Annotated in this window: 100 protein-coding genes, 6 tRNA genes and 2 pseudogenes (2 of these 108 only partly in view); 55 read left to right on the top strand and 53 right to left on the bottom strand. The window is 64.9% G+C overall.

The annotated features are described in order from the left end of the window. Together U5775_RS03860 and U5775_RS03855 are read left to right on the top strand one after the other, a co-directional pair. On the top strand, positions 1 to 112 hold the 3' end of the coding sequence (locus tag U5775_RS03860; protein ID WP_322056785.1) for a hypothetical protein. The gene continues 755 nt to the left of window position 1, outside the view; only the last 112 of its 867 coding nucleotides appear in the window; its start codon lies off the left edge, out of view; it ends in the stop codon at positions 110 to 112. Further along, positions 109 to 975 carry a replicative DNA helicase gene (locus tag U5775_RS03855; RefSeq protein WP_322056784.1) on the top strand — a complete coding sequence of 289 codons (867 nt, stop codon included), beginning with the start codon at positions 109 to 111 and terminating at the stop codon, positions 973 to 975. The genes U5775_RS03860 and U5775_RS03855 overlap by 4 nt, the downstream gene beginning before the upstream one ends. On the opposite strand, the gene U5775_RS03850 is transcribed toward U5775_RS03855, so the two are convergent. Next, the gene (locus tag U5775_RS03850; RefSeq protein ID WP_322056783.1) at positions 957 to 2240 is read right to left on the bottom strand and encodes an IS256 family transposase; all 1284 of its coding nucleotides are present in this window, start codon (positions 2238 to 2240) and stop codon (positions 957 to 959) included. The two genes, U5775_RS03855 and U5775_RS03850, sit on opposite strands and share 19 nt — an antisense overlap. A 255-nt stretch (positions 2241 to 2495) precedes the next feature. Between U5775_RS03850 and U5775_RS03845 the strand changes: the two genes are divergently transcribed. The 5 genes from U5775_RS03845 to U5775_RS03825 all read left to right on the top strand — a co-directional run bounded on the left by U5775_RS03845 (position 2496) and on the right by U5775_RS03825 (position 5788). Continuing rightward, entirely contained in the window at positions 2496 to 3101 is a 606-nt protein-coding gene (locus tag U5775_RS03845; RefSeq protein ID WP_322056782.1) for a hypothetical protein, read from the top strand. Next, the gene (locus tag U5775_RS03840; RefSeq protein WP_322056781.1) at positions 3101 to 3346 is read left to right on the top strand and encodes a hypothetical protein; all 246 of its coding nucleotides are present in this window, start codon (positions 3101 to 3103) and stop codon (positions 3344 to 3346) included. Before U5775_RS03845 ends, U5775_RS03840 begins: the two co-directional genes overlap by 1 nt. After that, positions 3343 to 4098, top strand: coding sequence for a helix-turn-helix transcriptional regulator (locus tag U5775_RS03835; protein ID WP_322056780.1), 756 nt, complete (start codon positions 3343 to 3345; stop codon positions 4096 to 4098). The genes U5775_RS03840 and U5775_RS03835 overlap by 4 nt, the downstream gene beginning before the upstream one ends. Next, positions 4095 to 4442, top strand: coding sequence for a hypothetical protein (locus U5775_RS03830; protein WP_322056779.1), 348 nt, complete (start codon positions 4095 to 4097; stop codon positions 4440 to 4442). Before U5775_RS03835 ends, U5775_RS03830 begins: the two co-directional genes overlap by 4 nt. A 473-nt stretch (positions 4443 to 4915) precedes the next feature. Continuing rightward, positions 4916 to 5788 carry a GntR family transcriptional regulator gene (locus tag U5775_RS03825; protein ID WP_322056778.1) on the top strand — a complete coding sequence of 291 codons (873 nt, stop codon included), beginning with the start codon at positions 4916 to 4918 and terminating at the stop codon, positions 5786 to 5788. Positions 5789 to 5863: 75 nt separating this feature from the next. Here the strand turns inward: U5775_RS03825 and U5775_RS03820 are convergent, their stop codons facing one another. Together U5775_RS03820 and U5775_RS03815 are read right to left on the bottom strand one after the other, a co-directional pair. Further along, a complete protein-coding gene (locus tag U5775_RS03820) occupies positions 5864 to 7012 on the bottom strand; it encodes a porin (RefSeq protein ID WP_322056777.1) in 1149 nt (382 codons plus the stop codon). A 32-nt stretch (positions 7013 to 7044) separates the two neighbouring features. After that, on the bottom strand, positions 7045 to 7920 hold the full coding sequence (locus U5775_RS03815; protein ID WP_322056776.1) for an alpha/beta hydrolase: 876 nt from the start codon (positions 7918 to 7920) through the stop codon (positions 7045 to 7047). Positions 7921 to 8105: 185 nt separating this feature from the next. Between U5775_RS03815 and U5775_RS03810 the strand changes: the two genes are divergently transcribed. From U5775_RS03810 to U5775_RS03800, 3 genes are all read left to right on the top strand, one after another. Beyond that, positions 8106 to 9065: an NAD(P)-dependent oxidoreductase gene (locus U5775_RS03810; RefSeq protein WP_322056775.1), complete on the top strand. Its 960-nt coding sequence runs from the start codon at positions 8106 to 8108 to the stop codon at positions 9063 to 9065. 54 nt (positions 9066 to 9119) lie between these two features. Continuing rightward, positions 9120 to 9509 carry a RidA family protein gene (locus U5775_RS03805; RefSeq protein ID WP_322056774.1) on the top strand — a complete coding sequence of 130 codons (390 nt, stop codon included), beginning with the start codon at positions 9120 to 9122 and terminating at the stop codon, positions 9507 to 9509. A 63-nt stretch (positions 9510 to 9572) separates the two neighbouring features. Continuing rightward, positions 9573 to 10949 carry an MFS transporter gene (locus tag U5775_RS03800; RefSeq protein ID WP_322056773.1) on the top strand — a complete coding sequence of 459 codons (1377 nt, stop codon included), beginning with the start codon at positions 9573 to 9575 and terminating at the stop codon, positions 10947 to 10949. 229 nt (positions 10950 to 11178) lie between these two features. On the opposite strand, the gene U5775_RS03795 is transcribed toward U5775_RS03800, so the two are convergent. The 5 genes from U5775_RS03795 to hemN form a co-directional block, all read right to left on the bottom strand. Further along, positions 11179 to 11844, bottom strand: a complete 666-nt coding sequence (locus tag U5775_RS03795; RefSeq protein ID WP_322056772.1) for a hypothetical protein — start codon at positions 11842 to 11844, stop codon at positions 11179 to 11181. Between the two features lie 550 nt (positions 11845 to 12394). Then, entirely contained in the window at positions 12395 to 12676 is a 282-nt protein-coding gene (locus U5775_RS03790) for a hypothetical protein (protein ID WP_322056771.1), read from the bottom strand. A gap of 229 nt (positions 12677 to 12905) precedes the next feature. Next, positions 12906 to 14126, bottom strand: a complete 1221-nt coding sequence (locus U5775_RS03785; protein WP_322056770.1) for a tyrosine-type recombinase/integrase — start codon at positions 14124 to 14126, stop codon at positions 12906 to 12908. A 185-nt stretch (positions 14127 to 14311) separates the two neighbouring features. After that, positions 14312 to 14396, bottom strand: a tRNA-Leu gene (locus U5775_RS03780). Positions 14397 to 14503: 107 nt separating this feature from the next. Continuing rightward, positions 14504 to 15889 (bottom strand): oxygen-independent coproporphyrinogen III oxidase, encoded by a 1386-nt coding sequence (gene hemN / locus U5775_RS03775; RefSeq protein WP_322056769.1) that lies wholly within the window; start codon positions 15887 to 15889, stop codon positions 14504 to 14506. 232 nt (positions 15890 to 16121) lie between these two features. On the opposite strand from hemN, the gene U5775_RS03770 reads away from it, so the two are divergent. The 3 genes from U5775_RS03770 to U5775_RS03760 all read left to right on the top strand — a co-directional run bounded on the left by U5775_RS03770 (position 16122) and on the right by U5775_RS03760 (position 18038). Then, complete coding sequence (locus U5775_RS03770; RefSeq protein WP_322056768.1) at positions 16122 to 16409, top strand: YkgJ family cysteine cluster protein; 288 nt, start codon at positions 16122 to 16124, stop codon at positions 16407 to 16409. Positions 16410 to 16546: 137 nt separating this feature from the next. Further along, positions 16547 to 17095: a DUF1439 domain-containing protein gene (locus tag U5775_RS03765; RefSeq protein ID WP_322056882.1), complete on the top strand. Its 549-nt coding sequence runs from the start codon at positions 16547 to 16549 to the stop codon at positions 17093 to 17095. A 94-nt stretch (positions 17096 to 17189) separates the two neighbouring features. Then, on the top strand, positions 17190 to 18038 hold the full coding sequence (locus U5775_RS03760) for an undecaprenyl-diphosphate phosphatase (RefSeq protein WP_322056767.1): 849 nt from the start codon (positions 17190 to 17192) through the stop codon (positions 18036 to 18038). A gap of 81 nt (positions 18039 to 18119) precedes the next feature. Here U5775_RS03760 and trmB read toward each other — a convergent pair whose 3' ends face one another. From trmB to U5775_RS03735, 5 genes are all read right to left on the bottom strand, one after another. Next, positions 18120 to 18965 (bottom strand): tRNA (guanosine(46)-N7)-methyltransferase TrmB, encoded by an 846-nt coding sequence (gene trmB / locus U5775_RS03755; RefSeq protein WP_322056766.1) that lies wholly within the window; start codon positions 18963 to 18965, stop codon positions 18120 to 18122. A 280-nt stretch (positions 18966 to 19245) separates the two neighbouring features. After that, complete coding sequence (locus tag U5775_RS03750; protein WP_322056765.1) at positions 19246 to 19455, bottom strand: hypothetical protein; 210 nt, start codon at positions 19453 to 19455, stop codon at positions 19246 to 19248. 315 nt (positions 19456 to 19770) lie between these two features. Then, positions 19771 to 19845: transfer RNA gene (locus U5775_RS03745), tRNA-Gly, on the bottom strand. Between the two features lie 80 nt (positions 19846 to 19925). Further along, the gene (locus tag U5775_RS03740) at positions 19926 to 20489 is read right to left on the bottom strand and encodes a YggT family protein (protein ID WP_322056764.1); all 564 of its coding nucleotides are present in this window, start codon (positions 20487 to 20489) and stop codon (positions 19926 to 19928) included. A 75-nt stretch (positions 20490 to 20564) separates the two neighbouring features. Next, positions 20565 to 20885 (bottom strand): EthD family reductase, encoded by a 321-nt coding sequence (locus U5775_RS03735; RefSeq protein ID WP_322056763.1) that lies wholly within the window; start codon positions 20883 to 20885, stop codon positions 20565 to 20567. A gap of 1139 nt (positions 20886 to 22024) precedes the next feature. Here U5775_RS03735 and U5775_RS03730 point away from each other — a divergent pair. Further along, positions 22025 to 22336 carry a hypothetical protein gene (locus U5775_RS03730; protein WP_322056762.1) on the top strand — a complete coding sequence of 104 codons (312 nt, stop codon included), beginning with the start codon at positions 22025 to 22027 and terminating at the stop codon, positions 22334 to 22336. 112 nt (positions 22337 to 22448) lie between these two features. Here U5775_RS03730 and U5775_RS03725 read toward each other — a convergent pair whose 3' ends face one another. The 3 genes from U5775_RS03725 to U5775_RS03715 form a co-directional block, all read right to left on the bottom strand. Next, positions 22449 to 23123 (bottom strand): LysE family translocator, encoded by a 675-nt coding sequence (locus U5775_RS03725; RefSeq protein WP_322056761.1) that lies wholly within the window; start codon positions 23121 to 23123, stop codon positions 22449 to 22451. A 173-nt stretch (positions 23124 to 23296) separates the two neighbouring features. Continuing rightward, positions 23297 to 24772 carry an NAD-dependent succinate-semialdehyde dehydrogenase gene (locus tag U5775_RS03720; protein WP_322056760.1) on the bottom strand — a complete coding sequence of 492 codons (1476 nt, stop codon included), beginning with the start codon at positions 24770 to 24772 and terminating at the stop codon, positions 23297 to 23299. Between the two features lie 152 nt (positions 24773 to 24924). Next, positions 24925 to 26508, bottom strand: a complete 1584-nt coding sequence (locus U5775_RS03715) for a UbiD family decarboxylase (RefSeq protein ID WP_322056759.1) — start codon at positions 26506 to 26508, stop codon at positions 24925 to 24927. Positions 26509 to 27064: 556 nt separating this feature from the next. On the opposite strand from U5775_RS03715, the gene U5775_RS03710 reads away from it, so the two are divergent. Beyond that, positions 27065 to 28282, top strand: a complete 1218-nt coding sequence (locus tag U5775_RS03710) for a lytic transglycosylase domain-containing protein (protein WP_322056758.1) — start codon at positions 27065 to 27067, stop codon at positions 28280 to 28282. 124 nt (positions 28283 to 28406) lie between these two features. Here the strand turns inward: U5775_RS03710 and U5775_RS03705 are convergent, their stop codons facing one another. The 4 genes from U5775_RS03705 to ribBA form a co-directional block, all read right to left on the bottom strand. Beyond that, positions 28407 to 29600: a pyridoxal phosphate-dependent aminotransferase gene (locus tag U5775_RS03705; protein WP_322056757.1), complete on the bottom strand. Its 1194-nt coding sequence runs from the start codon at positions 29598 to 29600 to the stop codon at positions 28407 to 28409. A gap of 111 nt (positions 29601 to 29711) precedes the next feature. Further along, positions 29712 to 30146 (bottom strand): transcription antitermination factor NusB, encoded by a 435-nt coding sequence (nusB, locus tag U5775_RS03700; protein WP_322056756.1) that lies wholly within the window; start codon positions 30144 to 30146, stop codon positions 29712 to 29714. Then, positions 30143 to 30658: a 6,7-dimethyl-8-ribityllumazine synthase gene (gene ribH / locus U5775_RS03695; RefSeq protein ID WP_133194530.1), complete on the bottom strand. Its 516-nt coding sequence runs from the start codon at positions 30656 to 30658 to the stop codon at positions 30143 to 30145. The genes nusB and ribH overlap by 4 nt, the downstream gene beginning before the upstream one ends. A gap of 54 nt (positions 30659 to 30712) precedes the next feature. Then, positions 30713 to 31873 carry a bifunctional 3,4-dihydroxy-2-butanone-4-phosphate synthase/GTP cyclohydrolase II gene (ribBA, locus tag U5775_RS03690; protein WP_322056755.1) on the bottom strand — a complete coding sequence of 387 codons (1161 nt, stop codon included), beginning with the start codon at positions 31871 to 31873 and terminating at the stop codon, positions 30713 to 30715. Positions 31874 to 32119: 246 nt separating this feature from the next. Here ribBA and U5775_RS03685 point away from each other — a divergent pair, with 246 nt between their 5' ends. Then, entirely contained in the window at positions 32120 to 32401 is a 282-nt protein-coding gene (locus U5775_RS03685; RefSeq protein WP_322056754.1) for a type II toxin-antitoxin system RelE/ParE family toxin, read from the top strand. Between the two features lie 11 nt (positions 32402 to 32412). Beyond that, entirely contained in the window at positions 32413 to 32718 is a 306-nt protein-coding gene (locus tag U5775_RS03680; RefSeq protein ID WP_322056753.1) for a HigA family addiction module antitoxin, read from the top strand. Between the two features lie 44 nt (positions 32719 to 32762). Here the strand turns inward: U5775_RS03680 and U5775_RS03675 are convergent, their stop codons facing one another. The 6 genes from U5775_RS03675 to U5775_RS03650 form a co-directional block, all read right to left on the bottom strand. After that, positions 32763 to 34592 (bottom strand): ABC transporter ATP-binding protein, encoded by a 1830-nt coding sequence (locus tag U5775_RS03675; protein WP_322056752.1) that lies wholly within the window; start codon positions 34590 to 34592, stop codon positions 32763 to 32765. A gap of 474 nt (positions 34593 to 35066) precedes the next feature. Continuing rightward, on the bottom strand, positions 35067 to 35702 hold the full coding sequence (locus U5775_RS03670) for a riboflavin synthase (RefSeq protein WP_322056881.1): 636 nt from the start codon (positions 35700 to 35702) through the stop codon (positions 35067 to 35069). Between the two features lie 41 nt (positions 35703 to 35743). Further along, positions 35744 to 36910 carry a bifunctional diaminohydroxyphosphoribosylaminopyrimidine deaminase/5-amino-6-(5-phosphoribosylamino)uracil reductase RibD gene (gene ribD, locus U5775_RS03665; RefSeq protein ID WP_322056751.1) on the bottom strand — a complete coding sequence of 389 codons (1167 nt, stop codon included), beginning with the start codon at positions 36908 to 36910 and terminating at the stop codon, positions 35744 to 35746. Between the two features lie 118 nt (positions 36911 to 37028). Then, complete coding sequence (gene hemL / locus U5775_RS03660) at positions 37029 to 38318, bottom strand: glutamate-1-semialdehyde 2,1-aminomutase (protein ID WP_322056750.1); 1290 nt, start codon at positions 38316 to 38318, stop codon at positions 37029 to 37031. 316 nt (positions 38319 to 38634) lie between these two features. Then, entirely contained in the window at positions 38635 to 39252 is a 618-nt protein-coding gene (locus U5775_RS03655) for a hypothetical protein (RefSeq protein ID WP_322056749.1), read from the bottom strand. A 170-nt stretch (positions 39253 to 39422) separates the two neighbouring features. Then, positions 39423 to 39545 carry a hypothetical protein gene (locus U5775_RS03650; RefSeq protein WP_322056748.1) on the bottom strand — a complete coding sequence of 41 codons (123 nt, stop codon included), beginning with the start codon at positions 39543 to 39545 and terminating at the stop codon, positions 39423 to 39425. Between U5775_RS03650 and U5775_RS03645 the strand changes: the two genes are divergently transcribed. Beyond that, positions 39544 to 40779 carry a Bcr/CflA family multidrug efflux MFS transporter gene (locus U5775_RS03645; RefSeq protein WP_322056747.1) on the top strand — a complete coding sequence of 412 codons (1236 nt, stop codon included), beginning with the start codon at positions 39544 to 39546 and terminating at the stop codon, positions 40777 to 40779. The two genes, U5775_RS03650 and U5775_RS03645, sit on opposite strands and share 2 nt — an antisense overlap. 102 nt (positions 40780 to 40881) lie before the next feature. Here U5775_RS03645 and U5775_RS03640 read toward each other — a convergent pair whose 3' ends face one another. The 3 genes from U5775_RS03640 to zwf are packed head-to-tail and all read right to left on the bottom strand — an operon-like array spanning position 40882 to position 45005. After that, positions 40882 to 42804, bottom strand: a complete 1923-nt coding sequence (locus tag U5775_RS03640) for a bifunctional transcriptional regulator/glucokinase (RefSeq protein WP_322056746.1) — start codon at positions 42802 to 42804, stop codon at positions 40882 to 40884. Further along, a complete protein-coding gene (gene pgl / locus U5775_RS03635) occupies positions 42785 to 43486 on the bottom strand; it encodes a 6-phosphogluconolactonase (protein WP_322056745.1) in 702 nt (233 codons plus the stop codon). Before pgl ends, U5775_RS03640 begins: the two co-directional genes overlap by 20 nt. A gap of 52 nt (positions 43487 to 43538) precedes the next feature. After that, positions 43539 to 45005, bottom strand: coding sequence for a glucose-6-phosphate dehydrogenase (gene zwf / locus U5775_RS03630; protein WP_322056744.1), 1467 nt, complete (start codon positions 45003 to 45005; stop codon positions 43539 to 43541). A gap of 668 nt (positions 45006 to 45673) precedes the next feature. Here zwf and U5775_RS03625 point away from each other — a divergent pair. The 4 genes from U5775_RS03625 to U5775_RS03610 all read left to right on the top strand — a co-directional run bounded on the left by U5775_RS03625 (position 45674) and on the right by U5775_RS03610 (position 49997). Further along, the gene (locus tag U5775_RS03625) at positions 45674 to 46921 is read left to right on the top strand and encodes an ABC transporter substrate-binding protein (protein WP_322056743.1); all 1248 of its coding nucleotides are present in this window, start codon (positions 45674 to 45676) and stop codon (positions 46919 to 46921) included. Between the two features lie 139 nt (positions 46922 to 47060). Next, on the top strand, positions 47061 to 48002 hold the full coding sequence (locus U5775_RS03620) for a sugar ABC transporter permease (RefSeq protein ID WP_322056742.1): 942 nt from the start codon (positions 47061 to 47063) through the stop codon (positions 48000 to 48002). Further along, the gene (locus U5775_RS03615; RefSeq protein WP_322056741.1) at positions 47992 to 48849 is read left to right on the top strand and encodes a carbohydrate ABC transporter permease; all 858 of its coding nucleotides are present in this window, start codon (positions 47992 to 47994) and stop codon (positions 48847 to 48849) included. The genes U5775_RS03620 and U5775_RS03615 overlap by 11 nt, the downstream gene beginning before the upstream one ends. 29 nt (positions 48850 to 48878) lie before the next feature. Then, positions 48879 to 49997 (top strand): sn-glycerol-3-phosphate ABC transporter ATP-binding protein UgpC, encoded by a 1119-nt coding sequence (locus U5775_RS03610; RefSeq protein ID WP_322056740.1) that lies wholly within the window; start codon positions 48879 to 48881, stop codon positions 49995 to 49997. Positions 49998 to 50124: 127 nt separating this feature from the next. Here U5775_RS03610 and U5775_RS03605 read toward each other — a convergent pair whose 3' ends face one another. Together U5775_RS03605 and trxB are read right to left on the bottom strand one after the other, a co-directional pair. Beyond that, positions 50125 to 50889, bottom strand: a complete 765-nt coding sequence (locus tag U5775_RS03605) for a Smr/MutS family protein (RefSeq protein ID WP_322056739.1) — start codon at positions 50887 to 50889, stop codon at positions 50125 to 50127. Between the two features lie 199 nt (positions 50890 to 51088). Next, positions 51089 to 52081 carry a thioredoxin-disulfide reductase gene (gene trxB / locus U5775_RS03600; RefSeq protein WP_322056738.1) on the bottom strand — a complete coding sequence of 331 codons (993 nt, stop codon included), beginning with the start codon at positions 52079 to 52081 and terminating at the stop codon, positions 51089 to 51091. Between the two features lie 384 nt (positions 52082 to 52465). On the opposite strand from trxB, the gene U5775_RS03595 reads away from it, so the two are divergent. Further along, positions 52466 to 54781: a DNA translocase FtsK gene (locus U5775_RS03595; protein ID WP_322056737.1), complete on the top strand. Its 2316-nt coding sequence runs from the start codon at positions 52466 to 52468 to the stop codon at positions 54779 to 54781. Between the two features lie 81 nt (positions 54782 to 54862). After that, complete coding sequence (gene lolA / locus U5775_RS03590) at positions 54863 to 55573, top strand: outer membrane lipoprotein chaperone LolA (RefSeq protein WP_322056736.1); 711 nt, start codon at positions 54863 to 54865, stop codon at positions 55571 to 55573. Positions 55574 to 55668: 95 nt separating this feature from the next. On the opposite strand, the gene U5775_RS03585 is transcribed toward lolA, so the two are convergent. Then, a complete protein-coding gene (locus U5775_RS03585; RefSeq protein ID WP_322056735.1) occupies positions 55669 to 56739 on the bottom strand; it encodes an MBL fold metallo-hydrolase in 1071 nt (356 codons plus the stop codon). Positions 56740 to 56944: 205 nt separating this feature from the next. Here U5775_RS03585 and U5775_RS03580 point away from each other — a divergent pair, with 205 nt between their 5' ends. The 10 genes from U5775_RS03580 to bioB all read left to right on the top strand — a co-directional run bounded on the left by U5775_RS03580 (position 56945) and on the right by bioB (position 68626). Continuing rightward, on the top strand, positions 56945 to 57370 hold the full coding sequence (locus U5775_RS03580; RefSeq protein WP_322056734.1) for a MerR family DNA-binding transcriptional regulator: 426 nt from the start codon (positions 56945 to 56947) through the stop codon (positions 57368 to 57370). Between the two features lie 49 nt (positions 57371 to 57419). Further along, positions 57420 to 59231, top strand: a complete 1812-nt coding sequence (gene aceK, locus U5775_RS03575; protein WP_322056733.1) for a bifunctional isocitrate dehydrogenase kinase/phosphatase — start codon at positions 57420 to 57422, stop codon at positions 59229 to 59231. 61 nt (positions 59232 to 59292) lie between these two features. After that, the gene (locus tag U5775_RS03570) at positions 59293 to 60486 is read left to right on the top strand and encodes an acetyl-CoA C-acetyltransferase (protein WP_322056732.1); all 1194 of its coding nucleotides are present in this window, start codon (positions 59293 to 59295) and stop codon (positions 60484 to 60486) included. Positions 60487 to 60580: 94 nt separating this feature from the next. Continuing rightward, positions 60581 to 61258, top strand: a complete 678-nt coding sequence (locus tag U5775_RS03565; protein WP_322056731.1) for an SDR family oxidoreductase — start codon at positions 60581 to 60583, stop codon at positions 61256 to 61258. Positions 61259 to 61387: 129 nt separating this feature from the next. Beyond that, the gene (locus U5775_RS03560) at positions 61388 to 61840 is read left to right on the top strand and encodes a YchJ family protein (RefSeq protein ID WP_322056730.1); all 453 of its coding nucleotides are present in this window, start codon (positions 61388 to 61390) and stop codon (positions 61838 to 61840) included. 538 nt (positions 61841 to 62378) lie between these two features. Continuing rightward, positions 62379 to 63791, top strand: coding sequence for a dienelactone hydrolase family protein (locus tag U5775_RS03555; protein ID WP_322056729.1), 1413 nt, complete (start codon positions 62379 to 62381; stop codon positions 63789 to 63791). Between the two features lie 420 nt (positions 63792 to 64211). Continuing rightward, the gene (bioA, locus tag U5775_RS03550; protein ID WP_322056728.1) at positions 64212 to 65567 is read left to right on the top strand and encodes an adenosylmethionine--8-amino-7-oxononanoate transaminase; all 1356 of its coding nucleotides are present in this window, start codon (positions 64212 to 64214) and stop codon (positions 65565 to 65567) included. Continuing rightward, positions 65567 to 66763 (top strand): 8-amino-7-oxononanoate synthase, encoded by a 1197-nt coding sequence (gene bioF, locus U5775_RS03545; protein ID WP_322056727.1) that lies wholly within the window; start codon positions 65567 to 65569, stop codon positions 66761 to 66763. Before bioA ends, bioF begins: the two co-directional genes overlap by 1 nt. Continuing rightward, entirely contained in the window at positions 66760 to 67503 is a 744-nt protein-coding gene (bioD, locus tag U5775_RS03540) for a dethiobiotin synthase (RefSeq protein ID WP_322056726.1), read from the top strand. Before bioF ends, bioD begins: the two co-directional genes overlap by 4 nt. A gap of 49 nt (positions 67504 to 67552) precedes the next feature. After that, positions 67553 to 68626 (top strand): biotin synthase BioB, encoded by a 1074-nt coding sequence (gene bioB / locus U5775_RS03535; RefSeq protein ID WP_322056725.1) that lies wholly within the window; start codon positions 67553 to 67555, stop codon positions 68624 to 68626. 148 nt (positions 68627 to 68774) lie between these two features. Here bioB and cytX read toward each other — a convergent pair whose 3' ends face one another. Beyond that, entirely contained in the window at positions 68775 to 70130 is a 1356-nt protein-coding gene (gene cytX / locus U5775_RS03530; protein WP_322056724.1) for a putative hydroxymethylpyrimidine transporter CytX, read from the bottom strand. 207 nt (positions 70131 to 70337) lie between these two features. On the opposite strand from cytX, the gene U5775_RS03525 reads away from it, so the two are divergent. From U5775_RS03525 to U5775_RS03515, 3 genes are all read left to right on the top strand, one after another. Beyond that, positions 70338 to 71681, top strand: coding sequence for a replication-associated recombination protein A (locus U5775_RS03525; protein ID WP_322056723.1), 1344 nt, complete (start codon positions 70338 to 70340; stop codon positions 71679 to 71681). A 71-nt stretch (positions 71682 to 71752) separates the two neighbouring features. Continuing rightward, positions 71753 to 73045 carry a serine--tRNA ligase gene (gene serS / locus U5775_RS03520; protein ID WP_322056722.1) on the top strand — a complete coding sequence of 431 codons (1293 nt, stop codon included), beginning with the start codon at positions 71753 to 71755 and terminating at the stop codon, positions 73043 to 73045. 150 nt (positions 73046 to 73195) lie between these two features. Further along, positions 73196 to 73286: transfer RNA gene (locus U5775_RS03515), tRNA-Ser, on the top strand. 540 nt (positions 73287 to 73826) lie between these two features. Here the strand turns inward: U5775_RS03515 and U5775_RS03510 are convergent. The 6 genes and pseudogenes from U5775_RS03510 to U5775_RS03485 all read right to left on the bottom strand — a co-directional run bounded on the left by U5775_RS03510 (position 73827) and on the right by U5775_RS03485 (position 87113). Beyond that, positions 73827 to 74786 (bottom strand): hypothetical protein, encoded by a 960-nt coding sequence (locus tag U5775_RS03510; RefSeq protein ID WP_322056721.1) that lies wholly within the window; start codon positions 74784 to 74786, stop codon positions 73827 to 73829. 67 nt (positions 74787 to 74853) lie between these two features. Beyond that, positions 74854 to 76603, bottom strand: a pseudogene (locus U5775_RS03505) (ShlB/FhaC/HecB family hemolysin secretion/activation protein). A 391-nt stretch (positions 76604 to 76994) separates the two neighbouring features. Beyond that, positions 76995 to 77195: a hypothetical protein gene (locus U5775_RS03500; protein WP_322056720.1), complete on the bottom strand. Its 201-nt coding sequence runs from the start codon at positions 77193 to 77195 to the stop codon at positions 76995 to 76997. A gap of 34 nt (positions 77196 to 77229) precedes the next feature. Then, positions 77230 to 77727, bottom strand: coding sequence for a hypothetical protein (locus U5775_RS03495; protein WP_322056719.1), 498 nt, complete (start codon positions 77725 to 77727; stop codon positions 77230 to 77232). Positions 77728 to 77959: 232 nt separating this feature from the next. Continuing rightward, positions 77960 to 86971: a hemagglutinin repeat-containing protein gene (locus U5775_RS03490; RefSeq protein WP_322056718.1), complete on the bottom strand. Its 9012-nt coding sequence runs from the start codon at positions 86969 to 86971 to the stop codon at positions 77960 to 77962. Beyond that, a complete protein-coding gene (locus tag U5775_RS03485; protein WP_322056717.1) occupies positions 86883 to 87113 on the bottom strand; it encodes a hypothetical protein in 231 nt (76 codons plus the stop codon). Before U5775_RS03485 ends, U5775_RS03490 begins: the two co-directional genes overlap by 89 nt. Before the next feature lie 384 nt (positions 87114 to 87497). Between U5775_RS03485 and U5775_RS03480 the strand changes: the two genes are divergently transcribed. Beyond that, the gene (locus U5775_RS03480; RefSeq protein WP_322056716.1) at positions 87498 to 87764 is read left to right on the top strand and encodes a nucleotidyltransferase family protein; all 267 of its coding nucleotides are present in this window, start codon (positions 87498 to 87500) and stop codon (positions 87762 to 87764) included. After that, positions 87761 to 88111: pseudogene (locus U5775_RS03475) on the top strand (DUF86 domain-containing protein). The gene U5775_RS03480 and the pseudogene U5775_RS03475 overlap by 4 nt, the downstream one beginning before the upstream one ends. 81 nt (positions 88112 to 88192) lie before the next feature. Here U5775_RS03475 and U5775_RS03470 read toward each other — a convergent pair. Continuing rightward, positions 88193 to 89005 (bottom strand): hypothetical protein, encoded by an 813-nt coding sequence (locus U5775_RS03470; RefSeq protein WP_322056715.1) that lies wholly within the window; start codon positions 89003 to 89005, stop codon positions 88193 to 88195. Between the two features lie 207 nt (positions 89006 to 89212). On the opposite strand from U5775_RS03470, the gene map reads away from it, so the two are divergent. The 6 genes from map (at position 89213) to U5775_RS03440 (ending at position 93565) form a co-directional block, all read left to right on the top strand. After that, entirely contained in the window at positions 89213 to 89998 is a 786-nt protein-coding gene (gene map / locus U5775_RS03465) for a type I methionyl aminopeptidase (RefSeq protein ID WP_322056714.1), read from the top strand. A gap of 153 nt (positions 89999 to 90151) precedes the next feature. Continuing rightward, positions 90152 to 90688, top strand: a complete 537-nt coding sequence (locus tag U5775_RS03460) for a GNAT family N-acetyltransferase (protein ID WP_322056713.1) — start codon at positions 90152 to 90154, stop codon at positions 90686 to 90688. A 180-nt stretch (positions 90689 to 90868) separates the two neighbouring features. Then, positions 90869 to 91825, top strand: a complete 957-nt coding sequence (gene minC, locus U5775_RS03455; RefSeq protein ID WP_322056712.1) for a septum site-determining protein MinC — start codon at positions 90869 to 90871, stop codon at positions 91823 to 91825. Positions 91826 to 91908: 83 nt separating this feature from the next. Further along, positions 91909 to 92724, top strand: coding sequence for a septum site-determining protein MinD (minD, locus tag U5775_RS03450; protein ID WP_322056711.1), 816 nt, complete (start codon positions 91909 to 91911; stop codon positions 92722 to 92724). A gap of 14 nt (positions 92725 to 92738) precedes the next feature. Then, positions 92739 to 92993 carry a cell division topological specificity factor MinE gene (gene minE / locus U5775_RS03445; protein WP_322056710.1) on the top strand — a complete coding sequence of 85 codons (255 nt, stop codon included), beginning with the start codon at positions 92739 to 92741 and terminating at the stop codon, positions 92991 to 92993. Between the two features lie 257 nt (positions 92994 to 93250). Continuing rightward, entirely contained in the window at positions 93251 to 93565 is a 315-nt protein-coding gene (locus tag U5775_RS03440) for a YXWGXW repeat-containing protein (RefSeq protein ID WP_322056709.1), read from the top strand. Positions 93566 to 93764: 199 nt separating this feature from the next. Here the strand turns inward: U5775_RS03440 and U5775_RS03435 are convergent, their stop codons facing one another. Continuing rightward, the gene (locus tag U5775_RS03435; protein ID WP_322056708.1) at positions 93765 to 95231 is read right to left on the bottom strand and encodes a chloride channel protein; all 1467 of its coding nucleotides are present in this window, start codon (positions 95229 to 95231) and stop codon (positions 93765 to 93767) included. Between the two features lie 239 nt (positions 95232 to 95470). Between U5775_RS03435 and waaC the strand changes: the two genes are divergently transcribed. Then, the gene (gene waaC, locus U5775_RS03430) at positions 95471 to 96478 is read left to right on the top strand and encodes a lipopolysaccharide heptosyltransferase I (protein WP_322056707.1); all 1008 of its coding nucleotides are present in this window, start codon (positions 95471 to 95473) and stop codon (positions 96476 to 96478) included. Between the two features lie 260 nt (positions 96479 to 96738). Next, the gene (locus U5775_RS03425; protein WP_269151836.1) at positions 96739 to 96864 is read left to right on the top strand and encodes a hypothetical protein; all 126 of its coding nucleotides are present in this window, start codon (positions 96739 to 96741) and stop codon (positions 96862 to 96864) included. A 26-nt stretch (positions 96865 to 96890) separates the two neighbouring features. Here the strand turns inward: U5775_RS03425 and U5775_RS03420 are convergent, their stop codons facing one another. From U5775_RS03420 to rph, 8 genes are all read right to left on the bottom strand, one after another. Further along, the gene (locus tag U5775_RS03420) at positions 96891 to 97070 is read right to left on the bottom strand and encodes a hypothetical protein (protein ID WP_322056706.1); all 180 of its coding nucleotides are present in this window, start codon (positions 97068 to 97070) and stop codon (positions 96891 to 96893) included. Between the two features lie 238 nt (positions 97071 to 97308). Further along, positions 97309 to 98625 carry an MFS transporter gene (locus U5775_RS03415; protein ID WP_322056705.1) on the bottom strand — a complete coding sequence of 439 codons (1317 nt, stop codon included), beginning with the start codon at positions 98623 to 98625 and terminating at the stop codon, positions 97309 to 97311. 493 nt (positions 98626 to 99118) lie between these two features. After that, positions 99119 to 99655 (bottom strand): energy transducer TonB, encoded by a 537-nt coding sequence (locus U5775_RS03410; protein WP_322056880.1) that lies wholly within the window; start codon positions 99653 to 99655, stop codon positions 99119 to 99121. Positions 99656 to 99838: 183 nt separating this feature from the next. After that, complete coding sequence (locus U5775_RS03405) at positions 99839 to 100051, bottom strand: hypothetical protein (protein WP_322056704.1); 213 nt, start codon at positions 100049 to 100051, stop codon at positions 99839 to 99841. A 288-nt stretch (positions 100052 to 100339) separates the two neighbouring features. Beyond that, positions 100340 to 100429, bottom strand: a tRNA-Ser gene (locus U5775_RS03400). 66 nt (positions 100430 to 100495) lie between these two features. Beyond that, positions 100496 to 101665 (bottom strand): radical SAM family heme chaperone HemW, encoded by a 1170-nt coding sequence (gene hemW, locus U5775_RS03395; protein WP_415913509.1) that lies wholly within the window; start codon positions 101663 to 101665, stop codon positions 100496 to 100498. 44 nt (positions 101666 to 101709) lie between these two features. Continuing rightward, on the bottom strand, positions 101710 to 102387 hold the full coding sequence (gene rdgB / locus U5775_RS03390; protein ID WP_322056702.1) for an RdgB/HAM1 family non-canonical purine NTP pyrophosphatase: 678 nt from the start codon (positions 102385 to 102387) through the stop codon (positions 101710 to 101712). Beyond that, entirely contained in the window at positions 102380 to 103120 is a 741-nt protein-coding gene (gene rph / locus U5775_RS03385; RefSeq protein WP_322056701.1) for a ribonuclease PH, read from the bottom strand. Before rph ends, rdgB begins: the two co-directional genes overlap by 8 nt. A gap of 271 nt (positions 103121 to 103391) precedes the next feature. Between rph and U5775_RS03380 the strand changes: the two genes are divergently transcribed. The 5 genes from U5775_RS03380 (at position 103392) to U5775_RS03360 (ending at position 108600) form a co-directional block, all read left to right on the top strand. Further along, the gene (locus U5775_RS03380) at positions 103392 to 104330 is read left to right on the top strand and encodes a YicC family protein (RefSeq protein ID WP_322056700.1); all 939 of its coding nucleotides are present in this window, start codon (positions 103392 to 103394) and stop codon (positions 104328 to 104330) included. 97 nt (positions 104331 to 104427) lie between these two features. Next, entirely contained in the window at positions 104428 to 105159 is a 732-nt protein-coding gene (gmk, locus tag U5775_RS03375) for a guanylate kinase (protein ID WP_322056699.1), read from the top strand. A gap of 40 nt (positions 105160 to 105199) precedes the next feature. Next, positions 105200 to 105403 (top strand): DNA-directed RNA polymerase subunit omega, encoded by a 204-nt coding sequence (rpoZ, locus tag U5775_RS03370; protein ID WP_006400783.1) that lies wholly within the window; start codon positions 105200 to 105202, stop codon positions 105401 to 105403. Positions 105404 to 105515: 112 nt separating this feature from the next. Further along, positions 105516 to 107882 (top strand): bifunctional (p)ppGpp synthetase/guanosine-3',5'-bis(diphosphate) 3'-pyrophosphohydrolase, encoded by a 2367-nt coding sequence (locus U5775_RS03365; RefSeq protein ID WP_322056698.1) that lies wholly within the window; start codon positions 105516 to 105518, stop codon positions 107880 to 107882. Between the two features lie 229 nt (positions 107883 to 108111). Beyond that, positions 108112 to 108600, top strand: a complete 489-nt coding sequence (locus U5775_RS03360) for a phage protein NinX family protein (protein WP_322056697.1) — start codon at positions 108112 to 108114, stop codon at positions 108598 to 108600. Positions 108601 to 108660: 60 nt separating this feature from the next. On the opposite strand, the gene U5775_RS03355 is transcribed toward U5775_RS03360, so the two are convergent. Then, a tRNA-Arg gene (locus U5775_RS03355) sits at positions 108661 to 108737 on the bottom strand. A 78-nt stretch (positions 108738 to 108815) separates the two neighbouring features. Beyond that, a tRNA-Arg gene (locus tag U5775_RS03350) sits at positions 108816 to 108892 on the bottom strand. Between the two features lie 181 nt (positions 108893 to 109073). On the opposite strand from U5775_RS03350, the gene greB reads away from it, so the two are divergent. Further along, positions 109074 to 109637, top strand: a complete 564-nt coding sequence (gene greB, locus U5775_RS03345) for a transcription elongation factor GreB (RefSeq protein WP_322056696.1) — start codon at positions 109074 to 109076, stop codon at positions 109635 to 109637. Positions 109638 to 109716: 79 nt separating this feature from the next. Here greB and U5775_RS03340 read toward each other — a convergent pair whose 3' ends face one another. Beyond that, a complete protein-coding gene (locus U5775_RS03340) occupies positions 109717 to 110865 on the bottom strand; it encodes a porin (RefSeq protein ID WP_322056695.1) in 1149 nt (382 codons plus the stop codon). A 542-nt stretch (positions 110866 to 111407) separates the two neighbouring features. After that, on the bottom strand, positions 111408 to 111617 hold the full coding sequence (locus U5775_RS03335; protein ID WP_322056694.1) for a hypothetical protein: 210 nt from the start codon (positions 111615 to 111617) through the stop codon (positions 111408 to 111410). A gap of 399 nt (positions 111618 to 112016) precedes the next feature. On the opposite strand from U5775_RS03335, the gene U5775_RS03330 reads away from it, so the two are divergent. Both U5775_RS03330 and U5775_RS03325 read left to right on the top strand, forming a co-directional pair. After that, complete coding sequence (locus tag U5775_RS03330) at positions 112017 to 112220, top strand: cold-shock protein (protein ID WP_027817418.1); 204 nt, start codon at positions 112017 to 112019, stop codon at positions 112218 to 112220. 299 nt (positions 112221 to 112519) lie between these two features. Next, on the top strand, positions 112520 to 113590 hold the 5' portion of the coding sequence (locus U5775_RS03325) for an exonuclease domain-containing protein (protein ID WP_322056693.1). The gene runs 93 nt beyond the window's last position; 1071 of the gene's 1164 nt are visible here — the first part of the coding sequence; it begins with the start codon at positions 112520 to 112522; its stop codon lies off the right edge, out of view.

Below are 113590 nucleotides of genomic sequence, written 5' to 3'. Positions count from 1 at the left end.
CAAGTCGGTGCGTGGCAACTGGTTTCGGCTCTGGTTTCTGCGCCCCGATGGTGAGTGCGCGCTGACAACGGTAGGCGAGCAGGCACGCAGGCAGCACAGGGAGGCGGCATGAACGCGCCTGATACGCAGCGCGCGCTGCACTCCGTGGAGGCCGAGCAATCGGTGCTGGGTGGCCTACTGCTCGACAACGATGCGATCGACGGCATCGGGGGCTTGCGCGCGGAGCGCTTCTATCGCGCCGACCATCGGATGATTTTTGGCACAGTCACGAGGCTGATTGCCGATGGCGGCGCGGACGTGGTGACGGTCTTCTCGGCACTTCAGGCGGGCGGCAAGGCCGAGCAGGTGGGCGGGCTCGCGTACTTGAACGCGCTGGCGCAGAACACTCCCAGCGCGGCGAACATCGCCCGCTACGCAGGCATCGTGCGCGACCGCGCGCTGAAGCGCCGCCTGCTGACGGTGGCGGGCGAGATTCGCGACTCCGTCGGCCAGAGGCCAGACGACGCGGCGACGCTCGTAGACCGCGCTGCGGCGGCGCTGGAGAAGTTGGCCGATGGGACGACAAAGCAAGAGCCGAAGTCGGCACGCGATGCCTTGGGCGACCATCTGGCCGCGCTTGAGGCCCGCTCGACTGGCGCGACACCTGCGATATCGACAGGGATCGAGGCACTCGACGCGCGCCTGAACGGCGGGCTGCGTCCCGGCTGGCTCTGCATCGTCGCAGCGCGTCCGGGCGCGGGCAAAACGAGTCTCGCCATGAACGTCGCGGCGCATGTCGCCGAGGACCATCCCGTGCTGTTCTGCTCGATGGAAATGCCGCTCGGCGAGCTTAACGACCGGCTCATTGCTTCGCTCGGGCGCGTCCCACTCGACCGCGTGATGCAGTCGAGCGAGCGCGACCGCGAGTTTTGGGAGAGCAATCGTCAATACTGGTGTACGCGGGCGGGGCGGCATGATCAGGCGGCCAGCGCTTGAGGAGCCGGTGTGCTGTCGATCACCGGGGTTCCGTCTTTGAAGGGGACGCCCTTCAGAAGCTGATCAATTTTCTCGGCACCACGAATTCTCCTCCAGGTCTGCTCGGCCGCTTCAATCAGCTTGAACGCCATCGCGAGGAAGGTCGAGCGCGACAGACAGTTGCGCGTGCGGCTCGTGCGATGGCGTACCGTCGCAAACGTCGATTCGATCGGATTCGTGGTCCGCACATGCTGCCAGTGCTCCGCAGGAACGTCGTAGAACGCCAGCAGTGCGTCTCGATCCTTCGTGAGCTTCTCGACCGCCTTCGGGTACTTGGCCGCGTACACGTCGACGAACTGATTGAACGCAACAATCGCATCGGCGCGCGTCGCGGCATTCCAGATCTCTGCGAGCGCTGCCTTGGCCTTGCCGTGCTGCGACTTGGGCATCGCGTTGAGGATATTTCCGACCTTATGGAACCAGCAGCGCTGATGTCGCGTCTGCGGGAACACCTCGTCCAGTGCCGCCCATAGTCCCATCGCGCCGTCACCAACCGCGAGCAGTGGCGGCGCCTGCAGGCCGCACGCTTTCAGATCGAGCAGCAGTTCAATCCACGATTGTTTCGACTCGCGGTAACCGTCGCAGAGCGCAACGCGCTCCTTCTCGCCGTCCGGCTTCACGCCGATGATCACCAGCAGGCATTGACCGTCGGAATCCTCCGTTCGCGCCTGCGTGTGGATGCCATCGGCCCACCAGTAGACCCAGCGTGAGTTCGACAGGTCCCGCTTGTTCCATTGCTCAAACTCGTCTGCCCAGGCGGCCTTCAGGCGGCTCACAACGCTCGCTGACAGCCCTTTGGCCTGTTCGCCCAGTAACTCCGACAGGGCGTCGCCCATGTCGCCGGTCGACACCCCACGCAGGTACAGCCACGGCAGCGACGACGACACGCGCGGTGACTTGCGCACATAAGGCGGCACGACCGATGAATTGAACTTGATGCCCGAGCCCGAGCGGTCGCGAACCTTCGGAACCTTCACCGGTACCGGGCCCACCGCCGTGACGATCTCGCGCTCTGGCAGGTAGCCGTTGCGCACGACCGCGCGCCGGCCGTCCATCGTCTTCACATTCGAATACTGCTCAAGCATCGCCGCCAGTTCCGCCTCGATTGCCTGCTGGATGATTCGCCGTGCCCCTTGCTGGATCAGATCGTCCAGGCCGGGCACGCCGCCCTCAAATTGCGTTTCTGCTGTTTGACTGGTGCTCGTTTCCTGCGTATGTTTCGCCATGGTGGTGGAGTTCGATTGAGGAAATCCCGCTGAGCTATGTGTGGCGTGCCTTTGGCGGATTGAGAGCATGCCGGGTACCGGAATTTTTTTACACGGAGCGCGTGCGTGCGCGCATGCGTGCGCGTGCCAGATCGAACCATGAAGCGCAACGTTTTCGGTTTGCGCTCGCACCTGGCTTTTATGGAAAACGCAGTCGGTCGTCGTGCTTTTCTGGTGCGAGCATGGCATCTCCCAAACACACAGCGAAACCGCTCTATGACCGCACTCGAAACCCTCCTCCGAACCGACGACGCCATCGCGCAGCGTGTCATTTTCAATGCGCTGAAAAGCTCATCTGTCATGTATCTCGCTCGCCGAATAGCCACGCGGCGTGCAGCGCTGATCGAGGCGGCGGGGCCGGTCGGCATCGTGGCTGAAGCCGTCGAGCTTGGCTCCGCCGACGAGTCTGCGCTGTGCGCGCGCCTGGCCGATGAGGCTGCTGCGCTGGACCGCATGATCGCCGATGCCCGCGAGGGGAGTGCCACGCTCGATGCATTCTGCAAGGAATCGCAGAGGCAATTCGCGGCGTATGTCAGCCGCGCAGTGCGCACTGAACTAGACGTCGGAAGCGTCGAAATTCCTCATCTCGAAGGTCTGATTCGCGGCTTCGAGCGCGCCCGCGCGGATCACCGCGAACGCTTGGTCGAAGCCGGTCTGGACGACGGCCAAATCGAGCGCGGCGGCCTGCTGAAGCCGACTGCTGATGACCTTCTCTGCTGGCGGCGGGAACTTGCGGAAAAGCGCGAGCAAGTTGCCCGCGCGAAGGCATTTCTCGCAAGCGCCCCGTTGTTCGATCTGAGCATCCTCGGCGAGGATGCGTGATGGGCTCGCGCCTTACCAGCGAGGCGTGGGCCGAGGTCGAGCGCTTGTACCGTGGGGGCGAGTCTGCCAAGGTGCTCGCGCGGCGCTACGGCGTTCAGGCGAACACGATTCACCATCGGGCCAGCAAGGAGCGGTGGCGCTCGACCCGCGTGCGCGCTGCCGCACTGTCGCCGATTGAGCGCCTGGAGGCCGTCGCAAATCGATTGGAAGTGGCCGCACGCACACTCACGGGGAGCCAAAAATGAGTGAAGCGATTCAACACGAAGCACCGGCCAGCGCTCCGAGGCGCGGACGCAAGACGGCCGCAGAAATGACGGCTGCCCAGCGCGACGTGTGCGTGAGGTCCTCGCTCACGCGCTTCGTGCGCAATCGCAGCCTGCCGTCAGAGCTTGAAGACCTGCGCCACAAGCTGATTGTGGCTCGCGTGATGCAGGGCATGCTGGCGGTGGAGGCTGCGGAAAAGTTCGGCTACGCGAACTCGACGCAACTCTCGCTGATCGAGAGCGGTGAGCGCCCTACGCCGCGTGACTGGCGCTTCCTGAAGCAGGCGGCGGAAGTCTACTCCGTGAGCATTGATTGGTTGCTGGGATTGAGCCCCACGATGGAGCCGGACTCACGCGTCGCGCACCAGTACGCGCTGCTTCGCGGGACGGAGAGCATTATGGCCGGGTTCGTGACGCAGATCACCACGGCGATGATCCAGACCGCGAGCGAGACGCAGCCGCTCGCCAAAGAACTGGAGCGAGTGGTTTCCGCCGTTGACGAGCACATCGCGCGCTTCAGCACGCTGATCGCGCAGGAAGCGTTCGAAGACCTTCCGGGCGGCGCTCCTGTTGTCGCAACTGCGCAGCGGCTCGAACGTAGCTTGGAACCACTCCGCGCCAAGCTTAAGAAATTCAAGGGCCTCGAATCGTACATGGCGGAAGTCCGCGCGGGCACGCTGCCGGTCATCCCTTACCTCTGCGAGCGATACGAGCATGACCAGGAGACCCAATGAGAGCGGGCGACCAAGGATTCCTGCTTGCCGACAAGCCCCTCAGTGTCGAGCGGCTCTCGACCGGCATTGAGGGCGTGCGCAGTGACACGGGCCAAATTCTCACCCTGCTCAAGATGGGCGCGCGCTCCGAAATGCTGGACCGTGCCCGCGTGCACAGCACGAGAAGCGTGCGCAAGGATGCGTCGGGGCGTGCTGGTGCTGGCGGTGCTCGCGCCAATGCCCCGAGTAACCCGAATGCGAGCCGCTCGCCATCGTCTGTCGATCTGGCCGCACAGCCATGTGTGAGTGTCGAGCGCGCCCGCGATGCCGGGGCCGCTTCACCGGCGCGGCAAAGAGCGAGCTAACTCAGGTCGTCAAGGCCGTTGGCTCCCTGACCCGCCGACAGGCCGCAGTCATTGCGGCTAAGCAGGCGGGCTGATGCCCGGATCGGAGGAGGTCATGACGGGGCTCCTGCTGGAGGACGAGGTGGATTGCCTCAACCACCAACATAAGCACCGGCGCCACTGGCCTCCCATTCGCCGCCAGAGTGGGGCCGCAGCCCCCTGCCGCGCGAGCGGTTTAGTCCCTCGGCCAGCTTGGGGCATTCGCGTGCACTTTCTGTTCGGCTGCTGAGCCGTCCAGAGGAGACAATCGCGAATGACCGCAGCTGGAGCCGCAAAGACGTCACGTATCTGGTCAGGCGGCTCTTTGCATCAGTCCGGACTGGCCCGCTGCATCTTGCCATGCAAGAAATTTATATATCGCGTATCATTTTCGAAGATTTTTGGCTCAAATCAACCTACAGAGTGAGTCGCCCAGTCCGAGTCCACTATTTGGTATGAAACCTGTCAACCGCGATTTTGTTGCTCCACGCTCAACCCGCAGTGGATCTGATCAGGAGGAAGGCGAGCGCACGCTGTCCGACCAGGCCTACCGGCTGATGCATCGCGATATCTTGTCGGGCGAGCTCGAGCCAGACTCAAAGCTTCGTCTGCAAGGACTGCAGGAGAGGTATGGCCTCGGTATGAGTCCAATCAGGGAAGCGCTGATGTTACTCAGCCGGGAGGGGCTGGTGTCCAATGAAGGGCAACGGGGTTTCCGGGTTGCACCGGTATCGGCCGAAGATCTTCGGGATATCGTGTACGCGCGCACCCACATCGAAACAATCCTGCTTACGGAATCGATCTCTCATGGCGACGCCGACTGGGGCGCCGAAATCTCGGCCGCCTTCTACAAGCTGACGCATGAACCGGTGCCGACGTCACTCGACGATGTGGCTGGCATGGATGCATGGGAAGCCGCCCACCGAAGGTTTCATCGGGCGTTGCTCGCTGGGGCCCGGTCACCGTGGCTTCACCGGATCCATGTGCAACTCTTCGATCACGCGGAACGCTACCGACGACTTCGGCTCGCGCGACTCGGATTCACTGCACGCACGGACAGTATTTTTAACGAGCATCAGGAGTTGATGGAGGCGACCTTGTCACGCGAGGTCGCGCGAGCTTGTGCCATATTGCGTGAGCATCTTAACGCCACGTTGGCCGTCGTCGACTATCTCGGCAAAGCGGGCGCCAAAGAAGCTCCTGCCTTGGCGGGAAAAGGGGTAGCCAAATCTCGACAACCTGCGGTGGTAACACGGGCCCTATCGCCTCAACCTGAAAGGGCTGTGTCGCGCGGTACGCGCAAATCGCCCGAACGCGCCAAGGTGTAAGACGGCGTCAATGCGCACTGCGACAGCTCCAGTGCGTGCGCATTGACGTGCCAAACGATCGGCGATCTCTATAACTCAAAAGCGGTGACGCAATCCTAGTCCCACAACAAGCTGGCTGGGCGACGAGGATTGTGAATAGCCACAGATAATCGCGTTCGCAAACGGCGTGTTGTCGCCCCCGCTCACGTGCTGATACACCGCATCGATGTAGACGTCTGTACGTTTCGACAGAAAATAATCGGCCTGCGCGCTGACCTGATTCCACTTCGGACTCGCGCTGACCTGCGAGTTCGTAAAACGCGACATCGTATACGTATAGGTACCTAGCAGAGCGAACGCGGGCGTCGCGAAATACGTAACGTTGACGTCAAAGTTATCAAGGCTCATGCCGGCATTACCCATTGGCTTGTAGCCGCCGAGATTCACTGAGGTCCCATTGTCGATCCGGGTGTGCGTCCATGTCGCGCCATAGATGCCACTGCCGTACCTGTAATTCGCCGCGGTGCCCCATACCATCTGTCGGCTGCCGATGAACGTCGCATCACCCGTGGCGCTGCCGTCCACGGCGCCCCCTGCATTGCCGCCGACGTTGTCTATCACAATGAACGCGGCGCCGAGATTCAGGCCGCCGCGGCTGTAGCCGGCACCGGCGCTATACGCGCGGTTGTCCTTGAAGCCGGTTTGATTCGAGAACGCATACATGCCGCGCATCGAAAAGCCGCCCCATGTCGGGCTCGCGTATTGCACTGCGTTATCGAGCCTGAATGAGTTGCCCATATTGTCGTTATCGAACGGATGCGCGAAGGCGGTTCCGCCGTTGAAACCGCCGGTGTAGATCGCGAGGTACCAGATCGTCGGGTCATACTGCCGTCCGAGCGTCAGTGTGCCGTACGTGTTGTCCGTGAGGCCGACCCACGCCTGGCGACCGAACAGGCGGCCGCCCTGACCGAGCTTGCCGTTGAAGATGTTGAAGCCGTTCTCGAGCTGGAACACAGCGCTGGTGCCGCCACCGAGATCCTCGCTGCCTTTCAGCCCCCAACGGCTACCGTTGATCATGCCGTTTTGCGCCTGCACCGCGTGATGGCCGCCTTCGTTCGACACGTAGTCGATGCTCGCGTCGATGATCCCGTACAGCGTGACGCTCGACTGCGCGTGGCTGTCGACGGAGGACAGGGCGAGGATCGCGCACGCGATCGAGGATGCTTTAAATCCAGCTCTGCTCATTTCGTATGACTCCAGTGGGATGAGAAATGTGTCTACGACTCGGCGTCGGACCGAGCGAGCGCGGCAAGCCGCGCATACCAGGGGTGTGCTGCGTTATCGAGAGCGGTGTGAGTCTGGAAATGGTCGGCATGAAGCTCGACCTCGGACGAACTCGGTGCCGGCTGCAGTGCGAGCAGACTCGCCATGCGGCGGTTCGACCGGATGACGCGCTCGCTGTCGTGCTCGCCGTAACTCAACGCCATCGGAACCGTGTTGCCGCGGGTCCAGCACAGCGGGCTCATGCGCGCGTCGTCGGTCATTTCTCCGAGCACCATGCCGTAGACGCGCGCCTCCAGCGAACCCGGCGCGGGGTGAGGGTGATGCAGGTCGAAGATGCCGCTCACCGGCATGCAGCCGACGACTATGCGCGGATCAACCCCACCCTGTTGCAGCGCGTTGGGGCGCAATGCGAGCAGCGCAGCGAGATGGCCGCCGGCCGAATGACCCGCGAGGATCACACGCCTCGCGTTGCCAGCCCAGGCGGGTCGCGTTCCCGCGAGCGCGCCCAATAGCGTAATCCCATCTTCGAACGCGGCAGGCAGCGGATGCTCGGGCGCGAGACGGTAGCCGGGCGTCACCAGCACGCAGTTCGCGGCTACCACGTGGGGTGCCATGAACGCCGCGTATTCCTTGTAGCCGTTGGTCCAGCCGCCGCCGTGAAAGAACACCACAATCGGCGCATCGCCGGTGTGATCGGCACCGTAGACGTCATAGCGGTGTGCGGGGTCGTCGCCATAGGCGATGTCCTTCGCGATCTTCAACTGCGGGCAATCACGCGAAGCCCAGCCCAGCACGCACTCCTCATACGCCTGGGCTTGCGGTGTCGGCAGTGGTATCTGGGGTTTCAGCGGGGTCTTCAGATCGGACAAGAGCTTGCTCCTTGTGTGGGTGTGCTGGATGAGTCGCGACGGGTTCGTATAATTGACCTTAAAATTTATAAAATCAACATAAATTTGTGTTGACGTAGACAATTTGCACTCGTATCGTTGCTCCCAGTCGATCGGTTAAAGGCGCGGCACCGCTGCCAGGGCACCGACGACAGAGGAGACGAAAGATGACTGTTTTGATTACCGGCGCAGGGATGATCGGCCGGCTGACTGCGGCGCAACTGCGGGTACGGGGCGAACGGGTCGTGATGGTCGACGTGAGCCCTCGTGAGCGAGAGGAACTGCATGGCGCCGAGTTCGAGCTATGCGACGTCACCGATTTCGCCCGCCTTGGCGAGGTGGTGGAGCGGCATGCGGTCACGTCGATCGTGCATACGGCTGCGTTGCTGTCGACCGCGATCCGGCGCGATCCTCTCGCGGGTATCCGTGTGAACACGATGGGGACGGCCAACGTGCTGGAGATCGCGCGCCAAAAGCAGTTGCGGCGCGTCGTGCTGGCAAGTTCGACGACGGTGATGTATTCCGCGTTCGCGTCGCTGCCGGCCGCGCCAATTCCGGAAGACTTCCAGTATCGGATCGTGAGCGAGCGGCCTGCGAGCATCTATGCCGCCACCAAGGTAGCGAGCGAACATCTGGCGCTGGCCTACGCGTCGCTCTACGACCTGAGTGTCGTCGTTCTGCGCTATGGGGCGGTGCTCGGCGCGGGCGCGGAGGCAGCGACGAGCGTGCCTGGCAGGCTGCTCGACTGTTTGCTTAAGGCAGGCAGAAGTGGTGCGCCGGCACGGCTGGACGACCCCATCCTGCTGTGGAACGGTCGCGAGGAATTCGTCGATACACGCGATTGTGCGGCGGCCAACGTTGCAGCGCTATATGCGCCTGCTCCGACGCAGCGCGTCTACAACATCGCGACGGGTCAATGGTTTTCGCTCGATGAATTCATCGAAGTCGTGCGGCAACGTTACCCGTCGCTATGCATCGCTGAACTCAGGTTACCCGAGGGCGGGTTCGCCGCGTTTCCTCATGTACGTCCGGCTCCATCGGATGTCAGTGCGGCGCGGCGCGAACTTGGATTTGAGGCCGGGTATTCACTGGCCGATACCGTCGCGCATTTCGCCGACTCGCTGTAGGCCGCGCAGCGCTCTGCGCTGCCCATGACTCCATTTGAACCAGACTGTCTTCCCATGACCGACGTTATCGAAACCCATCTGCCGGAACTCGGCCAGCCGTTTTCCTGGGCCACCCGCGCCGCTGGCGTGATCTATACCGCGCACGGACCCGTGCACCAGGATGGATCGATCGAGACGGGTGCAATCGAGAACCAGGCTCAGCTGACGTTCAGGAATCTCGAAGCCGCTCTGAACGCGGCCGGCGCGTCGCTGGGCGACGTGGCCCAGGTGCTGATCTATTTGATTGATCCCGCGGATGTGCCCGTCGTCGATGAAATCTATCGGGTGTACTTTCGTAAGCCGTACCCGAATCGTTCGACGCTGATCGTGAGTGGACTGGTCGTGAGCGGCATGAGGATCGAGGTCGTCGCCTATGCCGCCGACCCCAAAGGCACAGTGGCATAGCGTCCAGCGTGTCGACGGCACACAGGTTCGATCTGCTTTTCCTTTCAAAGTTAGAGGATCATCGTGAAACAAACGGATGCCACCTTAGCCCCGCTCGGGGCGGCTCAGATGGACGACATCGCGCAACGGAACCCGTCGGGCACTGCGTTAGACGACGTGGCGGAAAAGAAGCTCATCAGTAAGGTCACGTGGCGACTCGTGCCGCTGATATTCATTGCATGGTTCATCAACTACCTCGATCGCGCCAATATCGGATTTGCCGCGTTGCAGATGAATCAGGAACTCGGCATGGGGGCGGAGATGTTCGGCTTCGCTGCAGGGGTCTTCTATCTCGGCTATATCGCGTTCGAGGTGCCAAGCAATATGTTGATGCATCGGTTTGGCGCGAGCACCTGGCTCGCCCGAATCATGTTCACCTGGGGGCTGGTATCGGTCGGCATGGCGTTCGTGCAAACGCCACAGCAATTGTATGCGGCGCGTCTTCTGCTCGGTATTGTCGAAGCTGGATTTTTCCCTTCGGTTCTGTATTACCTCGCGCTGTGGTTTCCGGCGCGGCATCTGGGCAAAGCGATTAGCCAGGTCTATTCGGCCAACATCGTTTCGCTGATCATCGGTTCGCCGCTTTCCGCTCTGATCATTTCACATTTTCATGAGAAGGCTGATTTTTCGGGTTGGCGCTGGATGATGATCATCGAGGGTGCACCCGCGACACTGCTTGGCATAGTGGCGTTCTTCTACCTCGTCAACAGGCCGTCTGAAGCGCGTTGGCTCAGCGCTATGGAGCGAGACTGGCTGGTCGGCACCGTGGAGAGCGAGCAGGCGGCCGCGGCAAGCAAGGGGAGTGCCAGTTTTAAAAGTGCGCTTGCCGCGCCCATGGTGTGGCTGATGGGGTTGCTGTACTGCTGCATCGGCATTGGCTTCTTTGGCATTTCGACATGGTTGCCCCAAGTGATCAAGCAACTCACCGATCTGTCGATTATTGAAATCGGTCTCGTGAGTGCGATTCCATTCATTCTCGGCGCAATCGCAATGATAAGTAATGCAAAGCATTCAGATCGAACAATGGAGCGTCGCTGGCATCTCACGGCCGCGTTGACTGTGGGTGCGGCCGGTCTCGCGGGAAGCGGCCTGACTTCCTCGATGCCGCTCGTTTCCTTCGGCTTCATCTGCCTTGCGGCGGCCGGCATCGTCGGCTCGTTGAGCGTGTTCTGGACGATACCGCCGACGTTTCTCGCTGGCGCGGGTGCCGCGGGCGGCATGGCTCTGATTAATGCCATCAGCGGTCTCGCGGGCTTCTTCGCGCCGTGGCTTGTTGGTGTCGCGCGGGCGCAGACCACCGACTTCACGCTAGCACTGTATTGCCTCGCACTGAGTACGGCAGTAGCCGTGTTTCTCGCGGCTTTCCTGCCATATTCAAAGCAGCAAGACTCCGCGCGTTAGCCGGCCGGGATACCGAAAAGCGCGCAGTCGTCGTTCTCAGGCTGCGCACTGTAACGACTCGCTTCTAGCCACATCCGTTGCACCTTGTGGGATCGTGTGAAATCAGTTGGTGCGACCGTGCTGAATGTCCAATCACGGAAGAACAACGGACACATCGCGCGCGATTACGTAAGACCGCTTCGGGTCGAAGCGCCAGTTGCGCCTGGCGCATTCCGGCATGAAACGTCACTCAATGCTGTCCGAGCAAATGCGATACCGCAACGCACCACTGGATGATCGCGATTAGCGCATAAGCAGTCGCCGCTACCCCGAAATAGAAAAAAGCGAGGAAGACGCGCACGGTCCAGCGAGACGGCTGAGGAGTGGGAAGTACGTTTAAGAACCGCGCAGAGCCTTCGTCCGATTTGGTGTACGCATTGATTTGCGGCCACGTTAGCGGTGGGAAATAGAGATACGACACGAGGACCTGCTCATTGGGCACCAGCGCAGGCAGGACAATTTCCCAAGGCCCCGCTGGCGACTCCTTTTTCTCGTGCTGAACCTGCGGCTCTAGGACATAGTTGTGTACGCGAACGTTGTGCCCCAGTCGAACGTTGAAGGCAGTCTTCTTGCCGGTATTCCTGACGACGATGCTATGCACGTGCACTTGGACGCCCGGCGTCACTGTGACGTTGGCAGGCGTGCCACTGGGGGCCGTTAGCGGGCTAGGCGAATTCCCATCCGAAAATGCAGGTGGCTGAGCAGGGCCTTCAATAGGCGGCATTGAGAAACCAGCCGCGTGCGCCATGTAAGTGACTAGCTTTGGTTTGTAATCTAACCTCCGACCTATCGTTGCCACGACGAGCGCAACAATGATGGGGAATGCCAGTTTCGTCACTAGATCCCAATTCGTCATGTTCGTTCGCGTCCGTTTTTGTTGACGAGACTAAACATTACTGCTTTACGGCGTGAATGGGGGACTGCGTTAGCGTCAGAAGACCCGTAGAAGCCCCTGTCCGCTCTATACAGCAAGTCGCCATTGTGGACTAAGCGCATCGAAGGACTGGAACGGGTCGATCACCGGCTTTGGGAACGAGCGGTCGTATTGTCTGAGACCTAATCTGGCGTTGACCGACCGGTCAGGTCCCGACCTATGCATCTAAACTGCCGCGTGCATGCTCAATTCGGGCTACGATATCGACGGCGGACCCGTAAGCCTGCATCCGCCTCAGCCAGGGCGAAATTCGGGATGGGCTGCCGCTGCGGGGTTCTGGCCGGTTCCTGACACAAAAATACCGGCCACACGCTGTTACTGCCCTCCGAACGCGATCTTGGCTTCAATCTGATCGTTGAGCCGCACCTGACGCTGATATTCGCGTTTCGCCTTGTGTTCTTCGAGCGGGCATACCGGGTTTGCGAACCGACCAATCGCGCGTGATCGCGGGCCGCTGACTGGCGCGGTCGAGTTATTCGCCGATCAATTCGGCGCGCAGCGATTGGACCGCTTCTCTCAACTCGTGAAGCGCTCGCGCCTGGCCGCCAAGGTCGTGAATTGCTTGAAATAGGCTGCGCGAAACGGAGCATCCGTCGTCGCCTTCCGCGTACTTTTCCCCGGCGATAGCGAGGCTCGCAATCTGGTCCGCGCTTCTAGAAATCCCTGCAAGGCGGGTGTCCGCTATGGCGAAGAGAGAGTCGAGCTTGGTCTTTCGGTCTTCGGGAAGGGCTGCGCAATCTGCTGACAACGGCATGATTCACTCCACTTTTTTGGTAATTGATTTAAGATGCTGGAGTGATTGTTTTCCGAGAATCGCGTTAATGGAAAGAAATTTATCTAGATATCGTTTGAATATAGGTTAAATATAGTTACGCTGATTTATTTTTCAGTGGAAATATTACTGCGCCTATATTTAAACCGTGCGAGCAGCCCGATAGCGCCCGCCGATCATGGCTGATCGCGGGCCGCTGACTGGCGTGGGATTACTCGCCGACCGCTGCGGCAATCGGGATGACTTCCGCGCCGATTTTTAGACGCTGAAGATAGTCCGCCCACTTTTGCATCATCGCTCGCCGCTCCTTGATGAACTTCGTCCGGTTGTACGCGCCGCCGAGGTTATCCGGGACCGTGTGCGCAAGCTGGTGCTCGATGACCTCGGGCTTTTGTTCAAGCTCTTCATGCAGGATCGTGCGCGCCATGGCCCGGAAGCCGTGGCCGGTAATCTCCGTGCGGGTGTCGTAGCCCAGACGGCGCAGGGCGGCATTGATCGCGGCCTCGCTCATTGGACGCTTGCGGTCACGTGCGCCGGGGAACACGTAGCGCTCTGAGCCGGTGAGCGCGTGCAGTTCGCGCAGGATTGCGACGGCTTGCGTGGCGAGTGGCACGAGGTGTTCCGTCTTCGTCTTGCTGACGTGGTAGCGCCATTCGCCTTTGTCCAGATCGAACTCCGTCCACTCGGCTTGCCGTAGCTCCCCCGGCCGCACGAATAGCATCGGGGCCAGCTTGAGCGCGCAGAGCACCGGAAACGTGCCGGTGAAGCCGTCGAATGCGCGCAGCATCTCACCTACCTTGGAGGGTTCGGTGATCGATGCGAAATGTGTTGTCTGGGCTGGCGGAATTGCGCCGAGCAGGTCGCGCGCCGGATCGACCTTGCACAAGCCTTCCTTGATGCCGTAGCGAAACACTCGGCTTATCTCGCCGCGCAGGCGGTGAGCCGTGAAGCGCGCTCCCCGGCTGTCCACACGCTTGAGCGTGTCCAGAATCTCCGGCGCTTCGATTTCTGCGATAGGGCGGGGGCCGAGCCACGGGAAGGCGTCATTCTTGAAGCGCGCCAGTGTCTTGTCGTACTGCGCGGGCTCGACATAGGGGCGGCGTTCGTCCATCCATGCCAGGGAGACGGCCTCAAACGTGTTGATCGCAGCGAGGCGGGCCGCGCGCTTGTCCGACTTCTTAGCCTCCCCCGGATCGACACCCGCCGCCAGCTTCTCGCGGGCCTCGTCGCGTTTCTTGCGCGCTGCCGCCAGCGACACGTCCGGGTAGACTCCGAGGGCCAGCAACTTCTCTTTGCCTGCCACGCGGTATTTGAGCCGCCAATAACGTTGCCCGCTGGGTTTGACGAGCAGGAACAGGCCGCTGCCGTCGAATAGCTTCTGCGGCTTGTCGGTGGGCTTGGTGTTTCGAATGGCTGTGTCGGTCAGTGGCATGGGGGTATGTCCGGGGGTATTTTTGCGCGGGGGTACGGCATCTGATGGCGCATACCCCTAAAACTACCCCCAAGTACCCCCGGCTGTCTAAGGATCAATCCGGAGCACTCCGGAAAGAAAAAACCCGCGAAGCCTTGTGCTGTCGCGGGTTTCTGTACTTCTCCGGATCATTCCGGAATATTCTTTGGTGCCTCGGGCCGGAATCGAACCGGCACTCCTTTCGGAACCGGATTTTGAGTCCGGCGCGTCTACCAATTTCACCACCGAGGCAGTTTTCGCCGTCTGTCTTCGCGACAGACGCTCGAAGTAGCCGCAGATTATGGCGCAAATTCGCGGCCACGGCAACCATTTGCACCGGCGGGCACCGACGGTCGCGCTCAGATCGTGCGCGAGAAGCGCTCGGTCTGCTGGGTCCCGAGGTAGCGGTCGAACACCATGGCAATATTGCGCACGAACATGCGCCCGGCAGGCAGCACTTCGATCCGGTCGGAACTGCGCGCGACGAGGCCGTCGGCTTCGAAGGTGCGCAGGCGTTCTAGCTCGGGCGCGAATACGGCCGGAAAGCGTACGCCATAGGCTGCCTCGAACTCGTCGAAGCGCAACTCGAGATTGCACATCAGCTCCGTGATGATGTCGCGGCGCAGGCGGTCGTTGGCCGTGAGGCGCACGCCGCGCGTCACGGCGAGCCGTCCGGCGTCGATAGCCGCGCCGTAGCCCGGCAGATCCTTGGCGTTCTGCGCGTAGACGTCGCCGACCTTGCCGATCGACGAGGCGCCGAAGCCGATCAGGTCGCAGGCCGCGCGCGTGCTGTAGCCCTGGAAATTGCGATGCAGCGTGCGCTGCGCCTGGGCGCGCGCAAGTTCGTCGGTGGGCAGCGCGAAGTGATCCATGCCGATATAGATGTAGCCCGCCTCGGTGAGCTGCTCGACCACGAGCTGCAGCAGCGCGAGCCGCGTGGCCGGTGAGGGCAGCGTGGCGGCGTCCATCTGCCGCTGCATCTTGAAAAGCTGCGGCATGTGCGCGTAGCCGAAAACTGAAATGCGCTCGGGCGCGAGCAGCAGGATCGTGTAGAGCGTGCGCTTGAAGCTGTTCACGTCCTGATGCGGCAACCCATAAATCAGATCGACGCTGATCGACTCGAAGCCGTTCGCGCGGGCCGTATTCATGACGTCGACCGTGAGTTCGAGCGGCTGGACGCGATTGATCGCACGCTGCACGACCGGATCGAAATCCTGCACGCCGAGGCTCAGCCGGTTGAAGCCGAGCGTGCGCAAATGCGCGATGGTTTGCGCCGACGCCTCGCGCGGATCGATTTCGATCGAGTATTCGCCTTCGCTGTCAGGGCGCAGCGCGAAGTGCTCGCGCGTGGCGGCCATCAGCGTGCTCATTTCCTCCAGTGAGAGAAAAGTAGGGGTGCCGCCGCCCCAGTGCAGTTGCGAGACGGGCCGCTTGGTATCGAAAAGCGCCGCCTGCAATTCGATTTCGCGCACGAGTTGCTGCACGTACGGCTTCGAGCGCCTGCGATTTTTTGTCGCGACCTTGTTGCAGCCGCAATAGAAGCAGACGGTGTCGCAGAAGGGGATGTGGAAGTACAGCGAGAGGTCGGTTTCCACCGCGCCGGGGTCGGCGGCGGCATGCCGGTAATGATCGAGGTCGAAATCGTCGCGGAACTGCAGCGCGGTAGGATAGGACGTATAGCGTGGGCCGTTCGCGCCGTATTTGGCAAGCAGATCGGGACGAAAGAGCAGGTCGGTGTCGCTCATGCGGGGTCTCTGGGATGGCGGCGCAACACCCGCGGCGCGCCTCGCGGCATCCTCAGCGGGCGTTTTACAGCGCCTGACAAGCTCAGTGTAAGAGTCCCTTGCCCAAGCAGTTTGTGTAAAAAGGTCGCAGCTTGGGATGGCACAATGCGAACAGTCTTTCACCGTGGCCGCGTTTGCGCCGGCCGGCGGTCCGTTTTTTGAATCTGTAACAGTCTGGTTTCAGGAAGCAGTTGTGAGTGCCGGTTTCCTTCCTCCCGCGTCTGGGCACGCGTGCCGCCCCGGTTGCGGCGCGTGCTGCGTCGCGCCGTCCATTTCGAGCCCGATTCCCGGCATGCCGCACGGCAAGCCCGCGGGGGTGCGCTGCGTGCAGCTCGACGAGGACTTGCAGTGCAAAATATTCGGCTCGCCGCTGCGTCCCGCGTGCTGCTCGGGTCTTCAGCCGCAGGCCGAGATGTGCGGTGCGTCGCGCGAGGAAGCGCTCGTCTGGATCGAGCGTCTCGAAGCCGCCACCAAGCCGTAATGGACGTGACGGCGCCTCCCGGCGCTCGTTGTCCCTTTGTCGTCTAAACAAGGAGATTTCGCATGATCCGACGCGCGACGCGCGCCTCCTCCCCTTCGCCCAAGCCGGGCGCGCCTCGCGCGGCCCGTCGGGCTTTCATGCTCTCGGCTTGTGCGGCGGCCTGCGCGGCCATGTCTCTCGGCGCCTGCGCGACCGGCATCTTTCCCTTCATCCCCGATCACTACACCTTCTCGCAGCAGCAGGTGCAGGGCGCGGTGCAGCGCAAGTTCCCGTATCACCGCTCGGTGCAGCAGCTTTTCGACGTCACGCTCGCGAACCCGGTCGTTACCTTGCTCCCCGACCGAAACCGCGTGGCCGTGCGCGTCGACGCGCATCTCGAAAGTCCGCTGATGCAGGAGCCGGTGAGCGGCGCATTCACGCTCTCGAGCGAGCTCGCCTACGATGCGCCGAGCCGCTCGGTCGTCCTGCGATCGCCCACGGTGGACAGCGTCGACATGACCGGCGGCGCCGCCCTCTACGCGCAGCAGGTAAACGCCGTCGCGGCGGTGGCCGCGACCCAGTTGCTGGCCAACTATCCCGTCTACACCTTCAAGCCGGATCAGCTTCAGTTTGCCGGTGTGAATTACGAACCCGGTACAATCACCATCCTTACAAACGGCATACGCGTGCAGATCGTCGAGAAATAAGCGACGAGACGCCCGCCGCGCGCAGCCGTCGGCGGGCGTGCGCGCAAGCGACGTACGGTCCGCCCCGGCGCATATTTTCGGCAAGGGAGCTGGGATGGACTGGATTGTGACGTGCAAGGCCCTGATTCTGGGCATTGTCGAAGGGCTGACGGAATTTCTGCCGGTTTCGAGCACCGGGCACCTGATCGTGGCGGGCAGCGTCCTCAGCTTCGACGGCGAGTTCGAAAAGACCTTCGACGTCGTGATCCAGCTGGGCGCCATCCTCGCCGTGTGCTGGGAGTTCCGCCGCAAGATCGGCGCCGTGGTGACCGGCCTGCCAACGCGTCCCGACGCGCAGCGCTTCGCGCTCAACGTCGTCGTCGCGACGATTCCCGCGGTGGTGCTCGGCCTGTTGTTCGAGAAGTCGATCAAGTCGGTGCTGTTCTCGCCGGTGCCGGTCGCCTTCGCGCTCGTCGCGGGCGGCCTGATCATCCTGTGGGTGGAAGGGCGCCGGCGCGCGGGAGCGGGAGCCGGCAAGGCGCCGCCGCCTGCGCGTGTGAATTCGCTCGACGACATTTCGCTGCTCGATGCCCTCAAGGTGGGCTGCGCACAGTGCTGCGCGCTGATTCCGGGCATGTCACGCTCGGGCTCGACGATCATCGGCGGGATGCTGTTCGGCATCGAGCGGCGCGTGGCCACCGAATTCTCTTTCTTCCTCGCGATTCCGATCATCTTTGGCGCGACCGTCTACGAGCTGCACAAGACCTGGCAGACGCTTTCGGTCGACTGGCTCGGGCTCTTCGGCGTGGGCTTCGTCGCCGCGTTCATCAGCGCGTTCGCCTGCGTGCGCTGGCTGTTGCGCTACATCTCCTCGCACGATTTCACGGCGTTCGCCTGGTATCGCATCGCGTTCGGGCTCGTGATCCTGCTGTTCGGCTATGGCGGCGGGCTCGACTGGCAGTGAGGCGGCACGCAACGAAGCCAGAATGCAGAACGGGCGCCGCGGCGCCCGTTTGTGTTGCTGGTCGTGCTTGCCGGCGACGCGTCAGCCTGCGCGGCGCTTGAACACCAGATCCCACACGCCGTGGCCGAGCCGCAGACCGCGGCGCTCGAACTTGGTCACCGGACGATAGTCGGGGCGCGGCGCGTAGTCGGTGGCCGTGTTTTCGAGCGCGGGCTCGGCGCCCAGCACCTCGAGCATCTGTTCGGCGTAGTTCTGCCAGTCGGTCGCGCAGTGCAGGTAGGCGCCCGGCTTCATGCGCGAGACGAGCAACTGGACGAACTTCGGCTGGATCAGGCGGCGCTTGTGGTGGCGCGCCTTGTGCCACGGATCGGGAAAGAAGATGTGCACACCGTTGAGGCTCGCGGGCGCGATCATCTGTTCGAGTACTTCGACGGCGTCGTGCTGAATGATGCGGATGTTCGTGAGGTTCTGCTCGCCGATCAGCTTGAGCAGCGCGCCCACGCCCGGCTCATGGACCTCGACGCCGATAAAGTCGTCGTCCGGGCGCAGCGCGGCGATCTCCGCGGTGCTCGCGCCCATGCCGAAGCCGATCTCCAGCACGCGCGGCGCGCGCCGGCCGAACACGGCGTCCCAGTCTGCGCCCTGAGCGGCGGCATCGGGCGCGAGGGGGGCATAGGGCACCACGAAGCGCGGGCCGAGCTCGTCGAGCGCGCGGCGCTGGCCGGTCGAGACGCGCCCGGCGCGCGTCACGAAGCTGCGGATGCGGCGCAGGTGCAGGCCTTCGTCGGCGCTTTCGGTGCCCGGTTGTGCGGTTTCAGCCGGGGTGTCGGGCGCAGCCGGATCCGGCGAAGGGTTCGCGGCGTGGTCGTCCGCCGTGGCGGGCGGCGTGCAGCCTGTGCGGGCTGCGTCGTTCGGATCGTGGTTCATCTTCGAGGACGGGAGGTGAGAGCAGCGGGCTTCGCGGCGTCGGGCGCTGTCGGCATGGCGGGTTATGTCGCCGGGACGGCGGCGTTCGGGCGTTCCGATGACCGTCCTTATGGCGCCGGGCGAACGGCCCGCGCATGGATGCCGGCGGCGCTGTGCGTTTGGGCAGATCAACTCGCAGCCCGAAGCGGACCGAAGCCGGCTCAATCGAGCCTGGTGCGAAGCCGCCGCGCATTATAGCAGCGTGGTCAAGCCGGGCCTTGGGAGCCTGGGGCCCGCGGATTCAGTCCGCCGCCACCGTCACGTGCATGGGCGAGGGTTCTGTCAGCTCGAATTCGTCGACGCGATGCGCGCGCACGTCGAACAGCAGACGCGTGAGATCGGCCACCAAGGCTTCATGACGGCGGGCGTCGGTGGGCAGCCGCTCGTCGGCGTGGGCGAGAAGCGTGGCGCGTGCGTTCATGATCAGCGCGATCGCACTGCGGCGAGACATGAAAAATCGTTCCATCGATTACGGCCTGCGCTAACGCGCAGAGAAAAACACGGGCGGTCGCGGGGATAAAACGCCTGCAAGCGCTGATGCTAGCGCATCGACAAGCCGGTTCGCAGCGAATCGTACAGCGGCGGATTGGGCGAAAAGCGCTGGAGCGGCCAATGGTCATTCGGCACCGAACGGCCATGGCGTGGCGATGCAGGAAATACGCGGCTACGAATCTGGGAGAAGAAGTCAGGGCGCCGGGAAAGTCGGCTGGCCGGTGGAGGTCGCGGCGCCTTGCAGGGTGATGCGTGAAGCCGCGACGTGAATCCTTGGAGCGGGCGATGGGAATCGAACCCACGTCTCCAGCTTGGGAAGCTGGGGTAATGGCCATTATACGACGCCCGCAGAGCGCGCCATTTTACGCGGAATTCACTGGATTGCGCAATCGCGCAGCGTCCCGCGTTGCCGCGGGACGCTGCGCGACGTCACATTCCGAACAGCGTGAGCGAGACTGCCGCGCGCGTGACGACCATCAGCAGCACCTGGACGATCACGAACAGCAGAATCGGCGAGAGGTCGAGCCCGCCGAAGTTCGGCAGGACGCGCCGAATGGGATTCAGGAACGGCGCCGTGAGCTGGAACAGCACGGGCATCGCCGGCGAGCGCGGGTTAAGCCACGAGAGCAGCGCCATCAGGATCGTGAGCCAGATGAGCAGATTGAGCGCCCATTTCACGAGCGTCAGCAGCGCGACGACGAGGAGCACGGGCAGGAGACCGAGCGGGTCGACGCCCGCGAGCCATACCATCAGCAGCACGTAAGCCACGGCGGCGATCAGCGCCGCCACGACGCTCGCGAGGTCGATGCCGCGCAGTCCCGGAATCACGCGGCGCAGCGGCAGCACGAGCCAGTTGGTCGCCTGCTGGATGGCATGCGTCACCGGGTTGTAGGGCGGAACGCGGACGAACTGCAGCCAGACGCGCAGCAGCAGGGCGGCGCCGAACAACGTGAAGATCGTATTGAGCAAAAAGCGGGCGATATCGCCGAACATCGGTATTGTTTCCTTCTTGTGTTGAGTGACGGTGCGTGTGGCGGCAGGTTCTGGGCGTGTGGCCTGCCGCGCCGATCAGACGGAAACCTTGATTTCGCTGACCAGGATCGTGCCATTGCCGCCGTCGGTGTAGTTGGGAATGTCGTCGACGAGCACTTTCTGATGGACCTTGAACACGGCGTAAAAGTCATCCATCGTTTCGAACAGGAAGTGTCCGGCTGCGACGTAGGGCGGCGGCGTCCCCGGCGGCCCCGCGTTGATCCCGACGTCGATCGACCAGCCCTTGAGTGCATCCCCGAAGAGCCGCGCGGCGAGCGGCATATGCCGCGTGGCGTAGTACTCGGTGTCGAATCGGCCGTTTTCGCGGTAAGGATAAAGGATGCTGACCTTGATCATTGTGCGTTCCTGTCGATGAGCCCCGGATGCCCCGATGCGCGTCGCGCGCACTGGGCGTGTGCGCGCCGTTGCCACATTACCACGGCTTACGCGTTGCCAGTGATGGTGCGAGGCGCGCGCTGCGCACCCGGCGCGCGCAGGATTCCGGCCGCTTTTCCGGCGAACGGCTAAAGTGAGTTGAGGCGCTCGCGCAAGGTCGAGCGCCGCGAAATGTTCGCTGACGTACCGATGCAACGAGCGTGCTCCCATTAAAAAGGATGTCAGGACGGCGGCGATGATGACGGTGCGGCGGCAATGCGTACTGCAAGGCACGTGATCCAGCCGGCCAGCATCGGCTGACGGGTTCGCGGTGGTGCTGGAGGTGCGGGCAAATCCGCCTCCGCGCAGCACGGGGACGCCACGGCTAACAGGTCCCCGGCGATATGTCACGCACCTGCGGCTATCTCGCAACACCGCGGTCGCTGTTCGCAAACCTGCGCACAATAGTTCTATGGCTCCGGTTTCGTTGTTGCTGTCGTGCAATTGGGCTGTTTCCTGTCGGTTGTCCGATTCGGGAGGTCACCATGAGCATCTTCGCTTACCGAAAGCATCTACGGTTTCTCTCGCCCCATCAGCGCCGCCGCTGGTGGGATCAGAAGAAGCGTTTGACGCCTCGCGTCCAGATTAGCGGCGCCTACGTCCCGCCTAACGTCACGCGTGAATTCACCTACGTGAAAGTCGGATAGCGCCAGCGCCGCTGCTCGTTCTTCCGCATTTCCATCGCGACAATGCCCGGTCCACGGACCGGGCATTGTCGTTTCAGGCCGGCAACGATGAATCGCCACAGCCGGCCGCGCCGGCGCCCCAACCAATTTGTAATGAAACATTACCTGCCTGTTTGGCTGCAGGCGCCCTGCTGCCGGTAATTCTGACCCGGCGGGTGGATTGCATGGCTTGCAAGGCTCGATCCATCGCGGTTCAGGGCTTTCGTCAGTAGAAACTTTTGGTATCGCCTTGATTCCGCACCTGGAGGCCTGCATTTGCGATTGCAATTTGCAACAAATGGCAACCTTTGACGGCCCCTGTTTTCGATAGAGTGGGTGTGTGGGCTTTGCCCGTCATGTGGAGCGACGCCGTCGTCGGCCGCCAGGAGAAGAGAAGTGAAAAAGACCGTTTCGTTTATCGTTGCCGCTGTGCTGGGTGTGGGGCTCGTCAGCGCAGCCGAGGCGCACGTTTCGGTGGGTATCGGTATTGGCATTCCCGTTGCACCGGCCTATCCGGTCTATGCTGCGCCGGTTTACGCACCGCCGCCCCCGCCCGTCGTTTATGCGCCGCCGCCGGTGGTCTATGCGCCGCCGCCCGCAGTCGTTGTCGGTGGGTATGGCTACTATGGCCATCCGTATTGGCATCATGGCTACTACCGCGGCGGTGGCTACTACCGTGGCTATCACGGCGGCTGGTACCGCCACTAAGCTCGACGGATGGTGCCGGGTGGCCCAGCGCCACCCGTTCCATGCCTTCCGTAACGGCGCAACGCCGGCTCATGCCGCGTTGCGCCGTTTGCTTTTCTGGCGCGGACACCGCTCACGCGGCGCTGGCGCCTTGCACGATCAGGTCGCGGTAGCCGTGCACGATCACGCTGTAAGAGAAATACGCGAACAGTAGCGCCGACAGGACGTGGCATGCGCGCAGCAGGCCCGCGCCGGCGCGCTTGCGGCCATGGCTCGCGAGGCCGCAGAGGAAGAGCGTCCAGCCCAGCCCGCCCAGGAAAAAGCCCGCGAGAAACACGGCCGCCGAGCCCGCGCTCGTGGCGCCCGATTTCGCGATGAGCGCGCCGCCCACGGCCGCGAACCAGAGAATCGCGCTAGGCGAGGACATGGCGAGCAGCACGCCGCGCGCGAAGCTGCGCCACGGATGGGGCTTCGGTACGGTGTTGTCGGCGTCGCCTTCCACGGGCGGGGCGGCAGCCGGATTGAGCGCTTCGCGCGCCATCTTCCAGGTGAGCATCAGCAAGAGGGCCGCGCCGCCGATCCACACGACCCAGCGCACCGCATCGAATTGCAGCAGCGCCGCCATTCCGGCAAGCGCGAGGGCGGCGTAGGCCAGATCGCCGAAACATGAGCCGAGGCCGAGCCAGAAGCCCGGCCTGAAGCCATGCGAGAGCGTGAGCGAGATGCACGCGACGTTGACGAGACCGATGTCGAGGCACAGCGAGAGCGACAGAAAAAAGCCGTCGGAGAGCAGGGAAAGGTGAGGCATCTAACGTTCGTTGTTGTTATGCCGCGTCGCCCGGTGCGAGGCATGCGTTGCGGGCAGTCTGGCCTGTGTGCGCCGCCCGTGGCCGCTCGCAGGCCGCATGTAGCTTGCAGCTTGCGGCCCGAACGGCGCGGGGTGGAGCTGAGTAGCGCTTGAGTCGTACCTGCGTGGCTCGATCAGACGCCCATGCAGAGATATTTCAGCTCGACATATTCGTCGATGCCGTACTTCGAGCCTTCGCGCCCGAGCCCCGACTGCTTGACGCCGCCGAACGGCGCAACCTCGTTCGAGATGAGCCCGGTGTTGATGCCGACCATGCCGTACTCGAGCGCCTCGGCCACGCGCCACACGCGGCCGATGTCGCGGCTATAGAAGTAGGAGGCGAGGCCGAACTCGGTGTCGTTCGCGAGGCCGATCACTTCGGCTTCGTCGCTGAAGCGGAAGACGGCGGCGACCGGGCCGAAGGTTTCCTCGCGCGCGATCAGCATGTCGCGCGTGACCTCGGCGAGCACGGTCGGCTCGACGTAGCGGCCTTCCACCACGTTGCCGCCTGCGACGAGCCTGGCGCCCTTCGACGTCGCATCGCCGATGTGCTGCGTGACCTTCGCCACGGCGGCGTCGTCGATCAGCGGTCCCTGGTTGATGCCGGTTTCGAAGCCGTTGCCGACCTTGATCTGGCGCGAGGCGGCGGCGAGTTTTTCGACGAACGCGTCGTAGACCTTCTCGTGCACGTAGAAGCGGTTCGTGCACACGCAGGTCTGGCCCGCGTTGCGGTATTTCGAGATCATGGCGCCTTCCGTGGCGGCATCGAGATCGGCGTCGTCGAACACGATGAAGGGCGCGTGCCCGCCCAGTTCCAGCGCGATTTTCTTCACGGTCGGCGCGCATTGCTGCATCAGGATGCGGCCCACCGGCGTCGATCCCGTGAACGAGAGATGGCGCACGATGTCGCTCTCGCAGAGCGCCTTGCCCACTTCGATCGAATTGGCCGAATCGGCGGTGACGACGTTGAACACGCCCTTGGGCACGCCCGCGCGCTGGGCGAGCTCGGCGAGCGCGAGCGCGCAGAGCGGCGTCTGCTCGGCAGGCTTCACGACGATCGTGCAGCCCGCGGCGATGGCGGGCGCGACCTTGCGCGTGATCATCGCGACCGGGAAATTCCAGGGGGTGATCGATGCGCACACGCCGATCGGCTGCTTGAGCACGACGAGCTTGCGGTCGCTCGCCGGACTCGCGAGCACGTCGCCGTTCACGCGCTTGGCTTCCTCGGCGAACCATTCGAGAAACGAGGCGCCGTAGAGCACTTCGCCGCGCGCCTCGGCGAGCGGCTTGCCCTGCTCGGCAGTCATGATCGCGGCGAGGTCGTCGGCGTGCTCGATCACGAGGTCGTACCAGCGGCGCAGCACGGCGGCCCGCTCCTTGCCGGTCTTCGCGCGCCAGCCGGGGAGCGCCGCGTGCGCGGCGGCAATGGCGCGGTGCGCCTCGGCGGCGCCGAAGTCGGGCACGCGGGCGATTTCCGTGTTGTCGGCGGGGTCGAGCACGGCGAAGGTCGCCGCGCCGCCGCTCCATTCGCCGTCGATCCAGGCGCGCGTCTTGAAGAGTGCGGGATCCTTCAACTGCGTCAGGCGTTCGGATGCGGACAGGCTCATCATCGTGTCTCCTCAATGCGTGAGCGGCGCGGCCCGGGACGGGCCGTATCGCGGTGAGCGCGACGTCGCGAAAGGCGTCGCGGATGTGCAGCAGACCGGCAGCGGACATGTCGCGGATCAGCGGGCAGGATGCGCGCCGCCGATCCTGTCGTTCCTTATGCGCGTCCGAGTCCGAGTTCTTCGTAAAGGCGGTCGACGCGCGTCTTCACGTCCTGGGTCATCTCGATCGCGCGGCCCCATTCGCGATTCGTTTCGCCGGGCCACTTGTTGGTGGCGTCGAGGCCCATCTTCGAGCCGAGGCCCGCAACCGGCGACGCAAAATCGAGATAGTCGATCGGCGTATTTTCGACGAGCACCGTATCGCGCGCCGGATCGATGCGCGTGGTGATGGCCCAGATGACTTCCTTCCAGTCGCGGATATTCACGTCATCGTCGACCACGACGATGAACTTCGTATACATGAACTGGCGCAGGAAGCTCCAGACACCGAACATGACGCGTTTTGCGTGCCCGGGGTAGCTCTTCTTCATCTGCACGATCGCCATGCGGTAGCTGCAGCCTTCGGGCGGCAGATAGAAGTCGGTGATCTCCGGGAATTGCTTCTGCAGCAGCGGCACGAACACTTCGTTTAGCGCGACGCCGAGCACGGCCGGCTCGTCGGGCGGCTTGCCTGTATACGTAGAGTGATAGATCGCGTCGCGCCGCATCGTGATGCGCTCGACCGTGAAGACTGGGAACCACTCCTGCTCGTTGTAATAGCCGGTGTGATCGCCGTAGGGGCCTTCGAGCGCGTGCTCGTATGCGGCGCTCGCGCCTTTCGTGGGGCGCGGCGGCGCGCCTGCGGGCGCGGGCGGACTTTCCTCTGCGCTCTTTTGCGGATAAATGAACCCTTCGAGCACGATCTCCGCGCGCGCGGGGACCTGGAGAGTCTCGACGCCGGGCGTGAGGCACTTCGCAAGCTCGGTGCGGCCGCCGCGCAGGAGGCCTGCGAACTGGTATTCGGAGAGCGTGTCGGGCACCGGTGTGACGGCGCCGAGAATGGTCGCCGGGTCGGCGCCGAGCACGACCGCAACCGGATAAGGTTTGCCAGGGTTCTGCAGCGCGAACTCGCGGAAGTCGAGCGCGCCGCCGCGGTGCGCGAGCCAGCGCATGATGAGCTTGTTACGCCCGATGAGCTGCTGGCGGTAGATGCCCAGGTTCTGGCGCGTCTTGTTCGGCCCGCGCGTGACCGTGAGACCCCAGGTGATGAGCGGGCCGGCGTCGCCGGGCCAGCAGGTCTGGATGGGCAGCTTCGCGAGATCGACGTCGTTGCCCTCCCAGACGATCTCCTGGCAGGGCGGGGCGCTCACGGTCTTCGGCGCCATGTCCCAGACGGCCTTGGCGAGCGTGAGCAGCTTGCCCGCGTCCTTCAGGCCGCGCGGCGGCTCGGGTTCCTTCAGTGCGGAGAGCAGGCGCCCGACGTCGCGCAACGAATCGAGCGCCGCGCCGTCGCCGGCGCTCTCGGGCGTGTCGATGCCCATGCCGAGCGCGACGCGCCGCGGCGTGCCGAACAGATTGCCGAGCACGGGGAACGCATGGGTCGCGCGGCTCTCGAACAGCAGGGCGGGGCCGCCGGCGCGCAGCACGCGGTCGCACAGCTCGGTCATTTCCAGTACCGGGGAGACGGCCTGCGGAACGCGGCGCAATTCGCCGAGCGTCTCCAGGCGACCCACGAAGTCGCGCAAGTCTTTGTATTTCATCAGGATAGGGTCGGAGCCGCTCCGGGCGGCGGATGCAGGGGCAGTACGATTGTCGATTTTACCTATGTTACTTGTCACACGCTGTCAGTCATATTGGGTAACCGGCCGCCAACCCTCGTAGCAAGCGGGTCCGCCCGGATTGAACACTGTTCATAATTACAATTAGTTATAGATTTGACATTCTATAGTGTTGACGATCTATTAGAGCCTGCTAGAATCCGTCCACACTGGTTGCAGGGCTTGCAATTTTTAACCACCTCCCGGTCCTTCAGACGCAACGCGTCGCCGTTTAGCCGACTCCCTGCACGGCTCTCCACGGTCTAGATTGGTTGTCCTCGCCGGCGCCTCTTCGCGCCGGCTGTTCGCGTGAGAACTCCCCATGCGCGCCCAAGGCGTGCCCAGCAGTTCGGAAGGGGTTCCACCTACGGCGTTCTTGCCGTTTTCCCGACGCCGCTGCCGCACCAGCCAGGGCGCGCGGTGTCTTGATCCTGCGATTGGCAACAGGCCTCGCGCCGACTTCGGTCGCCGGATCATGCAACATGGGGAGATCTGTTAGATGAATACCTGGTTATCGTGGTGGCGCGCCGACGAGCGTCTCGCTCCGGGGCTGCGTGCGCTGCTGCGACGTGGCACGCGTCTGAGCCATCACCTGTTCAGCATTGTCGGCGGTTGCGCCGTCGTGGTCGCGCTCGCCGTCTGGTTGCTGCCCTCGTGGCGCGGCACGCTGGCCGCGCGCATGATGCCCTTCGTTTCCGCCGCCGTGCAGGCTGGTCCCGCGCGTCTGCTGCAAGGCAATCCGCTGCCCTCGTTCACGCCGCCCAACGCGACGACGGACGAAGACGCCAACGCCGACGGTGCGACGCTGCCCACGGCGCTGATGTCGGACTCCGGCGCGCCCGCCGATGGTGTGGCCCCCTCCGCAGTGACGGCCGACGGCTCGAACGGCGCGGTGGATCACGTCGCGAGCAGCGTCTCCAAAGGCGGCATGGCCACGCTCGACGCGGTCACGCTCAACGGTCTCGATCCGCGTTCGCTGCCGAGCGTGAGCACGCTGGCGCGCATGATCCCCTCGCAGCGCATCGCACCCGATGCCCGCGACGACCGCGTGCTGGTTTCGGCGCGCGAGCAAGCGCTCGTCGCTACCTATCTGTCGCGCCGCTACCGCGTGGCGCAAGAGCCGGTCGGCGAGCTCGTGAAGGCTGCCTTCGACACGGGCCGAGAAGTGGGGCTCGATCCGCTGCTGCTGCTCGCGGTCATGGCGATCGAGTCGGGCTTCAATCCGTACGCCGAGAGCGGCGTGGGCGCGCAGGGCCTCATGCAGGTCATGTCCAAGGTCCACTCGGACAAGTTCCAGTACTTCGGCGGCCAGCGCGCGGCGCTCGATCCGCTCGCGAACATCAAGGTCGGCGCACTGGTCCTGAAGGACTGCATCGCGCGCGGCGGCTCGCTGCCGGGTGGCCTGCGCCTGTACGTGGGTTCGACCTCGCAGGACGACGGCGGCTACGGCGCCAAGGTCATGGCCGAGCGCGGACGTCTGCGCGACGTGGCCCGCGGCCGCAACGTGCCGATCAACGCGCCTCAGGCGCCCGCTACCACCACGGCCAGCACGTCCGTGCAGAAGGTGGCGAGCGTGAACGGCGAGAAGCGCGTGCATGTGACGCTCGACGGCGCGCATGCGCTGGTGGAGAAGTCCTCGGCGCCCGAGAAGGCGTCCGAACAGGATGACGCCAGCACGGCGGCCCAGAAGCACAGCCAGTCCGAACTCGGCGCGTAAGGCTTTATCGGGCGCTCGGCCGGGCTTCGGCCAGCACGAAAAACCGGACGGAAACGAAAAAGGCACCCTCGGGTGCCTTTTTCCATTTCTGTCCGTCTATCCGCCTGGCAGCGGGTAGTGGGGATCAGCGGTTGAACAACGTCCGCAGCCGCCCGACCGCTTCCTCGAGCCGCTCGTAGGCCGTGGCATACGAGAGCCGCACATATTGATGCGGCGCGGCCACGCCGAAGTCCATGCCCGGGACCATCACCGTGCCCGCGTCGTGCAGCATGGCGCGGGTGAGCACGTCGCTGTCGCCGGCGGCCGGGTGATTGACGTTCGTGCAGTCCGCGTAGACGTAGAACGCGCCGTCGGGCATCACGGGCACCGTGAAGCCGAGCGATTCGAGCGCGGGCGCGATGAAGTCGCGGCGGCGCTTGAACTCCAGCCGGCGGGCTTCGTAGATCGCGAGCGTTTGCGGCTCGAAGCAGGCGAGCGCCGCATGCTGCGCGAGCGCCGACGCGCAGATGAAGAGGTTCTGCGCCAGTTTTTCGAAAGCACCGACCAGCGCCGGCGGCACCACGAGCCAGCCCAGACGCCAGCCGGTCATGTTGAAGTACTTCGAGAAGCTGTTCACGGTCACCACGTCGTCGCCGAAGGAGAGCGCGGAGACGGGGTGCGCGTCGTAGCTCAGGCCCTGATAGATCTCGTCGACGATCGTGAAGCCGCCGCGTGCGCGCACGGCCTTCACGATGCGCGCGAGCTCGTCGGGCTCGATCGACGTGCCGGTGGGGTTGGACGGCGAGGCGAGCAGCACGCCGCGCGTGCGCGGCGTCCACAGGCGCTCGACGTCGCCGGCGATGAGCTGGAAGCGCGCTTCGGGACCGCTCGGCACGAGCACCGGCTTGCCTTCCGCGGCGGTGACGAAGTGCCGGTTGCACGGATAGCACGGATCGGGCATGAGCACTTCGTCGTCGCGATCGACGAGCGCCGTGCAGGCGAGCAGCAGCGCCGCGGAAGCACCGGCCGTCACGACGATGCGCGCGGGATCGACCTTCAGACCGTGCGCGTGCTCGTAGTGCGCGGCGATCGCCTCGCGCAGCGCGTGGATGCCGAGCGCGCTCGTATATTGCGTGACGCCGTGGCGCAGCGCGGCGGCGGCGGCCTCGACGACAGGCTCGGGCGCCGTGAAATCGGGCTCGCCGATGCCCATGTGGATGATGTCGCGTCCGGCGCGTTCGAGCTTCGCGGCCTCCTTCGCCAGTTCCATGACGTAGAAAGGCTGGATTTCGTCGACGCGCGCGGCAAGCCGCAGCAGCGGTTCGGCAACGGTGTTCATGCGGGTGTTTCCAGTGCTTGCGGGCGAGGCGGCACGCGTGAAGCCGGGAGCATGAAGCTCTGGCTCCGCGTGCCGCATGCCGTTACGACTTGATTACCTTCATTACCTCAATTACGACCGGCGAGCGGCCTGCGCTTCAGTGGCGCGCAGTTGCGCCGCGAGCTTGTCCAGCACGCCGTTCACGTACTTGTAGCCGTCCGAGCCGCCGAAGGTCTTCGTGAGCTCGACCGCCTCGTTGATGACGACGCGGTACGGAATGTCGACGTGGTGCTTGAACTCGTAGGTCGCCACGAGCAGCACGGCGCGCTCGACGGGCGAGAGCTGCTCGATCGGACGGTCCAGGCACGGCGCGATGGCGGCGGAGAGCTCCTCCGATTCGCGGATCACGCCGTGCAGCAGGGCGTCCAGATGCTCGTGGTCGGCCTTGTCGTAGCCCTGCGAACCGCGCAGCTGCGCGTCGATCTCGCCGGCGGGCACACCCGACAGCAGCCACTGATACAAGCCCTGCGTGGCCAGTTCGCGGGAGCGGCGGCGCGCGCTCTTCATTGCTGTTCCTCTTCGTCTTCCTCGTCTTCTTCGTCGTCGTCGCCGCCGTCGAGCTGCTCCAGCGCGACCGTGAGGTTCGCCATTTCGACGGCGACGCGCGCGGCGTCACGACCCTTTTCGGTCATGCGCGCGACGGCCTGCTCGTCGTTTTCGGTCGTGAGGACCGCGTTGGCGACCGGCACGCCGAAGTCGAGCGCGATGCGCGAGATGCCCGCGCCGCTTTCGTTCGAGACGAGCTCGAAGTGATAGGTCTCGCCGCGCACGACCGCGCCGAGCGCGATCAGGGCGTCGAACTGGCCGCTTTCGGCGAGCTTTTGCAGCGCGAGCGGAATTTCCAGCGCGCCCGGCACGGTGACGAGCAGCACGTCTTCGCCCGTGACGCCGAGGCGCTCGAGTTCTTCGATGCAGGCGTCGGCGAGGCCGTTGCAGACGGGTTCGTTAAAGCGCGACTGAACGATGCCGATGCGCAGTCCGTCGCCGTCGAGGTTCGGTTGGTATTGTCCGATTTCCATGTGGTATCCGTAGGTTCGGTTGAGCGTGGTGACGCGTGAAGTGGGGCCTGCGGCTTAATGCGCTGCGCGGTCGGCCGTTTCCGGCGGGCAGGGCGCCTCGGCTTCGCTGCCCGGCATCGGCACGAAGCCGGTGACTTCGAGGCCGTAGCCCGACATACTGCCGAGGCGGCGCGGCTTGGAAAGCACCTGCATGCGGCCCACGCCGAGTTCGCGCAGGATCTGCGCGCCGATGCCGTAGGTCTTGAAGTCCACGGGCCGGCGTGCGAGCGCCTCCGCGCGCTCCTTCTGGTCGAACGCCTTGAAGACGTCGATCAGATGTTCCTTGGTGTCGCCGCAATTGAGCATGACGATCACGCCGAGATCGCGCCCGGCGATTTCGCGCATGGCGGCGTCGAGCGTCCACGAGTGCGTGGATGCGCCCGTCTCCAGCAGATCGAGCACCGAGAGCGGCTCGTGCACGCGCACCGGCGTGTCCTCGTCGGGCTTGGGCGTGCCGCGCACGAGGGCGATGTGCGGCGTACGCGACGGGTGATCGACGTACATGACCGCGCGGAATGTGCCGTGGGCGGTCTGCATGGTGCGCTCGGCCACGCGCTCGACGATCGATTCGGTGCGGCTGCGATAGTGGATCAGGTCGGCGATGGTGCCGATCTTGATGTCGTGCTCCTTCGCGAACTCCATGAGATCGGGCAGGCGCGCCATCGTGCCGTCGTCCTTGATGACCTCGCAGATCACCGCGGCCGGCGTGAGGCCCGCGAGCGCCGTGAAGTCGCAGCCCGCCTCGGTGTGGCCCGCGCGCACGAGCACGCCGCCTGGCTGCGCCATGATCGGGAACACGTGGCCGGGCTGCACGATGTGCTCGGCGCGCGCGTCGTGCGCGACGGCCGTCTGGATCGTGCGCGCGCGGTCGGCGGCGGAAATGCCCGTGGTGACGCCCTCGGCCGCCTCGATGCTGACCGTGAACGCGGTGCCGTACTGCGTGCCGTTGCGGTAAGTCATGAGCGGCAGATTGAGCAGCTTGCAGCGTTCCTGCGTGAGCGTGAGGCAGATCAGGCCGCGGCCGTACTTCGCCATGAAGTTGATGGCTTCAGGCGTGACGAATTCTGCTGCGATGACGAGGTCGCCCTCGTTTTCCCGGTCTTCTTCGTCGACGAGGATCACCATCTTGCCGGCTTTGAGCTCGGCGATGATTTCAAGGGTGGAGGCGAGCGTCATGGTGGGATTCTGGCTGGAAAGCGCACATTTTACGCCACGCGGGCGGGCGCGTCGCCCGGAATGGGGGCCCTGCGCCGAGTTTTGGGGCTGGCGGCCGCGTCGGCGGGCTCGCCGGCGTCGGGCGCTTGCGCGGCCCGGCGCGGATCAAGCATGCACGAGAGTTGGCCGAACGGCCAGCTAGCTCGCGAGTGGTGCTTTCACGACAATAGTAACGCTTGACGTTATTAACGAGGAGCGTTACTATCCATGTCGATTACATCATTTGCCTGCCGGGACACCGCCGCCCTTTTCGCGGGGCGCCGGGTTCCCCGCTTTGTCGCGATCGAAGCGGTCGCCATGCGCAAGCTTCAGCAAGTCCATGCGGCTGTCACGCTCTCGTTTTTGCGCGCGCCGCCCGGCAACCGGCTGGAGCCATTGAGCGGCGACCTCGCGGGGGCGTACAGCATCCGTATCAATGCGCAGTGGCGCAGCTGCTTTTGTTTTGCGCAAGGCGAGGCCTCGCAGGTCCGTATCGTCGACTATCACTGAGGAGCATGGCCATGGCACGGGAAGTAGCACTTGCCACACCGGGCGAAATCCTGAACGAAGACTGGCTCAAGCCGATGGGCATCAGCCAGTACGCGCTCGCCAAGGCGATCGGCGTGCCGCCGCGCCGCATCAACGAGATCGTGCTCGGCAAGCGCGCGATCACCGCTGACACGGCCGTGCGGCTCGCGGTCTATTTCGGTACCGACGCGCGCAGCTGGATGGAGCTGCAGGCGCATTACGACACCGAGATCGCGCGCGCGGCGCTCGCCGACATCCTGGCGAGCATTCAGCCGCATGCGCGCGCGGCGGCGGCCTGAAAGCCGCCGCGTTTTTGCCCGCGCTTTGCGTTGCTCGGGCACGTTCAGCGCAGGACGACATCGTCGGCGAGTCCCTTGGTGAGCTCCAGCGCCTGGCGCTCGAACAGGCGCCGGTATAGCCCGTTCTCGCGGCGCACGAGTTCGTCGTGCGTGCCTTCTTCCGCGACGCGTCCGCGCTCGAGCACCAGCAGCCGGTCGAGCGCGCGCACGGTCGAGAGCCGGTGCGCGACCACGACCGTCGTGCGGCCCTCCATCAGGCGCTCCATGGCCTGCTGGATCAGCACCTCGCTTTCGCTGTCGAGGCTCGAGGTCGCTTCGTCGAAGATCAGGATCGGTGCGTTCGCAAGGAACGCGCGCGCGATCGCGACCCGCTGGCGCTCGCCGCCCGAGAGCTTCACGCCGCGCTCGCCCACGAGCGTGTCATAGCCTTTGGGCAGCGCCATGATGAAGTCGTGCGCGCTCGCGAGCTTCGCCGCGCGCACGATCTCGTCATGGGTCGCGCCGGGCCGCGCATAGGCGATGTTCTCCGCAAGCGAGCGGTGGAACAGCACCGGCTCCTGCTGCACGATGGCGATCTGCGAGCGCAGCGACGCCTGCTGCACCAGCGCGATGTCCTGGTCGTCGATCGTAATGCGGCCTTCGGTTACGTCGTAGAGGCGCTGGATCAGCTTGATGAGCGTGGTCTTGCCGGAGCCCGAATGGCCGACTAGGCCCACGCGCTCGCCCGGCGCGATGCGCAGCGCAAGGTTCGCGTAGAGCGGCCGCTCGTGCGCGCCGTAGCGGAACGTCATGTTCTCGAAGCGGATGTCGCCGCGGTCGATCACGATGGGCGGGGCGTCCGGCAAGTCCTCGATGCCGAGCGGCTGGGCCTCCTGCATCACGAGCTCTTCCATGTCGTTGACCGAGCGCTGGAGGTTGCGCACGTGCATGCCCACGTCGCGCAGATAGCCCTTGAGCAGGAAGAAGAGCGTGAGCGCGAAGGTAATGTCGCCCACGCTCGCGAGCCCGCGCGCCCACAGCAGAAGCGCCGCGCCGAGTATGGCCGCCTGCATGGCCACCAGCAGCGCGCCCTGCACGCCGCCGTTGAACGTGCCGCGCCGCCACGTGCGGCGCGTGCGGCTGTCCCACTTGGCGATCACGTGCGCGAGCCGCGCTTCTTCGCGCGTTTCCGCGCCGAACGCCTTGACGACGGCGTTGCACGAGATGGCGTCGGCGAGCGCGCCGCCCATCTTCGTGTCCCACTGGTTCGCGAGCCGCGCGGAAGGCGCGACGTAGAACAGAGAGAGCGAGACGGTAATCGCGAGATAGAGTGCCGAGCCCACACCGACCACGAGGCCCATCACGTGCCATTGCACCGCGAGCAGGATGGTCGAGCCCACCAGCATCACGAGCGACGGAAACAGCGCGACGAGCAGCGTGTCGTTGAGCAGGTCGAGCGCCCACATTCCGCGCGTGATCTTGCGCACGGTCGAGCCGGCAAAGCTGTTCGCGTGCCAGTCGGTCGAGAAGCGCTGCACGCGGTGAAACGCGCGCGTCGCGATCTCGCTCATCATCTTGAGCGTGAGCACGATGATGTTCTGGAACGCGGCCTGGCGCATGAGCGTGCCGCCGAGCCCGAGCGCCGTCAGCGCCCAGAACGCCATGACGGCGGCATGCCAGGCGGCGGCGTTGCCGCTCGTGGCGTCGTGCGCGAGCGCGTCGACGAGCTGGCCCGCGTAGTGCGGCGTGAGCACGTCGGCGAGCGCGCCGAGCAGCGCGGCGAGCGCGACGGCGCCGACGCGCCACGGCTGGCGCGACCAGTGCCGGAACGTGAAGCCGAGAACATTGCGGAACGTCTGTCCGCCGGAAGCGAGTTGTTTGTCTTGGTCTGCCATGGACAGAGGCTTCGGGCGCGAGGCCCGAAGACTTTTCAGGAATGCGGTGAGCGGAAAACGGGGTCTGCGCGTTCCGGCACTTCGTGCCGAACGTAAAACCTCGAAATCGCTGGAAAGCGGCGCGGCGGCAGAAATGCCGCCGGGAATGCGCCGCGCGGTGCGGGGCGCGGTCAGCGCGCCGGAAGCGGGGTGTGTATGAAGTGTGGCTTCACCCGAACCGGTGGCATGACGGCGGCCATCTCGATTACTGCCATCTCTGCCTCCTTCACTGAGTTCGGGTGGGAAAAGCGCGGCATGCCGAAGGACATGCGCGAGGGAATAGTGCTGATTTTATCAGCGCTGCTGAAGTTGCGCTTGCGCAGTGTGCAGCGTTGGCTGTGGTTAGGCGCGGAGAATGTTATGCAGCCAGTTCGGGACGGGCCAGCCCGAGATGGGCCAGCCCAACATGGGCCAGCCCGTCAGTCGACGTGGATGTCAGGCAGCGGAGGGACGGCGAGCGCCCTCGCTTGCGAGCATCCGCTCCACATACCGCGCAATCAAATCAATCTCGAGATTCACCTTCGCCCCTGCTACGAGATGCCTGAGCGTCGTCACCTCGACCGTGTGCGGAATCAGGTTGATCGAGAATTCGCAGCCATCGGCGCGGTCGTCGACGGAGTTCACGGTCAGGCTCACGCCGTTGACCGTGACCGAGCCCTTGTAGGCCAGATAGCGGCCGATCTCCGCCGGCGCGAGCACGCGCAGCTCGTGCGACTCGCCCACGGGCGCGAAGCGCGTGACGGTCCCCAGGCCGTCCACGTGGCCCGAGACGATATGGCCGCCCAGCCGGTCGTGCGCGCGCAGCGCCTTTTCGAGATTCACTTCGCCGGTGTCGGCGAGGCCGACGGTGCGGTTCAGGCTTTCGCGCGAAACGTCGACGTCGAAGGTCGTCGCGGTTTTGGCGATCGCGGTCATGCACGCGCCCTGAATGGCGATGCTGTCGCCAAGCTGCACATCGTCGAGGTCGAGGCCGCCCGCGTTGACGGTGAGGCGCACGCCCGCGTCGGCGTCGCTGCCGAGCGGACGGATCGATTCGATGCGGCCCACGGCCGCGACGATTCCGGTAAACATCTGCTTGTCCTTTATCTGTTCATTCAGCGTGTTCGGGAGATTCATGACGCGTCTCCGTGCGTGTGGGCATCGCTGCCCGCGTTCGGGTCGGCATGGGGGGCATCGTGCACGAGACGCGCGAGTATGCGCAAATCCTCGCCGATGCGATCGACCGTATGGAAGGCGAGGCGCGTGCGCGCATCGAGCTTCGCGGGCGCGACGAGGTCGAACATGCCGAGCGCGTTCGTGCCGAGCAGCGAGGGCGCGAGATAGACGAGCAGCTCGTCCACGCAGCCTTCGCGCAGCAGCGATCCATTGAGCTTGTAGCCGGCTTCCACGTGCAGTTCGTTCACGCCGCGCGCGGCCAGCTCGCCGAGCATGGCGGGCAGGTCCACCTTGCCGCGCTCATTGCCGATCGCGACGATTTCCGCGCCGCGCGCGCGCAAGGCATCGGCGCGCTCGGCGTTGGCATCGTCGAGCGAGGCGCAGAACACGAGCGTGGGCGCGCCCACGAAGATCTGCGAGAGCGGTGAGGCGTCGAGGCGGCTGTCGATGAGAATGCGTTTGGGCTGGCGCGGCGTGTTGATCGCGCGTACGGTCATGCGCGGGTCGTCTTCCTTCACGGTGCCGATGCCCGTGAGGATGGCCGAGGCGCGCGCGCGCCAGGCATGGCCGTCTGCGCGCGCGGCTTCGCCCGTGATCCACTGGCTTTCGCCCGAAGGCAGGCCGGTGCGGCCGTCGAGCGATGCGGCCACTTTCATGCGCACCCAAGGGCGCTTTCTCGTCATGCGCGAGACGAAGCCGATATTCAGTTCGCGCGCTTCGTTGGCGAGCAGGCCGCAGCGCACTTCCACGCCCGCGTCGCGCAGGATCGAGAGTCCGCGCCCCGAAACGAGCGGGTTCGGGTCTTCCATCGCCGCGATCACGCGCGCGACTTTCGCTTCGATCAGCGCGTTCGCGCAGGGCGGCGTGCGGCCGAAATGGCTGCACGGCTCGAGCGTCACGTAGGCGGTGGCGCCGCGCACCTCGTGGCCGCGCGCACGCGCGTCCTTCATCGCCTGGATTTCGGCGTGGTCGTGGCCGGCGGGCTGCGTGAAGCCTTCGCCGATCACCACGCCGTCCTTCACCAGCACGCAGCCGACGCGCGGGTTCGGGTCGGTCGTGTAGAGGCCGCGCACCGCGAGGGCGAGCGCGCGCTCCATGTGGGCGAAATCGGCTTGCGAAAACATGTCGTGCTGGCTCCGGGGCGTTTCGGGTGAGGGCGGGGCGAGGCATGCGCCTCGCCTTCGGCGCGTTGCCGCGTGATTTGCGCGTGACGCGTGCCTGGATGTTTGCCTGGCGCTTGCCTTATTGCCCGGCGAATGCGCGGCGCGCGGCGGCAATCGTCTCGTCGATGAGCGCGTCGTCGTGCGCGCTCGACACGAAGCCCGCCTCGTAGGCCGAAGGCGCGAAATACACGCCCGCATCGAGCATCTGATGGAAGAAGCGGTTAAAGCGCGTCACGTCGCTCTTCGTGACTTCCGCGAAGCTGCCCGGCACTTTGTCCGCGAAATAGAGGCCGAACATGCCGCCGACCGAATCCGCGACAAACGGCACATTCGCTTCGCGCGCGGCCTGCGAGAGGCCTTGCGCGAGACGCGCGGTCTGCGCCGTGAGCTTCTCGTAGAAGCCCGGCGCCTGGATGAGCTGCAGCGTCTTCAGGCCCGCCGCCACGGCGATGGGGTTGCCCGAGAGCGTGCCCGCCTGATAGACGGCGCCGTTGGGCGCGAGATGGTCCATGATCTCGCGGCGGCCGCCGAACGCCGCGGCCGGCATGCCGCCGCCGATCACCTTGCCCAGACACACGAGGTCGGCCTGAACGCCGTAGAGCGCCTGGGCGCCGCGCAGGCCGACGCGGAAGCCGCACATCACTTCGTCGAAGATCAGCACGCTGCCGTGCTTCGCCGTGAGGCTGCGCAGTGCGCCGATGAATTCGGGCGTGGCCTTCACGAGGTTCATGTTGCCCGCAACCGGCTCGATGATCACGGCGGCGATCTCGTCGCCGAACGCCTTGAACGCTTCTTCGAGCGCCGCGACGTTGTTGTACTCGAGCACCGTGGTGTGCTTGGCGATGTCCACGGGCACGCCCGCCGAGGTGGGGTTGCCGAACGTGAGCAGGCCCGAGCCGGCCTTCACGAGCAGGCTGTCGGCGTGGCCGTGGTAGCAGCCTTCGAACTTCACGATGCGGTCGCGCTTCGTGTAGCCGCGCGCGAGGCGCAGCGCGCTCATGGTGGCTTCGGTGCCGCTCGACACCATGCGCACCTGCTCCATCGACGGCACGATCTTGCAGATTTCCTCGGCGATCTCGATTTCGGCTTCCGTGGGCGCGCCGAACGAGAAGCCGTTGGCGAGCACGCGCTGCACGGCTTCGAGCACTTCGGGGTGGACGTGGCCGACGATCATCGGGCCCCACGAGCCGATGTAGTCGATGTAGCGCTTGCCTTCGGCGTCCCAGAAGTACGCCCCTTGCGCGCGCTCGATGAAGCGCGGCGTGCCGCCGACCGAGCGGAACGCGCGCACGGGCGAGTTCACGCCGCCCGGGATGGTGCGCTGGGCGCGTTCGAAAAGGGCCTGGTTCGTGGACGGGGTGTTGGACATGAGAGCTGGACCTGCGAGAGTGGTGTTTGCGGTGGCTGCAATGGCGTGATCAGGCGCGCGGCAGGCGGGGCCTTGGCGCGCCGACGCTCGGCCCATGCGGCGTGGGGCCGGCCGGACGAGGTGCCTGGCCGGGCGCCAGCGATGGGGCGTCGATGCCGAAATTGTACCGGACTCGCGCCGAACGGGCCGAGGGCCGCACCAGACGGGGGATGGCGCCGCGGGGAGTGGCGCACGCGGCGCGGAAGGGGCCGGTCGGGGGCTTGTCCGGTCGTAATGCGGCTACGAGCCGCGATTCCGGTTTGCCCCGGTTTGAGATTCAGGCTTGTGACGGCGGTTTGCGGGTCGTGCTGAGCGGCGATGTACGTTTGCGCGCGCTTGTCCTGGTCACGTTGGTCGCGGCAGACGTGGCGGCCGGGGCGCCGTCCCATCCGCGTGCGCCGTCCGTCCGGGCTGCCTCGGCCGCATGCATCGCCGCAACCGCTGCCGCCGGCATGGGCCGCTTGCCGGTCAGCTCGGCCCAGCGCTTTTCCAGTGCGCCCTCGGCGATCGGCTTGATGACGGTGCCCGAGCTCTGTGCATCCCAGGTCTGCACGGAAAACGGATGGACGCGCAGCGCGTCGCGCGCGATCACGACGTTCTCGTTGGCGTCGACGAGCCAGTCGTAGACGAAGTCGATGCACAGCCGGTAGCCGCGCTTGTAGGCGGGGTCCGGCACCTCGTAGGGCGCGCGCGTCACGTAGCCCGAGCCGAAAAGGCCGCGCGGCTCGGCGGCGACGCGATGCAGGAACACGCGGTCGCCGGGCAGGATGCCGCGCGCGAAGCCGCAGCCCCATGTGTCGGCAACGGCAACGCCTGCCTGCACGCGGCGCGCGAAGTCGGACAGCTCGGGCCAGGGCCACTTCTTGGGGCTCCAGATCAGCAGGTAGGCGCTCATGGGCGAAGGAGGTCGCGCCTCGCGGCGCAATGCGGAACGGGAAAGGGCGCAGCTTAGCGCAAAGCGGCCGCGGCGCGATACGGTCCCGGTTGCCGACGGCGCCCGGCACCCGCAACCCACCCCCGCAGCATCCCGAAAGCGAAAATTAAGCCTCGGGTACAATGCTGCGGCTACGTAGCCGCTTCCCGCATCGCCATTGCGTCGCGCATCAGACGCAACCGGCCCGTGCCGAAGCGGCCCGGAACATCGAGACCGTGCCCCTCGGCCACGGTCCGCTCCTGGTCGATTCCCATGTCCCATTCTCCGCGACGCCGGCCCGATGGCCGGCTGATCCTGTTGCTCGGCGCGCTCGCCGCCTGTGGCCCGCTCGCCACCGACATGTATTTGCCGAGCCTGCCCTCCATCGCCCAGTCGTTCGGCGTGAGCGCGGCCGCGGCCGCCATGACGCTCACGAGCTTCATGGCGGGCTTCTCGATCGGCATGCTGCTCTACGGCCCGCTTTCCGATGCCTACGGCCGCCGCCCCGTGCTGCTCGGCGGCATCGCGCTCTTCACGCTCGCGAGCATCGCCTGCTGGTTCTCGTACTCGGTGGGCGAGCTCACCTTCGTGCGCTTCCTGCAGGCGCTCGGCGCGGGGGCGGCTTCGGTGCTCGCGCGGGCCATCGCGCGCGACGCGCACGAGCCGTCCGACGCGGCCAAGGTGCTCTCGATGGTCGCCATCGTCACCTCGATCGGCCCGCTGCTCGCGCCGCTCATCGGCGGCCAGTTGCTGTTGCTCGGCGGCTGGCGCGTGGTGTTCATCGCGCTCACGCTGTTCGGCCTCGCGTGCGGCGTCGCCGCCTGGCTGCGCGTGCCCGAGACCTGGCCCGCCGAGAAGCGCGAGAGCGCCGCCGTGCTGCGCTCGTTCGCGGCCTACGGGCGGCTGCTGCGCGATCCGCTCGTCTGGGGCCACATGCTGTGCGGCGGCATGGCGTTCGCGGCGATGTTCACCTACATCTCGGCCACGCCGTTCGTCTATATCGAGTACTTCCACGTCTCGCCCCAGCACTATGGTCTGTTCTTCGGCGCGAACGTGTTCGGCATCATGCTCGGCAACTTCCTCAACACGCGCTTTATCGGGCGTGTGGGCACGCTGCGCATGGTGTCGATGGCCTCCACGGTCAGTATCGTCGCGTCGTTCTTCGTCGCGCTCATGTGCGTGACGGGGTGGGGCGGCCTCTGGTCGATCGTGACCGGCCTGTTCTTCGTGGTGGGCGTGGTGGGCCTGCTCAGCGCCAACTGCGCGACCGACCTGATGTACCGCTATCCGAAGAACGCCGGCGCGGCCGCCGCCGTGTTCGGCGCGACGCAGCTCGGGCTGGGCGCGTTCGCGAGCGTCGTGGTCGGCTGGTTCCCGGGCATCTCGCCGCTCGGCATGGGCTGCACGATCGGCGCGTGCGGCGCGCTCACGTGGATTGGCCGTAGCATCGTCGTGAAGTGGCACGGCCGGCCCGCGCCGGGCGTGCAGCAGGCCGCGTCGAACGCGTAAGCGCAAGCCGGGAGCACCCAATCGAACGGGACGCCAAGGCGTCCCGTTTTCATTGCGTCAAACTTTCATTGCGCCCGGTGCATGCGACGCCGCGGCATTGCCTCAATCGCTCGCGCGCGCCGACGAAGAGGCGCCATGGCTCAGCCAGTCGAGCACGGCCGACGCATCGTCGTCGGCATGCTCGCGGGCTTTTTCGACGGCGTCGCTCAGGTTCGCATCGGGCGACGCGCGGCGGATCGCAACGCCCACCGCAAGGATGTCGATCATCAGCAGATGCAGGACGCGCGAGATCATCGAAAGCTGCGACTCGCGCATCTCGATGTGATCGGTTTCGAGCGCCACGGTCGCGCGCCTGGCGAGCGGCGTGTTGCTCGAGGTGATCGCGATTACCTTCGCGCCGGCCTGCATCGCCACGTCGAGCACGCGCAGCAGCTCGGGCGCGCGGCCCGACTTCGAGACCGCCACGATCACGTCGCCCTTGCCGAGCAGCGCGGCCGAGGCCGCCTGCATGTAGAGGTCGCCGTAAGCAATCGTTGGGATACCGAAGCGAAAGAACTTGTAGTGCGCGTCCTGCGCGACGATGTGCGAGTTGCCCAAGCCGTAGAACTCGATGCGCCGCGCGCCGTTGAGGAGCGTGATGGCCTGCTCGACCTGCTCGAAGTTCAGATGCTCGCGCAGTTGCAGGATGGCCGAGACGGTGTTGTCGAGCACCTTCGCGCCGAAGTCGGTGGCCGTGTCGCCCAGATGCACCTGGCTGTGGCTCACGGGTATCGTGCCCGTCAAGCCCGTCGCGAGCTTGAGCTTGAAGTCCGAGAGCCCCTGGCAGCCGAGCGAGCGGCAAAAGCGGATGACCGTGGGCTGGCTCACGTCGGCCTTGCGCGCGATGTCGACGATCGGGTCGTTGATGATCGAGCGCGGATGGTTGAGCGCGAGGTCGGCCACGCGGCGCTCGGCGGGCGTGAGCGCGTCGCGCATCTGGCGGATGCGCTCGAACACGGCCGACGAGCCGCCGCCCGCGCGGTTCGAGAGCTGCTCCGCGAGGATCGCCGAAACACCGAGGAAGGCCGGATATTCGGCGGTGATCACATAGGTGGGCACGTTCGCGAGATAGGCGTCGAAGCGGCCCTTGGCCTCGAAGCGCTGGCGAAACGACGAGCGCGTGAAGAGCTCGGCCAGACGCGGCACCACGCCGCCGCCGATATAGATGCCGCCGAGCGAGCCGAGCGTCATCGCGATATTGCCCGCGAAGCTGCCGAGAATGCCGCAGAAGCATTCGACGGTTTCCTGCGCCAGTTCTTCGCCGTCGTGCGCGCGCTTCACGACTTCGGCCGTGTCGATGTTCGCGGGCAGTTTCTTCTTGTCGCGCGCGGCGAGCGCGCGATAGATGAGCTCGATGCCGGGGCCCGCGCAGACGCGCTCGAACGACACGTGCGGCCACTTCTTGCGCGCGAACTGCAGCACGATGTCCTCGCGCTCGTCCTGCGGCGAGAAGCTCGCGTGGCCGCCTTCGCTGCCGAGCGCGATCCAGCGGTCGTCGGCGGGAATCAGGCCCGAGACGCCCAGACCCGTGCCCGGCCCGAGCAGGCCGATCACGCTGTTCTGGCGGCGCTGGCCGCCGCCCACCTGGGTGCGCTGCGCGTCGGTCAGGCCGGGCAGCGCCATCGCGAGCGCAGTGAAGTCGTTCACGACCAGCAAGGTGTCGAAGCCGAGCGCGCGGCGCGTGGCCTCGATCGAGAAGGTCCAGTCGTGATTGGTCATGCGCACCTGGTCGCCGTCGACCGGGTTCGCAATGGCGATGGCCGCGTGGTTCACGCGGCCGATCTTCGTGTCCTTCAGGTACTGCTGGATGACCTGCGCGACGCCCGGATAGTCGGCGCACGGATAGACGCGCACCTGGCCGATCTCGCCGGGGCCCGTCTCCAGCGCGAAGCGCGCGTTGGTTCCGCCGATGTCGGCGAGCAGTCTCGGTCCGTCGGCGTGCTGGCCCGCGCCAGGCGCGGATTTGTTAGGCGCACCAGTAGACATCGAGTCTCACTCCCTTGTCGTTCGCCAGCTTCGAGATGGCGTTGTTCTGTTCTGCCGCGGCGGCCTGTTGCAGCACGTCGAGCTTGCGCTGGCCCGCGATCAGCAGGAACAGGCGGTCCACCTGGCGCAGCGCCTGCATCGACCACGAGACGCGCGCGTGCGGCGCCGCCTGCGGATGCACGGCCACGAACGGGCGCGCCGTGGTGATGGCCTCGTGCCACTCGGGCGCATCGGCGAAGATCGAGGCCGTGTGGCCGTCCTCGCCCATGCCGAGCACGGCGACGTTGGGCAAGCGGCGCTGCGGGTCCGCGTTGAGCGCGGCAACGTGCGCGTCCAGTTCCTGCGCGACGTCGACGAGCGGCAGGAAGCGCGCGTGCGCGGCCTCGTTCTTCAGCAGCGTTTCGTGCACGAGGCGCGCGTTGCTGGCCGAATCCGTCTCGGACACCCAGCGGTCGTCCACCAGCGTGACGTCGGTGTGCGCCCAGTCGAAACGGTGCGTCGACAGCGTCTCCAGAAACGGACGCGGGCTCGTGCCGCCTGAAACCGCGAGCGTCGTACGGCGCGCACCGGTGCCGGGCGCGGCTAGCAGAGCGGTGAGCGACGCATGTAGCGCGTCGCCCACGGCTCGCGCCAGCGCGTCGGATTGGACGCGCGGGTCGTCGAATACGTGAAGCTCGATCACTTCTCCTCCAGGCTGCTTTTTTGTAGATCTGCGGGGGTGTTCATCGGTCCGTTCAATTCTCTTCTTCGAGCCAGCAGGTGCCGTTCTGCGCCAGCATCGCGCTCGAGGCCGCCGGTCCCCACGTGCCCGCCGCGTACGGCTTGGGCGGGCGCGGCGTGGCGGCCCATTCGTTGAGGATGGGCTCGACCCACTTCCACGCGGCTTCCTGTTCGTCGCGGCGCACGAAGAGGGCGAGGCGTCCGTTGATCACGTCGAGCAGCAAACGCTGATACGCCTCCATCTGACCTTCGCGGAAGAACTGGTCGAACGCGAGATCGAGATGGACGCTCGAAAGATTCATGCCTTCGCCGGGCTGCTTGGCAAGACAGTACAAGCGGATATTTTCGTTGGGCTGCAGGCGAATGACCAGCCGGTTCGAGCCTGGGCGCAACGCCGTCGGCCCGAGCGCCGAATGCGGCACGGGGCGGAAGTTCACGACGATTTCCGCGACGCGGTCGGCCAGACGCTTGCCCGTGCGCAGGAAGAAGGGCACGCCGGCCCAGCGCCAGTTCTCGATCTCGACGTTGAGCGCGACGAAGGTCTCGGTGCGGCTATCGGGCTTCACGCCGTGCTCGGTCGCGTAGCCCGGCACCTGCTGCCCGCGAATCACGCCCGCATGGTACTGGCCGCGCACGGCGACCTTGCTGATCTCGGCGGGATTGACGGGCTTGAGCGCGCGCAGCACGCGCAGCTTCTCGTCGCGCACCGAGTCCGAGTCCATCGAATGCGGCGGCTCCATCGCGACGATCGAGAGCAGTTGCAGCAGATGGTTCTGCACCATGTCGCGCAGCGCGCCGGTGTTGTCGTAGAAGTCGCCGCGCGCTTCGACGCCCAGCTCCTCCGCAATCGTGATCTGGATGCTCTCGACCCATTCGCGGCGCCACAGCGGCTCGAACAGCGCATTGCCGAAGCGCAGCGCGAGCAGGTTCTGCACCGGCTCCTTGCCCAGATAGTGGTCGATCCGGTAGATCTGCTCTTCGGCGAAGATCTCGCCCACGGCGTCGTTGATCGCATTGGACGACTTGAGGTCGTAGCCGAGCGGCTTTTCCAGCACGATGCGCGCGTTTTCGTTCAGGCCGACCGAGGCCAGCGCGCGGCAGATCGGCACGAACAGCGACGGGCCCGTGGCCAGATAGAACACGCGGATGCCGGGCAGCGCCTCGATGCCGTCGCGCAGCTTGCTGAAGTCTTCGGCGCGCGAGAGGTCGAGCTTCACATAGACGATGCGCTCGAGAAAGCTCGCCCAGGCGCTTTCGTCGAGACCGTTCTTCGAGACATGCGGCTTGACGTGCTCGTTGACCCACTGGAGGTATTGATCCCGATCGTCCTCGTGGCGCGCGACGCCCACGATTCTTCCCGACGCGGCGAGCATGCCCGAGCGGTGCGCTTCGAACAACGCCGGCAGGATCTTGCGCATCGACAGGTCGCCGGTGGCGCCGAAGAGCACGAACGTGAAACCTGAATCGGTAGGGCTTTGCATAGTCTCCGTCACAGTCCAGAAAGGTCGGGGGAACAGGCGCCAGCGGGGGCCCGGCACGGTACCGGTCGAGCTTAGCAGGGCGGCCGTAGTCCGATAAAATTTTTTTTGACACTGAATTGTAGTTTAACTACAATCCAAATCAAGAGGTAACGTTCATTCGATGAAAAAAGCGCCGGGAAGCGCCGCCCAGCATGGGTTTGCGGCGATTCTGCAGACGTTTTTCGCGGCTGGACGGAACGTCCCTCATGTTAACGGACAATGGATTCGTCCATGTACCTGCCCGGTGCCCGGTGAGGCCTGGCAAGGTCTGTCAGTCGGGGCTCCCAGTGAGGCCCGGCGGGCACCGGAAGCGGGGACGTTCGACCGCCGCGCCGCCATGACCGACGCGCGGCGCCTTGACTGGTCGCCCGTCGCGCCTGCGAGCGCGGCCGGAGAAAATCAAAAGAGGAGACAGTCTTTGCGTTCCGAACCACTCATCTCTTGAGCGTCCAGCGGCCGGATCCCGGCCCGCGGCCCGCGCGCATCCAGCAAAAATACGCGCGCGCGGCACTCCGGCGCCCGACCGTCCCGTGTTTTGCCTGTTTTTGTGCCTGTATTAACCACACCGCACCCTGGCGACATCAGGGGCCAACTGTTTTTACTGTTCAGGTGTCTGGAGGAGATAAGCAATGAAATTCCGAGCGATCATGGGCGCCCTGTGCGCCGCGGGTCTGATGGCAGGCGTCGCGACAGCGCAAGCAGCCGAGTCTCTCGAAGTGCTGCACTGGTGGACTTCGGGCGGCGAATCGAAGGCCGTGGGCGTGCTCAAGGACGACATGCAGAAGCAGGGCTACGTGTGGAAGGACTTCGCGGTCGCCGGTGGCGCGGGCGCGGCGGCCATGACCGCACTGAAGACCCAGGTGATCTCGGGTAACGCGCCGACGGCCGCCCAGATCAAGGGTCCGTTGATCCAGGAGTGGGCCGAGCAGGGCGTGCTGGTGCCGATCGACTCGGCCGCCGGCGACTGGAAGGCCAACCTGCCGCCGCAGATCGACAAGATCATGCGCGCGGACGGCCACTACGTGGCCGCGCCGTTCTCGGTGCACCGCGTGAACTGGCTGTGGATCAACAAGGCCGCGCTCGACAAGGTGGGCGGCAAGGCGCCGACCACGTGGCCGGAATTCTTCGCGCTCGCCGACAAGCTCAAGGCCGCGGGCTACCAGCCGGTTGCCGCGGGCGGCCAGCCGTGGCAGGACCTGACGCTGTGGGAAGACGTGGTCCTCTCGCAGGGCGCGGACTTCTACAAGAAGGCGCTTGTCGACCTCGACCAGAAGACCCTGACTTCGCAGCAGATGGTGGGCGTGTTCGATACGGTCCGCAAGATCGAGTCGTACATGGATAACGCGCGCACGGGCCGCGACTGGAACCTCGCCACGGCGATGGTCATCAACGGCAAGGCCGGCATGCAGTTCATGGGCGACTGGGCCAAGGGCGAGTTCGAGAACGCCAAGAAGGAGCCGGGCAAGGACTACGTCTGCGCGCCGGTGCCGGGCACCTCGAAGGCCTACACGTTCAACGTCGACTCGTTCGTGTTCTTCCAGCAGAAGGGCCAGAAAGCGGCTACGCCTGGCCAGATCGCGCTCGCGAAGACCATCATGAGCCCGGCCTTCCAGGAACAGTTCAGCCTCTACAAGGGCTCGATCCCGGTGCGTCTCGGCGTGGACATGAGCAAGTTCGATGCGTGCGGCAAGCAGTCGTACGCGGATGAGCAGACCGCGATCAAGGCCGGCGGCTACGTGCCGTCGCTCGCTCACGGCATGGCTCAGCCGGACGCCACGGCCGGTGCGATCACCGATGTCGTCACGAAGTTCATGAACTCGACCCAGGACTCGAAGAGCGCGGTGGAAGCGCTCGCGAAGGCCGCCAAGACCAAGTAAGCGCAGTGAGTCTGTGAAGTTGTTGCAATGAAACAAGCGGAGTGCGCCGCGCGCGGCGCACTCCGGACATGACGGGTCAAACCGATCCCCATCATCGTGCGGAGTCCGTAATATTTCGCACCGTACCAGGAGTTGCGCAGTGACTGCTTCTCTTAGCGGCAACGGCAAGGCGGCCACGCCTGCCACGCGCCGCGCGTCGCCCATGGCGGCGCTTGCAGACCGCTGGATCCCGAAGCTGGTGCTCTCGCCCAGCATCCTGATCAGCCTTGTGTTCGTCTACGGCTTCATCGCCATCACCGGCTATCTGTCGCTCTCGAATTCGCGCCTGATGCCGCGCTACGAATTCGCGGGCTTCGCCCGCTATACCGAACTGTTCAACAACGACGTCTGGTGGACCTCGGCGCAGAACCTCGGCTGGTTCGGCATCCCGTTCATCGCCATCTGCGTGGCGCTCGGGCTCTTTCTCGCGATCCTGCTCGACCAGCAGATTCGTCAGGAAGGCGCGCTGCGCGCGGTGTTCCTCTATCCGATGGCGCTCTCGTACATCGTCACGGGCACGGCGTGGCAGTGGATCTTCAACCCCGATCTCGGCATTCAGCAGGTGATGCACAGCCTCGGCTGGACGAGCTTCCAGATCGACTGGCTCAACGACCCGGACAAGGCGATCTTCTGTATCGTGGTGGCCGCCGTCTGGCAGTCCACGGGCTTTTGCATGGCGCTGTTCCTCGCGGGCCTGCGTGGCGTCGACAGCGAAATCTTCAAGGCCGCCCAGGTGGACGGCGCGACGCTGCCCACGATCTACCGCAAGATCGTGATTCCGAGCATGCGTCCGGTGTTCTTCTCGGTGCTGCTCATTCTTTGCCACATCACGATCAAGACCTTCGACCTCGTCGTCGCGCTGACCGCGGGCGGCCCGGGTACGTCGTCGTCGCTGCCGGCCATCTTCATGTACACGTTTTCGTTCAACCGCGGGCAGCTCGGCGTCGGCGCAGCGTCGTCGATGATGATGCTCGCGACGGTGGTGGCCGTGCTCGTGCCGCTCATGTATCTGGAATCGAGGAGCACGCGCAATGCAGCCTAAGATGAAGGTGAGCCGCGTGTTCGTGTACGCGGCGCTGATCCTGTTCGCGTTGTACTTCCTGTTCCCGCTCTACGTGATGCTGTCGACGTCGTTCAAGTCGCTCGACCAGATTCACACGGGCACCATGCTCACGCTGCCCACGGACCCGACCTTCGCGCCGTGGGTGAAGGCCTGGGCCCACGCCTGCACCGGCGTGCGCTGTGACGGCATGCAGCCGTTCTTCATGAACTCGGTGAAGATGGTGATTCCGGCCGTGCTGATCTCGTCGATCATCGGCGCGTTCAACGGCTACGTGCTCACGCACTGGCGTTTTCGCGGCGCCGACGCCCTCTTCACGATGCTGCTCGTGGGCTGCTTCATCCCGTTCCAGGCGATCCTGTTGCCGATGGCGCGTCTCGAAGGCTTCTTCGGCCTCTCGAACACGATCGGCGGCCTCGTGCTCGTGCACGTCGTCTACGGCATTGCATTCACCACGATGTTCTTCCGCAACTTCTACGTGAGCGTGCCCGCGGAACTCGTGAAGGCCGCGCGCATCGACGGCGCCGGTTTCTTCATGATCTTCACGCGCATCATGCTGCCGATCTCGCTGCCCATTTTCATGGTCTGCCTGATCTGGCAATTCACGCAGATCTGGAATGACTTCCTGTTCGGTATCGTGTTCTCGGGCGTCGATTCGATGCCGATCACGGTGGCGCTGAACAATCTCGTGAACACGTCCACGGGCGTGAAGGAATACAACGTCGACATGGCCGGCGCGATCATCGCCGCGCTGCCCACGCTGCTCGTCTACGTGATCGCCGGCCGCTATTTCGTGCGCGGCCTCACGGCGGGCGCGGTGAAGGGCTAACCCTAGCATTCGATTAAAGGATTCACAGCATGGCAAGCCTTTCCATTCGCGACGTCTACAAGACCTACCCGAACGGGGTGCCCGTCCTCAAGGGCGTGAACATCGACATCGAAGACGGCCAGTTCCTGATTCTGGTCGGCGGCTCGGGCTGCGGGAAGTCGACGCTGCTCAACATGATCGCGGGTCTCGAAACCGTGACCAAGGGCGAGATCATGATGGACGGCAAGGTGGTGAACAACCTCTCGCCGAAGGACCGCGACATTGCGATGGTGTTCCAGTCGTACGCGCTCTATCCGTCGATGACGGTGCGCGAGAACATCTCGTTCGGCCTCAATATCCGCAAGGTGCCGAAGGCCGAGCAGGCGCAGATCGTCGATCGCGTCTCGAGCATGCTGCAGATCCAGCACCTGCTCGAGCGCAAGCCGGGCCAGCTTTCGGGCGGCCAGCGCCAGCGCGTCGCGATGGGCCGCGCGCTCGCGCGCGATCCGATCATGTTCCTGTTCGACGAGCCGCTTTCGAACCTCGACGCCAAGCTGCGTATCGAGATGCGCTCGGAAATCAAGCTGCTGCATCAGCGCGTGGGCAAGACGATCGTCTACGTGACGCACGACCAGATCGAGGCGATGACGCTCGGCGACCGCATCGCCGTGATGAAGGACGGCATCGTGCAACAGTTCGGCGCGCCGCAGGACATCTACGATTCGCCGTCGAACCTGTTCGTGGCGGGCTTCATCGGCGCGCCGCCGATGAACTTCATCAACGGCCGCCTCGTGGAGCAGGGCGCGGGCGTGGGCATCGAGCTCGACACGGGCGTGGCGCGCAACGTGCTGAACCTGCCGTTCGACGCGAACAAGCTGCGCGGCCATATCGGCCAGGAAGTGGTGCTGGGCCTGCGCCCCGAGCGCATCACCGACGCGCGCAGCTCGCACGACGGCCACGGCCACGAGCTGCAACGCCACACCGTGAAGGTCGATGTGATCGAGCCGACCGGCCCGGATACGCTCGTGTTCGCGCAGGTCAACGGCAAGCGCGTGGTGAGCCGCGTACATCCGGGCGCGAATCCGCAGCCGCTCAACAGCATGGAGCTGCTGTTCGACGTCTCGAAGGCCGTGCTGTTCGATCCGAAGACGGAAGAGCGGATCGCGTAAGCGGCTTTGATCCGGTTTTGATCTTCTGGCGCCGGGCTTTCCTCGCGCGATAAAAAACCCCGTTCGCGGCGAGAGCCGCGACGGGGTTTTTACTTTTTACATCAGACAGCGGGGACGATGGGAGCGCTCAGCGCGCGTGCGGATGATGCTGGCCATGCCCGTGCGTATGCGGCTGCAACAGCACGAGCACCGCGCCCGCGCCGCCGTCGTGCGGCCGCGCCTGGCAGAACGCGATCACTTCCTCCTTCTGCACGAGCCACGCGCGCACTTTGCCCTTGAGCACGGGCTCCTTGCCTACCGAGCCGAGCCCCTTGCCGTGAATCACGCGCACGCAGCGCAGCCCGCGCTTGCCCGCCTCGCGCACGAAGGTCTGCAAGGCCTCGCGCGCTTCCTCGCGGCGCATGCCGTGCAAGTCGAGCTGGGCCTGCACGATCCATGCGCCGCGCCGCAGCTTCTTGACGACTTCCTCGCTCACGCCGGGGCGGTGGTAATAGAGCGTGTCGTCGGTGTCGAGGTAGGCCTCGGGGTCGAAGTCGTCGGAAATCGCTTCGTGCAGGACCGCTTGTTCGTCGAGGCGCGTTTGCAGCGGCAGCGGCACGGGCGCTTCGCGCCGTGGCTGCGCGCGCGGCAGCTGCTTGAGCGGCGCGACCTGGCCGATCTCGCGGCGAAACAGGTCGCTGTCGGCGGCGGCTTCCACGCGTGCCGCCTGGGCGGCCACGCGCTCGCGTTCGCGCTGGCGCGTCTGCGTCTTGAGCGCGTCGCGCAGGCCGCCGAGGCCCGCGAAGCCCAGGGTGGCTTTGCCGGGTTCGGGCGCGGGCTCGGCGGCCGGCGTGGGCGCCGCGGCGGGGGTGGGGCGCTTGGGCTCGCCCGGATGGGGCACGTTCTTGGGCATGGCGAAAGACGCTGGGATGGCTACAAAGCGCTACAAAGCAGCGCTACAAAAGCAAAGGGCCGCCGGCTGGCTGGCCGCGGCCCTCTTGCGATGCGCCATCGGGCTCGATGGCGCTACGGCTTGCCGGCGCGTCGCCCGTCGCGGCGCGCCGCGTTACGGGCATGGGCGGCTAGCCCGGGGTTCAGCAGCCCGAACCGGATCAGCGGTCGGCTTCGGCGCTCATCACGTGCGTGCCGATCTCGCTGACGGTCTCGAGATAGCGCTGCGCGTCGAGCGCGGCCATGCAGCCCGTGCCGGCGCTCGTGATGGCCTGGCGATAGACGTGGTCCTGCACGTCGCCGGCTGCGAACACGCCCGGCACGCTCGTGGCCGTGGCGTTGCCGTTCAGGCCGCCGTTCGTGATGATGTAGCCGTTCTTCATCTCGAGCTGGCCTTCGAAGATGTCGGTGTTCGGCTTGTGGCCGATCGCCACGAACACGCCTTGCAGGTCGAGGTCGGTGGTCGCGCCCGTCTTCACGTTCTTGATGCGCAGGCCGTTCACGCCGCCTTCGTTGCCCTTGACTTCGTCGAGTACGGTATCCCACTTGATGTCGACGATGCCTTCCTTTTCCTTCTCCAGCAGGCGGTCGATCAGGATCGGCTCGGCGCGGAACTTGTCGCGGCGGTGGATGACCGTGACCTTCCTGGCGATGCCGGCCAGATAGAGCGCTTCCTCGACGGCCGTGTTGCCGCCGCCGATCACGGCCACGTGCTGGTTGCGATAGAAGAAGCCGTCGCAGGTCGCGCAGGCGGAGACGCCGCGGCCCATGAACAGTTCTTCGCTCGGCAGGCCGAGGTATTGCGCCGATGCGCCGGTCGCGATCACGAGCGAATCGCAGGTGTACTCGCCCGAGTCGCCGATCAGGCGGATCGGCTTCTCATCGAGCTTGGCCGTGTGAATGTGATCGAACACGATTTCCGTGTTGAAGCGCTCGGCGTGCTCGAGAAAGCGCTGCATCAGCTCCGGGCCCTGCACGCCGTTCGGGTCGGCGGGCCAGTTTTCCACATCGGTCGTGGTCATGAGCTGGCCGCCCTGGGCGAGGCCGGTGACGAGCAGCGGCGAGAGATTCGCGCGCGCCGCATAGACGGCTGCCGTGTAGCCGGCGGGGCCGGAACCGAGAATCAGGACTTTGGCGTGTTTGGTTGCGGACATGATCGAATTCCGTAGAAGGCGCTGCGGGGCGCGGTTGCCTGGGCCGTGTTCCGCGCGGTTTCCCGCGGGGGCAGGCGGCCGCTCGCCGGTGCGGCGGGGCACACGCAGGTAGTTGGGCATCAGCCCGCAATTATAAAGGCCGGGGACGTTCGCTGCTCCATCGTGGTTTCTCATCGGCGCGATAGTCTCGGCCTGCTTGGCGCGGGCGGGTAGCCGGCGCGCAGCAGCGCCGTTGTCAGTTACCCTCATTTACAGCGTGGGGCCGCCGGGGCCTAAACAACGCGTTTACAATAGGCCCGATCAGACGTCGGCGGCCGCGCCCGTCTGCCGGAGCCCCCGGCAGTGCGCCCGGACCGCGCAAGCATCAAGAATCATCAGGATTCAATGGCCAAAGCTCCTTTTTCCGCACAGGCGCAGGCATTGCCTAATCGCATGTCGCGTCTTTTCACCGAAATCCGCTGGATTCTGCAGGTCGCGCTCGGCGTGTTCCTGCTGATGGCGCTCATCAGCTATAGCCGCCGCGATCCGAGCTGGACCCATGCCGCGCAGGTCGACCATATTTCGAACTGGGCGGGGCGCGTCGGCGCATGGACCTCGGACATCCTGCTGCTGTTGTTCGGCCTGTCGGCCTACTGGTGGGTCGTGCTGCTCGCGCGCCACATCTCGAAGAATTACAAGCGCATCACGCGCCACGAAGCGCTCCCCGAAGACGATGACGACAAGCCGCACGACCATAGCTGGATCGCCGAAGGCTTCGCGTTCGTGCTCGTGCTGCTCGCCTGCGACGGTATCGAGGCGCTGCGCATGTGGTCGCTCAAGGTGCAACTGCCGCGCGCGCCGGGCGGCGTGGTGGGCGAGGCCGTCGCGCACGGCGTCTCGCACGCGCTCGGCTTCACGGGCGGCACGCTCGCGCTGTTGCTGGCGCTCGCGATCGGCTTGTCGCTGTATTTCCGCTTTTCGTGGCTGAACGTGGCCGAAACGGTGGGCGAATCGATCATCAACGCCGTGACGATGGCGAAGCTGCACCGCGAGGCGGGCCGCGACCGCAAGCTCGGCGAGGCCGCCGCGGTCAAGCGCGAAGGCAAGGTCGAGCGCGGCCGCGTGAAGATCGAGGAGCACGAGCCCGTGACGATCGTGCCGCCCGTGGTCACGCCGCAGCGCTCCGAGCGCGTGGAGAAAGAGCGCCAGGTGCCGCTCTTCACGGATCTGCCCGGCGATTCCACCTTGCCGCCCATCTCGCTGCTCGACTCCGCGCCCAAGACCCAGGAAACGATCTCCGACGACACGCTCGAATTCACCTCGCGCCTGATCGAGAAGAAGCTCAAGGATTTCGGCGTGGACGTGGCTGTGGTGGCCGCGTATCCGGGCCCCGTCGTCACGCGCTACGAGATCGAGCCCGCCACCGGCGTGAAGGGCAGCCAGATCGTGGGCCTCGCGAAGGACCTCGCGCGCTCGCTTTCGCTCGTCTCGATCCGCGTGGTGGAAACGATTCCGGGCAAGAACTTCATGGCGCTCGAACTGCCGAATCAGCGCCGTCAGACCGTGCGCCTTTCCGAAATCCTCGGCTCGGCCGTCTATGCCGATGCGCCTTCGGCGCTCACCATGGGCCTCGGCAAGGACATCGGCGGCAAGCCCGTTTGCGCCGATCTCGCGAAGATGCCCCACCTGCTGGTGGCCGGCACCACGGGCTCGGGCAAGTCGGTGGGCATCAACGCGATGATCCTCTCGCTGCTCTACAAGGCGAGCGCCGAGCAGGTCCGCATGATCCTGATCGACCCGAAGATGCTCGAAATGAGCGTCTACGAGGGCATTCCGCACCTGCTGTGTCCGGTCGTGACCGACATGCGCCAGGCCGGCAATGCGCTGAACTGGACCGTCGCCGAGATGGAGCGCCGCTACAAGCTCATGAGCAAGCTCGGCGTGCGCAATCTTGCGGGCTACAACAACAAGATCGAGGAAGCGAACAAGCGCGAGGAGAAGATCCCGAACCCGTTCAGCCTCACGCCCGACGATCCGGAGCCGCTCGCGAAGCTGCCGCACATCGTCGTGGTGATCGACGAGCTTGCGGACCTGATGATGGTGGTCGGCAAGAAGGTCGAAGAGCTGATCGCGCGCATCGCACAGAAGGCGCGCGCCGCGGGTATCCACCTGATCCTCGCGACGCAGCGGCCTTCGGTGGACGTCATCACAGGCCTCATCAAGGCCAACGTGCCCACGCGGATTGCGTTCCAGGTCTCGTCGAAGATCGACTCGCGCACGATTCTCGACCAGATGGGCGCCGAGTCGCTGCTCGGCATGGGTGACATGCTCTACCTGCCGCCGGGCACGGGGCTGCCGGTGCGCGTGCACGGCGCGTTCGTCGCCGACGACGAGGTGCATCGCGTCGTCGACAAGCTCAAGGAGCAGGGCGAGCCGAACTATATCGAAGGCATTCTGGAAGGCGGCGTGACGGGCGAGGGCGACGAGGGCTCGGCGAGCGCGTCCGGGACCGGCGACGAGTCCGATCCGCTCTACGATCAGGCCGTCGAGGTCGTCATCAAGAACCGGCGCGCGTCGATCTCGCTCGTGCAGCGGCATCTGCGCATCGGCTATAACCGCGCGGCGCGCCTGCTCGAGCAGATGGAGCAATCGGGGCTCGTCTCGGCGATGTCCTCGAGCGGCAACCGCGAGATTCTCGCGCCCACGCGCGAGGCCGATTGATTCTCGCCTCACGTCGATCCACGGCGCCGTGCCCCTACTTCGCGGGCGCGGGCATACATGGTGGTTTTTGGAGAACGATAGATGCAGTTTCCCGTTGGACAACAGACCCGTTTGACGCTCGGCCGCGCGGGACGCGTGCTCTTCGCGGCGCTTGGCGCGTCGCTCGTCATGGCGTCGCACGCATATGCGAGCGGCACCGATCAACTGAAGCAGTTCGTCGCGCAGGTGCATGCCGCGCGCGGCAACTTCGTGCAGCGCGAACTGAAGACGCCCACCAACGCGAAGAACGCGAGCGACGCCATCGCCACGGCCACGGCGAACGCCAAGACGTCGAGCGGCACCTTCGTGTTCGCGCGCCCCGGCAAGTTCATCTGGACCTATGAGAAGCCGTATCAGCAACTGCTCCAGTCCGACGGCGACAATCTCTACGTCTACGACAAGGATCTGAACCAGGTCACCGAGCGCAAGCTGGGCGGCGCGCTCGGCGCGAGCCCGGCGGCCATCCTGTTCGGCAGCAACGACCTGGACAAGAATTTCACGCTCACCGACGCGGGCGTGAAGAACGGCATCGACTGGCTCGAGCTGGTGCCGAAGTCGAAGGATACGCAGTTCAAGAGCGTGGGCATCGGCTTTCGCGACGGCAATCTCGAAGCGATGGAACTGCACGACGTGTTCGGCAACGTGACGCTGCTCACGTTCTCCAACATCGAGAAGAACCCGTCGCTGCCGGCCTCGACCTTCAAGTTCGTGCGGCCCAAGGGCGCCGATCTGATCACGGGCGGCGGGAACTGATTGGCGCGGTGTGAGGGAACAAGAAAGGGGGCGGCTCGAATGGGCCGCCCCCTTTTGCTATGGGCCTTCGTGGGCCTTCGACGCCGCAAGCGCAATCAGGCCGAAAAGCGGATCACGCCCCGATCGTCGATGGTGCGCTTGAGCTTGCCCGCGAACCACAGCAGGTGCAGGTGCGCGAGCGCCTCGCCCATCGCGAACGTCAGCTGATGCATGTCGAGCTTGCGCTTGAACATGAGCGGCACGATGTCGGCGGCGCTTTGCGGCGCCTGCTCGCAGGCCTCCATCACTTCGGCGAGGCGTGCGTCGTGGTGCTCGCGCAGTTGCGCGATGCGCGTGCGCACGCCGCGGAACGGCTTGCCGTGCGAGGGCAGCACGAGCGTGTCCTCGGCCAGGGTCTCGTAGCGTCCGAGCGATTCGAGGTAGAGGCCGAGCGGATCGCCTTCGGGCTCCATGTCGAACACCGAGACGTTGGTCGAGATGCGCGGCAGCACCATGTCGCCCGAGATCAGCACGCCGAGCGATTCAGAGAGCAGCGCGCAGTGCTCGGGCGAGTGGCCGTAACCGGTGACGACGCGCCAGTCGCGCCCGCCGATCGCGACCGTATCGGCCTCGCGCAGACGCCGGTATTGCGGCGGCAGCGCGGGCACGAGATTCGAGTAGTAGCTGCGGCGCTGGCGCAGTTGATCGAGCGAGGCCTCGTCGGTCACGCCGTGGCGCGCGAAATGGCGCGCCGCGCCTTCGCCGCCCGCGTTCGAGCCGTTGCCCGAGGCCAGCACGCACGCGCTCATGTATTCGCCGAGCGTCGTCCAGAGGCGCACGTCCCAGCGCTTTTTCTCGCCGCCCGCGCAGATCCAGTGCGCGAGGCCGATATGGTCGGGATGGCAGTGCGTGACGAGCACGCGCAGCACCGGCAGGCCGTCGAGCTGGCTCTCGAACACCTGCTCCCAGTGCGCCTTGATCGTGTCGTCGGTGATGCCGCAGTCCACCACGGTCCAGCCTTGCTGGCCGTCGATCTCGTCGCGCAGCAGCCAGAGATTGATGTGATCGAGCACGAAGGGCAGCGGCATGCGCAGCCATTTCACGCCGGGCGCGACTTCGAAGGCGAGGCCGGGTTCCGGCAGGGTATCGGCGAAGGGGTAGTCGAGCCGGTGTTCGAGGGCGTTCATGGGGGTGTTGTCTCGCATCGTTATGGTGGGCTGACGTCATTGTCGCTGCATTGCGCCATTTCTGCAGGCGAGCCGGGAGAATGTTCCGACACGCGGAACAAACCGCCGGTTGCGCAACCTTGGAGTTGACGATAACGTAAACGTCGATTCCAACGATAGCCCTGCCGCCGGCTCAACCCGGCTCGCACGAGGCGCGCTTTTCGACATGACCCAGTACACGATTACCGAGCTCGCCCGCGAATTCGACGTGACGCCGCGCGCGATCCGTTTCTACGAGGACCAGGGCCTGCTCGCGCCGAGCCGCGAAGGCGCGGGCGGCCTCAAGCGCGTGTTTTCGGGGCGCGACCGCACGCGGCTCAAGCTCACGCTGCGCGGCAAGCGGCTCGGCTTCACGCTCAACGAGATCCGCGCGCTGCTCGATCTCTACGATTCGCCCACCGATACGCTGCCGCAGCTCCAGGCGTTCCTCGACACCGTCGTGCGCCACCGCGAGATACTGGAGCGTCAGCGCGCCGACCTCGACGCCACGCTCGAAGACCTCGCCCAGTACGAGACCCAGGCGCGCGCGCTGCTCGCTAAGAACGCGGCGGGCGCGCTAATCGCGCCGCTCACGCTGCCCGACGATCAGTAGCCGGCGCTCCCTGCCGATCGTCACGCCGTCGAGCCGAGGTGAATGCGTCATGAGACATTTCCCGAAACTGCTTTCGTCGCAGATCGGCTTCGACGTTGCGCAGACGATGCTCGAAGGCTTCAATCGCCACTACCGCAGCTTTTGCGCGGCGGCCGTGCGTGCGCGCGAGTGCTTCGAGGCGCGCGACTGGCGCAGCCTGCAGCAGCTCGCGCGCGAGCGCATCGCTTCTTATGACGAGCGCGTGCGCGAGTGCGTGATCGCGCTCGAAGACGAGTACGACGCCGAGAGCATCGACGACGAGGTCTGGGAGCAGATCAAGCTCCACTATATCGGTCTGCTGACGACCCACCGGCAGCCCGAATGCGCCGAGACGTTCTTCAACTCGGTGTGCTGCAAGATCCTGCATCGCTCGTACTTCAACAACGACTTCATCTTCGTGCGGCCCGCGATCTCGACCGAATACATCGAGAACGACGAGCCCGCAGCCAAGCCCACTTATCGCGCGTACTATCCGGGCAAGGATGGCCTCGCCGCCACGCTCGCGCGCATCGTCACGAATTTTCAGCTCGAAACGCCGTTCGAAGACCTCGAGCGCGACGTGGACTGCGTGATGCGCGCGATGCTCGACACCTTCGGCGTGGTCGAGCCCAAGGCCAATTTCCAGATTCACACGCTCGCGTCGCTGTTCTTTCGCAACAAGTCGGCATATATCGTCGGGCGCATCATCAACGGCGATCTGCTCGTGCCGTTCGTGCTGCCCATCCGCCACACGGACGACGGCAAGCTCGCGCTCGACACCGTGCTCCTGCGCCTCGACGAGCTGCTCATCATGTTCAGCTTCTCGCATTCGTACTTCCTCGTGGACATGGGCGTGCCGTCCGCCTATGTGGCGTTCCTGCGCACGATCATGCCGCGCAAGGCGAAGGGCGAGATCTACACGTCGCTCGGGCTGCAGAAGCAGGGCAAGAACCTCTTCTATCGCGACCTGCTGCATCACCTCAAGCATTCGAGCGATCAGTTCATCGCCGCGCCCGGCATTCGCGGCATGGTGATGATCGTGTTTACGCTGCCGTCGTTTCCGTACGTGTTCAAGGTGATCAAGGACAGCTTTCCCGCGCCGAAGGAAACCACGCGCGAGCAGGTGGAGGCGAAGTATCAACTCGTGAAGCGCCACGACCGCCTCGGACGCCTCGCCGATACGCTCGAATATTCGAGCGTCGCGCTGCCCGTTGCGCGCCTCGACGAGGCGCTCGTGCACGAGCTCGAAACGCTCGCGCCTTCGATGATCGAGTACGAGGGCGACAATCTCGTGATCCGCCATCTGTACATCGAGCGCCGCATGGTGCCGCTCAATATCTGGCTGCAGAACGGCAGCGACGAAGAAGTCGAGCACGGCATTCGCGAGTATGGCAATGCGGTGAAGGACCTGATGCGCGCGAACATCTTTCCGGGCGACATGCTCTACAAGAATTTCGGCGTGACGCGTCACGGCCGCGTGGTGTTCTACGACTACGACGAAATCGAATATCTGACCGAGTGCAACGTGCGCGTGGTGCCCGAACCGCGTAATGAGGATGACGAATTATCGGCGGAGCCGTGGTACAGCGTGGGGCCGCGCGATATTTTCCCGGAGACGTACCGCACATTTTTGCTCGGCGATACGCGCGTGCGGCGCTATTTTCTCGAGCATCACGCCGACTTCTTCGACCCGGCGCTGTGGCAGGAGAGCAAGGCGCGCCTGCTCGCGGGCGAGGTGCCCGATTGCCTGCCATACGACGCGGCCGTGCGCTTTCGCGAGCGCTACCCCGAGCGCTTTGTGCAGAACGAAAGCGACGGCGAAACCGACGCACGCGCCGCATGAGGAATGCGAAGGATGACGAACCATGCATCATCGATTGATCGATTGAAAAAGGAGAGTGGACATGAGTGAGACGCAGAAGGACCCGATTGTGATCGTGGCGGCAGCACGCACGCCGATGGCCGGCTTTCAGGGCGATTTCTCCACGCTGAGCGCGCCGCAACTGGGCGCGGCGGCGATTGCGGCCGCGGTCGAGCGCGCGGGCCTGAAGCCCGGGCAGGTCGACGAGGTGGTGATGGGCTGTGTGCTGCCCGCGGGCCAGGGCCAGGCGCCCGCGCGCCAGGCGGCGCTCGGTGCGGGCCTGCCGCTCGCGGCGGGCGCGACCACGGTGAACAAGATGTGCGGCTCGGGCATGCGCGCGGCAATGTTCGCGCACGACATGCTGCTGGCAGGCTCCGCCGAGGTGATCGTCGCTGGCGGCATGGAGAGCATGTCGAACGCGCCGTATCTGCTGCCCAAGGCGCGCGCGGGCATGCGCATGGGACACGGCCAGGTACTCGACCACATGTTCCTCGACGGCCTCGAAGACGCCTACGACAAGGGCCGTCTCATGGGCACGTTCGCCGAGGAATGCGCGGGCGAATTCGACTTCACGCGCGAGAGCCAGGACGCCTTTGCGATCGAGTCGCTCAAGCGCGCCAAGCGCGCCAACGAAGACGGCTCGTTTGGCTGGGAGATCGCGCCGGTCAAGGTTGCTTCGCGCGCGGGCGAGACGACGATCGAGCGCGACGAGCAGCCGTTCAAGGCCAATCTCGACAAGATCCCGACGCTCAAGCCCGCGTTCAGCAAGACGGGCACCGTGACGGCGGCGAATTCGTCGTCGATTTCGGACGGCGCGGCGGCGCTCGTGATGATGCGCGAATCCACGGCGAAGCGCCTCGGCGTCGAGCCGCTTGCGCGCGTGACCGGCCATTCGACCTTCGCGCAGCAGCCCGCGAAGTTCACGACCGCGCCCGTGGGCGCGATTGCGAAGCTCTTCGAAAAGACCGGCTGGAAGGCCGCCGACGTCGATCTCTACGAGATCAACGAGGCGTTCGCCGTGGTCACGATGGCGGCCATGAAGGAGCACGATCTCCCGCACGAGAAGGTCAACGTGAACGGCGGCGCGTGCGCGCTGGGCCATCCGATCGGCGCATCGGGTGCGCGCATTCTCGTCACGCTGATCGGCGCGCTGCGCGCACGCGGCCTGAAGCGCGGCGTGGCGACGCTGTGCATCGGCGGCGGCGAGGCGACCGCAATGGGCGTCGAACTCATGTAGGCTTGCGCTTGAGGGGCGCCGCAGGGAGGCGGCGCCCTCCGATACCGGCACGCGGCGCAGCATACAAGCCGCGGCACCCAGCAAAGGTGGCGACATGAAAACAGCGTTGATCGTGGGCGCGTCGCGGGGCCTTGGCCTCGAATTCGCGCGTCAGTATGCGAAGGCCGGCTGGCGCGTGCTGGCCACGGCGCGCTCCGACGAAGCGCTCAAGGCGCTCAACGCGCTCGGCGCCCAGACGTTCCCGCTCGACATCGCGCGGCCCGAGGACATCGCCGCGCTCGGCTGGAAGCTCGACGGCGAGCGGCTCGATGTGGCGCTCATCGTCTCGGGCGTCTACGGCCCGCGCACCGAGGGTGTCGAAACCATCACTGCCGAAGACTTCGAGTACGTGATGAACACCAACGTGCGCGGCCCGATGCAGCTCATTCCGGTCCTGCTGCCGCTCGTCGATGCGGCGTACGGCGTGCTCGGCGTGCTCTCGAGCCGCATGGGCAGCATCACGCAGACGACCGGCACCACGGGCTGGCTCTACCGCGCGAGCAAGGCGGCGGTGAACGACGTCATCAAGATCACCTCGCTGCAGACGCGTCGCGCGACCTGCATCGCGCTCCATCCGGGCTGGGTGCGCACCGAAATGGGCGGCGCACACGCGGCCATCGACGCGGCGGCGAGCGTCGCCGGCATGCGCGAAGTGGTGGCCGAAGCAGCCGCCGCGCGCGACGTCTTCAACGGACGCTTTTTCCAGTACGACGGCACCGAGCTCGACTGGTGAGCGCCGTATCCGCGTAATAATCGTGTTCTGGGGCCGCAACGCTAGCGCGAGCGGCCCTTTTATTTGGGTGCTGCCGGGTTCCGCTGACCGGCGCACTTCACACGCATCGCACGCGAAGGATCGATATCAATGCCTGCTGAACCCACGCGCGCCGCGCGTCCGCTCGACTGTCCGTGCGGGGGCGCCGCGCCCAACCTGAAATCGGGCGCGAAGCCCCCGCGCTACACGGACTGCTGCGGCCGCTTCATCGACGGCGGCGCGCTGCCCGCCACGGCGCTCGAGCTGATGCGCTCGCGCTACACGGCCTACGTGCTCGGCGAAGCCGGCTATCTGCGCGCGACCTGGGCCGCCGAGACCTGTCCCGCCGATCTCGACGCCGACCCGGACGCCCCCGGCGCGCCGCGCTGGCTGGGCCTTGCCGTCAAGCGCCACGAGCCCATTGACGAAACGCACGCGCGCGTCGAATTCGTCGCGCGCTACAAGAACGGCGGCCGCGCCTTCCGTCTGCACGAACTGAGCCGCTTCACGCGCGGCGACGACGGCCGCTGGCGCTACGTGGACGGCGACATCCTCGAAGACTGAGCGGGCCCCCGCGCCGCCGCTGCGGCGCGTAAAACAACGTCTTTGCAAACAAGCACTTAATGCAAAAAAACGGGGCCGTTGGCAGCGCGCGACACGCGGCGCCCCGGATTGCTTTTTTTTGCTGCGCGACCGGCGAGGGCGGCGAAATCCCGCCATGCGCCACGGGTCAAGGTATACGCGGGATCGGTCGCGCGTTGGCACGCCTTATGCCGGGTTACCCCTGAATTGCACAACAATTATTTGTCGTGCGAGGATGCAATCACGGTGTTCGTCCCGCCACGTAAGCAGATGTTGAAAAACGTCTTTTCTTGCACGGCGACTCTCATGACGAATGCTGGCGGCGGATCTGGACGATGACAGATCGGCGCCGCACAGGTGTTCCGATCAGTGTTTCCCCCCGCAGCAACGGGTAGAGCCACGCCAGGCTTCCGAGCCAGGCGCGCCGGTGTGCCGTTGTGCCCGCAAAGGGCAGGGGAGGTCCACGCAGTGGCTCGGGTAGGCAGATTGGCAGCAGGACTTTCGCAGGCGGGTGTTGCGCATGGCGTTCAGGAAGCTTCTTACCGGATGGGCGGTGGCCGGCACGGCGTGCGTGCTGTCGGTTGCTCACGCAGCATCGCTCTCCGATCCTTCGGCACTGGCTAGCGCCCAGGCGTCCGTCTCGTCCGCTTCGCCCGTCTCCGCCACGCAGTCGAACGCGCATCGCGACGCCTCGCAGGTTCTCGACGCGCGCTTCGCCACCGGCCCGCTCGGCAGCGCCAACGTGCCGCGCATCGCGCTCGACGACGCTTACCTGCCCGTCGTGCGCGCCGACATGAACGAGCAGATCATCCACATTCCCGTAGCCGGCGATTCGGGCGTCACGCTCGAAACCACGGTCTATCGTCCCGATGGCCCCGGCCCGTTCCCGATGGTGGTGTTCAACCACGGCAAGATTCCCGGCGATCCGCGCATGCAGCCGCGCAGCGACCCGATGTCGTTCGCGCGCGAATTCGTGCGCCGCGGCTATGTCGTCGTCGCGCCGAACCGCCAGGGCTTCGCGGGCTCGGGCGGCACCTACCAGCAAGACGGCTGCGACGTCGCGAGCAACGGTCTCGGCCAGGCCGCCGACGTGGCCACGGCGGTAGACTACATGGCCAGGCAGTCCTATGTCGACGCAAGCCATATCGTTGTGGCGGGCACCTCGCACGGCGGCCTCGCGACCATGGCCTACGGCACCGAAGCGGCGCACGGCGTGCGCGCGCTCATCAACTTCTCGGGCGGCCTGCGCCAGGACGCCTGCACGGGCTGGCAGAACAACCTGACCGAAGCGTTCGGCGATTACGGCGCCAAAGCGCGCGTGGCCTCGCTCTGGCTCTACGGCGACAACGATTCGGTATGGACGCCCGATCTCGTCACGCGGATGTTCGCGGCGTTCCACACCGCGCAACTGGGCGAGGCGCAGTCGGGCGCAGGCGCGAAGCTCGTCGACTTCGGCTCCTACAAGAACGACGCGCACCGCCTCGTGGGCGACCGCGACGGCGTGCAGGTCTGGTGGCCCAAGGTCGAGACCTTCCTCGCGAATCAGGGCATGCCCACGGCCGTGGAGTACCGCGTGGCGACGCAGGCCGCGCCGCACGCCAGCGGCTACGCGTCGATCGATTCGGTGGGCGCGGTGCCGTTCCTCGATCAGGCGGGCCGCGACGGCTATCGCAACTTCCTCAAGCAGTACCCGAGCCGCGCCTTCGCGGTGTCCGATTCGGGCGCCTGGTCGTGGGCCGAAGGCGGCGACAATCCGATGGCCGTCGCCATCGCGAACTGCCAGCAGCACAGCTCGGACCCGTGCCGCCTCTACGCGGTGAACAGCAACGTCGTGTGGGCGAACGACACGGCCACGGCGCAGAACAACAATGCCGACGACGGCCATACCGTCGCCGACGACGCAGACAGCTCGCACGCACTCGCAAGCCGTTAAGCGCGAGCGAGCGCGCCTGAAACCGCCGGTATGCGCGTGAGCGCAACGGCGGTTTTGCACATCTGACTCCCCCACCGAAGGACGTGCGCTCGCTCGCACGCCGTCTTCTCTTTGCCGCTGGGCTCTCGTCGTGCCCCCGATACTTCCCCCAAAAAAATTCATCGGCGGAGATGCTCGACACGGCTTTTCTGCGCGCACCCACAGATTTTTTTGCATAAGCGCGCTTCACTTTGCCGTCGTCATCTACGGTCATTTCGGGTCTTCGCAGATGAAGTGCGCGCAGCTGTTCCGAACCGCGCCAAACCTCGCGCCCACGGGCTTTCCGGGGCCGTTTTCGGGGTAGTGCATTGCAGGATCGAACGCGTTAATCTCGGACCCGCTGTCCACCCGGACACAATCGGGAGCAATCGGGAGCCGTATTTGAATTCGCAATCGAACCTTGGCAACGAAGCCTGGATCGCGCGCAGCCTGCGCGCCGTCTGGCATCCTTGCACCCAGATGAAGCACCACGAGCGCCTGCCGCTCGTCGCCGTCGCGCGCGGCGAAGGGCCATGGCTCTACGACCACGAAGGCCGGCGCTATCTCGACGCCATCAGCTCGTGGTGGGTCAATCTGTTCGGTCACGCCAATCCGTCGATCAATGCCGCGCTCAAGGCGCAGCTCGACACGCTTGAGCACGTGATGCTCGCGGGCTGCACACACGAGCCCGCGGTCGAGCTCGCCGAGCGCTTGACTGCGCTCACGGGCGGCACGCTCGGCCATGCGTTCTTTGCTTCCGATGGCGCGTCGGCGGTCGAGATCGCGCTGAAGATGAGCTTTCACGCGTGGCGCAATCAGGGCGCGACGAACAAGCGCGAATTCGTCTGCCTTGCCAACAGCTATCACGGCGAGACCATCGGCGCGCTCGGCGTGACCGACGTGAAGCTCTTCAGGGATGCTTACGATCCGCTTTTGACCCATGCCCACGTGGTGGCCTCGCCCGACGCGCGCACGGCGCGTGAAGGCGAGAGCGCCGCCGACGTGGCGCGCCGCGCGCTCGCCGACGTCGAGCGTGTGTTCACCGAACGCGAAGGCCGCATCGCGGCGCTGATCGTCGAGCCGCTCGTGCAATGCGCGGCGGGCATGGCGATGCACGATCCCGCGTATCTGCAGGGCCTGCGCGCGCTGTGCGACCGCTACCGCGTGCATCTGATCGCCGACGAGATCGCCGTGGGCTGCGGCCGCACCGGCACCTTTTTCGCCTGCGAGCAGGCCGGGATCTGGCCCGATCTGCTTACGCTCTCGAAGGGCATCAGCGGCGGTTACCTGCCGCTTTCGATCGTGCTTTCGCGCGACGAAATCTACGCGGCCTTCTACGACGACGACACCACGCGCGGCTTTCTGCATTCGCACTCGTACACGGGCAATCCGCTCGCTTGTCGCGCGGCGCTCGCGACGCTCGATCTTTTCGAGCGCGACGACGTGCTCGCCACGAACGTCCAAAAGTCGGAGCAACTGCGCGAGGCCTTCGAGCCCCTCGCGCAGCATCCGCTCGTGCGCAACCTGCGCCAGTGCGGCACGATCCTCGCGTTCGACGTGGCGATCGAAGACGCCGGGCGCGCACGCACGTTCTCGCGCCGCTTCTTCGAAAACGCGCTGCAGCGCGAACTGCTGCTGCGCCCGATCGGCACGACGGTCTACGTGATGCCGCCGTACATTCTCGACACCGAAACGCAGGCGCACCTCGCCGCGCGCACGCGTGAGACATTCGACGCCACCGTCGCGGAGGACCTCTGATGGAATTGCTCAATACGCTCGAACAAGGCCTGCGCGCGCTCGACGCGCAAGGCTTGCGCCGCCGCCGCCGCACCATCGATACGCCGTGCAGCGCGCACATGGTCGTCGATGGCCGCGAGAGCGTCGGCTTCGCGAGCAACGACTACCTCGGGCTCGCCGCGCATCCGCAGCTCGTCGCGGCGCTGGCCGAGGGCGCGCAGCGCTATGGCGCCGGTAGCGGCGGCTCGCATCTGCTGGGCGGCCACTCGCGTGCCCATGCGCAGCTCGAAGACGACCTCGCGGCGTTCGCGGGCACCTTCGTCGATGCGCCGCGCGCGCTGTACTTCAGCACCGGCTACATGGCGAATCTCGCCGTGCTCACCGCGCTCGCGGGTCGCGGCACGACGATCTTTTCCGACTCGCTCAACCACGCCTCGCTGATCGACGGCGCGCGGCTGTCGAAGGCGGACATCGAGATCTATCCGCACGCGGACATGGACGCCTTGAGCGCGATGCTCGAAGCCTCGGATGCGCGCGCGAAGGTGATCGTGAGCGACACCGTGTTCAGCATGGACGGCGACGTCGCGCCGCTCGCGCGTCTCGTCGAGCTTGCCGAGAAGCACGGCGCCTGGCTCGTGGTCGACGATGCGCATGGCTTCGGCGTGCTCGGTCCGCAGGGGCGCGGCGCGCTCGCGCAAGCCGCGCTGCGCTCGCCGCACCTCGTGATGGTCGGCACGCTCGGCAAGGCCGCGGGCGTCTCGGGCGCGTTCATCTGCGCGCACGACACCGTGATCGAGTGGCACGTGCAGCGCGCGCGTCCGTACATCTTCACGACGGCTTCGTCGCCGGCGGTCGCGCACGCGGTGTCCGCGAGCCTGCGTTTGATCGGCGGCGAAGAGGGCGATGCGCGGCGCGCGCATCTGAACCATCTGATCGGGCGCGTTCGCTCGATGCTCAAGGAAACCTGCTGGCAGCCCGTCGATTCGCACACGGCCGTGCAGCCGCTCGTAATCGGCTCGAATGACGATACGCTCGCGCTGCAGGCCGCACTCGAACGCGAGGGACTCTGGGTGCCGGCGATTCGGCCGCCCACGGTGCCCGCGGGCACTTCGCGACTGCGCATCTCGCTCTCGGCCGCGCATTCGGACGCCGACCTCGACCGCCTGAACGCGGCGCTCCAACGCGCGAGCAGTGACGCTGCGGAGAACACCCGATGAGCACTGCGAAGCTTTCGCTCTTCGTCACGGGCACCGATACCGAGATCGGCAAGACCTTCGTGAGCGCGGCGCTCTTGCGCGGTCTCGCGCATGCGGGCCTGCGCGCGGCCGCGATGAAGCCGATCGCGGCGGGGGCCTACGAGCGCGATGGCGTCTGGCACAACGAAGACGCCGATCAGCTCGACGCCGCCGCGAGCGTGCTGCTGCCGCCCGAGATGCGCACGCCGTTCCTGCTCAAGGAGCCCGCTGCGCCGCACATTGCCGCCGCGCTCGAAGGCGTGACGCTCGACATGGCGCGCATCGTGCAATGCTACGGCGAGGCGCGCGAGCGCGCGGACGCCGTGGTGGTCGAAGGTGTAGGCGGCTTTCGCGTGCCGCTCACGGCGACGCAGGACACCGCGGACCTCGCCGTTGCGCTGAACCTGCCCGTGGTGCTCGTCGTGGGCATGCGGCTCGGCTGCATCAGCCATGCGCTGCTCACGGCCGAGGCGATCGCCGCGCGCGGCCTCACCATCGCGGGCTGGGTAGCGAACCGCGTCGACCCGGCCATGACTTTCCCCGCAGAGAACATCGACGCGCTGCGCGAGCGCCTTGGCGCGCAGTTCGGCGCGCCGCTCATCGGCGTCGTGCCGCATATGCCGGGCGCGCGCGCCGACGCTGCGGCTGAACACCTGAATATCGACGCGTTGCTCGCACGGCTTGGCGCCCTCGCGCCGGCTGCGCCTCGCTCGCCGCACTGAGCGCACGCGTCCCAACCCATATCGTCCCCGTCAAGAAGACCCCGACACCATGACCGAAGCCCACATCGACATCACCGCGCTCAAGAAGACCGCGCCTCACGCACAGGACGAGGCCGCCGCGCGCTGGCGCGTCGCCGACGTCGCCGCGCTCTACGAGCTGCCGTTCAACGACCTGATGTTCCGCGCGCAGCAGGTACATCGCGAGCACTTCGACGCGAATGCGGTGCAGCTCTCCACGCTCCTGTCGATCAAGACCGGCGGCTGCGAGGAGGATTGCGCGTATTGCCCGCAGTCGTCGCATCACGACACGGGCCTCGACGCGAGCAAGCTCATGGACGTCGACGCCGTGCTCGACGCCGCGCGTGTGGCCAAGGCCAACGGCGCGACGCGCTTTTGCATGGGCGCGGCCTGGCGCAATCCCAAGGACCGCCATCTCGAGCCGATCAAGGACATGATCCGCGGCGTGAAGCAGATGGGCCTCGAAACCTGCGTGACGCTCGGCATGCTCGAAGCGCACCAGGCGAAGGCGCTCGCCGACGCGGGCCTCGACTACTACAACCACAACCTCGACACCTCGCCCGAGTTCTACGGCCAGATCATCTCGACGCGCACTTACGAGGACCGCCTCGAAACGCTCGAACGCGTGCGCGACGCGGGCATCAACGTGTGCTGCGGCGGCATCGTCGGCATGGGCGAGTCGCGCCGCGAGCGCGCGGGCCTGATCGCCCAGCTCGCGAACATGGAGCCGTATCCGGAGTCGGTGCCCATCAACAATCTCGTGCAGGTGAGCGGCACGCCGCTCGAAGGCACCGAGCCGCTCGATCCGTTCGAGTTCGTGCGCACGATCGCGGTGGCGCGCATCACGATGCCCAAGGCGATGGTGCGTCTCTCGGCGGGGCGCGAGCAGATGGACGACGCGCTCCAGGCGCTGTGTTTCATGGCGGGCGCGAATTCGATCTTCTACGGCGACCAGTTGCTGACGACGGGCAACCCGCAGGCCGAAGCCGACCGCAAGCTGCTGCAGCGTCTGGGTATCAGCGCGCAGGCCGCGCAGGCATTGCCTGCTGAAGACCACGCGCATCATGCGCATCACTCGCACGGCGGCTGCGGTCACTGCGAGTAAATTCGCTGAGGAATGCCGATGAAACGTGCGGCGTGCCATGAGCGCGCCGCTCGCTGAAAAGAACAACGCCACGCTATGAAGCGTGGCGTTGTCGTTTGGAGCACAGGTTTGAGCGCGGCTCGACGCGTTGTCGAGCGCGCTCGGCGCTTTAAGCGTAAGCCTCGCGCCGGCGTCCCGCGAGCACGAGATAGCACACCGCGCCAATCACGAGCGAGGGCAGCGTGGCGCCGAGGTTCGGCAGCCATTGATTGAGCGCCTGATACGCGCCGAAGCCGATGCCCCACGCGATAAACGCGGTCACATGCCAGCCGCCCGAGTAGCCATAGGCGCCGCCCAGATCGGCGAGCGCGCGCGCGTCGATGCGGCGGCGGCGCACGATGAAGTGATCGGCGAGCACGACGCCGAAGAGCGGCGCGAACACCGAGCCGATGAAGAGCAGGAAGTTCTCGTAGCGCGCCATCGGCACCACGAGGCCGATCAGCGTGCACAGCGCGCCGAACGCCGCCGAGAGCCACGGCACGCTGCCGCGCGTCCAGAACGTGCCGGTGGAGACGGCGGCCGAGTGGATGTCGGCGAAGGCGTTGTCGATTTCGTCGATCAGCACGAGCAGCAGGGCGAAGCCGCCGCCCGCCTTCGCGAGCGCCGTGGTGAGCAGCGCGTCGCCGCCGCCCGCGGCGAGGCCGTAGATCGCGCCGAGCGCATAGAACCACAGGTTCGCGATGCCATAGCCGAACAGCGTGCCGCGGAACGTCTCGCCCGCGCGGCGGCCGAAGCGCGTGTAGTCGGCGATCAGCGGCAGCCACGAGAGCGGCATCGCCACGACGAGGTCGATCGCGCTGCCGAACGGCATCTCGCCGGTGCCGGGGCGGCGCATCAGCGCGTCGATGTCGTGCTGCGCGAGCAGGCTCCACGTGAGCCACGCGGCGCCCGCGAGCAGGAGCCAGATGCCCCAGGTGCGCAGGAAGCGCCGCACGAACGAGAGCGGGCCGCTCACCGCGAGCAGCGTCGCGAGCAGGCCGAAGATCACGGTCCAGACGAGCGGCATCGAAAGGCCGAAGGCTTGCTTGGCGAGCGCATCGGCGGAATCGCGCATCACGATGATCTCGAACGAGCCCCAGCCCACGAGCTGCACCATGTTGATGACGGCCGGCACGGACGCGCCGCGAATGCCGAGCGTCGGGCGCAGCGACGACATGGCGGCAAGGCCCGTGTCGGTGCCGATCACGCCCGCGAGCGCGAGCAGCACGACGCCGATCACGCTGCCGATGCCGATGGCCGTGAGCGCATGGGGCAGCGAGAGGCCCGGCACGAGCAGCGCGCCCGCCTGGGCGACCAGCAGGCCGATGCCGAGCGAGAACCAGAGCGCGAAGGCGTCGCCGGTGCGGAACTGGCGGCGCGCGTCCGGCACGGGCACGTTGGGCGCGTAAGTCGAGCCGGCTTCACCGGCCGCGCCTGAACCGGCCGTGCCTGAACCGGCCGTGCCTGCCTTCGAGTCTTGAGTCATGGGTAACGCTTTCCTCTGTGTCGTCTGTTTTGTCTGATATTTGCGGGGTCGGCCGTTCGCGCACGCCGAAGCCCCGCATCTCGCGCGGCTGCCCGGGCTGTCATAATGCACGATTGCATCCGGCGCGGCAGGCCGTTTTCGGGGCGCGAACAAACGCCTTCGAAGCCGGCCACGCCCCGGGAAAGCCGACATTATCGCGAAAACGTCATGTTTGAAGAAACCCGTGCCAACGTTCCGCTCGCCGAGCGGCTGCGCCCGCGCTCGATCGACGAAGTCATCGGCCAGAAGCATCTGCTCGGGCCCAACAAGCCGCTGCGCGTGGCCTTCGAATCGGGCGAAGCGCATTCGATGATTCTCTGGGGGCCGCCCGGCGTCGGCAAGACCACGCTCGCGCGCCTCATGGCCGACGCCTTCCACGCCGAGTTCATCGCGCTTTCGGCGGTGCTTTCGGGCGTGAAGGACATCCGCGAGGCCGTCGAACAGGCGCAGATGCACCGCGCGCACGGCCATCAGACGCTCGTGTTCGTCGACGAGGTCCATCGCTTCAACAAGAGCCAGCAGGATGCCTTCCTGCCGCACGTGGAGTCGGGCCTGTTCGTGTTCATCGGCGCGACGACGGAAAATCCGTCGTTCGAGGTGAACAGCGCGTTGCTCTCGCGCGCGGCGGTCTACGTGCTCAAGAGTCTCGACGACGAGGAGCAGGGCGAGCTGCTCGCGCGCGCGAGCGAGGAGCTGGGCGGCCTCACCTTCACCGACGAAGCGAAAAAAGCGCTGATCGGTTCGGCCGACGGCGACGGGCGCAAGCTGTTCAACAACCTCGAAATCGTTGCGCGCGCGGCCGCGCAGCAGAAAAAGACCGAGATCGACGGCGAGCTGCTCGGCAGCGCGCTCGCCGAGAACCTGCGCCGCTTCGACAAGGGCGGCGACGCGTTCTACGACCAGATCAGCGCGCTGCACAAGTCGGTGCGCGGCAGCAACCCGGACGGCGCGCTCTACTGGTTCTGCCGCATGCTCGACGGCGGCGCCGACCCGCGCTACCTCGCGCGGCGCATCGTGCGCATGGCGTGGGAGGACATCGGCCTTGCCGACCCGCGCGCGGCGCGCATCACGCTCGACGCCGCCGAGACCTACGAGCGCCTCGGCTCGCCCGAGGGCGAGCTGGCGCTCGCGCAGGCCGTGATCTATCTCGCGGTCGCGCCCAAGTCGAACGCGGGCTACATGGCGTACAACGAGGCGCGGCGCTTCGTCGGCAAGGACCAGTCGCGCGCGGTGCCCGTGCATCTGCGCAACGCGCCGACCAAGCTCATGAAGGAGCTGGGCTACGGCCACGAGTACCGCTACGCGCACGACGAACCCGACGCCTACGCGGCCGGCGAAACCTATCTGCCCGACGGCATGCGCGAGCCGCGCTGGTATCAGCCGACGCCGCGCGGGCTCGAAGGCAAGATCGGCGAGAAGCTCGCGCGTCTTGCCGACCTCGACGCGCAATGGCGCGACGCGAATCGGGAAAACTCGCGCGACGAAATCCGCGAGCGCAAGCGCAAGGGCTAGCACGCGGGGCCAGGCGCCGCCGGTGCGCTAAAATCGGCGCTTCATACAACGAAACTGCGTCTCACAATCCCATGCTCGACATCCAGCTGCTGCGCAAAGACCTCGACGGCGTCGCCAAGCGCCTCGCCGACCGCGGCTACACCCTCGACGTCGCGGCGTTTTCCGCGCTCGAAGCGGAACGCCGCGCCATCCAGACCCGCACCGAAGAACTGCAGGCGCGCCGCAACAGCCTGTCGAAGCAGATCGGCGCGATGAAGGGCCGCGGCGAGGACACCTCGGCGGTCATGGCCGAAGTGGGCGGCATCGGCGACGAAATGAAGGCGTCGCAGACCGTGCTCGATGAAATCCAGACGAAGCTTTCGGACCTGCTGCTCGGCGTGCCGAACCTGCCGCACGAGAGCGTGCCCGTGGGCCGCGACGAAAACGACAACGTCGAAGTGCGCCGCTGGGGCACGCCGCGCCAGTTCAGCTTCGAGGTGAAGGATCACGTCGACGTGGGCACGCCGCTCGGTCTCGATTTCGAGACGGGCGCGAAGCTCTCGGGCGCGCGCTTCACGATGCTGCGCGGCCAGATCGCGCGCCTGCACCGTGCGCTCGCGCAGTTCATGATCGATACGCACACGCTGCATCACGGCTATACGGAAGCGTACACGCCCTACATCGTCAATCCGGAAATCCTGTACGGCACGGGCCAGCTGCCCAAGTTCGCCGAGGACATGTTCCGCGTGGAGAAGGGCGGCGCCGAGAACACCATCACGCAGTACCTGATCTCGACCTCGGAGATCCCGCTCACGAACACGGTGCGCGAGAGCATCATCGAAGGCAGCGCGCTGCCGATCAAGCTCACGGCGCATTCGCCGTGCTTCCGCTCGGAGGCCGGTTCGTATGGCCGCGATACGCGCGGCATGATCCGTCAGCATCAGTTCGACAAGGTCGAGATGGTGCAGATCGTCGCGCCCGAAACGTCGTACGACACGCTGGAGCAGATGGTTGTGCATGCGGAAACCATTCTGCAGAAGCTCGGCCTGCCCTACCGCGTGATCACGCTGTGCACGGGCGACATGGGTTTCTCGGCCTCCAAGACCTACGACCTCGAAGTGTGGCTGCCCGCGCAGAACACCTATCGCGAAATTTCGAGCTGCTCGAACACCGAAGCGTTCCAGGCGCGCCGCATGCAGGCGCGCTACCGCAACGCCCAGGGCAAGCCGGAGCTCGTGCATACGCTCAATGGCTCGGGTCTCGCGGTGGGCCGCACGCTCGTGGCCGTGCTCGAGAACTACCAGGAAGCGGACGGTTCGGTCACGGTGCCCGAAGCGTTGCGCCCGTATATGGGCGGCGTCGCGCGTCTCGAAATGGGCGCCTGACTCGCCGGCACTGACTGGTCAGAACAGGCGAATGCCTTGCCCGCGAAATTTTTCTACGGAAGGGGCTTGCAAAAGCCGAAACATGTTCTATAATCTTCGCTTCTCTGGTTGCCGACCAAGACCGGAGAAGCAGTAAAAAGGCAGTACCCCGGAGAGGTGGCAGAGTGGTCGAATGTACCTGACTCGAAATCAGGCGTACGGTTTCCCCGTACCGTGGGTTCGAATCCCACCCTCTCCGCCAGATTCAAAGACAAAGCCCCGCAAATTCAATGGTTTGCGGGGTTTTTGTTTTTTTGACCCACAAAACAACCCGCGTCACAAAGGGAGCCGCTTGGCCTTTCGTCCGGTTGAGTCAACGGGGCATACCATTCAATGCTCATTTGTCTCAGGCGTTAAGGAAACCAGGCTGTTTCGCTGCGTTGCCTGGGCGCGGCTGATCGACTGCGGCAGCAGCATGAGAAATACGTCGAACTGGCCCTTCGAAGGGTAGGTATGAGAGTGGCGTGCCACTCGGGCGGTTAAAGTAACGACCGCATTGCTTGCACACGTAGGTCGGCAGCCGCCCCGTGTTCCGCCGCGAATACCCCTTCTTGCCAATACGCCCACCGCCACATCGGGGGCAGGGCGGCAACGGGTCCGCGTCGGGCGACGTGAGCTGTGCGAAGTGCGCCCGCAGAAAGTTCTCCAGTGTCAGTTTCATGTTTTGGGGTGCCCCGAACTGCCCAGTTATCTGGAACCCGGCCGCCCATTGTGCGGTCGGGCATCCTGAAGACTTTCAGGATTACTTGCTCAATGCGGCATTTTCCCGCTGCCCAATATAGTCCGCAGCGACGCGGTTATAGGCTGCGGGGACAACATCACGCGCGTCACCCGCCGTCAGCATTTCACCGAAATAGACCGCACCGTTGTATTCGACATACGCGATGCTGTTCGCCGACGGCCAGACGTACCGGTAGCCGCCGAGTGTCTGGATGGTTCCGCCCACCAGACTCTGTGCGCTCTCGAGCGAGGCGAAGTTCAATTTTCCTGCCGAGAGATTGACCCACAGGTGAGTCGTCACGACGGTGTACGGCATCTGGTACATCTGCGCGCCCTGGGGCATCGGGGTATTGTCGTTGCCGAGCAGAAGCGACAGGCCATTCGTCGCCGGACCTTCGTCTTGCTGGACAACCTGCGAAACCGCCTGGCCGGAGACGTCCTGGGTGTTGATCGTCACCTGATAGAGCGGGGTCGACATGCCCTGAATTCCCAACTCGTATCCCTGCGGGAGCTTGGCGAATATCTTTGAATTCGTGCCGATGTCGGTATAGGGCGTGCTCTGCGAAGTAAATGCGCCTTCGGCCGTAATGTATGCCTGTGTAACGTACCGCTGAGTGAAGTTTCCGGCAACGACGCTGGACGTTGTGCTGAAACTGGTGTCGTCGTCTGGGTTCACAGAGAACGACGTTCGTCCCGTTCCCGTCACGGCCCCGTTCGCCATATTCGAATCAAACTGGTAGAGGCCCGAGCCTGAGCCCTGAAGAAAGATGCCATCGAAGAAACTCGCGTTCGTCGATGGCGTTGAATTTCCCGAGCCACCTGTGTTGTCCGTTGGTGTCTGCGAGCCGCCTGTGTTGGCGGCGGAGCTGCTACTGTTGCTGCTGCCACCGCCACATGCGCCAAGCCCTATCATCAGGGCGAGGGTCAGCATGACGGTTAACTTGCGTCCTGCGGTGCTTCTCTGACACGGTGTATTCGTCATCTTGTTGTACCTCCATGTGAGACCGCACCGGCAATGTGCTGGCGCAGCCGGTTGATGCAACCCGGCATCAGAACTGCGCTGTCACTTGCAGACCCGTTGTGAACCGGGCGGTGGGAAATCCGCTTGGTTTGTAGATAGGCGTACCGACAAACAGGTCGTAGGAGACGCCAACTAGTTTCGTGGGCACGCCGCCGCGAATGCCAATCACCGCGCCTGCGAGCTGCGTGCCCGCGAGATATTCGGTTCCAGGGCCAAATACGCGTCCGTAGTCGATCCCCGCATACAGCGTCTGTCCTGTCTGGAATACCGGCCATTGCAATTCATTGCGCCAGTAGAAACCCTTCTCGCCGGCCAGCATCGTGTTGCCGTCGAAGCCCCGCACCGTGTAGCGGCTGCCGATGGTCAGGTCGTCGATATAGAACAGCGTGTCGTTCGTGAACTGCCCGTGGATGGTCCCGACATAGGCGAAGCGCTGACTTCCCACTGCGAACGGCACCGAGAGATTTGCATCGAGCACGGCCATATGGAAGCGGTAGGTCGGGCCGTCAGGGTATAGGTCCGCCGTCGCGCCAAGGCCACCGATACCCTGGCGGTAGGCCAGCGTGCCGTCGAACTGCGCCGCGCCGAAGTAATGGCGGTCGGTCACGCCCAGTTCCAGAAACGTGTTGTTGCGCCCCTGTGTCGGGATGTCGGTGTCGTCGATGAAGCTCTCGCCGAAGCGCTTCGAGAGCTGGACATACCCGCCGAGCACGTCGTTCTGGCTGCGCGTGATGACCCGCGCGAGACGCAGCGCGGCCGTCTGCGAATTGCCGCTCGACACGAAGGTCTGGTTCACGCCCGCGATGTTCTGGTAGTACGTGTTCGTGTTGCCCGAGAGCGTCGCCGTCCAGTACCCCCAGGGGATCGAGTACGAGCCGTTGAAGCCGTGCGAGCCGAGTGCCTTGTTCCCGAATGACAAGTCCTGATTCGCACCGAGCGAGAGGATGTCGTTCAGGCCAAGCGGGTTGTTCAGGCCGAGGCTGACGTTGCCCTGCCATTTGCCCGTCGCCTCCGTGCCGCTGTTGTCGACCGATGCGATGAACGTCCAGGGCTTCGTGCGGTTGACGGTCAGCACGACATCGCTTTCGCCCGGTACGTCAGTCGGCCGGATTTCCATGCTCACGTCCTGATTCGGAACGCGCTTCATCTGCTCGATGCCCTGGTCCAGATCGCGAACGTTCAGCAGATCGCCGCCGCGTGCCGGGAAGGTGGTCTTCCATGTTCCCCATAGCGAAGGGTCCGCGAAGCTGATGCTGCGCACAACACCGGGCACGAGCGCGAACGTGAGGGTTCCGGTCGCGAGGTCTTGCGGTTGCAGCAGGACGCGCGTCGTGACATAGCCGCGGGCGAGAATCGCCTGTTGCAATCCCTTCGAGAGCACGTCGATACCTTCCTTGCCGACACATTGCCCGCTGTAGTGGTCGAGCCATTCGCGCGCGAACGCGAACGGGTCTTGCGGCAAGGCGGACGCGCCTTTCGTTCGCGTGGTGGCCGGCAGCGTGTCAGGCACGTCCAGCGCGAAGCGGTCGATGCGGAAACACGGTGACGTGAGGCAGTGCGGGATACGCTTCGATCTTCGGCAGATCGGAGCGCACGACGGGCGCGGCGATTGCCGCCTCGCGCTGCTGCGCGTCGCGGCGTTGCTGCTGGTTCTGCTCAGTGTTGGGGCCGCCTTGCAGTGCCTGCTCAATCGACGCCTCGGACGCATGCTGCGCGTGCGAGGCGAACGTGACAAGGGCTGTCAGCGGCAGAGCCGCCAGCCTCTTTCGGATTTTCATTGTTGATTTGGACCGTGATTCTGTTACTTGTTGCTTAAAAGATTTACGGCTACTCCGAACGCGAAGAAGACGACGCCTCCGAGTATGTTGGCGTTCACAAAAGCGGCCCAACCGGGTTCGAGTGGGCCGATTGTTCCGTATTTTGTGCTACATGGTTGCTTCAGCAGTCGTGTTCGCAATGCGCTACAAAGCATCACCGCGCCAAGCGTTGGAATACCCATGAGCATTACCCGCTCTGCATCTACTGCGCGCGGAATACCGAACACATAGACGGCCAGACACAACGCGGCTCCTGCTACAAGTAAGACGCAGGAAAGAAAACGCAGCGCAGTTAGGAGAGTTGCGAGTGCCGAGACAAACTCACGCCGGCTTGTAAAAATGCGGAACATGGCTACAGGTCGAAGGAGTTGCCGCGTTCGTCAATCAGGACTGGCAGGTCGAAACGCGGACTCGCGATGATCGAAACATCGTCAAGCAGTGCGGTTTTTTTCCATTCGACACTCGCGAATCCCTTCGTGTGCGCAGGGTGCATGACGAGCGCGTAAGGCTTGCGCCCGTGTTCCTTCACGTATTGCTCGATGCCGTGTTCCACCAACGTCCATATGCCACAAGCTAATTGAGTCATATCAGAACGGTCCAATATCGAGAATTCGTATCTCGTTCCCGAATCGCCCCCTCTGGAGAGCAACATCGACATCGTCGCCTTCGTGAACTCGGTCATATTTCCAGGGAACAGGGGAGAATTGCAAAGAGCGGTTGTCGACGACTATTTCGAGTGCGTTTTTTGCCGGCACCGTGACATAGGCTTTTCCTTGCCATTCACGGTGTTCGGGTATTACCCATTTCCGCATCACGCGCCCCGAAACTCTCTCTGTTTTCGCACCCGCAAAGATCGCGAGACGGCGGACGGCTAGGATCACCAAAAGAGCAATCAAGCATTCCGCTGCCAGAAGTAGCACGCCAGACACGGCAGTTGCGCCGCCTCGGCCAATCAGTTCGAACGGGGTCGATAAGATACTCATCAAAATGAGCGCGACGGGCTTACACCCGTACTCGCGCTCGTACTGCTCGATGCCGTGCTCGACCAACGGCCAGATGCCGCACGACAGTTGGACGTCACTCATGCTTCGCCTCCGGCGTCGGGTTTGGAGTTGCGCTCCAAAGCCCGGAGTTCCTTAACAAGTTGGTAGGTGATTGCCGTAAAAAAAGTTATATACGCGGGCAATCCCACTAGGACTGGGCGCCATCCCGCACCCTTCGCCACGGAGACAGCAAGAATAAACAGTGGCAACGCACATGCCGCTGCATATGCCATAAGCGCCTTACGCCAGACGGCTTTTCTTTTGCTTGCGGCGTTCACTTCTTCTCCTGTTGTTTCGATGCGTTGGATATTGCATTTTGCGCTGGCCCCGCCAGAACCTGATTTATTTGGTTGACGAAGTTGCCCATAGGTCCGGGCATCATCCCCGTCATCACTGTACCAAGCGCGTTTGAAACAATTCCAACCCCAGCAGAAAGGTCAGGACTTCCAGAGTTCGTCACAGCCGTCGCACCGAAATTGCCTGCTCCCGCTACCGCCGCGTTATACCCCGCAACGAAAATCTTGCCACCAGTCCCGGCTTTTTCGCCAAGCACCCCTAGCGGCAGTAGGAGCGACGAGGTGGCAGCCGTGATGCCGCCAACAGTCAACGACTTGCCAACGTTTGGCGTATCGCCGGATAGGCCGAAGGCGTAGCTAATAGCATCGCCAGAGTAGTCATACACCGTGCCTAACCCCCACGCAGCAGCCGTCACGGGTGCGACGGCTCCGAGCGCTGTCAGGCCAACTGCCGCACCGACAGCCATACCAACTTGGGGATGTGCCTCATGGCCGGGCAGCGCCTTTTGTTCAGGCGACAGAGAATGATCGGCATTGCCGTAGAGGAACGGATTGTTGTACTCGGCAGGAGTCGCCCGGAACATGTCGCCCGCGTTCTGGCTGATGAACGCCGTAGCGTACTTACCGCCATCTGGCGCCGGTCCTGCGCTCGCGGCTGCATCGACCAACCGATAGCCACTTGCCAGCAACAACTGTTGCGCCTGGTCTGCCGTGATTGCCTGGCCGGTCTGGTCCTGGTAGAACTGCGCGAACTTGCTCGCGTTGACCTTGGCCCATTGGCGTTCGTCAGCGTGGAGTTGCCGGTTGTACCGGTCCACGTCAGAGCTGGAGAATGCGCCCGCGCCGCCCGCAGCCGTACCCGCACCGGTCGCGATGACGTTCGCCACAATGTTTCCGAGCGCCTGGTTCACGTTCGCGTCGCCGGTCGGGTTCGAGCCGGCAATCGAATTGCTCAGTTCGTTCAGCGAGCCCGCCATCTTCGAACCAATCGCTGCGCCCGCCGCGCCTTCGACCGCACTGGCCGCACCGCCGCCCAGGCCGGCCACGAGTGCCGCGCCTGCGGCCTGCATCGCTGCGCGCTTGCTTCCGCCTTCCGCCCATTCCGGGTCGCCTGTCGCTTTCTCCTGCGCGTTTGCGTAGTCACCGATGCGCTGCGCGACCGCCTGGCCCGCCGCCTGCGCTGCATTCATCCGGTCGGCCTGCTGGTTCAGCAGCGCATTCACATCGGGTAGCTTCGACACCGTGCCGTTCGTGTCCGTCGTGTCGCGGCTCAGGCCCGCCACGTCCTGCGTCTGGTGCGTCGGGTCCGTGACCGTGACCGTGATTGTGCCGGCGCTGACCGCGCTGCGCGTCGTCGCATCCGACGAGCCGCTGTCGTTCTCCGGCAGCATCGGCGAGACGCCGCCCGTGTTGCTGCCCGAAGCGGGGCCGACCGACTTGCCGCTGCTGGCGATGCCTACGCCCGCGCTGATGCCGTTGCTACTGGCGTCGTACTCCGAGTGATTCGCGATATCGGAGTAGGTCAGCGTGCCCGTCGTCAGGCTGTTCTTCGACGCGTCTGCCGTGCTCGTGATGACTGCGCCGTTCAGGCCCGTGTTGCCCTTGACACTGATGTCGAACCCGCCATCGCCCGCGTTGATACCCGCCTGCTCGTTCACGCCCGCGTATTGCCCGTCCGCGTGGCCGTTCTGCGCCGTGAAGCTCGCGCCGCCGCCACCCTGGCTGATGGTGAACCCGCCGCCCGCGCTGCTCTGGTGCGCCGCGCTCGTGGTCGTGTCCTGCACGCTCACGACGTTCAGGTTGCCGCCCACGTCGGCCGCAATCTGCCGGCCGTTGACCTGCGAACCGATGATGTTCGTGTCGCCGCCCGATACCACCGTCACGCTGTTTGTACCATTGACGTGGGAGGCGTTCTGGACCGCCGCGTCGCTGTTAGCGTTGCCGTGCGCGTTCGCCATCGAGGCGGATATGCCGAACCCGCCGCCGACCGTGTATTGCACGCCCACGCTTGCGCTGCTGGAACTGTTCGAACTGCGCGTCGAATCCGTGTCGGTGGTGTTGATGATGTTGACCTGGTTCTTTGCCGCGAGCACGACATCGTTCGCGTTCACATTCGAGCCGGCAATCGTCAGGTTGCCCGAGCCAGGCGTGCCGTTGCCCGTCGCCACGAACGCCGCCGTGCCGCCTGCCTGCACGTTCGAACCCTGCTGCGTGGCCTGGTTCTCGCTGAAGTCGCTTTGACTATGACCGGAACCGATGCTGACCTGTACGCCAATGTCGGGCTTGCCCGTGCCGTTCACAGCGCCCGCCACCGCGCTCCCCGCAGTGTAGGCGTCGTTCGCCGCCGCGATGCCGTGCAGTGCCGCTGCGCGGCTGTCGCCGTTGCCGGACGAGTTTTTAATCCCCTGGGATTCCGAATACGCATTGTTGATCGCATCGCCGAGCGATCCCGCCAGGCCGATGGTGAGGCCGCTGCTGCTCGTCTTCTGGCTCTGGGTGGTATGGCTCGTGTCGGTGGCCGCGTCGATGATGACGTTCGCCCCCGTGCCCGTGATGTTCTTGCCGGCCACGAGGTTACTGTCGGTCACATGCAGGTCGCCGCCTGCGGCCACATTCAGGTTGCCGTTGATCGAGCCGACCGTGCTCGCGTTGTTCGTCACGGTCGAGGTCTGCCCGGTGTCTTCGGTCGACTGGCGGCCGATACTCACGCTCAGGCCGCTTGTGCCGATGCCCGAGTGGGTCTGGTGGTAGTAGCTTTCCTGCGTGGCCGTATCCTGCGAGGTCGTGATGGTGACGTTGTTCGCCGCGGCAAGGTTGACATCGTTCGTCGCCGCGATGGTGCTGCCCTGGACCGTCAGGTTCCTGCCGGACTCGACATTGACCGTATCGCCCGCGACCGTGCTGCCGACCGACACGTTGGCCTGCGTGTTCTGCATCGTGTTCGTGGTCGTGCTGCTGACGAAGCTGCCGCGCTTCGACTCGACCGCTGAATAGTTGTCGTGTTCTTCATGCGCTTCGTTGATATTGACGTCGCCGGTTGCGGCTATGTTCGCCGCACCTGTCGCGGCCGTGAGGGACGAACCGGTCAGCGCCACATTGCCCTTGCTGGCATCGCCGCTCACCGCCGCGAGCGTCGCATTGCCCCCCGCGCTGAAGGCCGTACCGACTGCCTGCTCGTTGTAGCTGTGATCGACCTCGCTGCGTGAGGGGCCGTCCGTTGCCACGTTGTCGAGCTTCGCCGTGTTCGTGACGGTCGTCGCCGTGAGGTTGCCGCCCGCGGCCACCGTCAGGTCGCTGCCGGCCGCCACCTTCGCGCCCGCGAACGTCATGTCGTTGCCGCTCTGCACCCCGAGACTGCCGCCCGCCGTGATGGCGCTCGTTTCGTTCGTCGTGCTGCTGGCTTCCCGGTGATGCTGGTCGTTCTTCGTCACGGACTGGGCGATATCCGACTGCACCGCATCGACATTGATATCGTGCCCCGCCGTGACCGACGCATTGCCGCCCGCCGTGATGTTCGCGCCATGAACGGTCAGGTCATTGCCGGCCGCGACGATCATCTCGCCCGTCGACGTAATGGCACCTTGCGCGCCGATGAGGGTCTGGCTGATCCTGCTGTCGCTGGTCGATGACGTTGCCGCGACCGTGTCGACCAGGGTCGTGTTGACGATGTTGTTGCCGGCGAGGACTGCAACCCGGTTGCCCCCGATGCGGCCCGAGGCGTTCACGATATCGTTCGATGCCGACAGGACGGTCGTGCCGTCGTCGGTGCTGCTGCCGATGGCGCTACCGCGATTGACGATGTTCGTCGCGGTAATCACGGTCTGCGTGCCGCCCTTGATGACGCCCGAATTCGTCGTGTTGCCCGTCGCGTGAATCTCGACATCGTCGGCCGTAATCAGCGCGCCAGTCGGTTGCAGGTCGTTCGCATGTGCGTGCGCGAGATAGACGACAGGGGCGAGCACGGTTTGCGTCGAACCGTCCGGCAGCGTGACGGTCTGGTTGACCATCCAGACGATATCGCTCGTCAGCGCGTCCATCTGCGCCGCCGTGAGGGCAAGTCCCGGCTGAAGGTTGAAATCCTTCGCGACGTTCACGCCGTTGTCCATCAGCGCGCGATATTCGTCGAGGTTGTTCGAATAGCCTTGCAGTGTCACACGGCCGGTCAGTTGCGTAATCTGGTTGCGCACGAGTTGCATTTCGTAGAGCCCGTCGCCGAGGCGCTTTTCGATGTCCTGCGGGTTCAGGCCGAGCTGCTGGAGCATGTAGTCGCTCGAAATGAAACTGGCGTAGCTGGTCAGCTTGGGGTCCGTGACGACGAGATACGACGCGCCCGGTGCGGTGTTGAAGGTGTACAGGCCGCTCGACGGCAACGTGATGTTCAGCGAGCCGGTCGGCCCCGCGACCGACTGCGGCGCATCGATGGTTTCGGTCTGGCCCGTGGCGAGGTTCACGGTCTGTCCGCTGCCGCCCGTGATGCCGCCCGCCGTGCCGTTCGCCCCGAGCGTGCCGCCCGTCGCGCCCGTGGCCGAGTTCGCCGCCGCGACGTTCGTGTTGTTCACGTCGGTCCCGCTGATGCTGACCAGGTTGTTCGCGATGATCGTGCCGCCCGTGCCACCAATCGCGACCGGCGCAAGGATGATCGACGGTTCCGTGACCGTGCCGCGGTCGCGGCTGATGTCCTCGTTCCACGCGTAGGTCGAGACGATATCCTGCCACTGGTACTGGTACAGGGTCTGCCCGACGTTGTTCACGAGCGTACCGCCGTAATTCCCGCTCGCCACGTCGCCGTCCGCCGTGCTGCTGCCGATCTGGATGGCGTTGCCCGCGCCGATGGCGCTGTATTCGTTGTTGATCGTGCCGACGTTGGCGAGCACGATGTTGCCGCCCGCCATGATCTGCGCCTGCTGCGCCAGCGGCCCGACGATCTGGTCCTGCTGCGTGGTAGTGGTGGTGTCGCGCGCGACTTCGACGCGCTGATAGCCGTTGTGCGCCTGGTTGTCACTCGGATATTCGGTGGCCGGGTCGTAGTTGACGTGCGGGTCGTAGTCGTCCCAGTAGCTGACGGTAATCGTGCCGTTGCTGTTCGTCGTGAGGGTGTTGTAGTAGATCGCCTCCTGCTGGCCGTTTACGCTCACGATCAGCACGCGGTCGGTGGCATTCGGCCCGACGCCTTCCGTGAGAATCTGGTCCGTCGAAAACGTCGCGTTGAGCGGGTTCCTGTACGGGCCGTTATAGACCGCGGCAGTACATGACGTGTGCTCGTCACCGCCCGTCGTCGTACAGGGCATGTACTTGTCGCGCTTGGTCTGGTGGACCATATCCACGTCGGTCGTCACGGTCTCGACCGTGGGTGCGGGGCGCGTGTTCGTGACCGTCTGCGCGGCAATCTGGATGTCGCCCTGGGCTTCGATGGTCGACTGGTCGTTCGTCACCGAGTTCGCGCGGTTCACGAGCACGCCGTTGGCGTCGCGCGTGCCGTCCGCGGCGATGTTGATGTCGCCAAGGCTGAACATCGTCGCGCCGCCCGTGTTCGAGATATCGCCCGCAGAGTAGAGGTTCAGGGTCGAGGCGGCGGCGAGTGCCGCCGCCGCGCCCGTGTTGGTAATCGAACCGGCGTTCAGCGTGACCGTGTTGCCGACTATCGTTGCGATGTTCGCGAGTGATGCGCTGTTCGTCGTGACGGTGTCGCCCTCGATGCGGCCCGCGTTCGCGATGGCGCCCTGGGCGTTGACCGTCGTATTGGTCGAATTGATGTCCGCGCCGGCCTGGTTGTCGACGCTGGCGGCGTTGATGGTCAGCGCGTTGACCGCGCCGAGTACCCCCTGATTCGTGAATGCGCCCGTCGTCGTGAACGTGAGGTCGTGGTTCGCCTGGATAAGGTTGATGCCGTCGAGCGTGAAGTCGTCGAGGAACGTGACCGTGCCATCGTTGCCCGCGATGATCCGGCCATCGCCGGTCAGGGTGTTCGCCGTGACGTTCAGGTTCTGGTCGCTGCCGATTGCGCCGGCCTGGTTCGCGAGTGTGCCGGTCTGGATCGCGATGGAGCCGCCGCTGCCGGTGTCGTTGCCGATGCGCCCGCTGGCGTTGTCGACCGAGGCCGTGTCGAGCGTGACCGCGCCATTGCCATGCACCGAGCCGCCCACGTTGACGAACGCGGCATTCGGGCCGTTCAGCGTCAGGTTGTTCGCGCCCGAGAGCGTCGCGTTCGTGTTGTCGGCGAGCTGGCCGATATTCAGCGTCAGGTCATGACCCGACAGCGTCTGCGCGCCGCTGGTGTTCGACAGCGTCTGCGTGTTCACGGTCACGTCGCCGTTGCCGCCTATCGTGCCCGCGCCCGCGACGCCGCCCGCGTTGCTGTTGACGATGCTGGCGGCCGTAATGTTGGTCGCGCCCGTCCCCGTGTTTGCGACGCGGCCATCGGCATTGTCCAGCGAGGCGCCCGAGACATCGAGCGTTGACGCCGCGCCGTCCGATTCGATCTGGCCGCCTTCGTTGACCACTGCCCCGGCGGCCGTGACCTTCGCGCCCGTGCCCTGGATGAGGCCCGCGCGGTTGTTGACCCCGTCGCCCGACGCGACCGCCGCCGCGCCGCCCGCCGTGATGGTCCCGTTTTCGTTGTCGACGTTGCCGCCCGAAACCGAGACATCGCCATTGCCGCCAATCAGGCCGTTGTTCGTGTTCGAAACCGCGCCGTTCGCCGAGACGTTCGTCGCCCCCTTGCCACCGTTCGCAATCGAGCCGCCATCGTTTTTCACGGAGTCAGCCGAGAGTTCGAGCGAGTCGTCGGCCTGGATCGTGCCGTCCGAGTTGTCGGCCGCGCCCGCGTCCGTAATGGCGACGGTCTTCGCGCCGATATAGCCGCCCGCGCTGTTGTCGAGCGATGCAAGGCTGAACGTCGCGCCGGTCTGTGCGGCAAACGTGCCGCCCTGGTTCGAGGTCGCGCCCGCGTGAACGTCGAGTTTGCCATTCGTCGCAATCGAGCCGTGATTGTTCGACAGGTTGCCCGTATTGATCGAAAGCACTCCGGTGCCCGAGGTCGCAATTTTCCCGTTGTCGTTCAGCAGCGCGGCAGGGCCGAGCGCGAGACTGTTGGCATTGGTCTGGATCGAACCGTTCGTGTCGTCGAGCGTGCCGGTCACGTCGAGCGTCGTCGCGCCGGTCCCGGTTTGCGTTACGCTGCCGCCACGATTAAGGAAGTCCGTCGCGTGCAGCGTGAACTGGTCGGCGGTCGCCGTCGCGCAGCTGTTGTTGAACGTTGCGGCCGAGAGCGTCAGCGCACGGCCCGCGGCGAACTGGTTCGTGTTCGTCAGCGCGGAACCAGCCGAGAGCGACATGTCTGCGTTTGCCGCGAACTTGCCGCTGTTGAACAGGGTCTGCACCGCCGTCGCAATCAGGCTCTGGACCGCCGTGATGGAACCGGCGTTCGCGATCTGGCCGGCCTGCAATCCGACGCTGCCATTGCCGCCGATGCTGCCGCCCGCGCCGTTGTTGAGTAGCCCGGTCGTCGTCAGGTTGACGCCGGCCGTGCCGAGCGAGGCGATACGGCCGGCCGAGTTTTCGAGCGAACCGGACGCCGACGAGAGCGCGCCGCTCGCCTGCATCGTGCCGCCCGAGTTGTCCGTCGCGCCCGCGACGGCTTCGGTCAGCTTGCCGCCCGACACCATCTGGCCGGCGCGATTCGACAGCGCGCCCGCCGTGATGGTCTGGTCGCTGTCCGAGGACATTGCGCCGTTGTCGTTGTTCAGCGTGCCACTGACGCGCGCGTCCAGCGTGCCGCCTGCGGTCGTCGTCGCGCCGGACAGGTTCAGGTCGCCACCGTTCGCCGCGAGCGTCATGGCGCCGTTCGCAGATGTGCTGCTGCCCGCGAGATTCACCGATGTACCGCTGATACTCGCATTGCCGCCCGCCGCGTTGCGGCCCGTGGCCGCGACAGCGCCCGACGCGCTCACGGTCAGGTCGCCGGACTGCGCGATTGAGCCGTCGCCGTTCACGCCGGCCGCGAGCGTGCCAGTCGAACTCACCGAACCGGCGTTCACGCTCGTGTTCTGTTGCGCCCCCACCAGACCGCTGTTGTTCAGCGCGCCGCTTGTGCTCAGGCTGACGTTCTGCTGCGCGTAGGTCGTGCCGCTACTGTCGATGCCGTCGCGCGCCGACATGGTGATATTGCCGCTGGCGTTCGCCTGACTGGCGAGTACCAGCTTGCCCTGCGTGGTCAACACGAGGTCGCCGGCACTTGCGGCAACAACGCCCTTGAGGGAGACCCCGACGCCTGCTTCCGAGCCCACGAGATAGACGCGATTGGCGTACATACCGCCCAGGCTGCTCACGTCGATGGAGACCCCCGGCGCGGGACCGTCGCCTGCAATCGGCGTGGCGTTCAGCGTGTCGTGGTCGATACTGTTCGCGCCCGTGATGACGTTCAGGTTCTTCCCGGCGTAGATAGCCGCATTTGCCTGTACTGCGCGTGCAAGCAGATCAACCTGATCGACGTTTGATGCGTTCAGGCCCGCGCCGCTGACCACGATGTTGCCGCTCGTGACGTTGAAGCCCGAAAGAGACCCGTCCGGTGCAAAGTTCGGCGTCCCGGTTGTCAGAATGGCCCGACTCGTATTGATGAACCCGCCGCCTGCAATGGCGATGCCTCCAGGGGAGGCGAGCACAACTTCAGCCCGGCTGCCCGCGACCTCCAGGCTACCCGCTAGTTGGGCCGGACTCTGGCTGTTGACCTGGTTGACGATGATCTTCGCGGACTGGCCCGGTGCAAGGTTCGGGTTGCCGTTAATCATCCCGGCCTGTTGCGTCTGGACTATCGAACTCGAATTGTTCAGAATCGCGCCCCGTGCTGGCACGTTGAATCCGGTGTAGGTGTTGACAGAAACGCCTGACCCACCTGCAGGGCGATTAACGTTGACCTGATCCAGACCATTCTGTGTCTGGATGACGTTCGGCGCGTGTGCGCCGCCCGCGACGATCTGCGCGAACGTCAGCATGGGGACGAGCGCCAGCAGCGCAGCGGGGAGAAGACGGGACAACCAGGCGGATTGGTCCCGGCGACGCCGATGTGCGTCCCGCAGCGCGTGTCTCTCCCGCTTTGCCTGTTGCCGTTGCCGTTTCCTCGACGGCGACGAGCATGTTGCGCGCGTGGCTGTAGACCAACCGGAAGCAACGATTCATCGACCCGACCCCGCAGTAAGTAATCCGGCGATTTTTGCGTGGGGGTCGAGAAAGATGCGTCAAACATTGTCAAGATTTTGAAAGATTGAGATTTGTCCGATGAAAGCCATTCAAGGCGCATAATGTGTGTTGCTCGCATCCAACATCGGCGAAAAAAAAGCCCGCATTGCACGGGAAAAATAGCCTGCTCGACCTTGTAGAGGCTTCGTTATGCTGGAGCCAATGTGCGACGGCGCACTGCGTATTCACGACGAGAGACGGTCTTGATTGCCTCCGTGCTGCACGACACTGGCTGGATCACGGCGCTGTTCGGCCAGGTAATCACAGATTGTTGTGCTCGATATGAAGCGAAGCGCAGTGCGCGAGGCGGCGCGCCGCTATCGGGCCGCGAATCCGCGCGTCTTCGGTTCGGTCGTGCATGGCACCGACCGGGACGGCAGCGACCTCGATCTGCTGGTCGATGCGTTGCCCGGTGCGACGCTATTTGACCTGGGTGGCCTGCAAGACGAATTGGAAGCGCTGCTGGACCTTCATGTCGACCTGCAGACTCTGGTAGATTTGCCGGCGAAGTTCAGAGCCAAAGTGCTTGCGGAGGCGCAGCCCGTATGACTGGGAGCCGATTGCCCGATTACCTCGACCACATGCGGCAGGCTGCAGGGACGCGTGTGGCTTTGTGACGGGCATGGAAAAAGCGAGTTCCTTGAGGACAAGCGCACGCAGCAGGCCGTCATCATGAGTCTTGTCATCATCGGCGAAGCGGCTACGAAGGTGATGGATGGCCACGCCGATTTCGCCGACGCGCATCCCGACGTGCCTTGGCGCAGTATGCGCGGCATGCGCAATCGGATCGCCGATATCAATCTCGATGTCGGGTGGGAAACCGTGCAACCGCGTTGCCGGAGTTGCTGAAACATTTGCACGCCCTGTGCGAGGGCGGGGAACAGCCGGGGCAGTGAGGACCGGCCACCACTGCATCGATTCGGCGTAGCGGCGCACGAATCCGCTCATCCGGACGTTCGGCCCGGCTGTTACCGGCATTATTTCCCCGTATGCCCACGCCGCTCCAGCGAGCGCAGGAACGTACCCGAAATCGCCGAGCTGCCGTGGTGCACGATCTTTTCGTCGATGAGCGCCCACACCGACATGCCCGCCGCGCGCACGCGCTGGCAGAACGACAGATCCTCCGAGAGATAAACGCCTTTTTCGCCGACAGTGTCGAAAAAGGCGTAGAAGCGGCCATCGGGCAGGTAGGGCGCATATTGCGAGGGCGGCCGGTAGAGCTGCGTGACCGGCACGAGCGCCTCGAGCGCATCGCGCCGGATCAGGAAGATGCCCGTGCCGATGTGGTTGACCTCGACCCAGCCGTTGCTGACCGAGCTGTTGCCTTTCTCGTCGGCGCGGATCGACGTGTTGTAGTCCACGGTTTTTTCCTGCCATTCGCGCAGGCTGAGGCCCACATCGTCGCTCGTGATCTTCTTTTCTTCGTCGAAGAACCGGTACGGGCACGCGATGCCCGCCACCGGCTTGTCGCCGGCGATGAGGCGCGGAACCGCTTCGCGCGAGAAGTCCATGTCCGTGTCGAGGAACAGGACATGCGTGAACTGTGGATGGCTCAGGAAATAATTCGCGAAGAAATTGCGCGCGCGGATGATGTGCGATGAAGCCGTGTGGATGTACTCGAAGCGCACGCCGCGCTCCTTGAGGGTCTCCAGCAGGCGGCCCAGCGCCATCGCGAAGTCGAAATGCACCGAATTGTTGTAGGTGGGCAGCGCGATCAGGATGTTGAGATGCGCGTTCGACGGCGCGCCGGAGGAGGCGCTCGCCGTGGGAGCGGGGCTAGGCTGGGTCATGGACTGGCGTTCTGCTCATGTCGTTGTAAGATAATTCTCATTTTTGAGGGTGGCTTGTGCGCGGACAATCGGACGTATCCGAATCGTCGCTGGCCGGAGGGCGCCGACGCCCCGGTACAATGCTCCCTTCGATGCGGCTCCTTTGAATTCGCGGCGAGGCGCCTCGCGCGCCGTCGCGCTCACTATCGTTCACAGATTCGTTCACAGATGGCTATCACCTACAAATCCGCCGACGACCTCGCGCGTCTGCGCATTTCCGGCCGGCTCGCCGCCGACGTGCTCGCCATGATCGGCGAACACGTCAAGCCGGGCGTCTCCACCGACGATCTCGATGCGATCTGCAACGACTATATCGTCAACACGCTCAAGGCGGTGCCGGCCAACGTCGGCTACCTCGGCTTCCCGAAGACGATCTGCACCTCGGTCAACTCGGTGGTCTGCCACGGCATTCCGAACCGCAACGAGGTCCTCAAGGATGGCGACATCATCAACATCGACGTGGCCGTGATCAAGGACGGCTATTTCGGGGACACGAGCCGCATGTACACCGTGGGCAACGCGAGCACGGTCGGGCGCCAACTCATCGACACGACTTACGAGGCGATGCTCGCCGGCATTCGCGAGGTGAAGCCCGGCGCCACGCTCGGCGACGTGGGCCACGCGATCCAGCGGCGCGCCCAGGCCGAGGGTTTCTCGATCGTGCGCGAGTATTGCGGCCACGGCATCGGCAAGGTCTATCACGAGGAGCCGCAGGTGCTGCACTACGGCCAGCCGGGGCAGGGCGTGCGCCTGAAACCGGGCATGGTCTTCACGATCGAGCCGATGGTGAACGCGGGCCGCGCCGGCACGGCAGTGCAGCGCGACGGCTGGACCGTGGTGACGAAGGACCGCTCGCTCTCCGCGCAATGGGAGCACATGGTCGCGGTCACCGACGACGGCTACGAACTCCTCACTCCCTGGCCGGACGGCACGGGCGCCTACGAGGCTCCGTGAGGGCCGCGGTGCGTCTGGGTGTGCGGCCCCTCGGTCGGGCTGTCAAGCCCGTGTGTGTGGCGTTTGCGGGGCAATTTTGTTAAATAAGGATTTGACTCTCCGGCCAGTTCGGTTAAAGCTACGCGTTAATGCTTTATTGGGGTTTACGACTGCATGAGTCCGTCACTGACCGTTCGCCGTATCGCCGCCGATCAGGGTGCCGTGCTCCGCGAGCTTCGAACCGCCTCGCTACGCGACGCGCCTTACGCGTTCGGCGACTCGCTCGAAGATGCGCTGTCTGCCGATGCAGCCGTTTTCGACGCCGCGGCTGCGCGTCACGCCGACTCGCATACCGCCACCTCGTTCATCCTCTACACCGAGGGTCATCCGGCCGGCCTGATCGGCGCGAACTTCGAGAGCGCGCCGGCGCGCCGGGCGTTCGTGTTCGCGCTGTGGGTGGCGCCGGCGGTGCGGCATCTGCGCGGTGGCGAGTTGCTCGTCAATGCCGCCATCGAGTGGCTCGTGAGCGAAGGCGCGGCGCAGGTCTACGCCTGGGTGACCGATAACAACATCACCGCCATGCGCTTTTATGAGCGGCTCGGGTTCGTCGCCACCGGCGATCATGCGCGCAGCACGCAAACGCCCGAACAGTGGGAGACGCTCCTCGTGCGGGACGTCGCGCTCGTGCACAAGAGCATGTCGGCCCAGTAACGGAGCCCCTGTCCAGCGCCTTTTCCTTGTTTTTACGCCATGACGTGTGCACCGCACGTCATGCGCCGGCAGTCCCCGCCGTCTTGCATCGTTCCCTATGTCGCAGCATTTTGAGCCATTAAAAATAATGGCCTTGCGCGTCGACGCCTGTAAAATACGCAAAATTTTTCGCCGAACGCCATGTCGCCCAGGAAATCGCCATATTTTGAACTGAAGAGCGGTTCAGTCGATACGCTTCTGTTCGTGGTCAAAACGACTGAACTCGATGCGATGCGCGCCGAGCTCACCCGGCGTTTCGAGGCGACGCCGGAATTCTTCGCCAACGATACGGTGGCCATCGACGTGCGGCGCCTCGCCGAGGGCGAGCAAGTGCCGCTCACCGAGATCGCGCGTCTGCTCGAAAGCGTGCGCATGCGCCCCGTGGGCGTCGTCGCTCAATCCTCGCAGCACGGCTGGGCAGCCGTTGCGGGCCTGCCGTTCCTCGAGGCGCGCGACAAGCGCGTCGCGATCGGTGCAGGCGCCGCGTCCGGCACCGATGTGCCCGCCAACGTTCCGGCCGCCGCGCAAGAGACTCGTGCCGATGCCACTGCCAGCGCTGCGAGCGCGGGCGCGCCGTCGCAATCCGCCGATGCCGGCGCAAATTCGGGCGCGAGCGCCAATGCGCAGGCCAACGCGAAGGCTGGCGACGCCGCTGTAGCGGCCGCCGGTGCTTCCGCCGTGCAGCCTGAGCTGTTCCCGCAGGACGCCGCGGAGATAGACAGCGCCGATGCGGGCCTCGCCGCGCCGCGTACGACGAGCACGGAGCCGACGCTCGTGATCGACCGGCCGCTGCGCTCGGGCCAGCGCATCTACGCGAAGGGCGACCTCGTCGTGCTCGGCATGGTGTCCAACGGGGCGGAAGTGATCGCCGAAGGCAACATCCATATTTACGCGCCGTTGCGCGGCCGCGCGCTCGCGGGCGTGCACGGCAACCACGACGCACGTATTTTCTGCACGAGCCTCGAGGCGGAACTCATTTCGATTGCGGGCATCTACCGTACCGCTGAAGTTCCACTCGCCGCAGAGGTGAAGGGCAAGCCGGCGCAAATCCGGCTCGACGAAGAAAGACTCTTGATCGAACCGTTGAGGCTCACCTGAGCGGCCGCTCGAGCGTGGCAACACGCGGGCGAGCGGCACGCGATGAGACCAAACCGGGAAACTGACGAACGCAAGGTAAGGGAATGGCAAAAATCATTGTGGTGACTTCGGGCAAGGGTGGCGTCGGTAAAACGACCACGAGCGCGAGTTTCGCATCGGGCCTCGCGTTGCGCGGCCACAAGACCGCGGTCATCGATTTCGACGTCGGCCTGCGCAATCTCGACCTCATCATGGGTTGCGAGCGCCGCGTCGTGTACGACCTGATCAACGTGATCCAGGGCGAGGCGAACCTCAATCAGGCGCTCATCAAGGACAAGAAGTGCGAGAACCTGTTCATCCTGCCGGCCTCGCAAACGCGCGACAAGGACGCGCTCACGAAGGAAGGCGTGGAGAAGGTGATCGAAGACCTGCGCAAGATGGACTTCGAATACATCATCTGCGATTCGCCGGCCGGCATCGAATCGGGCGCGCTGCTCGCGATGCACTTCGCCGATGAAGCGCTCATCGTGACGAACCCGGAAGTGTCCTCCGTGCGCGACTCGGACCGCATTCTCGGCATGCTGTCGTCGAAGACCAGGCGTGCGATCGAAGGCAAGGATCCGATCAAGGAGCACCTGCTCATCACGCGCTACAACCCCAAGCGCGTGAGCGAAGGCGAAATGCTCTCGCTTTCGGACATTTCGGAGATCCTGCGCATCGAGCTGATCGGCGTGATCCCGGAATCGGAAGCGGTGCTGCACGCATCGAACCAGGGCCTGCCCGCAGTTCATCTCGACGGCACCGATGTCGCCGAGTCGTACAAAGACGTGGTGTCGCGCTTTCTCGGCGAAGACAAAACGCTTCGTTTCACCGATTACCAGAAGCCGGGGCTCCTGCAGCGCCTGTTCGGTAGCAAGTAAGGGAGGCGCACGTCATGTCGTTTCTTTCGTTTTTTCTCGGCGAGAAGAAGAAGTCCGCCTCGGTAGCGAAGGAACGCCTGCAGCTCATCATCGCTCACGAGCGTGCAGGCGGTCATCCGCCCGCCGATTATCTGCCGGCCCTGCAACGCGAGCTGGTCGCAGTGATCTCGAAGTACATCAAGATCTCCGACGACGACATTCGCGTGAGCCTCGAGCGCCAGGATGACCTCGAAGTGCTCGAGGTCAAGATCGAGATTCCGCAGGCTTGATGAACTCGGTGCGCGCGGCGCCGTTGGGTACCGCGCTCATCTCGATATTCTTGCCGCAACGCCATCGCCTTGCGCATGCGCGCACGGCCGGGCGTTTGCGCGCCGCTTTCCTCATCGCTTCCCCGTCGCCTTCCGCGCCGAAATATTCGGTTTCACTTCGCCCCTCCCGGTAACAACGCCGTTGTCAGCGCAGACGCGTGCTCGCGCATTGATCGGGTAACGCCACTTTCGGCGTCCAACTCGAAGGGGAGATTTAAATGAACCACTCCATCCGCCTGCTCGTGGCCAAGGCCGCCATTGTCGTCGCGGGCGCGTGCGCGGTCGCTGCGCCGGCATTCGCGGAAATCGTCGTGGTCGCGCCGAGCGCGCCGCCGCCCGAGCGCGTCGAAGTCGTGCCGGCGCCGCGTGTCGGCTATGTGTGGGACAAGGGCCACTGGCGCTGGGATCACGGCCGCTACGTGTGGGTCGCGGGCCACTGGCAGGCCGAGCGTGTCGGCTATCACTGGGTGCCGGGCCACTGGGTCGCGCACGGCCCGAACTGGCGCTGGATCGAAGGTCACTGGGCCGCTTGAGTTCGACGCGCTAACTGAAAACATCATGAGCAAAAAACTGCTTGCCGCCGCGGCGCTCGCGATCATGCTGGCCGGTTGCGTCGTCGTGCCGGCGCGGCCGATGTATGTGCGGCCCGCTCCCGTCGTGATCTATTGACGACACCCGGACGACACCCCCACGTCACGCGCCGCTGCGCGGCGTGGCCAGGCCCGGCGCACGTCAGCGGTTCGAGGTTTCGTCCGCTGCCGTGTGGCCGGGCTTGTCGTTTTCGGGTGCGGCTTCGACGGCCTCCCGCATTGACGTTTGGGCATCGGCCGCGAGGCTGGCGTCGTTTGCCGCTCGAGGCGCTTGCGCGTGCGCGGCGGGCGCTGCGCTTGCCGCCGCCATGGCCGGCTGCGCGTAGCGCAGCGAGAGCGTTTCGTAGAGCGGTGGCGCAAAGATGTGCGAGACGCGGCTCGCGATCAGCGCGGTGGCCATCAGCGAGATCACGAGCGCGTGGCCGTCGATCATCTCCATGACGATCACGAACGAGGTGATCGGCGCTTGGGTGACCGCCGCGAGATAGCCGACCATCGCGAGCGCGATCAGCATCGGTAACTGCATGTTGCTGAAGAGCATGTGCAGCACGTTGCCGAAACCGGCGCCGATCGACAGCGAAGGGGCGAAGATGCCGCCCGGAATGCCGGGCAGATAGGAGCCGACCATCGAGGCCATCTTGAGGAACGGATACGCGATCGACAGATGCTCGCGCGAGTCGAGCAGGCCGCGCGCTTCGGCATAGCCGCTGCCGAACGTCGTGCCGCCCGAGACGAGGCCGATCAGCGCAATGGCGAGCCCGCACAGGGCGGCGAACGCGATGGGGCGCTCGGCATGGAGCCGGCGTAGCCGCTCGGGAAGCCAGCGCTGCGTGTTGAGCAATAGCCACGCGAAAATGCCGCCCGCGATGCCGGTGACGAGCGCGGTGATGACGACGGCCACGGCGAGCAGATCGGGGAAGTGCGCGCCGATCTGGATCGTGCCGAAGTACGTGTAGTTGCCGTTCAGGCCCAGCGCGATCACGCCGGCGATGATGATCGAGGTGATGACCACGCCGCTTGCGCGCGCCTCGAAGCTGCGCGTGAGCTCTTCGATGGCGAACACGATGCCCGCGAGCGGCGTGTTGAACGCCGCGGACAGTCCCGCGGCCGCGCCCGCGAGCACGAGCTTGCGCTCGATGAGCGCGTTCGAGCGCGGGTAGAAGCGGCGCATGTTGAACATCAGCGCCGCGCCCACTTGCACCGTGGGTCCTTCGCGGCCGATTGTGAAGCCGCCGAGAATGCCGAGAAACGAGACGACGATCTTGCCCGCGAGAATGTGCAGCGTGAGCAGGCGCGTCCCCGTTTCGCCGGTTCGCGTGTGCAGCGTGGCGATCACCTGCGGAATGCCGCTGCCTTCGGCGCCGCGAAAGAACGTGCGGGTCAGCCACACGGCGGCCGCGGCAACGGCAGGCGTGACGATGAGTGGGAGCCAGGCATGCTCATGCTGTACGCGCAGAAAGGCGTTGTAGCCCCAGTCGATGAGCCGCGCGTAAAACACGGCGACGAGGCCGACCGCGATCGCACCGAGCCACAGCACGCCGTACTGTCGCCACAGACGTCGCGCGCGCCGCACGAGGAGCGAAAGGAGGTCCGGATTGACGGTGCGCATGGATCTATTCGGGGCGCAAAGCGTTCATTGTAGTGGCGCGAACGGCGTTGTCGGGCTTGGCGAGGCGCTGAATCGGACTTCGCGGAGTCGGCCGTCGGGGATCGGATCGCCTGAAGAAGGGCGCAATGAATCGCGGCCGGGCGCGCAGATTTGTCTGCTGAGCCGCTCCCCGCTCCGTTAGAATCTCGGGAAAAATTCAGGCAAATCAAGGAAATCGGGCCTCGCAGGTCCGCAGCACAATGAAACGAGTTTTGATTGTCAAAGTGACCTCGCTCGGCGATATCGTCGAGGCGCTTCCGGTCGTGGCCGACGTCCAGCGCGCATTCCCCGGCGTGAAGGTCGACTGGGCCTCCGACGAGTCGTTCGCCGACATCGTGCGCTGGAACGCCGGCGTCGATCGCGTGCTCTGCGCACCGCTGCGCCGCTTCAAGAAGGCGCGCCGCTGGAGCGACTTCAAGGCGATCTGGGCCTCCATCTCGGAGCTGCGCGCCGAGCGCTACGACGCGATCGTCGATATCCACGGCGTCTACAAGAGCGCGATCATCGCGTTTCTCGCGCGCGGGCGGCGCCGCTTCGGCTATCTCGCGCAGGATCTCGGCGAGCGCGGGGCGGCCTTCGCCTACAACGGCCGTTTCGGTCCGCGCCCGAAGTGCGATGCGTGGCTGGGCATGCGCATCAGCACGGGTGAGGCGCTCGGCTACAAGGTCGATACGCCGCCCGACTTCCAGATGCGCATTCCGCGCGACGGCACGGCGCTGCCCGCGCCCGACGCGCCCACGGCGCTGATCTTCCACGCGACCTCGAAGGAAGAGAAGAAGTGGCCCGTCGCGCATTGGGGCGAGCTGTGCCACGCGCTCATCGCGCGCGGCCTGCGCATCGAGTTGCCGTGGGGCTCCGACGCCGAGCACGCCACGGCGCTCGAGATCGCCGCGCTCGTGCCCGGCGCGACGGTGCTGCCGCGCCTCACCGTTTCGCAAGTCGCGCAGCGCATCGAAGACTGCGCGCTCGTGGTCGGCACCGACACCGGCTTCGTGCATCTCGGCCACGCGCTGCTCAAGCCGACCGTGATGATCTTCGTCGCGACCGACGCGGAGCATCTTGGCGTGCGCGCGCCCAATCGCTCGATTTCGGTCGGCGATGGCCATCACGTGCCGCCCGTTGCGGTCGCACTCGATGCCGTCGATCGCGTCTATCCCGCGCGCGATGGTGGCGGTGCCGCGAAGGGTCCGCTCGCCACCGCAGCCTGAAGCCGAGCATTTCGCGCGGTTTTGCGGTGTCACTCCCCATTACATAGTTGTTAAAAGTGTCGCCGTTGCCTGGTGCCCGGCGCTCTGACAGCGCGTGGGCCTGCGAGAGGTTGCGCGGGCTGTAACACTAGCCACACCGCTGCTTACAAATTGCAACGCCTCAGACGTTCGCCGTCGTGTTCAATCGAAAGCGTCCGCAGCCCGCAGGGTCCACGCAGGACCGGGCCGGACAACAGACATTGACTCGATGGGAGAACGAAGTGAAACGATTGACGCGTACCCTGATTGCAGGTGCATTGCTCGCAGCGGCGCTGGGCGGGTGCGTCGTGGTGCCGGCGGGTGGCTATTACGGCGGAGGCTACCACCACGGCTATTACTATCGATGAGGCTCCCGTGGGGCGGGGCGGTGCGTTCAGGCGAGCAGCAGCTCGACCGCGACCACCGCCGCGATGGCCGCGGCATTGGCAATCAGCGCTTCCAGCACGACCGAGCGCCAGCTTGCCGTGCGCAGGCGGAAGGCCAGAACGAGTGAGATACCCAGCGCGAGTGCGATCATCAGCACGATATCGGCGTTGCTCAGATTCAGGTTCATGGTTGACCTCCCTGGCAGACGGACGCAGATGGACGCGGACCTCGTCGATTCGAGTATAGCCATGCTGGTGTCGCGGGCGAACAAAAAAGCGGAATCCGCCAGGCGGACTCCGCTTTTTTGTTGCCGGTGCGTTGCCGGGCGCACGCACGTGGCCCGGTGCAGATGGCGGGATTGCGGCGCTGCGTTGGTGCGCTGCGATGCTTCGCCGGGATGCGGCGCCTTAAGCCGGCGCCGCAATTCAGCTCAGCGACGTATGACGCGTTTCTCGCATGCACAAGACACCGAAGAGGCTCACGCATGCCGCGATCGAGACATACGCGCCGACCCACGACAGGCCACCGCGCGCGGCGAGCACCTGCGCGATGTACGGCGCCACCGATGCGCCCAGGATGCCGCCCAGGTTGTACGCGACGCCCGCACCCGTGTAGCGCACGCTCGTGGGGAACAGCTCGGGCAGGAGCGCGCCCATCGGCGCGAAGGTGGCGCCCATCAGGAACAGCTCGATCACGAGGAACAGCAGCACGAGCGGCAGCGAGCCGCTGCCGAGCAGCGGCTGCATCGTGAAGCCCGAGAGAATGGCCGCGATGCAGCCGACGATCAGCACCGGCTTGCGGCCGAAGCGGTCGGACAGCCAGGCCGAGATCGGCGTGGCGATGCCCATGAACACCACGGCGATGCAGAGCATGCCGAGGAAAGTCGGACGCGGGATATGCAAGGCGCTCACGCCGTGCGAGAGCGAGAACACCGTGGCGTTGTAGAACAGCGTATAGCAGACCACCATCGCGAGCGCGCCGAGCAGCGTCGGCCACCAGTAGCTGCCGAGCAGCGTCGCGACCGGCACCTTGACGCGTTCTTCGCGCTCGACGGCGGCCTTGAACGCGGGCGTTTCGGCGATCTTCAGGCGCACATAGAGGCCGAGCCCGACGAGCACCGCCGAGACGATGAACGGCACGCGCCAGCCCCAGTCGCGGAACTGCTGGTCGGAGAGCGTGGAGGCGAGGCCGAAGAAGAGGCCGTTCGACGCGAGAAAGCCCACCGAGGGCCCGAGCTGCGGAAACATGCCGAACCAGCCGCGCTTGCCTTGCGGCGCGTATTCGGTCGCGAGCAGCGCCGCGCCGCCCCATTCGCCGCCGAGGCCGATACCCTGGCCGAAGCGCAGCACGCACAGCAGGATCGGCGCGAGACTGCCGATCGAGTCATAGCCGGGCACGAAGCCGATCAGCGTGGTGGACAGACCCATCACGAGCAGCGAGGCGACGAGCGTGGATTTGCGGCCGATGCGGTCGCCGAAATGGCCGAAGATGAACGAGCCGATCGGCCGCGCGACGAACGCGATGCCGAACGTCACGAACGCCGAGAGCGCCTGGGCCGTGGCCGAGCCGTGCGGGAAGAACACGGGGCCGATCACGAGCGCGGCGGCCGTTGCGTACACATAGAAATCGTAAAACTCGATCGCGGTGCCGATGAAGCTCGCGAAGATCACGCGCGCGGTGCTTTGCTGCTTAGCTGCGTCCGCCGGATCGGCGCTCGCGGGCGAAATGGGGGAGGTGGACATCGATGGGTCTCCAGTCGTTGTAACGCGCACTGACGCGCCTCGTGGTGCTTGGGGCGCTGGGGCACATGGGGCACGAACTGCGGCGCAGGCGTCTTTTGTTCAGGGCTCGAAGCCCGGCGGGCTGGCGGCGTGGCCGAGCGGACTCGGGTTCAGGGTCTCGGGTTGAGCCGCGCCTCGCCGTCCGCGGATGCCTCGGCGGCATCCTTGCACTGGCAACGATTCGTCAGTATGCATCGCGCAGCACCGGGTGTGTGCGCAAAGCAGAAACCGGCCGGACGCGCGCGGATAAGCGCGAGCAGGCACGAGACGTGAGCGCTCGCCGGTCGGATGGCGCATCGGCGCGGTGCGGGTGGCGCCGCGCAATGTGCGTGGCCGGGCAAAAGCCGGCGGGGGATAGCGAAAAATTATAACGACCGTGCGCAAGGTGCAGCAAGGCTTCAGCAAGCCCGGCGCGTGGCGCCTGCAAGGCGCGCGATGCTGCACGCTGCGGCGTTCAGTTGAAGTTCTGCGCTTGCGGCGAGGCGAGCGTGCGCAACTGAAACTTGCCGTTGTCATTGAAGAGCCAGTCTTCGAGCATTTCGATCTGACCGACCGAGTTGAGCAGATGCGCTGGCGGCGGAGGCAGCGGCGCCGAATGGCGCAGCGTGACGAGCGCGGTGGCTTCGGCGTCGTAGTCACCGTTGGAGCGGTAGACGGCCGATTTCGTGATCTGCCCGTCGCGGTTGACCGTGAAGGAGACCACCACGAGCGAGCGCAGCATGGCCTGCGGCGTGCCGTGGAGCACATAGGACGGATTGCGCTCGACGATGCGCTTCGCTACGGCGGTGCGATAGTCGTCGAGTGCTGTGCTGTTGATTGCCTGGGGCGGAATGACGAGCAGCGGCCGTGGCGGCGGTGTGATCGTGCACGCGCTTGCGAGGACGAGCAGCAAAGACGGGACGAGGCGCCGTAGCAGGCGCGCGCAGACGGAAGTGCTGGCAGTGGCGCTCACGGCGATAAGGCCAAGGCCGCTGCGCGGGCGGACGCGGATGAGCATGGCGAGCAGGCTCGAAGGCGAAACCAGATTCGAGCTTAGTCGAAACGAGCGGGGTTTCAATCCGCAGTCACCCGCGTCGTGAATCCGGGTGTGTGTTCAAGGCCGCCCGGGACCGGGCAGCGCGAGGGCAGACAGCTGGGAAACAGCAGGAGAAGCTTGGGGAGACTTGTCGAGCGCTTATTCGACGGGGAACTGTGCGCACGGATCCGCGGCCACGGTGGCGCAGGCGTACGAGTACTCGCCGCTCTTCAGGAAGAGCTCTTTGCCGACCTGGAAGTTGTCGCGCAGATCGGGCGAGCTTTCCCAGGCGATGTAGCTCGAGCACGTTGCGGCGAACAGAACGACAATCGAAAATGCGAATTTTTCAAGCAGTTGGAAGCGGTGCGGCATGATGAATCCCCTTAATAAACAGGATTGTACCGCAGTACTAGGGTTTTTACCTAGATATTTGCCGCATAGCTGGCACGACATGTGGCGCCGGCGTTTAGATATAGCCCTTAATTCCCGCCAGAGGTCGGGACAACAGGGTCGACACCATGTGCTTCCGCATGGGTCGAGCATCTCGAATGGAAATTTTGTTCGGGAGCCAAGAGAAGAGGCGGAAGGGCGGCTTTGCGGCGCTTCGCTGGGTCGAACTGCCGTGGGCAGGAAAGCAGATGAGGGATTAGAGAGATTCGCTGGCGGAGGCGGTGAGATTCGAACTCACGGAAGGGTTACCCCTTCGCCGGTTTTCAAGACCGGTGCATTCAACCACTCTGCCACACCTCCGGAGCCGCGCATTGTAACCCGAAACGCACGCGCGCCGGCAGCCCCTCCGTCATCTCGATTTGCGCGTCAGGCTGGGTCCTTGAGAAACAGCTCCTGCAGATCGTTGAGAAAGCGCTGGCCCAGCTCCGTGGGCACGATCTTCTCGTAGTCGCGCGCGATCAGGCCGCGCTTTTCCGCTTCCTGCAGCGCGGGCTCGATCGTCGTGATCGGCAGCCCCGTGCGCTCCATGAAGCGATGCACCGGAAAGCCTTCTACGAGCCGCAGCGCGTTGAGCATGAACTCGAACGGCAGATCGCGCGCGCCCACTTCGTGCTCTTCCTGGATCGGCTTGCCTGCGCGCGCTTCTTCGATGAACGTGGCCGGGTGCTTGTAGCGCATCTGGCGCACGATGCGGTTCGGGAACGAGAGCTTCGAGTGCGCGCCCGCGCCGATGCCGAGGTAATCGCCGAAACGCCAGTAGTTGAGATTGTGGCGGCTCTGGCGGTTCGGCTGCGCATAAGCCGATACCTCGTAGCGCCCGTAACCGGCCTCGGTCGTGCGCGCGTGTATCCACTCCTGCATGTCCGCCGACTGGTCGTCGTCGGGCAGCGCGGGCGGGAACTTCGCGAACAGCGTGTTCGGCTCGAGCGTGAGGTGATAGAGCGACAGATGCGGCGGCGCAAACGAGAGCGCCGTTTCGATATCGGCCTGGCACTCGGCGAGCGTCTGCTGCGGCAGCGCGAACATCAGGTCGAGATTGAAGTTGTCGAAAGTGTTCGCCGCGACCTCGACGGCATGGCGCGCCTGCGCCGCGTCGTGAATGCGGCCGAGCGCTTTCAGATGCGTCTCGTTGAAGCTCTGGATGCCCACCGAAAGCCGGTTCACGCCGCTCGCGCGAAACTGCGCGAACTTCGCCGCTTCGAAGGTGCCGGGGTTCGCTTCGAGCGTGATTTCGGCGTCGGCGTCGAGCGGCAGCAGCGCGCGCACGTCGGAGAGCAGGCGATCGAGCCCTGCCGCCGAGAGCAGGCTGGGTGTGCCCCCACCGATGAACACCGTATGCACCTGGCGGCCCCAGACGAGCGGCAGCGCCTGTTCGAGATCGGCGCGCAGCGCGTCGAGATAGTCGTTTTCGGGAAAGCGCTCGCCTTTCCACTCGTGCGAGTTGAAATCGCAGTACGGACACTTGCGTACGCACCACGGGAAATGCACGTAGAGCGACAGCGGTGGCAGCGAAGTCAGGCGGATGCTGCCAGGCATCGTGAACGACTGGACCACGTCGATGCCGGTTCGATGCTGCTGGCTCACGCTAGCTCCTCCAGCCGTGCGAGCAGTTGCCGCAAGGCGATGGCGCGATGGCTCGAGGCGTTTTTCAGCGCCGGGTCGAGCTCGGCGGCCGTGGCTTCGAGGCCCGGAATGTAGAAGTATGGATCGTAGCCAAAGCCGTTCTCGCCGCGCGGGGCGTCGAGCACGACGCCGTGCCAGCGGCCTTCGGCGATCAGCGGCTCGGGGTCGTCCGCGTGGCGCACGAGCGCGAGCACGCAGTAGTAGTAGGCGCGGCGATCGGCGTGCGCCTTGAGGTTTTCGACCAGCAGCGCGTTGTTTGCCGCGTCGCTTTTCTCGCCGCCCGCGAGCTGCGCGTAGCGCGCCGAATAGACCCCGGGCGCGCCGCGCAAGGCGCGCACGCACAGGCCCGAATCGTCGGCGAGCGCGGGCAGGCCCGTGAGCTTTGCGGCGTGGCGTGCCTTGGCGAGCGCGTTCTCGACGAACGTGACGTGCGGTTCCTCCGCCTCGGGCACGTTCAACGCGCCTTGCGGCACGAGCTCGATGCCCGCAACGTCCAGCAGCGCCGCGAATTCGCGCAGCTTGCCTGCGTTGTTCGAGGCGAGCACGACGCGCGAGAGCGGATCGCCGCCCGGCGTAGCGACGCCCGGCGTAGCGACGCCCGGCGCACCGGCGCCCGTGTCCGGCGAATTAGCCATGCGCGATCTCCAGCGCGGCTTTCTGCTTCTCGGTCAGCGCGGCGATGCCGCCTTGCGCGAGGTCCAGCAGCGCATTCAATTCGTTACGCGAGAACGGCGCGCCTTCGGCGGTGCCTTGCACTTCGACCATGCCGCCCGAGCCGGTCATGACGACGTTCATGTCGGTGTCGCACTGCGAATCTTCGGCGTAGTCGAGATCGAGCACCGGCACGCCTTCGTAGACACCCACCGAAATCGCCGCCACGTAGTCGGTGATCGGCGAGCGCTCGATGCGGCCCGTCGCGAGCAGCTTCGTGACCGCGTCGTGCGCCGCCACGAACGCGCCCGTGATGCTCGCCGTGCGCGTGCCGCCGTCGGCTTGCAGCACGTCGCAGTCGAGGTTGATGGTGCGCGCGCCGAGCAGTTCGAGGTCGAACACGGCGCGCATCGCGCGGCCGATCAGGCGCTGGATTTCCTGGGTGCGGCCGGTCTGTTTGCCGCGCGCGGCTTCGCGGTCGCTGCGCGTGTGCGTGGCGCGCGGCAGCATGCCGTATTCGGCGGTGAGCCAGCCCTGGCCCTTGTCGCGCAGGAACGGCGGCACGCTTTCGGAGACGCTCGCCGTGCACAGCACCTTGGTCTCGCCGAATTCGACGAGGACCGAACCTTCGGCGTACTTCGTGTAATGGCGGGTGATGCGGACGTCGCGAAGCTGGTCGGCGGTGCGGCCGGAGGGGCGCTGGATGGATTGGGTCATCGTCGGGCGTGCGCGAGGGCACGAATGAGGAAGGGGAAACCGCAATTTTACCGCCTTCGCGCGGCGGGCGATGGGTGTGCACCGCGGGGCGCGCGTGGCGCCGGGCGGACGACGGTCGCACACGGCGGTCCGGTTTCCAAAAATGGGATAATAGCGACTCTCCGCCCCGCGTCATCGCCAGCACGCGTCCACGCCGGGCGCCTCGACTTCTCTTGCCGTGACCCGCGCTTTTCACGAGGCGCGCCGCCAGGGCTTTATCGCGAGACGAACCATGATTTACAGCATGACAGGCTATGCCAGCGCCACGCGCGAACTGGTAGCGGCTTCGGGCACGGGCGGCGCCAGTGTCTCCGTCGAACTGCGCACCGTGAATTCGCGCTTTCTCGACCTGAACTTCCGCATGCCCGAAGACGTGCGCGTCTGCGAGCCCACGTTGCGCGAGATGTTGATGACGAAGCTCTCGCGCGGCAAGGTCGACATCCGCATCAACATCCAGAAGAGCGAGCAGGGCGCCAACGCGGGCGCGCTCAACCGCGACGCGCTCGAACAACTCGCGACGCTCGAGCGTGCGGTGCTCGACGCGTTTCCCGACTCGGGCCGTCTGCGCACCGGCGAGATTCTGCGCTGGCCCGGCGTGCTCGCGGAAAGCGGCGTCGCGCCCGAAGTGCTGCGCGACGCGGTGCTCGGCTGTGGCAAGCAGGCCATCGCCGACCTGATCGACGTGCGCGCGCGTGAGGGCTCGCAACTCGCCAACGTGCTGCTCGCGAACGTCACGGAAATGGAGGCGATCGTCGCGAAGATCACGCCGCTCGTGCCGGACCTGATCGTCAAGCATCAGCAGAAGATCGTCGAGCGGCTGCAGGAAGCGCTCGGCATTGTCGCGCCCGAAGGTGCGAACGGCAACGGCAGTATCGGCAACGTGTCGCGCGAAGAGATCTCCGAGCGCATCCGCCAGGAAGTGACGATGTATGGCATTCGCATCGACATCGCCGAAGAGCTCTCGCGCCTCACCGCGCATCTGACCGAGACGCGTCATGTGATCGAGAAGGGCGGGCGCGTGGGCAAGCGTCTGGACTTCATGATGCAGGAGCTCAATCGCGAAGCGAATACGCTCGGCTCGAAGGCGGCAGCGAAGGAACTCGCCGATGCCTCGATGACGCTCAAGCTCCTCATCGAGCAGATGCGCGAGCAGGTGCAGAACCTCGAATGAACATGGCGCGCTGCGCATCGGCAACCCCGGCGCGCAGCGTGCGCGAAGCAACGCGGCAAAGCCAGCAACTCAGGTGGTAACCCAGGAAGCAACGAACATGACCGACCAGACCAGCAGCCATATTGGCCATAGCGGCCATAGCGCCAGCAAGGCCGAAACGAAGCCGCGCAATCCGTACGCAGGCGTCTATCCGGGCAATCTTTTCATGGTGGTCGCGCCGTCGGGTGCGGGCAAGTCCACGCTCGTGAACGCGCTGCTCGCCGAAGACAGCGCGATCCGCCTGTCGATCTCGTACACCACGCGCGCACCGCGCTCGAAAGAGCGCGACGGCGAGCACTATCACTTCACGACCGTCGACGATTTTCTCTCGCGTCATGCTGACGATGAGTTTCTCGAAAGCGCGGAAGTGCATGGCAACTACTACGCCACGTCGCGCGTGTGGATCGAAGAGCAGATGAAAATCGGCCATGACGTCCTGCTCGAAATCGACTGGCAAGGCGCGCAACAGGTGAAGAAGCGGTTCCGCAACGCCGTGGAAATTTTCATCCTGCCGCCGTCGCTCGACGCGCTTGCCGAGCGCCTGAAAAAGCGCGGCGAAGACGAGCCCAATGTCATCACGCGACGCCTGCTTGCAGCGGGTAGCGAGATGGCGCACGCGAGCGAAGCGGAGTATGTCGTGATCAACGAAAACTTCGATCGTGCGCTGCAGGAGCTGCGCAACATCGTGAACGCAACGCGTCTGCGTTTCGCGTCGCAATACGCGCGGCACACCGAGCTCTTCGTGCAGCTCGGCATCCACCAGCCGCAGCCCGGCGCATCGGGCACATAAGGTAGAATAAGAACCTGCTGAGAATGAGAAGGAACCCGACATGGCCCGCATCACCGTCGAAGATTGTCTGAAACAAATTCCGAACCGCTTCGAACTGGCGCTCGCAGCAACGTATCGCGCACGCCAGCTCGCCCAAGGTCACACGCCGAAGATCGAAAGCCGCGACAAGCCTACCGTCGTCGCGCTGCGCGAGATCGCGGCCGGCCAGGTGGGTCTGGAAATGCTGAAGAAGGTGCCCGTCTAACGGTGCCCGTTGTACTACGCTGTACCTTGTAGCATCCATCGTCGTGTAATTCGTGCCGGGCGTCGCAAGCCGCGCGCCAACCGTCAACGCCTGACCTGATACGGAGGGGAACATGAGCACCACGCCCTCGCCGGCCACTGAGGTGGACCAGGAAGCCGAGACCGCGAGCCCTGCGCGCAATTACATCGACGCGGTCCTCGAACAGTCGTTTCGCCATCTGTTCGGGCCGACCGCGACACCGGAGCAGCCTCGCAAGCACGGTGTCGTCTCCATCGCCAATCTGACCGCGGCGCTTTCCGGTTATCTCACGCCCGAGGAAATCAAGGAAGTCAAAGCGGCGTTCCACTTCAGCGACGAAGCCCACCTCGGGCAATATCGCCAGAGCGGCGAACCCTATATCACCCATCCCGTCGCCGTCGCGGAAATCTGCGCCGGCTGGAAGCTCGACGCCCAGTCGATCCAGGCCGCGCTTCTGCACGACGTGATGGAAGACCAGGGCGTGACCAAGGCGGAGCTCGCCGAGCGCTTCGGCGCGAAGGTCGCGGAACTGGTCGACGGCCTGTCGAAACTCGACAAGATGGAGTTTCGCAATCGCGAGGAAGCGCAGGCGGAAAACTTCCGCAAGATGCTGCTCGCGATGGCGCGCGACGTGCGCGTGATTCTCGTGAAGCTCGCCGACCGGCTGCACAACATGCGCACGCTCGGCGCGGTGCCGCCCGAGAAGCGCCGCCGCGTGGCGCGCGAGACCATCGACATCTACGCGCCCATCGCGCACCGCCTGGGCCTGAACAACACCTATCGCGAGCTGCAGGACCTGAGCTTCGCGAACTTCAACCCGAATCGCTACGCCACGCTCGAAAAGGCGGTGAAGGCCGCGCGCGGCAATCGCCGCGAGGTGGTCAGCAAGATTCTGGAAGCGGTGCAGCGCGCGATCGCCGACGCGAAGCTCGACGCCGAAGTCACCGGCCGCGAAAAGACCATCTTCAGCATCTACAAGAAGATGCGCGACAAGCAGCTGTCGTTCTCGCAGGTGCTCGACGTGTACGGTTTTCGCGTGGTGGTCGAGTCGCCGCTCGAGTGCTACACCTGCATCGGCGCGCTCCATGCGCTCTACAAGCCCGTGCCGGGCAAGTTCAAGGACTACATCGCCATTCCGAAGGTGAACGGCTATCAGTCCCTGCACACCACGCTCGTGGGCCCGTTCGGCGCGCCCATCGAGTTCCAGGTGCGCACGCGCAAGATGCACGAGATCGCCGAAGCGGGCGTGGCCGCGCACTGGCTCTACAAGAACGGCGGCGCCGATCTCAATGACGTCCAGAAGCGCGCGCACCAGTGGCTCAAGTCGCTGCTCGACATCCAGAGCGAGGTGGGCGACTCCAGCGAGTTCCTCGAGCACGTCAAGATCGACCTGTTCCCGGACGCCGTCTACGTCTTCACGCCGAAGTCGAAGATCATGGCGCTGCCGCGCGGCGCCACGGCGCTCGACTTCGCGTATTCGATCCACAGCGACCTGGGCAACCAGTGCGTCGCCGTGAAGATCAACAACGAACTGCTGCCGCTGCGCACGGAACTGAAGAGCGGCGACATCGTCGAGGTGATCACCGCGCCGTATTCCAAGCCGAATCCCGCATGGCTCGGCTTCGTGCGCACCGGCAAGGCGCGCTCGGCCATCCGTCACTATCTGAAGACGATGCGGCTCACGGAGTCGGTGCAACTGGGCGAGCGTCTCGTCGATCAGGCGCTCAAGGGCTATGGCTACCAGCTTGCGGATGTCTCGCCGGAAGTGTGGGAGAGGCTGGTCCAGTGGACCGGCAACAAGAATCGTCAGGAGATCTTCGCCGATATCGGCCTCGGCCGGCGCGTAGCGGCGGTCATGGCCAAGCGCATCGAAGTGCTGATCAGCGGCCAGGACGGCGACGACGACGATCATCAGCATCCGCCGCGCGACCCGAACGCGCCGCATGCGCCGCCCGTGGTCATCACGGGCACCGAGGGCATGTCGGTGCAGCTCTCGGCCTGCTGCCGCCCGATTCCGGGCGACGACATCATGGGCTATATCGGCATCGGCCTCGGCATGGCGATCCATACCACCGACTGCCGCGTGGCGCAGCGCATCCACCGGCGCGATCCGGGCCGCTGGATCGACGTGGCGTGGGCGCCGCAGCCGGGGCGTCTGTTCGACGTCGCCGTGAAGGTGCTCGTGAAGAACACGAAGGGCGTGTTCGCGCGCGTGGCCGCCGACATCACGTCCGCCGACGCCAATATCGTGCACATCGCCATGGACGACGACCTTGCGCAGGAGTCGAATATGCTGCGCTTCGTGATCCAGGTGAGCGACCGCGTGCACCTCGCGAACGTCATGCGCCGCGTGCGCACGAATCCGGACGTCATGCGCATCACGCGCGAGCGTCCGAGCGACGAAGGGCACCATCGCCACGAGGGTGGCATGCGCATCGAGCGCGAACGCGCCGATTATTGACGGACGGGCGGCTCCTAAGCGGGCCGCTGCCTTGCACTGCCTCCTTGTTGCCTGATGCGGCGGTGCGTCAGGCTCCGCACGACTGCGGCGCCGTTCGCTCTGTTATTCGCTTGGTTGTTCTTTTCCGGCCCGACCTTCTGCGGCCGTCCCGGCGGGGGGGCAGCCCCTGCGCGCCGCACCTGCGGCGCCCCCCCACGGAACCCTATTCAACCGGAAACGAGGGCACGCAATGAACGTAGCTGACCTGACCGGCCTCGTACTCGATTACTGGGTGGCGCGCAGCCTGCCGGACTTCGTGCGGGAAATCTATTTCACCGACAGCGGCGAGACCGTCGCGGTGCGCGGCAACGATCGCGGCCGCGCGTGGGACGGGCGCTTCGAGCCATCGGCGTCGTGGGAGGCCGCCGGCGTCGTGCTCGACCGCGCGCAGCGCTTCGAGCTCAGCGACCGGCACGGTGGCGAGCCGGCGCGCTGCGTGGCGCAGTTCGAGGGCAGTCACCACAAAGTCGAGGCGCATGGCGCGACGACGCGCGAGGCGCTGCTGCGCGCGTTCGTGAAGAGCCGCTTCGGCGATACGGTGGAAGAGGTGCTGCGACAGCCGCAGGCCGTGCTGGGCGCGAGCATGGCGCCGGTGGGGGAGCCGAGCGAGATCGGCGACGTGGAGGACTTGCCGCGCCCCGATGGGCAGATCGGCGACATCGGCACGGCGCCGCGCTAGATCTAAATGGACGCCATAAAGACAAAGGGCCTTCCTGATTCAGGAAGGCCCTTCGAGAGGTGGCGCGGCTGGCAGGATTCGAACCCACGACCCCTTGGTTCGTAGCCAAGTACTCTATCCAACTGAGCTACAGCCGCACGCTAAAACGATACTACATACTGCAGTGTACTACCTGAGATTTGCACCGATGTGGTTGGAGCAAAACCCGAAAAAGTTGGCGCGGCTGGCAGGATTCGAACCCACGACCCCTTGGTTCGTAGCCAAGTACTCTATCCAACTGAGCTACAGCCGCACGCAGAAGTGAGATTATAGCAACGTTTTCAAAAAAGGGAAGGCCCTTATCGCGATTTGTCTGAGGGCGTGCTTCGTGTAACCTGAAGGGTCGCAGGTCCGAAACTGGACCAAGGGGAACCGGCGGGAACCGAAGAGGGGACCGAAGCCGCAAGCAACGTGTTGCAGTGAACCGAACCATCATGAACAAGGCATTTGTCAAAGAATCGACCGAAAACGACGACGATGATCTCGAGGCCGGTCATCCCGAAATTCCTGCGGGGACCAAGAACTACATCACGCCCGCGGGCTACGAGCGCATGCGCAGCGAGCTACTGCACCTGATCGACGAAGCGCGGCCCGAGGTGGTCAAGCTCGTCTCGTGGGCCGCCTCGAACGGCGACCGCTCCGAAAATGGCGATTACATCTACGGCAAGCGCAGGCTGCGCGAAATCGACCGGCGCATCCGCTTTTTGACCAAGCGGCTCGATCTGGCCGAGGTCGTGGACAGCAGCCGCCAGGAGAGCGTGGATCAGGTGTTCTTCGGTGCGACCGTGGACTACGGCACCGGGGACGGCGAGTCCCATACGGTCACGATCATGGGCATCGACGAGGTCGATCTCGACCGCGGCCACGTGAGCTGGATCTCGCCGATTGCGCGCGCGCTCCTGAAAGCCAGGATCGGCGATCAGGTGACGCTGCATACGCCGGCCGGGCCCGAGCCCATCGACGTGCTGGACGTGCGCTATCCGGCGCCGCAGCGATAGCAGGAAGAAATAAAAAAAAGCGCCGCAAGCGGCGCCTTTTCAGCTGCACAGCAGGCCAGTACGGCCTGCGCGGTGCGGCTTAGAAGCGGTGACGCATACCAACCGTCACAGCAACCTGGTCCTGACGGGTCGAAGCCGAGCCCAGACCGTTCAGGTACGCGCCGATGCCAGCGTCGTTCGACGACACGTGCTGCCAGTCGCCCTGGAGGTAGACGTCGGTGCGCTTCGACAGTGCGTAGTCCGACTGCAGTGCGACCGTGTTGTAGTTCGGGTTCACGCCGCCGCCGAAGTTCGCGCGGGTGTACGTGTACGCGCCAGCCAGGCTCAGGGCCGGGGTCAGAGCGTAACGGACGTTGCCTTCAAAGTTCTGGAAGCGTGCGCTGTTGCCGTTCAGAGCGATGCCGCTGGACGTGCCCGACTGCGTCGGCGAAATGCCGATCGCGTTGCCCAGTTGCGTCTGCGTGTAGACGAAGCCAGCCGTTGCCGGGCCGAACGTGTAGTTCACGCCGCCGCCGAACGTGCTTTGACGGCCTGCTGCGAACGTGTATTCACCCGTTTGCGCGCCCGAGTTGCCAACGCCCAGTTGCAGGTTGTTGATGTCGCTGTTCGTGTGCAGGTAACCCGCTGCAACGTTCAGGCCGGCCCAGTTGTACGATGCGCCGACGCTGTATGCGCGGTTGTTCGCGAACTGGCTGCTGTCCGAGAACGAGTACGTGCCGCCGAACTTGAAGCCAGCGTAGTTGACGCTCGAGTACTTGATCGTGTTGTTGAAACGAACCGAGTTGTTCAGGTTGTCGTTATCGAACGGGTGAGCAGCGATCGTGCCGCCGTATTGCGTGCCGGTGTTCGACAGCGGGGCGAGGTAGTCGACGACGGAGTCGTACTGACGGCCGAGGGTGACCGCGCCGAACTGGTCGCTTGCGAGACCGACGAACGCTTGACGGCCGAACATGCGGCTCGACTGGCCCGAATTGCCGTTCATGATGTTGAAGCCGTTCTCCAACGTGAAGATTGCCTTCAGACCGCCACCGAGGTCCTCAGCACCGCGCAGGCCCCAACGGCTGCCGTTGACCGTGCCGCTCGATGCCTTCCAGAGGCTGTGGCCGCCGGAATTGTTTGCGTAGGTGACACCGGCATCGATCAGGCCGTACAGCGTAACGCTGCTTTGCGCGTGCGCAGCCGTTGCGAAAACGCCCGTGAGGGCAGCGACCATGAGAGTCTTTTTCATCTTTGTAAACTCCGAGAACAGAGGTGGGTTTCGTTGAACCCTGTTTGGGAAACCGTCCACGCGAAGGGCAGCGAGAGGCAATACTCGCGTGGCGCGTTTATCCGTCGAAGTCGGTTTCCGGACAGGCAGAGTGTAGAGAGGGTGTTCGGAAACGGGGCATTCCGATTTGCGCAATAAAGTATTGCGAAATGCGAAATTATATTGGAGTCCGCGTTAAGCCTTACTGGTTGGGGCTTTCAGCGAAATTCAGAATTACGGGGGTGGGGGTGTCAACCGAACGGCGTTGTGCGATCGCTACACCAATTGGTCGCGAAAAACAACGCCAAACCGGCTCAGTCGCGATTATTGCGGCCAACGTAACAGATGATTGTCTGCCGCAGAGTTAATGAGCCAGCCGTGCTGCGGCTATACTGCAATGGCTGCTTTTCGAAGCAGACTTTTTCGTTGACGAAAAAGATCTCCAAACCTTTGTCAGCGCGGCCCCTAGCCGCGCTTTTTTTTGCCGTGCGCTCCTTGCGCCGCTTCTAACCCGCCTGTAACCCTTAACGGGCGGGCTCTTCCGGCGGTTCAGGCTGCAGGCTCCAGTCTTCCATTACATAGTGCCGGGCGTCCATAGGGGAACACAGCAGGTTGTGCCAATGGTCGCCGTGCCACGACCCGTACGCCTCGAGTTCGCCCGCTGTTCCGGTTGCCGGATCGGTGCCGTCGATCTGTACGAGCCAATGAAACCAACGTCGTAGTGCCGTCAGCATGGTTGCCTCCCATTGCACGCTAACGGTATTCATCATGGATTGAATGTATTACTCGAACAACCGGTAAAAACACTTACGTTTGACACGTCTTGTTACATTTAGGGCAGTTCTTTCCGATCCGGCGCTGGTTTTCCATTAAGCGGCAAGAAATGCGATGCCGATACGAATTCATTTCATATGCATATATATCTGCATGGTTTTTGATGCACGCTGGTTTATCACTGAGATGGGATTGCTGTTATAAAAAATTCGCTTGACTGGCGATTGACGTTCCCCGTATAACGACGATTCTGAATTACCTTTCAGCTTCAATTCCAATGGGGATGCAGAGAGGCGAGTCAGTTGGCTTTCGGCGTGAGGATATTGCCCGCGTCATTATATTTCTAGGGAAACTGAAAGATGGAAACCGGTATTGTCAAATGGTTCAATGATGCGAAGGGCTTTGGCTTCATCACGTCTGACGCCGGCGGTGACGACCTGTTCGCGCACTTCTCGGAGATCCGCTCGGAAGGCTTCAAGTCGCTGAAGGAGAACCAGCGCGTCTCGTTCGATGTCAAGGTTGGCCCGAAGGGCAAGCAGGCAGCGAACATCCAGCCGCTCTAAGCCAGACGCGCGGCGCGCGAGCGGGCCTGTGCGTCCGCTCCCCGCGAGTTCTTGCGAGAGACAGCCCTGGAGACCCCAGGGCTTTTTTATTTTCGGCGCGTAAAGAATCGCGTAATAATGTTGCGCTCGGGGTTTTATCGAACTTATCTAATCAACGGGAAAACCCCAATTCAAAAATCCCGCTGATATAGAAATAAGCCGCGCCGCCGGAAAAGTGACAGTGGCGTGAACACCCTGCGCGCTTCGTCCAAACAGTGCATACTTGGACGAATTTTTCATTCTCGTCTTGCCGTTTCACCATGTCCGACACCCTCTTGAGCGCCGAGCTTCCGTCCGGCGATGGCCCGCTGGTTTTCGTGGATCTGGAAACAACGGGCGGTTCGGTGGGCGATCACCGCATCACCGAGGTCGGGATCGTCGAGGTGAAGGACGGGCAGGCCACGCGATGGAGTTCGCTGGTCGACCCGCAGCAGGCGATACCGCCCTTTATTCAGCAGCTCACCGGCATTACCGACGCCATGGTGCGCGGGGCGCCCACGTTTGCCGAAATTGCGCCTGCGCTGTTCGAGCGGCTTTCGGGCAAGCTTTTCATCGCTCATAACGCGAGTTTCGATCGGGGCTTTCTGCGCGCCGAATTCGAGCGCGCCGGCTTGGCATTCAATCCCGACGTGCTGTGCACGGTACGCCTGTCGCGGGCGCTGTTTCCGGCCGAGAAGCGCCACGGCCTGGACGCGCTGGTGGAGCGCCACGCGCTCGAGCCGGCCGATCGCCACCGCGCGCTCGCCGACGCCGATTTGCTCTGGCAATTCTGGCAGCGGCTGCCGGGGCTCGTGCCCGAGCCGATGCTCGCCGCGCAGGTCGAGCGGCTCACGCGCCGGCACCGTCTCGCGGGCGATATCACCGACGACCTCATCGATACTGCGCCAGCCGGCCACGGTGTCTACGCGTTCTTCGGCGAAAACGACGTGCCGCTCTATGTAGGCCGCAGCGTGCGCGTGCGTCAGCGCGTGCGCTCGCATTTGTCGGGCGAGCGGCGCTCGGCGCGCGAGCAGCGCATGGCGCAGCAGATTCGGCGTGTCGAATGGCAGGCGACGGGTGGGGAGTTGGGGGCGCTCTTCGTCGAGGCCCGATGGATTGCGCAATGGCGTCCGTCGTTCAATCGTGTGCCTCGGGTGTCGAAGCACGATCCGTCGGACGCCCCTTGGCCGTTCGACGGCGCAGTGCTGGTTGAGGAGCGCGATGCGCCGCACGAATCGTCCGTATTGCATGTGATCGATCGCTGGTGCTACCTCGGCGTGGCGGCGAGCGAGGCGCAGGCGGCAAGTCTCGTTGCCGCGTCGGCCGCCGCCGATGCACCGTTCGAACTCACG

Source organism: Paraburkholderia sp. J63, from assembly GCF_905220245.1.
In the GTDB taxonomy this organism is placed as follows: Bacteria; Pseudomonadota; Gammaproteobacteria; order Burkholderiales; family Burkholderiaceae; genus Paraburkholderia.
Note: the sequence above shows the minus strand (reverse complement) of the source record. Positions and strands in the feature narration are given on the sequence as shown.

Excerpts from the sequence above, each read along its gene's own strand:
- gmk (WP_322056699.1), top strand. The coding sequence starts at position 104,428 with ATGACCGACCAGACCAGCAGCCATATTGGCCATAGCGGCCATAGCGCC.
- U5775_RS03480 (WP_322056716.1), top strand. The coding sequence starts at position 87,498 with ATGAAGCGAAGCGCAGTGCGCGAGGCGGCGCGCCGCTATCGGGCCGCG.
- U5775_RS03680 (WP_322056753.1), top strand. The coding sequence starts at position 32,413 with ATGGCACGGGAAGTAGCACTTGCCACACCGGGCGAAATCCTGAACGAA.
- U5775_RS03330 (WP_027817418.1), top strand. The coding sequence starts at position 112,017 with ATGGAAACCGGTATTGTCAAATGGTTCAATGATGCGAAGGGCTTTGGC.
- waaC (WP_322056707.1), top strand. The coding sequence starts at position 95,471 with ATGAAACGAGTTTTGATTGTCAAAGTGACCTCGCTCGGCGATATCGTC.
- U5775_RS03415 (WP_322056705.1), bottom strand. The coding sequence starts at position 98,625 with ATGTCCACCTCCCCCATTTCGCCCGCGAGCGCCGATCCGGCGGACGCA.
- U5775_RS03640 (WP_322056746.1), bottom strand. The coding sequence starts at position 42,804 with ATGTCTACTGGTGCGCCTAACAAATCCGCGCCTGGCGCGGGCCAGCAC.
- U5775_RS03735 (WP_322056763.1), bottom strand. The coding sequence starts at position 20,885 with ATGATCAAGGTCAGCATCCTTTATCCTTACCGCGAAAACGGCCGATTC.
- U5775_RS03365 (WP_322056698.1), top strand. The coding sequence starts at position 105,516 with ATGAGCACCACGCCCTCGCCGGCCACTGAGGTGGACCAGGAAGCCGAG.
- trmB (WP_322056766.1), bottom strand. The coding sequence starts at position 18,965 with ATGAACCACGATCCGAACGACGCAGCCCGCACAGGCTGCACGCCGCCC.
- U5775_RS03805 (WP_322056774.1), top strand. The coding sequence starts at position 9,120 with ATGACCGACGTTATCGAAACCCATCTGCCGGAACTCGGCCAGCCGTTT.
- U5775_RS03405 (WP_322056704.1), bottom strand. The coding sequence starts at position 100,051 with ATGCCGCACCGCTTCCAACTGCTTGAAAAATTCGCATTTTCGATTGTC.
- U5775_RS03460 (WP_322056713.1), top strand. The coding sequence starts at position 90,152 with ATGAGTCCGTCACTGACCGTTCGCCGTATCGCCGCCGATCAGGGTGCC.
- U5775_RS03510 (WP_322056721.1), bottom strand. The coding sequence starts at position 74,786 with ATGACGAATACACCGTGTCAGAGAAGCACCGCAGGACGCAAGTTAACC.
- bioB (WP_322056725.1), top strand. The coding sequence starts at position 67,553 with ATGACCGAAGCCCACATCGACATCACCGCGCTCAAGAAGACCGCGCCT.
- U5775_RS03685 (WP_322056754.1), top strand. The coding sequence starts at position 32,120 with ATGTCGATTACATCATTTGCCTGCCGGGACACCGCCGCCCTTTTCGCG.
- U5775_RS03725 (WP_322056761.1), bottom strand. The coding sequence starts at position 23,123 with ATGCCTCACCTTTCCCTGCTCTCCGACGGCTTTTTTCTGTCGCTCTCG.
- U5775_RS03525 (WP_322056723.1), top strand. The coding sequence starts at position 70,338 with ATGTTTGAAGAAACCCGTGCCAACGTTCCGCTCGCCGAGCGGCTGCGC.
- U5775_RS03340 (WP_322056695.1), bottom strand. The coding sequence starts at position 110,865 with ATGAAAAAGACTCTCATGGTCGCTGCCCTCACGGGCGTTTTCGCAACG.
- ribD (WP_322056751.1), bottom strand. The coding sequence starts at position 36,910 with ATGTTTTCGCAAGCCGATTTCGCCCACATGGAGCGCGCGCTCGCCCTC.
- U5775_RS03615 (WP_322056741.1), top strand. The coding sequence starts at position 47,992 with ATGCAGCCTAAGATGAAGGTGAGCCGCGTGTTCGTGTACGCGGCGCTG.
- minE (WP_322056710.1), top strand. The coding sequence starts at position 92,739 with ATGTCGTTTCTTTCGTTTTTTCTCGGCGAGAAGAAGAAGTCCGCCTCG.
- U5775_RS03830 (WP_322056779.1), top strand. The coding sequence starts at position 4,095 with ATGAGAGCGGGCGACCAAGGATTCCTGCTTGCCGACAAGCCCCTCAGT.
- U5775_RS03710 (WP_322056758.1), top strand. The coding sequence starts at position 27,065 with ATGAATACCTGGTTATCGTGGTGGCGCGCCGACGAGCGTCTCGCTCCG.
- U5775_RS03765 (WP_322056882.1), top strand. The coding sequence starts at position 16,547 with ATGCTCTCGGCTTGTGCGGCGGCCTGCGCGGCCATGTCTCTCGGCGCC.
- hemL (WP_322056750.1), bottom strand. The coding sequence starts at position 38,318 with ATGTCCAACACCCCGTCCACGAACCAGGCCCTTTTCGAACGCGCCCAG.
- U5775_RS03810 (WP_322056775.1), top strand. The coding sequence starts at position 8,106 with ATGACTGTTTTGATTACCGGCGCAGGGATGATCGGCCGGCTGACTGCG.
- U5775_RS03790 (WP_322056771.1), bottom strand. The coding sequence starts at position 12,676 with ATGCCGTTGTCAGCAGATTGCGCAGCCCTTCCCGAAGACCGAAAGACC.
- U5775_RS03650 (WP_322056748.1), bottom strand. The coding sequence starts at position 39,545 with ATGGGAATCGACCAGGAGCGGACCGTGGCCGAGGGGCACGGTCTCGAT.
- U5775_RS03720 (WP_322056760.1), bottom strand. The coding sequence starts at position 24,772 with ATGATGAGCCTGTCCGCATCCGAACGCCTGACGCAGTTGAAGGATCCC.
- U5775_RS03435 (WP_322056708.1), bottom strand. The coding sequence starts at position 95,231 with ATGCGCACCGTCAATCCGGACCTCCTTTCGCTCCTCGTGCGGCGCGCG.
- trxB (WP_322056738.1), bottom strand. The coding sequence starts at position 52,081 with ATGTCCGCAACCAAACACGCCAAAGTCCTGATTCTCGGTTCCGGCCCC.
- U5775_RS03840 (WP_322056781.1), top strand. The coding sequence starts at position 3,101 with ATGGGCTCGCGCCTTACCAGCGAGGCGTGGGCCGAGGTCGAGCGCTTG.
- U5775_RS03825 (WP_322056778.1), top strand. The coding sequence starts at position 4,916 with ATGAAACCTGTCAACCGCGATTTTGTTGCTCCACGCTCAACCCGCAGT.
- zwf (WP_322056744.1), bottom strand. The coding sequence starts at position 45,005 with ATGCAAAGCCCTACCGATTCAGGTTTCACGTTCGTGCTCTTCGGCGCC.
- U5775_RS03555 (WP_322056729.1), top strand. The coding sequence starts at position 62,379 with ATGGCGTTCAGGAAGCTTCTTACCGGATGGGCGGTGGCCGGCACGGCG.
- U5775_RS03675 (WP_322056752.1), bottom strand. The coding sequence starts at position 34,592 with ATGGCAGACCAAGACAAACAACTCGCTTCCGGCGGACAGACGTTCCGC.
- U5775_RS03485 (WP_322056717.1), bottom strand. The coding sequence starts at position 87,113 with ATGCTCGTCGCCGTCGAGGAAACGGCAACGGCAACAGGCAAAGCGGGA.
- hemN (WP_322056769.1), bottom strand. The coding sequence starts at position 15,889 with ATGAGCGACACCGACCTGCTCTTTCGTCCCGATCTGCTTGCCAAATAC.
- U5775_RS03655 (WP_322056749.1), bottom strand. The coding sequence starts at position 39,252 with ATGAGCGCCTACCTGCTGATCTGGAGCCCCAAGAAGTGGCCCTGGCCC.
- U5775_RS03845 (WP_322056782.1), top strand. The coding sequence starts at position 2,496 with ATGACCGCACTCGAAACCCTCCTCCGAACCGACGACGCCATCGCGCAG.
- U5775_RS03850 (WP_322056783.1), bottom strand. The coding sequence starts at position 2,240 with ATGGCGAAACATACGCAGGAAACGAGCACCAGTCAAACAGCAGAAACG.
- U5775_RS03835 (WP_322056780.1), top strand. The coding sequence starts at position 3,343 with ATGAGTGAAGCGATTCAACACGAAGCACCGGCCAGCGCTCCGAGGCGC.
- nusB (WP_322056756.1), bottom strand. The coding sequence starts at position 30,146 with ATGAAGAGCGCGCGCCGCCGCTCCCGCGAACTGGCCACGCAGGGCTTG.
- U5775_RS03750 (WP_322056765.1), bottom strand. The coding sequence starts at position 19,455 with ATGTCTCGCCGCAGTGCGATCGCGCTGATCATGAACGCACGCGCCACG.
- U5775_RS03760 (WP_322056767.1), top strand. The coding sequence starts at position 17,190 with ATGGACTGGATTGTGACGTGCAAGGCCCTGATTCTGGGCATTGTCGAA.
- U5775_RS03670 (WP_322056881.1), bottom strand. The coding sequence starts at position 35,702 with ATGTTTACCGGAATCGTCGCGGCCGTGGGCCGCATCGAATCGATCCGT.
- U5775_RS03560 (WP_322056730.1), top strand. The coding sequence starts at position 61,388 with ATGCCTGCTGAACCCACGCGCGCCGCGCGTCCGCTCGACTGTCCGTGC.
- U5775_RS03610 (WP_322056740.1), top strand. The coding sequence starts at position 48,879 with ATGGCAAGCCTTTCCATTCGCGACGTCTACAAGACCTACCCGAACGGG.
- rdgB (WP_322056702.1), bottom strand. The coding sequence starts at position 102,387 with ATGGCTAATTCGCCGGACACGGGCGCCGGTGCGCCGGGCGTCGCTACG.
- U5775_RS03495 (WP_322056719.1), bottom strand. The coding sequence starts at position 77,727 with ATGAGTGACGTCCAACTGTCGTGCGGCATCTGGCCGTTGGTCGAGCAC.
- U5775_RS03705 (WP_322056757.1), bottom strand. The coding sequence starts at position 29,600 with ATGAACACCGTTGCCGAACCGCTGCTGCGGCTTGCCGCGCGCGTCGAC.
- U5775_RS03855 (WP_322056784.1), top strand. The coding sequence starts at position 109 with ATGAACGCGCCTGATACGCAGCGCGCGCTGCACTCCGTGGAGGCCGAG.
- aceK (WP_322056733.1), top strand. The coding sequence starts at position 57,420 with ATGAGACATTTCCCGAAACTGCTTTCGTCGCAGATCGGCTTCGACGTT.
- U5775_RS03625 (WP_322056743.1), top strand. The coding sequence starts at position 45,674 with ATGAAATTCCGAGCGATCATGGGCGCCCTGTGCGCCGCGGGTCTGATG.
- U5775_RS03795 (WP_322056772.1), bottom strand. The coding sequence starts at position 11,844 with ATGACGAATTGGGATCTAGTGACGAAACTGGCATTCCCCATCATTGTT.
- U5775_RS03740 (WP_322056764.1), bottom strand. The coding sequence starts at position 20,489 with ATGTTCGGCGATATCGCCCGCTTTTTGCTCAATACGATCTTCACGTTG.
- U5775_RS03585 (WP_322056735.1), bottom strand. The coding sequence starts at position 56,739 with ATGAACGCCCTCGAACACCGGCTCGACTACCCCTTCGCCGATACCCTG.
- U5775_RS03570 (WP_322056732.1), top strand. The coding sequence starts at position 59,293 with ATGAGTGAGACGCAGAAGGACCCGATTGTGATCGTGGCGGCAGCACGC.
- U5775_RS03470 (WP_322056715.1), bottom strand. The coding sequence starts at position 89,005 with ATGACCCAGCCTAGCCCCGCTCCCACGGCGAGCGCCTCCTCCGGCGCG.
- U5775_RS03715 (WP_322056759.1), bottom strand. The coding sequence starts at position 26,508 with ATGAAATACAAAGACTTGCGCGACTTCGTGGGTCGCCTGGAGACGCTC.
- serS (WP_322056722.1), top strand. The coding sequence starts at position 71,753 with ATGCTCGACATCCAGCTGCTGCGCAAAGACCTCGACGGCGTCGCCAAG.
- U5775_RS03440 (WP_322056709.1), top strand. The coding sequence starts at position 93,251 with ATGAACCACTCCATCCGCCTGCTCGTGGCCAAGGCCGCCATTGTCGTC.
- U5775_RS03565 (WP_322056731.1), top strand. The coding sequence starts at position 60,581 with ATGAAAACAGCGTTGATCGTGGGCGCGTCGCGGGGCCTTGGCCTCGAA.
- U5775_RS03595 (WP_322056737.1), top strand. The coding sequence starts at position 52,466 with ATGGCCAAAGCTCCTTTTTCCGCACAGGCGCAGGCATTGCCTAATCGC.
- bioD (WP_322056726.1), top strand. The coding sequence starts at position 66,760 with ATGAGCACTGCGAAGCTTTCGCTCTTCGTCACGGGCACCGATACCGAG.
- bioF (WP_322056727.1), top strand. The coding sequence starts at position 65,567 with ATGGAATTGCTCAATACGCTCGAACAAGGCCTGCGCGCGCTCGACGCG.
- rpoZ (WP_006400783.1), top strand. The coding sequence starts at position 105,200 with ATGGCCCGCATCACCGTCGAAGATTGTCTGAAACAAATTCCGAACCGC.
- U5775_RS03785 (WP_322056770.1), bottom strand. The coding sequence starts at position 14,126 with ATGCCACTGACCGACACAGCCATTCGAAACACCAAGCCCACCGACAAG.
- minC (WP_322056712.1), top strand. The coding sequence starts at position 90,869 with ATGTCGCCCAGGAAATCGCCATATTTTGAACTGAAGAGCGGTTCAGTC.
- U5775_RS03580 (WP_322056734.1), top strand. The coding sequence starts at position 56,945 with ATGACCCAGTACACGATTACCGAGCTCGCCCGCGAATTCGACGTGACG.
- U5775_RS03490 (WP_322056718.1), bottom strand. The coding sequence starts at position 86,971 with ATGCTGACGTTCGCGCAGATCGTCGCGGGCGGCGCACACGCGCCGAAC.
- hemW (WP_415913509.1), bottom strand. The coding sequence starts at position 101,665 with ATGCCTGGCAGCATCCGCCTGACTTCGCTGCCACCGCTGTCGCTCTAC.
- U5775_RS03820 (WP_322056777.1), bottom strand. The coding sequence starts at position 7,012 with ATGAGCAGAGCTGGATTTAAAGCATCCTCGATCGCGTGCGCGATCCTC.
- ribBA (WP_322056755.1), bottom strand. The coding sequence starts at position 31,873 with ATGACGCTCGCCTCCACCCTTGAAATCATCGCCGAGCTCAAAGCCGGC.
- U5775_RS03605 (WP_322056739.1), bottom strand. The coding sequence starts at position 50,889 with ATGCCCAAGAACGTGCCCCATCCGGGCGAGCCCAAGCGCCCCACCCCC.
- minD (WP_322056711.1), top strand. The coding sequence starts at position 91,909 with ATGGCAAAAATCATTGTGGTGACTTCGGGCAAGGGTGGCGTCGGTAAA.
- U5775_RS03645 (WP_322056747.1), top strand. The coding sequence starts at position 39,544 with ATGTCCCATTCTCCGCGACGCCGGCCCGATGGCCGGCTGATCCTGTTG.
- U5775_RS03335 (WP_322056694.1), bottom strand. The coding sequence starts at position 111,617 with ATGCTGACGGCACTACGACGTTGGTTTCATTGGCTCGTACAGATCGAC.
- lolA (WP_322056736.1), top strand. The coding sequence starts at position 54,863 with ATGCAGTTTCCCGTTGGACAACAGACCCGTTTGACGCTCGGCCGCGCG.
- U5775_RS03360 (WP_322056697.1), top strand. The coding sequence starts at position 108,112 with ATGAACGTAGCTGACCTGACCGGCCTCGTACTCGATTACTGGGTGGCG.
- cytX (WP_322056724.1), bottom strand. The coding sequence starts at position 70,130 with ATGACTCAAGACTCGAAGGCAGGCACGGCCGGTTCAGGCACGGCCGGT.
- U5775_RS03420 (WP_322056706.1), bottom strand. The coding sequence starts at position 97,070 with ATGAACCTGAATCTGAGCAACGCCGATATCGTGCTGATGATCGCACTC.
- greB (WP_322056696.1), top strand. The coding sequence starts at position 109,074 with ATGAACAAGGCATTTGTCAAAGAATCGACCGAAAACGACGACGATGAT.
- map (WP_322056714.1), top strand. The coding sequence starts at position 89,213 with ATGGCTATCACCTACAAATCCGCCGACGACCTCGCGCGTCTGCGCATT.
- U5775_RS03380 (WP_322056700.1), top strand. The coding sequence starts at position 103,392 with ATGATTTACAGCATGACAGGCTATGCCAGCGCCACGCGCGAACTGGTA.
- rph (WP_322056701.1), bottom strand. The coding sequence starts at position 103,120 with ATGACCCAATCCATCCAGCGCCCCTCCGGCCGCACCGCCGACCAGCTT.
- ribH (WP_133194530.1), bottom strand. The coding sequence starts at position 30,658 with ATGGAAATCGGACAATACCAACCGAACCTCGACGGCGACGGACTGCGC.